Raw genomic sequence first — 115,343 nt, 5'->3', positions numbered from 1 at the left:
CCGCACCCAACGCTGGGAGCACCAGCGGTAGCGTTACCCGTGTCAGCACCCGCACCGGGCCGGCGCCGAGTGATTCGGCAGCTTGACGGTAGGCGGGATCGAGCCGTTCGAGCGCGGCCGATACGGAACTGAAGGCAAAGGCAAGCACCAAAACCGTGTGAGCGAGAATCACGATCCACTTGGTGCCGCCGAGCAGTAGCGGGCGCTCGTTGAAAGTGATGAGCAGACCCAAGCCGATCGCGACCGACGGAACCGCAATCGGTAAATGGAATACGGCATCGGTGATGCGCCGCAGCCACATCGGTGCCTCACGCGAGGCCAGCGCGGCCCACGTTCCGACGATCAATGCCAATGCCCCCGCGATGAATGCAGTCTGCAAACTGACGATCAGGCTGGCGAAGTTCTCGTCGGACAGCGCCGTGGAGAAGTTCTTGCCGCCGAGATTCGACGGGAGTGGACCGGTCCACGATCCGGCCAAGGCAGCCGCGACGACGGTGGCGATGGGCGCGACGAAAACCACCGCGACGACCAGGGTGAAGAATCCGAGTACGAGGGCCCTAGAGCTTCGTGTCCACAGCAGCACGGCTGCCTCCCATCAATCTGTTGAAGGTGAATCGGTAGAGGCAGTACAGGCCGAGTGAGAGTGCGACCTGGACCGTCGCGATCACTGCTGCGCCGGGCAAGTCGAAGGTGACAATGCCGCGGGTGTAGATGAGGACCGGAAGAGTTACGACGTCTTTTGCTCCGGTGAAGAGCACGATGCCGAATTCATTCAGTGTCATCAGAAGTACGAGCGATCCACCGGCCAGGAGGGCCGGCCACGCTTCCGGCATCACCACCTGCCGCAGAACTCGGACGGGTGACGCGCCGAGACTGGCTGCCACGTCGAGTTGTTCACGCGGAATCTGGGTGAACGCTGCCAATAGCGGACGCACGACAAAGGGTGTGAAGAAAGTGATTTCGGCCGCGATCACACCGAACGGAGTGTTGAGGAAATTCAGTGGGCCGCTCGCATCGCCGGTGATGCGGACGATCAAGGCGTTGACGGCGCCGGCTGTCCCGTACAGGAACGTGAACGCCAGCGTGATCAGGAAAGACGGCAGGGCGAGCACCGTGTCGATCAATCGCCCCACCACCTTGGATCCGGCGAACGGAACGAAGGCCAGCACCAAGGCGAGGAAGGTTCCCAGGATCAGGCAACCCAGGGTCGACGCCACGGCGATTTGGATGGTCTGCCAGAGCGCGGTTCTGAACAGTTCCGAACCGAGCACGGACGACCACGTGGACAACCCGGTGCCATCTGCGGTGCTCAGAGATTCCGTGAGGACACGCGCAGTGGGATAGACAGCAAACACGAGGACAAGAAGCAGTGGTGGCAGCGTCCAGCCGATCCGGCGCCACGGGATCGGGTCTTTGTGCTGGGGCGCAGCGGTTTCGGGGCGTTCCAGGGTTGTCGTCATGGGTGGCGATCTGCCGGAACCAGGACACTGCCGTCCGTGGGCAGGACGACGCCCACTTCGGTGTCGACCGGTCGTTCGTCGTGCCCTGGAACATCCGCGTCGACGCGGACGTCGTCGAGGCCACGTACAGCCAGCGTCAGACGCGTCGTGGAACCGCGCCAGACGCTCGAGACGATGCGCGCCGGGAATGATCCTCGTGCGCCGACACCGGTTACGGCTACCGCGTGTGGACGAACACACAGGTAGGCGTCCATGTCGGACTCCCATTCGATGTGCCCGATCTCGGGCTGCGGGGCGTGAGCAGTGAACGGCGTGCCACCGATCGAGACCAGCGCGGAGGTGCCGATGACGCGTGTGACGGTGCAAGGCAGCAGGTTGGCACCCCCGAGGAACGCCGCGGTGAAGCTGGACGGCGGACGTTTCCACAAGGCCTCAGCGGTGTCGATGTCCGCGAGTCTGGCGTTGCGCATCACTGCGATTCGGTCTGCCAGCGCCAGGGCTTCACTCTGATCGTGCGTCACATAGAGCATGGCTGTGTCAGGTAGTGCTGCGCGCAGTCTCGCCAGTTCGCCGAGCATGCTCTCGCGAAGTTGAGCATCCAGGGCGGCCAGTGGTTCGTCGAGGAGGAGTACTCCAGGGCGAATTGCCAACGCTCGGGCAATGGCGATTCGCTGCTGTTGACCGCCGGAAAGTTCACGGGGAAGCCGCTTTCCGTACGCCGACATCCCGACCATGTCGAGGGCTTCGGCCACGCGAGTGCCGATCTCCGACCGCGGCACGCGATGGGCTCGGAGTCCGAAGGCTACGTTTTCGGATACTCGCATGTGCGGGAAGAGAGCGTACGACTGAACGACGACGCCGATACCGCGTTGTGCGGGAGGCAGATTGGTGATGTCTCGGGTGCCGAGCTTGACGGAACCGGACGTGGGGCGGACAAATCCCGCGAGGGCCTTCAGAGCGGTCGACTTGCCGGATCCACTGGGCCCCAGCAGTGCCACAGTTTCACCCGGCGCCACTCGTAGATTGAAATCGACGAGTGCATGGGTTGCGGTCTTCCCGCGGCCGTAGGCGACGTTGACGCGATCGAAGGTGATGGCCGGAGCAGAATGTTCGATCGCTCCGTGAACACCGACGGTCTCGGGGAGCGTCCGCCCCAGTCTGGTTCTTGCCATGATCAGCTCCCGGTGGCTTTCTGGTAAGCGGCGATGTCGGCGTCGAGCGAGCTGAGGACGTCGTTCCAGTTCGGGGTCCACACGTTGACGCCCTGCAGAACTCCGGAAGGCGTGTTCTTGTCGGTGGATTCACCGGCAGCGCTTCGGACGTCCTCGCGGACCGATACGCCGAGTGCATCGGTGGCGACGGTCTTCTGGGATTCTTCGGAAAGCAGGAACTCCATCAACTTCTTGGCTTGTTCGCTGCTCGGTGCGCTCTTGGCGAGGCCCATCACGTAGGGCAGTGCAATGGTGGTGCGAGTGCCGTCGGCTCCAGCGGGGAAGAAGATGTCGAACTTCGATCCGTCGTCGGCGATGGAGGCGAGGTTCATCTGGACGTCACCGTTGGCGACCAGCAGCTCTCCGTTACTGACCTTGGGCTGGAGCTTTCCGGTGGAAGACGAGGGTCCGACGTTGTTGGCCTGGAGCTTTCCGAGGTAGTCGAGTGCTCCTTCCTTACCCATCAGGTGCTGGAGCAGCAAGAGCACCGCGGTGCCGTCGCCGGCCTGGCCGGGCGTGGAGTACTGCAACTTGCCCTTGAACTGGTCAGTGAGCAGATCGTCCCAAGATTGTGGGGCGGGTGATGCAGTCGGATTGGCGATGAACGAGAGGTAATTCTCGACGACGGGTACGTACTTGCCGGCGTCGTCCTTCTCGTCGGTAGGAACGGCGGAGGTGTCGATTCCGCTGGGCTCGAGCAGACCTTGGGCGTCGGCCTTCTGGATGAACGGGGGCAGCGTGATGATCACGTCTGCCTGTGGGTTGGACTGCTCCTTTTCGACGCGGGAGACGACCTCGCCGGATCCGGCTTCCACGAGGTTGACGGCGATACCGGTCTGCGCGGTGAAGGCGTCGAATCTTCCCTTGTACCAACCGGACAGGCCGTCGGCGCTGTATACGGTGACGGTCTCGGTATCTGATCCGGCAGCAGTGCCGGTGCCACCGCAGGCAGTGGTGAACGAAAGGACGGACACGGCGAGAGCGGCCGCAGCGATGCTCGGGCGTAGACGCATGACGATTCCTTTTTCGGAGGTGAGATCAGGAGTGGGTGAGGAGTTCGGCGAACTCCGTCACCGACGGGACGATGTGGGTGGCTCCGGCGTCGCGAAGCTGTTGCTCGTCGTGTGCGCCGGTCAGAGTTCCGGCGACGATGGATGCGCCGGAACGAATGCCGCTGAGCACGTCGTTGGACGTGTCGCCGAGTACGGCGATCTGGTGGACGTCGTCGATCGAAAGTTTGAGCAGGGCAGTCAGAATCAGGTCCGGGTACGGTCGACCGCGACCGGCCTCGGCGGGGGAGAGGGTGAGATCGGCGAGGGTTTTCCAGCCGAGCGCGACGAGGAGTTTGTCCTGGGTCGATCGGCTGAACCCGGTGGTCAAGGCAACTTTGATGCCGGCCTCGCGCAAAGTGGTGATGGCTTTCTCGGCGCCGGGGATCGGCTCGGCCAGGCCCTGGTCGATGAGGGAGTCGTACGTGGTTTCGAAGGCGGCGTTCGCGGCCTGGGCGCGGTCTTCGTCACCGAAGATCGCCCGGAACACGACGATCTTCGACTGGCCCATCGTGTCGAGGACGTACTGGCGAGCGGCGTCGGCTTCCGGGCCTTCGGCGGGCAGTCCGCCGGCTTCAGCGGCGGCAGCGAAGGCGCGAAGAACCAGTCCGTCGTCGGCGACGGTGGTGCCGGCCATGTCGAGAACGGCAAGGGTGATCGGAGACATGAGAAGTCTTTCTTGTCGGAGAGATTCAGAGACCGAGCTGGTCGGCGGTTTGTTCCGCCAGTGCCGGGCCGAGCGTCATACCGCGGCCACCGGGGCCGGCAACCACCCAGACGTTGTCGGCGGCTTGTGCGCGGTGAACAAGTTGTGAGGGGTCGATGCACTGGCTGTAGACGCCCGCCCAACGCTTGACGATTGGCGGAAGATCGCGTCCCAGAAGTGTTTCCACGACTCCGGACAGATGGCGATAGGGCGCCTCGTCGACATCGAAGTCGAAGGGTTCCTCGTATTCGTGGGTGTCGCCGATGGTCAGCCCGCCGTGCAAGCGCTGCACGCACAGGAGTTGCATGCGGTGTTCCTCGGCAGTCGGTTCCTGCGGCTGCACTGTGCGGAGGTGATCGAGGGCAGATCCGGCGAAACCGGGGTAGTAGCGGAAGCTGTCACCGTCAGCGATTGCGGTGGTGAGCTTTTCGCCGAGTGGGGCGCTCTGCATCATCTGCAGGCGCACACGGCGCAACGGGAGATCGCCGGCGAGATCGCGAGCCAATCCGCCGAGTGTTGCTCCGGGGCAGACGATCACGAGATCGGCGTCGAAGCTGCGACCGTGGTCGTCGCGGATGTGTGCGCCGGAGGTGGTCGTCGTGATCTCGCGGGCTTCCGTTCCGGCGTGGAAGGTGTAACGGCCGGTGGATTCGAGGTAAGAACGGATGGCGGGGAGCGCTTGCCGTGACTCGACAGCGGCGTCCAGCGTGCAGTGCAGTCCGCCGAGAAACTTGCCCCGGAGCGCGGGGTTGACGACGCGAACGGCGTCGGGATCCAGAAGCGCGAACCCTCGGTTGTCGGCGTCCGGCCGAGAGAACGCTTCCTGCGCGACCGCGACCTCCTCCTCGGTGCGCATGAGGGTGATGGAGCCGGCTGGGCGGTATCCGACGCCGGGGACACGGGCGGCAAGGTCTGCCCACAGTTCGCGCGAGCGCAGCGCAGCTTCGAGTTCGTGCGGGGCTCGCCCGGATACCCAGACGAGGCCGAAGTTTCGTACCGTGGCACCGCGGGCTTCGGGCTCACGTTCGAGATGGATGACGTCGTGTCCCCGACGGATTGCCTCGTCGGCGTGCGCCGTTCCGAGGATCCCTCCGCCCACAATCAAAATTCGCATGTAGAGATAGTGACGTTTGGTCTAGACCAATAGGGGGAATCGAGACGAACTCCAGGTTAACAATTGGTATAGACCGAATTCTTGTACGCTTGCGCCATGAATCAGCAGACGTCCACCGGGCCGGGGACCTCGAGCGTCGTGATCGAACCGGAGTTGAAGTACTACCGGGTGCGCACCGAGATCGAGACCATTCTCAGTGGGCTCGAGGAGGGCGACGCAGTCCCGTCCGAGCGGGAATTGGCGGCGCGGTTCACAGTCGCTCGCGAGACGGTCCGTCAAGCGCTTCGTGATCTTCTTGTCGAAGGGCGAATCGAGCGGCGGGGGCGGGGCACTGTCGTCGCGAGTCCGAAGTTGGTTCAGCCGCTATCGATTCGTTCCTATACCGAAGGTGCTCTGAGCGCTGGGCGAGTACCCAGTCGTAAGGTTGTGACCTTCGAACGAATGTCGGCCGACGACGGTCTCGCCACGGAATTGGGTATCGAACCAGGTGACAGCGTCGTTCATCTCGAGCGTGTTCTCTTCGCCGACGGAGAGAAGATCGGACTCGAATCAACGTTCCTGCCGGACAGCAGGTTCGGTGAGATGCTCGACGCTTTCGATGCGACGACGTCGCTGTACGCGGCTATCCGTTCCATCGGCGTGGTCTTTGCCTCCGCAACCGAACGGATCGAGACGGTGCTCGCTTCACCGCGGGAGGCAACCCTCGTCGAGTCCACCACCTCGATGCCGATGCTTCTATTGCACCGGACGTCTGTCGACCCGGACGGTGTGCCGATCGAGCGCGTTCGTTCGCTCTACCGCGGCGACCGTATTGCCTTCTTGACGACTCTTCGCGAGTAGGAGGGGCGTCGAGGGGGTCTGCTGTTACCGGGAACGATAGGCACTCCCAGGCCCGTGGAATCTGTTCTGTACTGGACTCCATCAAACGGGAGGACAGTGAACATGGGTGACAAGAAGGTCTGGTTCGTAACCGGCGCAGGCCGGGGGATGGGAGTCGATATTGCTCAGGCGGCTCTTGCTGCCGGGCACGCGGTGGTGGCAACGGGGCGTGATGCGGACCGTGTTTCTGCAGCGATCGGTGCGCATGACGACCTGTTGGTGATTGCCTTGGACATCACCGACGATCAAGCCGCATATGCTGCGGTGGACACGGCAGTTGCACGATTTGGTGGAATCGATGTACTGGTGAACAACGCCGGAAACTTCTACGCCGGGTTCTTCGAGGTTGTCAGTCCGGCGCAACTTCGCGCTCAGATGGAGACCAACTTTTTCGGGCCGATCAATGTGACACGGGCGGTGTTGCCGGTAATGCGTAGGCAACGGAGTGGACGTGTCGTGACTGTCAGCTCGCTTGCGGGCCTGGTTGGTCAGGAGTTTTGCGCAGCCTACGCGGCGTCGAAGTTTGCGCTGGAGGGTTGGATGGAATCATTGCAATTCGATGTCGAACCGTACGGAATCGGGACGATGATCGTGGAGCCGGGATTCTTCCGGACCGAACTGCTTGTCGAGGGTGCGTCGTCGGTCTGGCCGGAATTGTCGATAGACGATTACGACGCTCGGACCGGCGAGACCGTCGAAGCGTGGAAGAGTATGAACGGTGCCCAGGGCGGGGATCCGGTGAAACTTGCCGCGGCACTTGTGGCACTTGTCGATTCGCCGCTACCCCCACGTCGTTGGGTCGCCGGTGCCGATGCAGTGTCCGTGGTTGAGCAGAAAGCCCACCAACTACTCGATCAAGTTGAAGCCCATCGCGGTTTGTCCTCGTCGCTTGCCCACGTGGACGTGACGACCTGATCCGAGTTTGTCAGGTCACGGGAGTGAGGTGAACATGTCCACGAGCCCCTGGGGTGCGTTCTCGCCGAAGCACATGTCCAGTCCATCAGCGGACTGTTGTGCCGCCGCGGCGCTGCGTGGGAATAGGCGCTCTTCGTAGACAGCTAGCCCTTCCTCCGTGCTGCTGTGCGACGCGATCGCCTGGCCGAGTTCCGCGCCGTCGAGCATTGCCAGGTTCGCACCCTCTCCGGCAAACGGCGACATAACGTGTGCCGCGTCCCCGAGCAGAGTGACCCCGGGAGTACGGCTCCAACTGTGGCCGATGGGAAGGGTATGGATGGGGCGAGGGGTCAGCGAGCTGTCGGCTTCGACGATCAGTGAACGCAGTGACTCGTCCCAGTCCGAGAAGTGTTCCAGCAGAACCTTCTTCGCGATGTGATCGTCGGAGAAGTCGACACTCGCTGCCCAGCTCTCGGGAACTCGCAGGGCGGCATAGATGTGCAGACTGTTGTCGGTCTCACGGTGGGCAAGGAAGCCCTTGTCGGCACTGAGTGCGAACATCATTCCGCCGCCGACGGTTTCAGCGGCATCCACGTGCTGGTTGTCGGCGTCGTGAAGGTCGAACTCCACGAGAGATATTCCGGTGTACGCAGGAGTGTCGTTTGAAACCAATGGACGGATTTTCGACCACGCACCGTCGGCGCCGACCAGGAGATCGGTGGTGAAGTGGGTGCCATCCGCGAGGTGAACTTCGTGTCGACCATCCGGCAACGGATGAGCACTGCGGACCTTGGCTCCCCAGTGGAGTGTTTCCTTCGGAATTGAGCTGAGCAGTAGGTCACGCAGCTGGCCGCGGTCGATTTCCGGGCGGTCGCCGTCTCCGGTGTCCTGCTCGCTCAGGTGCACGACGGCATTTCGATCGAGGACGCGTGTCTCTTCCCCGCCTTGATGGACGAGGCCGCGGAACTCCTCATAGAGGCCGGCGGCACGAAGCGCGATCTGACCCGAGTCTTCGTGGATGTCGAGCATCCCGCCTTGAGTTCTGGCTGTCGGTCCGGATTCGAGATCGAATACCGCCGAATCGATTCCGCGGAGATGGAGGACTCGGGCGAGGGTGAGGCCACCGAGGCCGGCGCCGATGATTGCGATGGGGTAGTGGTTCATGGTGGGTTCCTAAGAAGTGAGTGGGGTGTTCTCGATGCCCGTGATGAGCGTGCGGAATCCCCAGGAGAGGCGCGCCGAGGGTTCACCGGCAAGTAGAGCTGTTGCATGGCCTGCGACGAGTGGGTGCGTCTGCGGGTTTGCGTTCTGGATTGCGTCGGTCAACGCGCTCCATCGGGCATCCGCGTCGGCGGAATTGTTCGGCGCAGAGTGTTCGGCGGCAGTGGACGTCGCGTACTGCAGTAGCAAGTCCACGCCCCACGCGGCCTGACCTGGAGGGACTTCGCCTTCGTCGAGCAATGCCAGCAGGCGCTCGAGCAGGCGTACGTAGTGAACTCCGCTGGGTCGGGAAACGAGTGCCGACTGGGCGAGACCGGGATGATCGAACAGCACGGCCGTGTACGAGGTCAACACCCGTTCAAGGCGAGCTTGCCAAGTGCCGGAGGAATTTTCGGCGAGGTCGACCACTCCGAGAAGTGTGTCCAGAACGGCGGCGTGCAATTCGGCGGTATTGCGCACGTACACGTACATCGATGCCGGCCCGGTGTCGAGTTCGAGGGCGAGTCGACGCATCGTCAATTTCTGCAAGCCCTCCGACCGCAAGATTTCCACCGCGGTACTGACGATGCCCTCGCGTGTCAGAGCGGGTTTGGCCGGACGATTGCGACGGCTCGACGTACCTGTTGGCTGGTTGGGCATGTTTTTACCGTACACGAACATGTTCGTAACGAACATGTTCGTTAGATCACGCACTGAACGTCCACCCTGTGCGGAGCCATATCGGGAGCGGTGGGTTACATGCCTGAACCGCCGGAGAGCATTGCGATCGTCAGTAGGATGCCACCCACAATCCCCACGAGCGGGCTGTCGCTGTCGAGAAGCCAGTCGTTCAACGATCCCATGAGTGCCTCTTTCGGGTTTCGATCTGTCGACGGTCGAGCCTATCGACAGATCGAAACCCGAGATGTCACTTTCGTCCGAATTGTCGATCGGACCCGAGGTGATCAGCCGTAGACGTTGCCCGGGCTGATCAACTTGGTGATCGGCACCATCAAAGCGCTGGTCAGGTCGGTCTCTCCGTCGATGTCGGTGTTGATGAAGACGACCAGGGTGGTGTCCTTCTCGGGCAGGTAGACCGAGACTGTTTTGTAGCCGGGCAGGCTTCCGTTGTGACCGATCCAGCCGCCGCTGTTGAACAATCCGAGTCCGTACCCGGAGTTGTCGTCCCCTTCGCCCAGGGGCTCGGTGTGCAGGCGCTGCTTCTGAGTGTCGTCGGCGAGGAGATCGCCCTTGGCCAAGGCCGGAACCCAGATGCGCATGTCGTCCAACGACGAGATCATTGCGCCCGCGGCGCCTCCCCACGACGGGTTCCAGTCCGTTGCTGCGGTCACGGATTCGTCGTGTGTTTGGTTGGTGTATCCCTGTGCGTGGGGGTTCGGGAACGCGTTGGTGGTGGGAAAGCTGGTGTGCTCCATTCCGAGTGGTGTGGTGATCTTGGTGTCGATGACTTCCGACAGTGTTGAGCCGGTGACCTTCTCGATGACCATGCCGAGCAGAAGGGTGTTGGTATTCGAGTAGTCGACAGTGGTTCCTGGTCGAATTTGGAGTGGGAGGTCCTTGACGTACCCGAAGAGCTCTTCGGATGTGAATGATCGGCGAGGGTCGGAAAGAACATCCATGACAAACTGTTCGGACGTCGTGTAGGCCACGAGGCCGCTGCGCATCCCCGCCAGCTGGCGCAGGCTGATCGCATCGCCTTCCATGACGCCGTCGACGTACTTGGAGATCGGATCATCGAGACCGATCTTTCCCTCGTCGACCAATTGCAGCAGGGCGGTCACGGTAAATGTTTTGGTGACGCTACCGATCCGGTGGTAGAAGTCGGTTTCCATCGGCGCTTTGGTTGCCGTATCCGAGACTCCTGCAACCTTGACGTAGTTGCCGTCGGGCCCCCAAATGCCCACCATCGCACCGGGAATCCCGGTCGAATTCACCGCTGCGTCGACGATCGAATCGAGCTGGTCGGTGATGGTCGAGTCCATGATCTTGTCGGATGTGTCTGTGGATTTGTCCGTGCTGCAGCTGATTACAGCTCCAACCATGGCGCTGCACAGGCCGACAAGCAGGATGCGTCTTGCTCCGGTTTTCATGAGTCGAACTCTGCCTGCCCGAGGGCACTCACACATCGACCCCGGGTACGGCAGACGCAGTCCCCAGGTACCTCCTCAACCGGTACCGGGGGACTACGGAACCCTGGCCTGAACCCTTGACTTGGGTCAGAGTCCGCCGTTGAAGAACGCCGCCAGCGCGGGTGCCGGGTCTGCCGCGGTGCCCATATTTGCTACGCCGACAACGATCAATCCCAGCGTGAACAGTGCAGCGAGAAGACCGATCGACCCCGACACGAATCTCGTCCGTCGCTCGGATCGCGCCGTTCTCGCGAAGCGTGCCCACACGACCACAGTCACGATCAGTGATATTGCTGCCGCGATCAGCGTGATCACCGCCATGGCCAAGTGATACCGCGCGAAGTCGCTGATCATCAGTTCGAGGACAGGGCTTTGCTGGTTTCCGGTGCCCGTCGACTGAGCGAGCTGTTGGCGGACCTGCCCGACAGTGTCGCCAAGTGCCCCATCCGCCTGGGCCACGGGCAACATCGAGATCAGCGAAGAGAAGGGTGCAACGACACCTTGGATATTTGCCATCACGAGTACCGAGGAAAACATCGCGAGGAGCGTGACCAGCCCTCCCGCCGAGACGAATGCGAGTTTCTTTCCAGCCGTCAGGGGGCCGGCGTTCACGAACGACGCATTGAGCATCCGGCCGAGTGCGAGCAGAACCGTCAGCAGGATTACCGCGATCACGGCCTTGGCCACGTGGTACCGCAGCCAGTAGTCGACAGCGGACTCCAAGCTCGGCGAGAAGGCTTGGACACCGGAACTCCAGTATTCGACGAACGCGGCGCGGACCGTCTCGACGAGTTCTCCCTGGTCTGCGTACCCATCACCCGGCCTACTCGTCAGCATGCCCGGGGCGAGAACGAAGGCAGCGGAGAAACCGGCGACCAACGCGATCAACGCGGCGATCTTGCGACCTGAGGACTGCGTCGAGCGCGACGGCCCCGCAGTGTTGTGCCGTGAAGAATTGTGCAGTGGGATTCCTCCAGCGTGATGAGCGATCATCTGGTCACCGTCCACAAAGTCATGTCACCGAGTGTAGAAATCGGTACACCGGACTTCATCGTTCGAGAGGATGATATTTCCGGCGACGGCGTCCGCCCGCCCTCGCCGCTGCCGTCGACATCCTCCTCAGCACTCGACGACATTGACGGCGAGCCCGCCTTCACTGGTTTCCTTGTAACGCACGGACATGTCGTTTCCGGTTTGGCGCATGGTTTCGATGACGGTATCGAGGCTCACCACATGCGTCCCGTCACCGAGGTATGCGAGCTGAGCTGCGGTGACTGCAGTCGAGGCGGCTACGGCATTTCGTTCGATGCAGGGGATTTGGACCAGGCCACCAACCGGATCGCAGGTCAGCCCCAGATGGTGTTCCATGGCAATCTCAGCTGCATTCTCGATTTGTCGTGGTGATCCGCCCATGACAGCGCACAAGCCGGCTGCCGCCATCGCGCAGGCAGCTCCGACCTCGCCTTGGCACCCCGCCTCCGCGCCCGAGATCGAGGCATTCGCCTTGATGATCGATCCGATTGCGGCAGCGGTGAGGAGAAAGGTTCGAACGTCGTGAACGCCGGCGCCCGTAGCGCGTATGTGGTGATAGAGCACCGCCGGCACGATGCCCGCAGCGCCGTTCGTCGGAGCCGTTACCACGCGGCCACCTGCTGCATTTTCTTCGTTGACCGCCATGGCGTAGACGGTCAGCCACTCGCGTGAGGAGGGGGCGCAGTTACGTTGTTCCAGTTGAATGTTCGCAGACCGTGCTCTTCGACGAACTCCGAGACGCCCGGGCAATACACCTTCGGTCTGGGTGCCGCGTTCGATGCATGTGCGCATCGCGGACCAGATCGCGTCGATGCCGGTGAATGCCCGATCCTGGCCGTGCATCGCGATTTCGTCCGACAGTGCCAACTCGGCGATAGTTCCGGAGCCGCATTCCGCCAGTAGCTCTTTCGCGGTTCGATAGCGTGAGTTGATCGAATGCGCGCTTGCTTGCGTCTCCGTTCCGGCGCGCAGTACGAATCCGCCACCGATCGACAGATATGTACTCGTACAGACGATTTCGCGACCGCTGAAGGCGGTCAGTGTCATCGAGTTGGGGTGCCCGTGACGGCGAACGAGCGGCTCGAACACCATGTCCTCGTGAGTGAACACAACGTGCCTGAGTGAGCCGCCGACGAGCTTCACCGATCCGCCGTCCGAGAGCTCGGCCCAACGCCCGTGAACGTCGTTCGGCTCGCACGTTTCAGGATCCAACCCACGAAGTCCCGCGATCACCGCGTCGGGAGTGCAGTGCCCTATTCCGGTGGCGGCGAGAGAGCCGTGCAGATTGCAGCGAATTCGGTCGACCGACGCGGTCAAGCCGGCGTCGGAGAGCTCGCCGACAAAAGTGCGGGCGGCTCGCATCGGACCGACCGTGTGTGAACTGGAGGGCCCGATGCCGATGGAGAAGAATTCGAGCGCGGAAACATAGACGCCGGTGGTGCTCATTCGGCGCTCGTGACGGTAGTCGCTCCTGACTCGCGCTGGGCCGCAATCGTCAGGAGGTTGGAGCGCGAGTCTCCGGTGGCGGCTCGGATCACAGTGCGCGCCATTGCAATTGCTCCGTGCAGAACAGCTTCGTCGCCCGCTGCGGAGCGGGCATCAGCGGCAAACTCGATCGTGTGAGGAACTCCGGTAACGCCGCGTAACGCGATCATCGGGTGGATCGAGGGAACCACCTTCGACACGTTGCCCATGTCTGTCGAGCCGCCGGTCAGGGGAGTTCGGGCGGCCGCGGTGCGGCCCAGGCTCGCGATCTCCTCGTCCCAGATCGTCGCCAGCACGCGATGTTGAACAAGCTCCTCGTAGCGCGGTTCGGCGCGTTCGGTCGACCAGGAGCAGTCGCTGGCCACAGCTGCGCCCTCGAAGCAGGCGAGCATACGACGCTTGGCGTCCAACAGCACCTCGAGTTCTGCGGCCCGAACTTCCGCTCGCACCAATGTCGAGGCCGGAATGATGTTTGTTGCTTCGCCGCCGTGCTCGACGTAGGCGTTCAGCCTGACGTCGGAGGGAAGTTGTTGACGGAGGAGTCCGATAGCGACCAAGGCGATCGTGGCGGCGTCGCCTGCGTTGATGCCCTTGTGTGGCGCAGCGGCCGCGTGTGCGGCTCGTCCGGTGTAGGTCACGTCGAACCGGTCGACTGCCTGCGTTCCGGTGACGGTGCAACTGACGTCTTCACCTGCAGCGCCGTGGACCATGATCGACATCGCCGCGCCCTCCCATGCGCCACGTTCGAGCAGCAAGACTTTCCCGCCGCCATGTTCTTCGGCCGGCGTACCGAGAAGGACGACGGTCAGGCCGTGTTCCTCCGCGACCTCTCCGAGCGCGACAGCTGCTCCCAGTCCGGCAGCGGCGATGACATTGTGTCCACACGCATGACCGATGTCGGGAAGGGCGTCGTACTCGGCGCAGACGACGACGCGGAAGGGGCCGGAGCCCCGCACCGCTTCGAATGCCGTCTCGAGGCCGTAGGCGGCGCGAGTAACCGTGAAGCCGGCTTCCTGTGCGGCGTCCGCCAAGAGGGCGGATGCCCGATGCTCTTCGAATGCCAGCTCTGGGTGAGCATGGATCGTGTGGCTGACATCGATGAGGCGTGATGCCCACTTCTCGATCGTGCTCGAAACCGAGTCTGTGCGGGTGCGGGTGTCAGCGATGGACATGGGTATTGGTTCCTTTCAACATCTTTGGTTCTCAGCGTTTTCGGGTGCAGTTCTAGTGCCAGAGGCCCAGCGCGAACTCCGCGACGACCACGGAAAGTAGGTAAGAGGCGAGGATCGCGACGATTCCGACGGGCACGATCTTCCAGCCGATCGTCTTGAGCAAGGGAAGGTCCTTGCCGAGGCTGAGACCTGCGACAGTCAAGGTGAGGGTGCAGATCGAGAGAAAGTCGACAGTCCCGACGGTGCTCGAGACGAAATCACCGATGGGGGACCACGGTGTTGTCGCCAAGGCACCGATGGTGATGATTGCGATCATCGCCGCGATCTTGCCGCGGGTCAGGCGGGCCACGCCGACGCCCAGGAGCAACAATCCGGTGAGGATCAAGTAACCGACGATGATCGATCGAGATACGCCACCCGCTGCGATCGAAGAGACGATGACCCCACCGACGAACAGAATCGGAACGATGGTGGTCAGCGGCACGGTGACGCTCGGCGCAACCGCTCGTGGGGCAGTGTCGGCTTTCCGTTCGCTGGTCGTCTTCGAGCGCTTGGTGAGTGCGCCGTAGATTCGATCAGCAAGGGGGAGTGCGACATACATGCCGACATACACGCCGAGGAGGCCGGTGATGATGTTGGATGTGGCCGCCACGGCGAGTACCTGGTCGGCCATCTCGGGGTGCGCCGAAACGACGCTGGCGGCAGCGGCAGCCATCATCGAGCCGGATCCGACGCCGGCACCCATCGCCAACGCGAGGGGGTCGAAGATGTTGAAGGATGTAGCCAGTGACGCAATCAGGCTGATCAGCACGGCACCGAACAGAGTGCCGAAGACGTACATCGACAGGACTCCACGGTACTGGTCGGAATCGGGGCCGTAGCGTTCGCTGACCATCGCGAAGGAACCCTCGCGGTCGATGGAGAAGGTTGCTCCGACGGTGGCCGGCCCCATCCGAAGGAGTACCGCCAGCGGGAGTGCGAGAGCGATAGTGCCGAACAAGTGCCCCAATTCCTGCAGTAGCAGTGCGGGGCCCGCCTCGAACAACAATTGGATGTTCGGGCCGATGGTGAAAGACAACCTTGCACAAAGCAAGAGAACAGCCAGGCCCATGATTGCCGAGGCTGCAGCCTGAAGGTCGAGGCCGAGTGGTTTCCACTTCTGGCTCGAGACGACACCGCCGACAATCAGTCCCCACACCATGGGCAGGATCGTGATGGCGGCAGCGCCGACGGGAATCACTGCGGGGCCGATCAGTTGCGCGCCTGCCGCAAGCCCGAGGAGCAGAATCACCACGATCCACAGGCGTGGCGACCGCATGGCAAAAACGACTTTTTGCGTCGCGGTTTGATCGCTGACTGGGGAATCGTCATGCGAGACAGGGAATGCTTCGGTCATGTCGGTGTCTTTCTCGAGGGGGCGAACGAACGCAAGAAGTAAGGGTTCTCGAGGCTCAGGATTTGGTGGACTATTGATGTGATGAAGTTAGGATCGACGCGTTTCGATCCTGTTTCGGTGCAGCATTCTTTTGAAAGTGAGGTCCTCGGTGCAGGATCAGATGCTCAAGGACGACGATCTTCGGCTGTTGAACGCACTGCAGATCAGGCCGCGAGCGTCGTGGTCCGAGCTTTCACGCGCGATCGGTTCCGACCCGGTCACCCTGACCAGGCGTTGGGAGCGTCTGCACTCGCAAGGCATAGCGTGGATCGCTGCGTACCGTGGTGGACCCATCGTGTCGGCGACCGCACTTCTCGAGATCGAATGCGCACCGGCACAGACCATGAGCGTTGCCGAACAGATCGCGCACGATCCCGAAGTTCTCACAGTCGATCTCACAACCGGCAATCGGGATCTGCTCGTCACGCTCACCTGCACTGACCTCGATCAATTGTCCAGGTACGTGTTGGAGCGAACACAATCCCTGCCGATGATCACCGCGATGCGAACTCAGATCGTGTCCTCGGCGAACTCCGACGCGAGGAACTGGCGTCTACGTGCTCTCGATGCGGAAGAAATTGCCGCGCTCGAGTCGGCCCCGGCGGGAAAGATTCGTGGTGTACGCGCCGGCGAAGAGGAACAGTCGCAGCTGTTCGACATTCTTTCTCGCGAACCACGTGTCACCGTCTCGGCACTCGCTGCGGCCCTCGGAGTCACGCCGGCTCGCGCTGGGGCGCTCCTTTCTCACGAGCTGTCGACGGGGCGACTGGTCGTCCGCACGGAGATTGCTCGGCCCTACTCCGGTTGGCCGGTCTACGCCTGGTACTTCTTACGTCTCGACGGGCGAAAGGAGGCAATTGCTCAGCGTCTTTCGCACCTGCGTGAGGCGAGGCTTGTTGCTTCTACGATCGGCAGCTACGACATCGCATTGGCGGTGTGGCTGCGCTCGATCGACGACGTGCAGCGTCTGGAAGGTTATCTCGCCGAGCAGTTTCCGGGCGTATCCGTGGTGGACCGGTCGATCGTCCTGCGTACGCCGCATCACCTGCATCGGACGATCGATGTGTCGGGTCGAAGCATGCCGAAGCACGGGTGATCCGCAACTCGTTCGCTCGGGTCGGGTGCTCTCCGACTAGTTGGGGATCGCCACGTCGACGATCAAGCCGAAGTGATCGGAACCTTCGATCTCGATCCGCTCGAGTGACTTCGCCTGTCCGCCCCGCAGAAGTACATGGTCGATGCCGACGATCGCGGGAAATTTCTTGTCCGCCGGATAGGTGCGCACGATGCCTACTCCCAATTGGTCTGCGGCATCGGAGTAGCCGACATCGAGGAGGTCACGGAATTGCTTGTGCGTGAATGTGGTGTTGAAGTCGCCACTGACGATGACGGTTTCCTCGGCGGCAGCAGCGTCGAGCGCGTTTCGCAAAGTGCTCAGCTCGGCAGTCCACACGTCGGGCGGGGTCACGTACGCCGGTCCGGGGTGAACCGCCAGGAGGGTGAACGGAGTCGAGAAGCCGACTTCGGCAACAAGATTGGTCGGTCCGAATCCGTTCAATTCCCGAGTTTCCGTCAGCGGATAACGGCTGTAAATACCGGCGCCACCCCCGCCGGCCTCGTCCGGTACCAAGTAGTGATGCGGCAGCAGTTGCTCGAGTCCTTGATCTCTGAGAGAGCCTTCGAGTGATGTGGTCAGTTCCTGAACCGTCAGGACGTCGACTGCCTTCTCGCGCACCGTCGCAGTCAAACTGGCGGGATCTGCCTGCCCGAAGAGAAGGTTTGCTTGCATTACGCGCAGAGTCGGCCCGTCGATTTCGGAACTGTTTGCCACATACAGTGGACTGATCACCGACGCGCCCACCGCAATCAGTACCACCGAGATCGCCAGCAGGATCCAGCGGCGAAAGACCAGGCATATCAGGGACGCTGCGAGTGTGACCGCAAGCAGTATCGGGACGAAGGAGGCCACGGCGATCAACGGGTTGATCGGCTTGGTGGAGTACAACGCGATCAGCGAGACAACGCCGACGGCGATACCGCCCACGCCGGCGACCTGAGCGATACGGCGTGCCGGAACATTGTCCGTCGTGAGTCCCATACCAAACGGTACCCAATGCAGCCACGGCTCCCGACTGCCTGGAGTTTGTCAGTCGCCGGTTCGGGTGCGGAATGCGTTCACGGCGGCTTCGACGGTCGGGTAGAAGTGCGTCGAATCGAATCGATCCCCGACTCCGAATCGGATGAGTCGATCCTTGATCGGACCTTTCATCTCTGCGAATGCCAACCGAATTCCTTTGCCTTCGAGGAATGTATCCAGATCGACGAGTTCGTCGACTGCCGTTGTGTCGAGTCCGGTGATCGGTTCGGCGGCTATAACCACCCAGTCGACCGGATCTGGCGCCTTGGCGACGACGGAGCGAACGTACTCGTCGAAGATCTCGCCGTTCGCGAAAAACAGTGGCGCGTCAAACCTCACCAACACCAGGCCGGGGATGCGATGCCCATCTGGATGGCGTTCGATGTCGTGGAATCCGGCGGGTTCGCCCGTCTCGACGAGTTCGGTTCGATGTGGCTGCCATACCTGCGCGATGACCGCTGCGAAGGACAGTCCGATCGCTACAAGGATGCCTTGTAGCACACCGACCAGGGCGACGCCCAGAAACGCCGCGACGGCGAGGCCGAATTCCACGGTGCTCATGCGCCACATGCGGACCATGCCGCCCACGTCGATCAGTGCACACGCGGCGACGATGACGACGGCGGCCAGTGTTGCATCGGGCAGATATGCCGTGAGTCCGGGAGCGACGAGGACGAACACCAGGACCGCGAGCGCCCCGACGACGCCGGCCAATTGTGTGTGCGCCCCACTCTGTTCGGCTACCGGAGTTCGTGACCCGCTCGCCGAGATCGGGAACCCGCCGAACAGCCCGCCGGCCACGTTCGCGACACCGATCGCCTTCATTTCGGTACTGCCGTTCACGTCCTCGCCGTGGCGGGCGGCGAAGGTGCGCGAGAGAACGCCGGTGTCGGCGAAGGCAATCAATGCGATACCGGCGGCGGGCCCGATCAGATGGCCGACGTCCTGCCAGGTGACTCCACCGACGGAAGGGAGGGGGAGTCCTTCCGGCAGTGCGCCGACCATGCCGATGTCATCGGTGAGACCGGCGGCAGCGGACAAGACTATGGCCGCGACAACGGCCACCAGAACGCCGGGAACAACAGGTACCCAGAGCCGGAAGGCGACTATGACGACTAGCGAACCGACACCGATGGCGGCAGCGAGGGGGTCGACGTCGCCACCCACCAGGGCCTTTGAGATCCCGCCGATTTCACCGAGTAGACCGGACGCGTCGACGGAGAATCCGAGCAGCTTGGGAATCTGACCAACTACGACGACGAGTGCAATGGCGTTGAGGTAGCCGAGGCGGATCGGTTTCGAGAGGAGTTCGGTCACGAAGCCGAGACGAAGGAATCCGCCGATCACGAGGATGAGTCCGACAAGAATGGCGAGAACACCGGCTAGTGCAAGCGCATTCTCCGAATCGCCGACCACTGCCAGCGGTATTACCGCGGCGGCAATCAGCGGCGCCAGTGACGAATCAGGTCCGAGTACAAGGATTTTCGAGGGCCCGACTACCGCGTACGCGAGCAAAGGCACGATGGTGGCGTACAGCCCGGCGTACGCAGGCAACCCGGCGGCCTCGGCGTAGCCCATGCCTGCCGGGATGAGCAGGGCAGTCAAGACGAGTCCGGCAGTGACGTCTGTTCGCAACCACTCGCGGCGATACCCACGGGCAGTCGCGACGCCCGGTAGCCGACCTAGACTCTCCGCCCACATCATCGTTTGATTGTCCTCCCTCAGTGGAGCGAACGGGCGCGCTCGGGGGCAACCGCGGTGGTCGCAGGGAGGGGCGCAGGTGCCTGTGCGAGGCGGCGGCGTCGAATTGCCTTGTCCAACTCGACGACAACCGGGATGATCAGCGACCAACCCAGGCAGGCGAGCCACTGGGCGCCGGTCAGTGAGGTTGTCATGAGGAGGTCCTGGAGGACGCCCGCCTCGACGGCGAATACGGTCACGACCGTGGGGATCGTCAAGATCTTGATGGCACCGAGAACCGGTGGAACCACGCCGGACTCGGGATCACGCCGCATGGTAAGCCCCGCGAGAATCGAACCGAGAGAGAGCACTACGAATGCTGTGGTCATGGGAACATTCGCATCGGAAGTACTCATTTCACCGGGTGCGAGAAGCATCGCCGCGAGTGTCACGGCAAATTGCAGGACACCGTACGCGAGCCACTGAGCGACTGCGCTTCGATGTGCGATCGGCATCTTGGGATCGCGCGGAGGCTTGTTCATCAGATCCGGTGGCGGCGGGTCGAGCATGATCACGGCGACGGGGAACAGTGTGATGAAGAAGTGCTGGAACAGCACCATCAGTGGCGTCAGTGCCACACCCTCGTTGATGTTGAAGATGCTCGCAGCGAGGAAGAGGAGAACCAAGGAGAAGAGTTTCGACATCTGGTAGCGGATGTACGAGACGATTTTTCCGTAGATGTTGCGGCCCAAAGTGATCGCGGTGATGAGGGTGCCGAAGTTGTCGTCGGTGAGCACCATCTTGCCCGCCTGTTTGGTCACCTCACTGCCCGAGCCCATGGCGACGCCGATGTCTGCCTTCTTCAACGCGGCGGCGTCGTTGACCGCGTCTCCGGTCATCGCGACGACGGCGCCACCGCTCTGCATGACATCGACCAAGCGAAGTTTGTCCTGCGGAGTGACGCGGCCGAACACGTGCAGGTTCGGCAACGCGGTCGACAGTTCTTCATCGGTCATCGCTTGCAACTCGCCTCCGCCCACCGAGCCCGGGCCGAGTCCGAGTTCGGCACCGATCGCTGCGGCGGTGATGGCATGGTCGCCGGTGATCATGCGGACCTCGATGCCGGCCCGGTGTGCGGTTCGCACCGAATCGACCGCCTCCGGACGCAGCGGGTCGATGATGCCTGCCATACCGACAAACGTCAGGTCCTCGACAAAGGACATGGGGTCGGCCACGACAGCGTCTTCCCGTCCGTCGAGGCGTCTGACCGCGAATGCCAGCACCCGAAGACCCTTTTCGGACATGGACTGATTTGCTGCCGTGAGTTCGTCTCGGACTTCCTCGATCGGGACCTGCCGACGGCCGGGGAGAAAGGCCGAAGAACACCGAGCGAGGACGACATCGGGTCCGCCCTTGACCAATCCGACGAACTGACTTACGCCGTCGACTTCGAGATGGTGGTACGTGGCCATGAACTTGTACGCGGAATCGAACGGAACCGTCGCCACCCGCGGGTAGGTCCGTCTGGTGAGTGGGGCGTCGGCACCGATCTTTGCCGCGAGCACCACGAGCGCGGCCTCGGTCGGGTCGCCGACAACTTCCCCGGAATCGGAAACCGTTGCATCGCTGTCGAGACACAGTCCGTATGCGAGAAGGGTGAAGTCGGGCGGCGCCTCGCCGGCAACCTGCGTTATCCTTCCCGCTTTGGCATAGCCTTCGCCCTCGACCGTGTACCAACGGCCGTGGACGTACAGCGATCGGACGGTCATCTGGTTCATGGTCAGCGTGCCGGTCTTGTCCGAGTTGATTGCACTGGTCGCGCCGAGTGTTTCGACGTCGGTCAGGTTCTTCACGACGGCCTTGGCGTCGGCCAGTTGACGGGCACCGTAGGCCAGCATCGCCTGGACGAATGTTGGCAGGCCGGTCGGAATCGCGGACACTCCCATTGCGATACCAAGGAGCAGAAGCGTAGTCAGGTCCTGCCCACGAAGGAGCCCGATGACGACGATGACGATCACTGCCGTCCACGCGATGATTCCGAGAAGTTTGGTGAGAGAGTCCAATTCACGTTGAAGTGGCGACTTGCCAGGGGCGACCGCCGACAACATCGACGCGATCCGGCCTATCTGCGTCTGCATCCCGGTCTCGGTGACCACCATGGTCGCCGTGCCGCGGGTGACCGAGGTGTTCTGGAAGACCAGATTGCTGCGGTCTCCGAGCGGAATATCCTCGTTGTTCAGCGTATTCGGGTCCTTCGGTATCGGCGCGCTTTCCCCGGTCAATGCGGCTTCCTGCGTCTCCAGGGTGGTGGTGGCGAGCAACCGTCCGTCGGCAGCGATGATGTCTCCTGCCTCGACTTGGACGATGTCACCCGGCACCAGTTCGGTAGCGTCGAGTTGAATCAGGTTCCCGTCACGAATGACCCGTGCTTGGGGCGTCTGCATCTTGGCGAGGGCGTCGACGCTGGCCCGTGCCTTCAACTCCTGTCGAGTTCCGAGGACGATGTTGAGCACGACGAGCACCGCCACCACGATTGCTGTCGGCACTTCACCGATGGCGATGCTGACCGCGGCCACGGCGACGAGCATCAAGTTCATCGGATCTTTCAGCTGCAACAGCGCGATCGACCACGTCGACGGCGGTGGCGTCGAGGTGATTTCGTTCGACCCGTAGCGTCGTCGCCGTTGGTCGGCCTCATCCGACTGCAGTCCGCGCTCCGGGTCCGACTGCAGTACGGACACGACTGATTCGCCACTCTGCGCATGCCACGGCGTGGGGCTCATGACCGCACATCCTTTCCTTGGCGATCGTCAATACCGGGTCGGAATCCAGTGCAGCGGTTGTTTGGGCGTCTGGTAGCCGTGAGCCTTCTGCCGTTTCGGCAGGGTGATGTCCGTGGATTGCACGGGCTCGTAGGGGATCTGACTCAGAATGTGGCTGATGATGTTGAGTCGTCCGCGTTTCTTGTCATTGTTGTTTGCGACATACCATGGCGCCCAGCCGGTGTCGGTGAAGCGAAACATCTCGTCGCGGGCACGCGAGTAGTCGTACCAATGACTGAACGACTTCAGATCGAGATTCGACAGCTTCCAGATCTTTCGAGGGTCGTCGATCCGGCTCTGCAGACGTAAGAGCTGCTGTTCTTCGCTGACCTCGAGCCAGTACTTGAGCAGAATGACTCCCGATTCGACGATCGCGCGTTCGACGGTCGGAATGAGCTGGAGAAATTGATGTGCTTGTTCTTCGGTGCAAAAGCCCATTACTCGTTCTACACCGGCACGGTTGTACCAACTTCGGTCGAAGATGACGATCTCACCGCCAGCCGGAAGATGCGGGACGTAGCGCTGGACATACATCTGCGAATGCTCTCGCTCGGTCGGGGCGGGTAACGCAACGACCCGGAACACTCGCGGACTCACTCGCTCGGTGATGGCTTTGATGACACCGCCCTTCCCCGCGGTATCTCGACCTTCGAATACGATGCAGACCTTGGCTCCAGACGATTTGACCCACTCCTGCAAAGCCACGAGTTCGCCGTGCAACGGCTTGAGTTTGCGGCGGTACACCTTGTTCTTCATCGGCTTTTCTGCCACGGGCGGCGCGTCGTCGGTAAGGGTCGACGGGGTGTCGTCGTGAAGAATCCGAGCGTTCTTTCCCACTTCCACTCCCTGGCATCATGAGCGCAACGCGAGCGCGCGGGGAACCGTCCGCCCTTATGTGTATGCCCCATATTCGGTGAACCTATTCTCTTCGCAATCGAGACCCGAATCGTGTTGTTTTCGAACCCTTTCCGAGTCTTGACGTGCTCGGCTGGACGGACGACCATTAATGGATGACTGGCGACGAAGAGTTGCTCCACGTCGAGCGGGTGATCACTCGCCTCATTTCCCGCTATCCCGCCGTTCCTCCACCGGAGATCGAAAACAGAGTGCGAACAATTCACCAGCGTTTTGCGGGATGTCGGATCCGCGACTTCGTGCCTCTTCTGGTCGAAAAAGCGGCCAGACAAGAGATCTCGGATCGGAGAATCGTGATTCCGATAATGGATGAGCGGTCGGCGAGTCTGAACTCTCTCGAGCTGTAGCCGGAACGGGGATCGTCGGCGCATACTGAAATGACCTTGGACCAGGGAGTTCTGGCCGAATGCAGGAGCTCAGGCGCGGAACGTCAGCCTCCCGAACTCCTGATGTGTAAAACCGAGTATAGGGAGCGTTGACATGGAAGGCTTCTGGGAATTCTTCTGGTTCATCTTCGTCTGCTTTGCCTTTGTGGCGTACTTGAGCGTGTTGTTCTCGATCATCACCGACTTGTTCCGTGATCACGAGACTTCGGGCTGGGCCAAGGCGTTGTGGATGATATTCCTCTTCGTCATTCCATTCCTGTCCGCGATGATCTACGTGGTCGTCAAGAATGACGGAATGACGAGGCGGTCGATGGAAGCCGCTCAAGAGCACATACACGCGCAGAGTGATTACATTCGAAAGGTCGCCGGGAAATCGCCGACTCAGCAGATCGCCGACGCCAGAGAGCTTCTCGACTCAGGCGCGATCAACGAAGAGGAATTCCAGGCCATCAAGGCAAAGGCGCTGGCGTAGTTTTCGTATCTTCTGCCCCGGGCCTGGCGTCGTCGGTTCCGCCGTCGTCAGGCCCGGCGTCCTGCGCGGCGGCGCGTGCGGGACGAACCAATACTTCCAGTGCGACGAGAGCAACGAGCGCAATGACGACGATCCAACCAACGACCAATCCGGTGGGGTAGCGCCAGAAGAGCAGCAACAGGGCGGCGATGCCGATGATGGCACAGCGCAGTGGGACACGAAGCTGATTGGCCCACCGCTCCACCTGATTCGGCGTTCGGCCGCTTGCAGAATGCCGGACGAAGTCCAACGCCTGCCCGTAGCCTCGACGAACGGCGATCGCCGACGACGACCCACCGATCAGGTAGGCGCCGAGCCCCACCACCACACCGAGGACCGCAACCGCGCGAAGGCTCGTCCGAAGCGGAACCAGAACTGTGTCGATGACAGCGGTGGCGGCGTCTGGCGAGAGGATATCGGTAGGGACACTGTCGAGGTAGATTGCACGTCCGATCAGAATTCCGATCGCAAGAACAAGCATTCCCAACGCAATCGACAGACCGACCAGGGACAGCGTACGAAGCCTGCGACCGGTTGGCGCAACGGCGACAGCGGCTGCTGCGCAAGCGATTCCCAACCACGGCAGCACCGCCGAGACCTTGTCGAGTGCCGAGACGGCGCGCTGCGCCTTCACCAGCTCGGGGGACTGGAAGAGAACAAACTCCTTGTCCACGGACGGGATTTTGTCTGCGAAAGCGAAGCCGCGGTCGGTCAGCGCCGTTTTCACCCGGTCGATGATCGTGCTCAGTGAAATGCTGACCGTTCCGCTCTGGTCGACCTCGACCGAGTCGGGTCCGTAGTTTCCGGTCATGACGGCGACGAGGGAGTTGTGCGCCGCTCGGTTCGCCTGAATCCAAAGGTCTTCGAACTGCTGCGTCCGAACGAGCGAGGCCACTGTGTCGTGGACGAAACTCTTCGCCTGGCCGGCGATCACCGGTGCCAAACCCACCAACGCCTGGTCCACGCGAGGCGCGTTGGCTTCGAGATTCGACACGTCCGTCAATGCCGTGAGTGCCTCGGTGGTGAGCCCTTCGACGTCGACGCGATCGAAGATCTCGTCCGTGACTTGATTCGTGATCTCCGCTTGCACGGCTGGATTCTCACCCAGTGGCGCTACCGTGCTGACGTAGCGGTCCGTGTCGAGGATCTGACTACGTACGAAGCGGGTGGTTACCGACAAGACTGCGAGCAGTGCGACCAGCACCAGCAGGATTGTCACCGCGGTCCACCGCAGCCCATGTCGAGGTGGTCGGGAGACTTTCTCGACGGTCGTTTCGCGGGCGCTGGGAGTCTGCTCGCGAAGTGTTGCTACCTCTTCGCGCAACCGGGCTAGTTCGGCACGTTCGTCCTCCTGGAGTGGTCCGTCACTCGTGCCGTTTGCCATGATGGTCCTCCCGGGACGGAAACTACTGGCGCACAGTTGAAATGCTGAACTGCGAAGATGATTCGGCGGGTGACCTCAGATGACCTCGGGATTCCAGGTCGCGACGGCCCAGATGACGAATACGTCGAGCGCGATGATGATGATCGACCACCACGGCGAGTGGGGTAGCCACAGGAAATTCGCGAGGATCGACAGAGAACAGATGACTATCGCGCCTACCCGTGCCCACGTCGCGCCGGTGAAGAGCATGATTCCGACAGCGGTGACGAGCACACCGAGTACGAGGTGGATCCATCCCCACGAAGTCAGGTCGAATTGGTACGCGTATTCCGGGCCGACGACTGTCACGTCGTCCTCCGATATCGCCGAGATGCCTTGGAGGATTTCGAGCACGCCGACTGTGATGAGGAGAACGGCTCCGCCCAGCGCGCTTCCTTTTGCCACACCCTGCTTTACCAGTGAATCCTCGGACATGACCGCCCCTAGATTTCAAGCGCGAAATAGCCTGGCATATTTCCCTGTCCCGACCTTTTACGGTGGTGAAGTAGCCCGTCGGAGGGCAAATCAAACATTGAGCGCTGCACAGCATTGCGATATTCATTCGCCTACGAATTCGAAAGAACCTACCGTGACGGCATGGATATGGCGGACGTAGGTGTGGCGATGAGGCCTGCACCGGGTGTGATCCGGACGGACCGGCTGGTGCTCCGTACCTACCGCCCAGGCGATCACCGGGATCTTCTCACCTTCTACGGGCGCAGCGACGTATGCCGGTATTTGCTCAACGAACCCTGGAGTCTCGCGGAGGCTCGGGAGGCCGTGCAGACCAGAATGTCTCGCCGCGACCTGGCATCGGGCGCGGTGGCACTTGTTGTCGAGTGCGGGGGCCGGGTTGTCGGAAGCGTGAGTGCTTGGCGAGTCGAAGAATCTGATTGCACAGCCGAAGTCGAGCACACCGCCGAACTCGGGTGGGCATTTTCGCCCGAGTTCGGCGGCCGAGGATTCGCGACACCCCGATTGCGCCGCGTGGTCGCGCGAATGGATTCGAGAAACGAATCCTCGGCGCGACTCGCGCAGCGGATCGGTATGAGGCGAGAGGGACATTTTCGGCAGAACGCGTGGATCAAGAACGAGTGGACCGACACCGTGGTTTTCGCGACACTTCGCGGTGAGTGGCCTTCAGTTGCTTGATCAGACCGAGCGGGCTGCTATTTTGCGACCAGTTCGGTCAACTGTGGCACGAGTTCGTCGGTCGCCCACGGAACACTCAGAAGGCTGACGTACATTGTTGCTGCAGTCAGGCGATTGTCGGTGATCCACAGGTCCTTGCCGTTGGCGATGACCGGCCACCGCGAGAACAGAGTGTTGGCCAATGTGCTGTCGACTTCCGACTGATCGCTTGCCCAACCGAGATACACGTCGGTGTTGATCGTGTCGAGCTTTTCCATACTGATGCCGAAAAGGAACGAGTCGCCGGCAAAGTTCTTGGCGCCGTTCACCACGTCGGGAGCGACTGTGAGCCCGAGGTTTTCGACAAACTTGACGCGCGGATCGTCCGGACCGTAGATGGCGGTTTCGGTTTCTCCTTCACGGATGTAGGAACCGAAGGCGAAAGTGACTCCGTTGAATTCGGGATGACTCGCCTTCGATTCCTGGACCGATTCCTCAACCGATTTGATCAGCGCCGCGGTCTGAGCGGGACGCCCGAGTGCCTTGCCGACATCGGTGGCGAGGTTTTGCCACGAGCTGGGCTGATACGGCTTGGTGTCGTACGGGAGGGTCGGGGCGATCGAGCTCAGGCGCTGGTAATCCTGCTCGGAGAAGCCCGAGTACGGGGCAAGAATCAGATCAGGCGCGGCATTGAGAATCTGCTCGAACAGTAGCTCGCCGCTGTCGGAGTAGTACGGCGCAGGCGTGGGCAGTGTCTGGCCCGACTTTTCGAGTTCGGCGCGGGTCCACGGCAGGAACCCGTCGGCGTCGCCGGCCCAAGAGTCCTTCTGCATCGCGATCGGAGTGACACCCAGGGCGATGACCGTGTCTGCCGCTGCGGAATCGAGGGTGAGGATCCGTGTCGGCTCCTTGTCGATGGTGGTCCCGCCGAAAGCGTGCTTGATCGTCACGGGATAGGCGCCGTCCTCGACGGCGGATGCCGATGAATTGTTTTCCTGGGCTTCCGATGACGACTGTGTGCAGGCGGTCAGAGGCAGTGCCGCCGCCAGCATGAGCGCAACAACGATTCGTCGCCTCCGCTGGGGACGAATTCTCTGACGGGCAGATCTGAACACGCGAAACTCCTCGGGATTGATCAGGGAAGTGCTTGCACGACTCAGCGCAGTACGCACGTGAGAGCAGGCTTACCTAAGTGAATGTAGGGCGCGTGCGTGTAGCGAAGGGGCCAGCCGATGTCGACAACAGGTCAGTCTCGAGTCAGTTGACAGCGGCGAGCGCATTGCCGGGGGTGTAGCCGACCGTCTTGCGAAAAGCGGCAATGAAGGAACTCGACGTCCCGTAGCCGACTCGGCGGCTGACGGCGTTCACACTCATTCCGGTCCCGAGCATGCCGAGGGCCGTGCTCATACGAACCAGAGTGCGCCACTGCGCAAAGCTCAAGGCGAGTTCCGCGGCAAAAATCCGGGTGACCGTACGTCGGCTGAGATTGAGAACGTGCGCCCACTGATCGAGTGATCGATCGTCGGCGGGATCCGACAGCACTTTGTCGACGAGCATCCGTAGCCGCGGATCTCGGGGGATCGGTACGTCGAAGTGAGGTGCCGATGCAGGGGTGAGGAGATCGACACAGACCTGCTGTGCCCGAAGGCGTTGTTCTGCAGGCATTCCGGTGTGGGCGAGGTGTATCAGCAGTGCCCTGGCTGCCTCACTCAGTGTCACGATGCACGGTTCGTTGGAGGGAGTCCACAGCTCGGGGGTGAAGAGCGTGGCGCGGAAGGCGACGTGGGGATTTGCCTGACCTTCGTGGAGGACCCCGCGGGGGATCCACAGGCCGACGCCGGGCGTGACGGTCCAGAGTTGATTGTCGATGATCATGTTGACGACACCGCGGTCGGACCAGATCAGTTCGTGCTCGATGTGAGCGTGCTCTGGCCACCGGGTGATGTGGTCGGCCTCGACGATGTACGTCGTGAGTTGGAACGGCGCCGGGACGGCGCGCGCCATCGGAGTGTGGCGGTCGGATTCCCGTAAGTGGGAATCGTCGTCCAGCTGTGGACCGTCGGCGATTTCACGAAGGGCAGGGATCAGCACCGTGGACTACCTCCAGAGCAAAGTTAGGTAAACCTTACACTGATGTGTGCAGCGATCAGTGACTCGCACCGAGTTCGATGAGAAGCACGCCTGCCGCGATGAGGCCGATCCCGACCATCATGAGCCTGGTCAGCGGTTCGCGAAAGAGAATGCGGGATGCGATTGCCGTCAACGCCACTCCGCATGCGGTCCAGATTCCGTAGGCGACGCCGATGGTGAGACCCGCGTCGAGCGCGAGGGTCAGGAAGGCGAATGCGGCGAGATACCCCACGGTGACAACCGCGAGCCATCGTTTGTCGCTGCCGTCCTGCGACGCCATCCGTAGTGACAACGTCGCGGTGACCTCGGAAATAATTGCAGCGATCAGAAATACGAAGGTCATGCCGGGTCTGCCGATCCGCTGTCGGCGGCAGCCTGAGAGCCGAGTTCGACGCACAGCACTCCGCCGATGACCAGGGCAATGCCGACGCCCATCGTGGCTGTCAGGGGGTCGCCGAAAAGGAAAGTCGCGAACACCGCGGTCAGGACAACTCCGGTTGCGCCCCAGATTCCGTATGCAACACCGAGTCCCATGCCCTCCCGCAGGACGAACGACAACGCGGTGAATGCTGCGAGATATCCGCCGACGACCACGACGTACCAGGCGGGGTGATCGAGGGCCGCGCGCAGAGACAGAGTCGCAGACACCTCGGTCAGGATCGCGGTGATCAACAGGAGCCATTTCTTCACGGTTCGGATTCTGTCAGGCTCCACCGATTCCGGTCGCGCACTACGGTTGAGACATGACGTGCGTGCTGCTCGGCGGAATCCGCCAAGGTGACATCCGCCATGACGCGTCGGGTGGCGATGTGGCCGCAACTCCGATCCTCGACTGGGGCCACGACGACGTGGCCCGCCTCTACGAGGACATTGCAGAAGGTGCGATCCAGTCGGCGCAGGAGTTCCTGGTGTCGGCGCATCGCAGCGTCGTTGCAAATATTCGGCCGGTGTACGGCCTCGACGACCGGCAACCCGTCTCGGTGACATTGAGTCGAGAGCGCGGATCCTGCAGTCAGAGACTGGCTATCGTCGAAGCGTTGGCTCGCCGCCGAGGTATCGCCACCCGAGTACGCGGTCTCGTACTACGCGGGGAATTCTGGTACCCGAGATTTCGGCGTCTACATGCGGTGATTCCGAAGTCAGTGCTGCTGGCGTGGCCGGAATTTCTGGTCGACGGACGCTGGCAGGACATCTCCGAGATCGTTTCACCTGCGGTGGTCTCAGCGCTCGAACCGTTCACGAATACCGGCGAGGAGACACTGTTCGACGCGATCGGACGCGCTCCGATCAGTTGGGGCAAGTCTGTTTCGTGTGATTGCTTGGACTTCTCCGAATTCGTCGACCGCGATCTGGGCACCTTCGAATCTCGCGACGTGCTCTTCGAGGAATTCGGACAGACGATGTCGACTCCCGTCAGAATTCTCGTCGACCCGGTTTTCCGGAACTGGAGTGCATCCGGCTGACGCGCGACGCGAGGTCTAGGCTGTTCTGCATGTCTGTGCGTACCCCATTGGTCCCTGGAACCGTCTCTCCCGTCCTCGCTGTGCCCTCGAAGATCGAGCGGCCCGAGTACGCGTGGAAGCCGACCGCCAAAGAGGGCAACGAGCCCTGGGTTCAGACGCCGGAAACGATCGAGGCGATGCGCATCGCCAGCAAGATCGCTGCAGGCGCGCTGCAGGAAGCCGGCAAGGCTGTCGCTCCCGGTGTCACGACCGACGAACTCGACCGCATCGCACACGAGTTCATGCTCGACCACGGTGCATACCCGTCGACGTTGGGCTACAAGAGCTTTCCCAAGTCGTGCTGCACGTCTCTCAACGAGGTGATCTGCCACGGAATCCCCGACTCGACTGTGATCCAGGACGGCGACATCGTCAATATCGACGTCACCGCGTACATCAACGGGGTACACGGCGACACCAATGCGACATTCCTCGCCGGTGACGTGTCCGAAGAGAACCGCTTGCTCGTCGAGCGCACACACGAGGCAACGATGCGGGCCATCAAAGCCGTCAAGCCCGGCCGCGCGCTCAACGTGATCGGACGTGTCATCGAGTCCTACGCCCATCGGTTCGGGTACGGCGTCGTCCGGGACTTCACCGGACACGGAATCGGCGAGACCTTCCACAACGGCCTCGTGATCCTGCACTATGACGAGCCCGCGGTCGAGACGATCATCGAACCGGGCATGGTCTTCACGATCGAACCGATGATCAACCTCGGTGGTATCGACTACGAGATCTGGGAGGACGGCTGGACCGTCGTCACCAAGGACCGTAAGTGGACGGCGCAGTTCGAGCACACCTTGGTGGTCACCGAGACCGGTGCAGAGATTCTCACCCTGCCTTGAGTTCGGAGATGCGCGGCGCTCTGCTGGTAGCCGGCACAACGTCCGACGCAGGCAAGAGCGTTCTGGTGGCCGGATTGTGTCGCATGTTGGCGCGTCGAGGCGTCCGAGTGGCGCCGTTCAAGGCGCAGAACATGTCGAACAACTCCGTGGTCACGCTGGACGGCGGAGAGATCGGCCGTGCGCAGGCACTTCAGGCGCGGGCATGCGGTCTGGAGCCGAGTGTTCGATTCAATCCGGTGCTGCTCAAGCCTGGAAGTGACCGCACTTCGCAACTGGTCGTTCGGGGCAAGGCGATGACCACAGTGGGTGCTCGCGACTACATGCAGCATCGGCAGTGGCTTCGCGCCGTCGTGGCCGAAGATCTCGAATCGCTTCGATCCGAGTTCGACGTCGTGATCTGTGAAGGCGCCGGTTCACCGGCCGAAATCAACTTGCGCGCAACGGATCTTGCCAACATGGGATTGGCTGAGGCTGCGCGGATTCCGGTCGTCGTCGTCGGTGACATCGATCGCGGCGGCGTCCTGGCCCATCTGTTCGGGACCGTTGCTGTGCTCCCGCCCAGCGACCAGGCATTGATCGCGGGATTTGTGATCAACAAATTCCGCGGTGACGTTGCACTGTTGGAACCCGGACTGGAACAACTGCGCAGCCTCACCGGTCGACCCACTCTCGGAGTGATCCCGTTTGCCGACGATCTTTGGCTCGACGCCGAGGATTCGCTTGGCGTCACCGGCAATGCCCCGGTAGGGCGCCCGGGCCCACCCGTCGGTTCGGCCTGGCTCACCGTTGCTGCGGTTCGGCTCCCGCGCATCTCCAACTCCACGGACGTCGAGGCACTGGCATGTGAACCGGGCGTGGCAGTTTCGTGGGTGACCGATCCGTCGCGGATTCGCGACGCGGACCTCGTGGTGATCCCCGGTAGTAAGTCCACCGTGAGTGACCTCGAGTGGTTGCGAAGTACCGGCCTGGCCGACGAGATCGTCGCGCGAGCAGGTCGCGGGCAAGCAGTCCTGGGAATCTGCGGCGGTTACCAGATGCTGGGTAATTCCATCGTCGACGAAGTCGAATCAGGATCAGGGACCACCGCGGGACTGGGTCTGCTGGACCTCGATGTCGAGTTCGCTCCGGACAAGGTGCTGGCGCAGATGACCGGTACGGCAGATGGTATCTCGGTGTCCGGGTACGAGATTCATCACGGACGCGTCGTGCGCAACGGGGACCGCCCATTGCTGGCGGACTCGAGCGGTATGCCGGAAGGCAGTGTGCGAGGGCCTGTTCGAGGGACACACTGGCACGGTCTCCTGGAAAGTGACGACTTTCGGCGCAGCCTGCTGCGTGAGCTCGCGGTTCCCGGTTTTGTTGCTGCACCCGACACCGCGGTTGCCGCGGTGCGAGAACAACAACTCGACCTTCTCGCTGATCTCGTCGAGCAGCACCTCGATCAGGATCTACTCGAGAAACTGATCAACGGTGGGGCGCCTATCGGGCTCCCCGTCATTGCTTCCGCACTCGAAGCCTGAGAGCGCTCCCGCGGGTGTCGACGTGGACGCGGTAGAATAGCCAGGCCTCACTCCCGCGACGGCTCCCTAGTAGGAGTGTGCGCGGTGACAGATCAATTCGACGGCTTGCTGACCGACTTCAGTGACGAGGTGCTGGTCGACTCGGCAATGCTCGGCGATCACGCGGCCTTCGACGTCATCGTCCGCCGATACGGCCCGCACTTGTATCGATTTGCCCGTCGACTGCTCGCGAGCGAGAGTGACGTCGACGACATCGTCCAGGAAACCTGCGTCGCTGCGTGGCGCCAACTTCCGGGGTTTCAGCGGCGCTCGAGCACCAAGACCTGGTTGTTCGCGATCTGTTCTCGCAAGATCTCGGATTTCTATCGAAAAGTCGGCTCCTGCGCCGCCGATATGGACGAACTCCGGGAAGAAGCTGATCCCCGTTTGCGTGATCCGAGCGAAGAAGTTTGCGGCACAGCATTTCTCGATGCCCTGGAATCCGAACTCGATCGCCTGCCACTGCGTCAGCGTGCTGCCTGGGTCTTGCGAGAAGTGGAGGGCATGACGTATCCGCAGATCGCTGTTGTCCTGGAGCTGAGTCCGGACGCGGTTCGTGGCCAGCACACTCGGGCGAGGCGGAATCTCGGTGTCGCACTCGATCGATGGCGATGACGACTCGGCGGTTTGCCGGGTTCTGTCACCGAACTCACTCTCCTTGGTGCCCGTGAAACTGGAAGAATGCTTCGTCGTGGATACCGCTTTCGACCCCAGAGGCTTCGACCCGAGAACCGAGGATTCGGTGCCGTCGGTACTGCCGGACGATGCGACGGCAACGGGTGCTGACGTCGCCGTCGAGGCTGCGGAAACTCGGCTGACGGCACGTGCGGTCAGAGAGTTGCTGGCAGCGCTCGGGGGAAGTATCGGCGACGAGGACGAACTCGTGGTTCTACTCCAACGCGCCGTCGAAATCGCGAACGACGCCATCGACGGCGCCGACAGCATCGGCGTCACCATCGATCTTGCCGGGCAGACCTACACCGCCGTTCACACCGATTCGCGGACCCTACGCGTCGACATCGAGCAATACGACGCCGGCGACGGACCATGTCTGCATGCGGCTCGAACCGGTGAAACCGTAGTCGTTGATGCCGAGACCAGCGCAGAACGCTGGCCGCGGTTCGCGGCTGCCGCGAAGGACGAAAGGGATCAAGTCCTTTCTCGCGGCGCCGCTCTTCACGCCGGATCAGCGACTCGGTTCGTTCAACCTGTACGGACGTGCCCCAGCGGCCTTCGACAGCGTCGACGCGGAAGTCATGGAGATTCTCACGACAACAGTCTCACGCGCGATCGGAGACTTCTCCCGCTTCAAATCTGCCAAGGCGGTAGCTGACGCCTTGCAACGCGCGCTCGAGACTCGGGCGCCGATAGAACAGGCCAAAGGCATGCTGATGGCCATCCATCGGATCGACGCCGACACCGCATTTCACATGCTGCGCAGGCAGTCTCAGACCACGAACACCAAGTTGCGTGACGTGGCAGCCGAGATCGTCGAGACGTATTCCGCGCCGCCTACCGCGGTCTAGTTCGACGGAGACCGACGTACGGCCTCGAGCGCGACGACCACGCTCGCGGCGACAACCACGTGCATCAGCGCGAGCGTGACCGTGCTGGCGGCGTCGAAGTCCGCGGCAATCGTCAGGGCGATGGTGCCGAGCGCAAACACTGCACCCACGACCTGAGCGATGCGGATGATCGGCTCCCACTTCATTGAGATCAACATTGCGAGCGACAAACCGACCAGCAACGGCACTACCGTAAGTGTGATGACCCCGCCGGGAGCTACGCTCGCCACCTTTCCCTGATCTGTCATCTCGAACGATCCGCCCGATGCCAGGCCGATCAGCCACAGGATCAGGTTGGCGACGAGGGCCATGACCGTGGCCCCGAGTACGGCACGCGGCTTGGTGAGGTGGAGGTTGTGTGCGGTTGAAGCGATTGCAGACATGATGTTCTCCCGGCTCGATGCGATGCTCTTGTGACGTCGCTCTGGTGAATAGACCCGCCGGCCGGGAGAAACTCATCGCTGGTGGTTACCGGGGGTCGTCTGTCGGCACGGCGGTGCCGGTGACCGCGATACCGCCGTCGATCGGGATCTCGACCGCGAGAACGCTGGGTCGCCCGACGTGTCGGCCCTGGTGGATGGTGATCCGCCGCGGAGTGGCCGCGGGTTCGAGTTTGCGCAGGTAACCGCCGGTCGACGCCGCTGCGGACCCGGTCGCGGGATCCTCGACGATGTTTCCCACCGGAAACAGATTTCGAGCTTCGAAGGTGTTGTCGTCGAGGGGATGCAGGATCGTCACCGTGCCCGCCCACCCCTGCGCGTCCATCAGAGTTCGCATTGCGGATGGATCGAAGGTGAACTCGTCGAAGGCCGCCTGATCACGAAGTACGACAATCGGGTGCGTGTTGCCGGCGTACGAGAGCATTGCGGGATACCGCGCGTCGAGCGCAGACGAATCGACGCCGATGAGCCCGAGCAGTGCTGTCAGTACAGCATGATCGATCGGCGAGACCGATGGTTCGACGCTGGTGAAGGTCGCGGTGGACGTTCCGTCCTCGTCGGTCGCCGTGTCGATGGATACCGGTCCGATCGGTGTTTCGAATGTGAAGGTTCCGTCACCGTCTCGCTCGGTGAGAGCGATGGCCGTCGCAATAGTGGCATGACCGCAGAACGGTACTTCGGCGATAGGGGAGAAGTACCGGATCCGGCTGTGGCGCGGGTTGCCTCCGAGTACCGGTTCGATGAGGAACGCCGTCTCGGCATACCCGACTTCGGCTGCAACAGATTGTAATTCGGAGTCGTCGAGTCCACGCGCGTCGAGCACTACGCCGGCCGGATTACCGCCGGCCGGATCTGAACTGAACGCAGTCAGCCGGAGGATGTCGCGAGAAGTTGCCATGTCGACCATCTTTGTCCGCTGTCGTCCATCGGGGGAAGAGACATCGCGCGATTGCGGTCCGCGATCTTCGAACTGGACTGCCTCCGGAACAAACCGGCCGCACGGCGTCGTTGGTGCAGACATGAGCAATGACACAGACACCGACGACGCGTTGTTCGCACTCGTGGCCGAGGGAAAACAAGGTGTGCTGGCAACCGTCAAGCGTGACGGCCGCCCACAGTTGTCCAACATCATTTACCGCTGGGATGACGAGTCGAAGACGGCTTCCGTGTCCGTCACGGCCGATCGCGCCAAGAGTAAAAATGCGATCCGCGATCCGCGGGTTTCCCTTCACGTCAGCGCGCCCGACTTCTGGAGCTACGCCGTGATCGAAGGACTTGCCGTGGTGACACCCGTCGCGGCCGATCCTCACGATGAAGTGTCGGACGCCCTGGTCGAGCTGTACCGGGACATCAGCGGCCAGGAGCATCCCGATTGGGAGGAGTACCGCGAAGCGATGGTTGCGGAGCGTCGACAGATCCTCACGGTGCGCGCTGATCACGTCTACGGAATGACGAGGCTCCCCAAACCGTCCGGTACCTAGACCCGCGCCCCACTGGAGTTCGGCCCACCCCCACTTTCGAGCGAACGGTACGCCCGTCGCCTCAGATGCGCCGAAAGCCACTTTCGCTCCGAGTGGAGGCGGTACAGAGCGAACAATTCGGGCTCGTAGCGGCGCGTGAATGTATGAGTGGTCATACTTCTGTCGACTCCAGGGTCCTCCACTGTGTGGATCGCGTACCGTTTCCAGACATGGAATTGACTCGAGTAGCGGTGGGCAGTGGTTCGTGCACCGTTCGGATCGACGGGCCGGTCAGCAAGCATGCGGTACTCCTGCTTCCCGGCAAGGGCGACCCCGTCGACTTGTACGACGATGTGTGTGAGCGACTGCATCATTCGGATCTGCGGACCGTCGCGGTGGAATCGATCGAGAATCTCGACGAGACCTCGGCAGTGGTACTTCTGGACGAGTTGAACATCGCCTGGGTGAATCTCGTCGGTCACCGGGAGGGCGCCGATCTCGCATGGCTGTTGGCTGCACGTCAGTTCGGCCGCTTCGCGAGTTTGATCGCCGTGGACCGTGGACATCCGTCGGCCAGCGATATTGCCGGCGTACCGCCGGTCGAGGTTCCGACCACCGTAGTCGTGGGCAGTGGAGGTCGGGCCATCGCCGACGCCAGCGGTCGTTTCGTGTACTCCGACTTTCGCGTGACGGAACTTCCGGGTGTCGACGATGTCGTCAAGTCGGCACCGGCCGAACTCGCAACCGAGATCGTGCTGCGTACCAGCCCCTGGTGAAACTCTGACCTACGAACAGGCGGGCATTCCCTTTGCGAGGAGTGCCCGCCTTTTCGGCGTCATTGGGGCTGCGGGGCTCAGATGTCGAGGCCGAGCAGCGCGTTCTCGACCACTTCGGCCAGGGCCGGGTGGATCCAGTACTGGCCACGCGCCATGTCCTGCGCTGACAAACCGAAGCTCATCGCCTGAATGAGGGGCTGGATCACCGTCGGAGCCTGCGTACCCATGACGTGGGCTCCGAGAATGCGTCCGGTGCCGCGCTCGGCGATCACCTTGCAGATGCCCTCCTGATCCTCCATCGCCCAGCCGTACGCGACGTCTCCGTATGCCTGCACCTTGACGGTGATGTCGAGTCCGGCGTCGCGAGCCTGCTTCTCCGTCATTCCGACGTCGGCGATCTGCGGATCGGTGAACACGGCTGCCGGTACGAAGCGGTGATCGGTGCTGCGAAGCCCGGACGTGTCCTTCCACGCGTCCTGGAGCAGGTTGTGTTGAACAACGCGCGCTTCATGGTTGGCGACGTGCTTGAGCTGGTACGGCGAGGAGACGTCACCGAGTGCGAAGACGCCCTCTGCGGTGGTGCGTTGGTATTCGTCGACCACGATCGAGCCCTTGTCGTCGAGTTCGACGCCGGCCTTGTCGAGACCGAGTAGGTCACCGTTCGGCTGACGACCGACCGCGACGAGGAGAACGTCACCGGAAACGACTGTGCCGTTTGCCAGTTCGACGGCGATGTTGTCGCCGTCGCCGCGTACCGACGTGAGGGGGGCGCCCAGATGGACGTCCCACTTCTGTTCGGCCAACTCGGTGAAGCGCTCGGAGATCTCGTCGTCGAGGTGCCGCAGCAGTCGCTGGCTGCGACCGATGATCGACACGCGAGAACCCAACGCGGAGAACACGTGTGCGAACTCGGTGGCGATGAATCCGGAGCCGACGATCACGAGGTGCTCGGGAAGTTCGGGCAGTCGCATGATGTCTTCGTTGGTGTAGTACTTCACACCACTCGACGCGATCTCGTCCGGGATGATCGGACGCGAACCGGCTGCGATGACCACCTGGTCAGCGGTGATCGTCTCGCCGGTTCCGGTGTCGATCGTCTTGTCGCCGGTGAACGTGGCGTGGCCGCGGTAGACGGTGGTGTTGGGACTGTCTTCGCTGCGGTACCGCTCACCACCTGCAGAAATGGGGTCGATGCGGCCGAAGACGCGCTTGACGATGTCGGACCAACGAACGCCGTCGAGCGTGGCGTCGACGCCGTACTTCTCGGCAGTGGTGACGGTGCGTGCCACCTCGGCGGCGTAGACGAACATCTTGGTCGGGATGCACCCGACATTGAGGCACGTTCCGCCGAAGGTGCCCTCTTCGAGGATTGCGATCTTCTTGCCGTCGAACCGCTCGTCGGGCAGCGAGTTTCCGGATCCGCTGCCGATGATTGCAAGGTCGTAGTGCGTCACTGCGCGATCTCCTGTGTGTTGCTTGCTGTGCTTGCCGAATTTTCTGCGGCCGGGGTGAGGTGGCCGTCGAGCCACTCCAACCACAGGTCGAGTTCGGAAAAGGCTGTGGCCAAGGGCTTCTCGGTCGAAAGGAACACGTCGTGACGGGCGCCGTCGATCGGGACGATGGTGGTGCGATCGCCGAGGCAACCGGCCCAACGTGCGATCTGCTTGACGTCGAGCACGGAATCGGCGAGGTCGACGCTCGGGTTGTACGCCTTCGCGAACTGCGACTTCTTCGAGCGCAGAATCAGCGCGGGCACTCCGATGTCGAGGCCGCGGTGAAGTTTTGCGTGACCCGCTCGGACGGCCCGCATCCAGCCGAAGGTAACGGGGCAGCCGGCCAGTGGCTTCCAGTCGAGGTTGTAATCCCAGACGCCGTTGGCCGAAACATGAAGACTGGAACCGTAAGTCGGTAGCCCAGTTCCCGGGATCACCGTCTTCGCCGATACCCGTCCGAGCGCATCGATCGCCGTAGTACCGACGTTGCGCACCACTGAGGGACCCTGAAGGTCGAACCAGGGGCTGTTGAGGACCAGCCCGCAGATTCCGGCGCCGTCGCTGCCACCGGGCTTGCGCTGCAAACGGTTCAGCCAGAGCGGAACGATCAGACCGCCGGTGGAGTGCGCCATGAGCAGCACCTCGCTGCCCTCGGTCTCGCTGCGGACGATGCGCAGCGCTTCGTTCAGTTCGGCGTCGTAGAGCGCAAGGTCGGAGACGTAATGAGCTGTGTGCCCCGGTTTGAGGGAGCGGCCGCACTTACGCAGGTCGAGTGCGAAGAAGGCGTAACCCTGCTCGGCAAAGTGCTCGGCGAGGTGCTTCTGGAAGAAGTAATCGGTGAAGCCGTGCACGTACAAAACGGCACGGCGTGTCTTCACCGCCTCCTTCTGCGGTTGGTAGCGGACCAGTGTTGCGTCCACCTCGCCTTCGCCGTCCGGATCCGTTCCGAGCGGGATCGTCAGCTGCTGATATCCGTCACCGAGGACGTCTGGAACCCAAGTAGTCACAAATCACAATCTAATCGTCGTTTCGAGTGCGCGTTGTAGAGCACAATTGGGGGTGGTGAACCGCGCGTGTACGCACGGGTAACCTATTCGGCGTAACACAGCAGGCGGATGCGCGCACGGCTAATGACAAGGAAGTCGATTCTCCAGTGTCGAATCAGAACGCGGTAGAGACGAAGACGGATGTAGTGCTCGTGGGCGCAGGCATCATGAGCGCCACGCTGGGTGCATTGCTGCGCCAGCTGCAGCCCGATTGGTCGATCTCGACCTTCGAGCGGCTCGATGCCGTCGCAGCCGAGAGCAGCGACCCCTGGAACAACGCGGGAACCGGTCACTCAGCCCTGTGTGAGCTCAATTACACACCTGAGAACTCGGACGGCACGGTCGACATCAAGAAGGCCGTCAACGTCAACGAACAGTTCCAGGTGTCACGCCAGTTCTGGGCACACGCGGTAGAGCAGGGCGTCCTGACGCAGCCCAAGGAATTCATCAACCCCATCGCGCACGTGAGCTTCGTTCACGGTGAGGCCAACGCCAAGTACCTCCGTGCTCGTTACGACGCACTTGCCGGCCACACGCTCTTCCGCGGTATGGAGTACATCGACGATCCGGCCGAGTTCAGCAAGCGTTTGCCGCTCATGGCCAAGGGACGCGACTTCTCCGATCCCATCGCCCTGAACTGGAGCCAAGACGGCACCGACGTCGATTTCGGAGCGCTCACCAAGCAGCTCATCGGCTACATCGGCAAGACCGGCGGCAAGATGTACTTCGGCCACGAGGTCACCAACCTGACCCAGAACTCGGACAAGTCCTGGACCGTCAAGGTCACCAACCGTCGTACCGGTGAAAAGCGCACCGTTCGCTCGCGCTTCGTGTTCGTCGGCGCGGGTGGCGGCGCCCTGCACCTGCTGCAGAAGTCGGGCATCAAGGAAGCCAAGGGCTTCGGTGGCTTCCCGGTCAGCGGTGCCTTCCTGCGATGCACCAACCCCGAACTCATCGACCAGCACAGCGCCAAGGTCTACGGCAAGGCTGCCGTCGGCGCCCCGCCCATGTCGGTGCCTCACCTGGACACCCGTGTCATCGGCAACAAGCCGGGTCTGCTGTTCGGTCCCTACGCTGGTTGGTCGCCGAAGTTCCTCAAGCAGGGTCGCGTCACCGACCTGCCCGGCTCGGTCAAGCCGAACAACATCCTCTCGATGCTCGGTGTCGGTGTCAGCGAGCTCGGCCTGGTCAAGTACCTGGTCAGCGAGCTTGCCAAGAACGAAGCCGGTCGCATCTGGGATCTGCGTGAGTTCGCGCCCAAGGCGCAGGCCCAGGACTGGGAACTCATCACCGCGGGCCAGCGCGTCCAGGTGATCCGCCGTGCCAAGGGCAAGGGTGGTGTCCTCGAATTCGGTACCGCTGTGGTCGCCGCTGAGGACGGTTCCATCGCCGGTCTGCTCGGTGCTTCGCCCGGTGCGTCCACGGCCGTCCCGGCGATGCTGGACGTACTCGAGCGCTGCTTCCCGACCGAGTTCCAGGGTTGGAAGGGCAAGCTCCGCGAGATGGTTCCGTCCATCGGCGTCAAGCTCACCGACAACGAAGGCCTGTTCAACCAGGTCTGGGATTGGTCCTCGAAGGTTCTCGAGCTCGATTCCGCCGGTGCTTCCGAATCGGCTCCGGTCGCGGATACCGCCGCGACTGTGTGATAGTCCAACCCATGACGGCAACAGCAGCTTTGAAGCGTTCATGGGCACTCGATCTCGACAACAAGACGTTCTACGAGTTGTTGAAGCTTCGAGTGGAGGTCTTTGTCGTCGAGCAGGCTTGCCCGTATCCCGAGTTGGACGGGCGGGACCTGCTGACGGAAACACGCCACTTCTGGCTCGAGCAGGACGGCCAGGTGGTGTGCACGCTCCGGCTGCTCGAAGAGCACGACGACGGAAACAAGAGCTTCCGAATCGGACGCCTCTGCACGTCGCGTCAGGCTCGCGGCCAGGGCCACACGACACGCCTCCTGCAGGCCGCACTGGCCGAGGTCGGCGAAGCGCCGTGTCGGATCAACGCCCAGACCTACTTGGTCGAGATGTACGCCAAGCACGGATTCAAGGCTGACGGCGAAGAGTTCATCGAAGACGGCATCCCGCACACCCCGATGCGTCGTGGTGGGGGAGAGCCTTTCGTGGCCGTCAGCTAGTTTGTCGGAGAATTGACCCTGGTCGGCTCGTGGGAAAGCGAGCCGACTAGGGTTTTTTCGATACCGAATGTTCGCGGGGAAGTCCTGTTCGATCCAGGCGCGGTCCCGCCACTGTGAAAGATCTCTCCTCTACCGGTAGACCGGGAGATCTCAGCCAGGTTGCCGCGACATTCGAGTGCAGCCAAATTCTCGGCGAGGAAACCGAGAGGTGGAGGGATATCGACGTGCGAAGTGAAGAAGATCGACCAGTGGCGGGCTTCCCGTTCAGTGCTGTGGTCGGCCAGGATCAATTGCGATTGGCGCTGATCCTGTGTGCGGTGCATCCAGGGATCGGTGGGGTCCTGGTCCGCGGTGAGAAGGGAACTGCCAAGTCGACGGTCGTGCGCGCGCTGACTGCGCTGCTGCCCGCGGTCGACGACGCCGGAACGACACGACCGGCCCGCTTGGTCGAACTGCCCGTGGGCGCCACCGAAGACCGGGTGATCGGTTCGATCGACTTGGAGAAGGTTCTGCGTGACGGTGAGCGCGCATTCCAACCTGGACTGCTCGCCGCCGCTCACCAGGGTGTTCTGTACGTCGACGAGGTGAATCTGCTTCACGACCACCTGGTCGACGTGCTTCTCGACGCCGCGGCGATGGGTCGGGTTCACATCGAGCGTGACGGCATCTCCCATTCGCATCCGGCCAAGTTCGTACTCGTCGGCACGATGAATCCCGAAGAGGGAGAACTGCGTCCGCAACTTCTGGACCGTTTCGGTCTGGCTGTCGACGTCGCCGCGTCCCGCGACGTCGACATTCGCATGGAAGTGGTGCGTCGCCGACTCGACTACGAGCGTGACCCCGAGGCATTTGTCGCTCGGTACGTATCCGCCGATGAGGAGTTGGCGTCCGAAATCCTCACGGCGCGTGAGAAATTGGACTCGGTCGAGCTGAGTAACCGCGAACTGCGTCGTATCGCCTCGCTGTGTGCGTCGTTCGGCGTCGACGGTATGCGCGCGGACTTGGTGCTGGCGCGCACCGCGACGGCCCACGCTGCCTGGCGTGGCGACAGTGAAGTCACTGCGGAGGACGTACGAGTAGCGGCGGAACTGACGCTGCCGCATCGCCGCCGCCGCGATCCGTTCGACGAGCCCGGCTTGGATCAGCAGCAGTTGGACGATGCGCTCGAGCAGGCCGACCAGGATGCTCAGTCGCAGGTAGAGGACGACGCGCGCGACGGAGAGCCCGAACCTCCCGAGAATCACGAAGACCGTGGCCCGGAAGATGGCGGCTCCGATGACGGCGGTCCCGGACACGAAGGGCCGGACGACGACGGGCCTGACGACGACGGCCCGGACGACCCTGACGGACCTGGTGGGGGAGTACGCGCCACCGATCGCCCCTCGGCTCCACCGGCCGGCGAATTCAAGGCCAAGCTCCTCGAAGTTCCGGGAGTCGGTGAAGGTGCACCGGGACGACGCTCGCGGTCCATGTCGTCCCGTGGACGAGTTGTGCGGTCCACGCGGGAGCGTGGGCACGGATTGCATCTGACGAGCACGGTCTTTGCCGCAGCCGAGTCTCAAGTTGCCCGTGGTCGCACCGCTGGACGGTTGCGGCTGGCACCCGCTGATCTCCGCGGCGCGATACGTGAAGGGCGAGAAGGCAATCTGATCGTCTTCGTTGTCGACGCGTCGGGGTCGATGGCAGCACGCGACCGCCTCTCCGCGGTCACCGGTGCGGTTGTCTCGTTGCTCCGCGACGCCTATCAGCGCCGCGACAACGTCGCCGTCATCACCGTCCGTGGTCGTGAAGCGGAGCTCGTACTGCCGCCGACATCTTCGGTGGACATCGCTGTCCGTCGCTTGCAGTCGATGCGTACCGGCGGCAAATCCCCACTCGCAGAGGGATTCCTGCGTGCTCGCGAAGTGGTTCTGCGTGAACGACTTCGTGACCCGCAGCGTCGCGCCCTCGTCGTCACACTCACCGACGGCCGGGCAACCGGCGGCAAGGACGCGCTGCACCGCGCCCGCGTCGCCGCGCATCTTCTCGCCGACGCGTCCGTCGCGTCCATCGTCGTCGACTGCGAGACCGGCCTCGTGCGTCTGGGGCTGGCGGCCGAGTTGGCGCGAGAACTACGTGGCGGATACGTCCGCCTCGCCGAATTGTCAGCGCAGCAGGTCGCGGGTGTCGTCCGCGCCGCAGCCTAGATCCCAGCTCAGGAGTTCACGATGCCCAAGGGTGTTCCCGAGACAGTTCCCGACGACGGTCTGACCACGCGTCAGCGTCGTAACGCGCCGGTACTTGCCGTGCACACCGGCCCGGGAAAGGGTAAGTCCACCGCCGCTTTCGGCATGGCGCTGCGTGCCTGGAATCAGGGGTTCGACATCGGCGTGTTCCAGTTCGTGAAGAGTGCCAAGTGGAAGGTCGGAGAGGAAGCCGCGTTCCGCGCGCTCGGAAACCTGCACGACGAAACCGGCGTCGGTGGGCCGGTGCAGTGGCACAAGATGGGCGAAGGTTGGTCATGGACACGCAAGGCCGGTAGCGAGGAAGATCATGCTGCTGCCGCTGCGGAGGGTTGGCAGGAGATCGCGAGAAGGCTTGCGAGCGAGGAACATCGATTCTATGTCCTCGACGAGTTCACCTATCCGCTCAAGTGGGGCTGGGTCGACGTCGACGAGGTCGTGCAGACACTGCGCGATCGTCCGGGCAACCAGCACGTTGTCATCACGGGACGCGACGCCCCGCAGGCGTTGATCGACGCCGCCGACCTCGTGACCGAGATGACCAAGATCAAGCACCCGATGGATGCCGGCCGAAAGGGCCAACGGGGCATCGAATGGTAAGTCCTTCCACTCCGGCCGTGGTGATCGCTGCTCCTGCCTCGGGTAGCGGAAAGACCACGGTGGCAACGGGATTGATCGGCGCGCTGCGACGGTCCGGTAGCAGCGTTGCACCCTTCAAGGTGGGGCCGGACTACATCGACCCGGGTTATCACGGACTCGCGGCAGGGCGGCCCGGACGCAACCTCGACACTGTTCTGGTGGGCCCGGATCGCATCGGACCGCTCTACCGGCATGGAACCGCTGGTTGCGACATCGCCGTGGTCGAAGGCGTCATGGGTCTGTTCGACGGGAAGATCGACGAGGCAAACTCGCAGCCGTCGGCGGAGGGATCGACGGCGCAGGTCGCGTCGATCCTCGGTTCGCCGGTAGTCCTCGTGATCGACGCCCGTGGGCACAGTCAGAGTCTGGCCGCCGTACTCCACGGCTTCGCGACCTACGACGCAGGTGTGCGCATCGGCGGCGTCATTCTCAATCGCGTCGGGAGCGCTCGTCACGAGCAGGTGTTGCGTCATGCCTGCGACAAGGTCGGCGTCGCAGTGCTCGGAGTTGTGCCACGGTTGACGGAACTCGAAGTTCCCTCCCGGCACCTCGGCCTGATTCCGGCGGCCGAGCACGGCGCCGCCGCTGTGGCCGCAGTGGACGCGATGTCCGACTTGATTGCCTCGCACGTCGATCTGGGTGCTGTTCGCGCACTCGCCGCCTCGAACGTGAGTGCAGCTGCATGGGATCCGGTTGCCGAGGTCGGCGCACACGCAGAGTCTCGGCCTGTGGTTGCCATTGCGGGCGGCCCTGCCTTCACCTTCGGCTATGCCGAGCACCGGGAGCTGTTGACCGCCGCCGGCGCGGACGTGCAGGTGTTCGACCCGTTGCGGGACGAGCTTCCTGCGGGAACTGCCGCTCTTGTCCTTCCTGGCGGGTTCCCGGAAGAGCATGCGGTGGACCTCGCGGCCAATACCGTTCTGCTGCAGCAGGTTCGTGACCTGGCGGACGGCGGCGCACCGATCCACGCCGAGTGTGCCGGTCTGCTCTACCTCGCTCGCAGCTTGGACGGTCACAGCATGGCCGGTGTTGTCGGAGTGGATGCGACGTTCGGGAAACGCCTGACCCTCGGGTACCGCGAAGCAGTCGCGATCAGCGACTCCAGCCTCTTCGAAGCAGGCTCCCGCGTCACCGGTCACGAGTTCCACCGAACGTCTCTCGTCTCGGCAGACGCGGACGGTTGCGGAAGTGCGTGGGGGTGGCGGCCCTGGGACGGCGGCAGTGTCCGCGAAGGATTTGTTCGCGGCGGCGTCCACGCGTCGTATCTCCACACTCATCCGGTGGGGCAGCCCGAATCGATCGCGAAGTTCGTCGATGCCGCACGGGGATGACCTCTGTATCGGCGTGGGATTCACGACGAGTGTCACCGCGAAGGACATCGTCGCTGCGGTGAAGGCTGTGCCCGCCGCGCAAGGGAAGATCGTGGTACTCGCCACTGTGGCGGCAAAAGCTGAGTCTTCGGCTCTTCTGACAGCGGCCCATGAACTGAACGTCCCGATTGTGAGTTTCGCCCCGGACGTACTTGCGCGAGTTCAAGTTCCGTCACCATCGCCTCGCGTCGAGAACGCCGTCGGAACGGCAAGCGTCGCGGAAGCGGCTGCGATCCTTGCGTCCGGGGGCGGCCGACTTGTGCTGGCCAAGACTGCCAGGGATGGAGTGACCGTGGCCGCGGCCCGTAAAGTTCCCTCCAGCTTGACCAATTCTGACAACGAAACGGAGTGCGAGTGAGCGAGTCCACCGCAGACGAGACCAACTACCTGGTCGGCCTCAACCTGACCGATCGACGCGTGGTCGTGTTCGGTGGCGGCACTGTGGCTCAGCGCCGACTCGGACTGCTGGTCGCCTCTGGTGCCCGCGTTCACGTCATCAGTCGCGCGTTCACTCCAGCCGTCGAAGGTATGGCCACTGCCGGTCAGATCACGGTCGAAGAGCGTCCGTACGCCGACGGCGACCTCGAAGGTGCGTGGTACGCCATCGCCTCGACCGACGAGCCGGAAACCAATGCGGCGATCGTCGCCGAAGCGGAGCGTCGCCACATCTTCTGCGTGCGCGCCGACAACGCGAAGCACGGCACCGCCGTCACTCCCGCCAGCGCCGAGTACGACGGTATGAGCATCGGAATTCTGGCGGGCGGCGATCACCGTCGTTCGGCAGCGGTCCGCACCGCCGTCGTCGAAGGTCTTCAGTCGGGCGTGCTCGCCGATACGGCCGAGCCTGCCGCTGCGGGTGTTGCTCTCGTCGGTGGTGGCCCCGGTGATCCCGATCTGATCACCGTGCGCGGACGCCGTTTGCTCGCCCGCGCCGACGTCGTCGTGGCCGACCGATTGGCTCCGCCGGAGTTGCTCGCCGAACTGGGTCCGGACGTAGAGGTGATCGACGCCGCGAAGATCCCGTACGGCCGTGCCATGGCTCAGGAGGCCATCAACGCCGCGCTGATTGACAACGCGAAGGCAGGCAAGTTCGTGGTCCGCCTCAAGGGCGGGGACCCGTACGTCTTCGGACGGGGATACGAAGAACTCGAAGCGTGTGCCGCTGCCGGCGTTCCGGTGACCGTAGTGCCCGGAATCACGAGCGCGATCTCGGTCCCGTCGGCCGCAGGCATCCCGGTCACCCACCGCGGGGTCACCCACGAGTTCGTCGTCGTCAGTGGGCACGTGGCTCCGGATCATCCGGATTCGCTGGTCGACTGGTCGGCGCTGGCCAAGTTGCGCGGCACGATCGTGCTGCTCATGGCGGTCGAGCGCATCGATCAGTTCGCGAAGGCACTCGTCGACGGTGGACGCCCGGCAACCACGCCGGTCACCGTCATCCAAGAGGGCACGCTGCGCACTCAGCGTGAACTTCGGGCCGATCTGGCGACCGTTGCTCAGCGCGTCAAGGACGAGGAGATCAAGCCTCCGGCGATCATCGTGATCGGGCCGGTCGCGGGCTTTTCCGTCGACGCTGGGTAACGTGAAGTCTTGTGTCTGACTCCCCAACATCTGAAACCGCTTCGGCGAATGCCCCGGTAGCGACTCGAGTCATCGGGCTTGCCATCATCGTCCTGAGTGGTTTGCAGATGATGGTGGTGCTCGACGGTACTGTCGCGAACCTCGCTCTGGCGCCATTGCAGGCCGACCTCGGGCTGAGCGACAGCGGCCGCAACTGGGTGTTGACCTCCTACGCGCTTGCGTTTGGTGGGCTCATGCTCCTCGGTGGTCGGCTCGGCGACGCGTTCGGACGCAAGAAGATGTTCATCGCGGGAGTCTCGCTGTTCACGGTGGCGTCGTTGCTCTGTGGACTCGCCCTGAACGAGGGCATGTTGATCGCAGCGCGGGCGCTTCAAGGTGTCGGCGCAGCCGTGGCGTCGCCCACTGCCTTCGCCCTTGTTGCCACGACTTTCGCCGCGGGTCCGGCTCGTAATCAGGCCATCGCGATTTTTGCCGCCATGACGGGCGTCGGATCGATCGCCGGTCTGATCATCGGCGGCGCATTGACCGAGGTGTCGTGGCGTCTGATCTTCCTCATCAACGTCCCGATCGGCATCGCGCTCGTCGGCATGGCGTTCCGCGCCCTTCGCGAGACGAATCAGACGCGTCTGGCTTTGGATGTCCCCGGCGCGATCCTCGCGACCCTCGGTTGTACCGGTGTTGTTTTTGCTCTCACCGAAGGCCCGGAAATGGGATGGGGGAGCATCGCCGTCATCGGTGCATTGGCGGCCGGATTGGTCGCCCTCGCCGCCTTCCTCTTTGTCGAGCGAACTGCAGACAACCCGCTCTTGCCCTTCTCGTTGTTCGCCGATCGCAACCGTGTCGCGACGTTCCTCGCCATCTTCTTCGTCGGTGGCGCGATGTTCAGCATGACGGCCTTCGTCGCACTGTTCGTGCAGGACATCATGCAGTATTCGCCGTTGCGTGCCGGTATCGCGTTCATTCCGTTCGCGTTCGGATTGGGCGCCGCCGCGTCGGTTGCTTCCAAGCTCGCCGTGAAGGTTCAACCCCGCTGGCTGGTCCTCACCGGCGTCGTGATCATGATCGTCGGACTCCTCTACGGCTCTACTCTCGATTCCGACTCCACCTACCTGGCCAACTTGTTCGTGCCCGTGATCGGGATCGGATTCGGTATCGGCCTCGCGATGGTGCCCTTGCCACTGTGCGCGATCGCCGGTGTCCCGGAGACCGAGATCGGCCCGCTGACCGCAATCTCCCAAGTTGCCCAGACGCTCGGTGGACCATTGGCGCTGTCGGTGATCGGTGCAATGGCGACGTCCAAGACGCTCTCGCTCGGCGGCACTTCGGGCAAGGCAGCGGACATGAATCCGGCGCAATTGATTGCACTCGGAGAGGGGTACACCTTCGCACTTGTGGGCTGCGCGGTCTGCGCCGTGTTCGCCGGTATCGCGGCGCTGTGCATCAGGTTCACACCTTCTCAGGTAGCCCAGGCTCAGGCTGCGGAGAAGGCAGCTCAGGGAATCGCCTGATCAGTCCTGTTTTTCCGCTTCGCTAGCCGATACGATCGTTGCAGGACGTGCCGAGAGTCTCGACGGATCGGAGTGCCGTGATGCGGATCGCGGACATATTGCGAAACAAGGGCAACAGCATCGTCACGATCGACGCCCACACGACGGTCAACGGGCTGCTGTGCGATCTTGCCCGCCACAACATCGGAGCCATGGTGGTGGTCGACGACGATGCGGTGGTCGGCATCATTTCCGAACGCGATGTCGTTCGACGCCTGCACGAGCGTGGCCCGGACCTTCTCGGGATCCAGGTTTCCGAGGTCATGACCGCTCTGATGTACACGTGCGTTCCGGCAGACGCAGTGGACAGCATTGCCGCGATCATGACCGAGCGTCGAATCCGGCATCTGCCGGTGATCGAGGACGGCAACCTCCTCGGCATCGTCAGTATCGGTGACGTGGTGAAGAGCCGCATCGACGAGCTCAAGAGCGAACGCGATCAGCTCGAGTCGTACATCGATCAGGGCTGATCGATAGGTTGTCGCACGGTGACTACTCTCGTGTGATGGCCGCATTCCAGGAATCCACAGCAGACACGGTCACCATCGTGGCCGGCCTCGAGAGCACGTTCGCCGACGAACTCGGCGCTCTGACGGTGCCGTGGCAAGGTGCTGCCGCCCCTGACCCGCAGTTGCTCGTGGTGAACGAGCAGCTGGCTGCGTCGTTGAGATTGGACGTAGCAGCGCTGCGAAGTGTGGACGGGATCGGCGTCCTGTCCGGGTCGACGGTGCCGGACGGGGCCACACCGGTGGCGATGGCGTATGCGGGTCATCAGTTCGGTGGGTATGCACCAATTCTCGGAGACGGTCGGGCGTTGTTACTCGGCGAACTCGTCAGCAGTGCCGGGCAGCGAGTGGACTTGCATCTGAAAGGCTCCGGGCGCACACCGTTCTCTCGGGGCGGCGACGGGTATGCGGTCGTAGGGCCGATGCTGCGCGAATATCTCGTCAGCGAGGCGATGAATGCCCTCGGTGTCCCCACTACGCGCGCGCTGTCGGTGGTGGCGACGGGCCGAGACGTTCGCCGCAACGGCGCAGAACCCGGTGCCGTGCTTGCACGGATCGCGTCGAGTCACCTACGCGTTGGGACCTTCGAGTTCGCGGCCCGGCAGGGCGAGGTCTTGCAGCCGCTCACCGACTACGCGATCGCCCGGCACTACCCGGAGCTGACCGAACTTCCGTCAACGGGTACACACAATCGCTATCTGAGGTTCCTCGAGGCGGTCGTCGAGGCGCAGGCGTCACTGGTGGCGAGGTGGATGCTCATCGGTTTCGTGCACGGGGTCATGAACACCGACAACACGACAATTTCGGGAGAGACCATCGATTACGGTCCGTGCGCCTTCCTCGACGCATTCGATCCGGCGGCAGTGTTCAGCTCGATCGACCACGGGGGCCGCTATGCGTTCGGCAATCAGCCCGCTGTACTGAAGTGGAATCTGGCGCGCTTGGCAGAAACACTGTTGCCGCTGATCGATTCCGCACCCGACAATGCGATTTCCGCGGCGTCGGCAGTTCTCGAGACCTTCGACGAGCGCTACGAGGGACACTATGCGGCCGGTCTCGCGGCAAAGATCGGTCTGGCCCAGCCGTTTGTCGATCGGGCGCTCGTCGACGATCTGCTGACGTTGTTGGCGGAACACGGAGCTGATTGGACAGGCAGTTTCCGCGCACTCGCAGACGAATTGCGCGGAAATTCGGCGCCTCTCGACCAACTCGTGCCACGGGAGCACATCGCGCCCTGGTTGCAGCGGTGGCAGGGAGCCCTGACCGAAAACGGACAAGGGGCCGCGGAGACCGCGAGCGCGATGGATCGCGTCAACCCGCTGTACATTCCGCGTAATCATCGGCTCGACGCTGCCCTGCGCGCCGCGACCGACGGCGACCTCGCTCCATTCGAGAAGCTGCTGGAGGTTGTCACGCATCCATTCGACCGACGCGACGAGTGGGCTGACTACACCGAGGCGGCTCCGCGGTCTTTCAGCGAGACGTTCCAAACCTTCTGCGGCACTTGACAGACGAAGCCATCAATCCGTCAGGATGATCAGTTCACGCTCCGACGCGATTTCCACCCGCAGGCCGGCCTTCGACGCCACCCGCGCGACACCCTTGATGTCGGTCGGTTCGGCACGCGAGACCACCAGCGCACGGGCGAGCAGACCCTTGTGGTGCTTGTTGAAGTGACTGACGACAGTGCGGGTGCCGTCCGGCTTCTCGGTGAGGACCGTTGCGATCAGTGCGTCTGGAACCGGTCCGAGGTCTTGGTAGGTGCCGGACCGTAGATCGATGACAAGGCCGTCGGCTTCGGCCGCCAAGGCCTTCGGCAACTCCGGCTTCCACAGTGAGCGGAGCGTGCCCATCCCGGGCAGCTTGGACCCGCCGGAAAGGCGGTAGGCGGGGATCAGATCTCCCGCACGGACTGCACCGAACAGAGCGGAGCCGATCGCGATCCGATCGAGAGCCTTGGCCTTCTGGGCGCGGGTGAACGACTTTGCGTCGAGGGCGTCGAAGAGCACGCCGGTGTAGCGCTGCAGTGCGGGCCGCGTCGCGGACACCCACAGCTTGGCATTGCGCTCCACTTCGTCTGCTTGCGTCGGGCCGAGCCCGAGCGCTTCGCATGACGCCTCGACGTCAGCGGCTAGATCGACCAGCGTCTGAACCAGCAATTCGCGCGTTTCGGTCAACTGGGGCATCGACAGTTCGGCCAGATCGAGGGGCGCATCCTTGCCGCCGTCGGACTTGGTTTCTGAGGGAGGCAGCAGTACAAGCACGCTGTAACCGTACCGAGGCCCGCTCGGCCGACTGCGGCGACTATCCTTACACCTCGTGATTACCCGTCTGTCCCACCTGTTCCTGCGTACCCTGCGTGACGATCCCTCGGACGCCGAAGTTGCCAGCCACAAACTGCTGGTTCGTGCCGGCTACGTGCGTCGTATCGCTCCAGGCGTCTACTCGTGGTTGCCGCTGGGATTGCGGGTGCTGCGCGAGGTTGAGCGTGTTGTCCGCGAAGAAATGAATGCAATTGGCGGACAGGAAATCCTGCTGCCTGCGCTGCTCCCGCGCGATCCCTACGAAGCGTCGAACCGCTGGACCGAGTACGGCCCCAACCTGTTCCGCCTCAAGGACCGCAAGGGCAACGACTACATGCTCGGCCCGACCCACGAGGAGCTCTTTGCTCTGACGGTCAAGGGTGAGTACAACTCCTACAAGGACTTCCCGGTCACCCTGTACCAGGTGCAGACCAAGTACCGCGACGAAGAGCGTCCGCGTGCCGGCATTCTGCGTGGCCGCGAGTTCCTCATGAAGGATTCCTACTCCTTCGACCTGACCGACGAAGGCCTGACGGAGTCGTACCAGGCGCATCGCGGTGCCTACGAGAAGATCTTCACGCGTCTGGGCGTCAAGTACGTCATCGTCTCGGCGACCTCCGGTGCGATGGGCGGCAGCGCGTCCGAGGAGTTCCTTGCCGAGAGCGAGATCGGCGAAGACACCTACGTGCGCTGCCTCGAATCCGGCTACGCCGCCAACGTCGAGGCCGTCAAGACTGTCGTTCCCGACTCGATTCCGTTTGACGGGCTGCCCGAAGCCAAGGTGTACGACACCGCGAACACACCCACCATCGACACCCTGGTGGACTGGGCGAACGGCGCTGATCTCGGCCGTACCGTGACCGCCGCCGACACTCTCAAGAACATCATGGTCAAGACCCGCCTGCCCGGCGGCGAATGGGAACTTCTCGGCATCGGCATCCCCGGCGACCGTGAGGTCGACGAAAAGCGCCTCGAGGCTTCGCTGGAGCCGGCCGAGTTCGTGATGATCACCGAGACCGACTTCAAGAACAACCCGTTCCTGGCCAAGGGTTATATCGGCCCGAAGGCGCTGCAGGCCAACGGAGTTCGCTACCTTGTCGACCCGCGCGTCGTCGACGGCACCAGCTGGATCACCGGCGCCGACGAAGACGGCAAGCACGTGGTCGGCCTCGTTGCCGGTCGCGACTTCACCCCTGACGGAACCATCGAAGCCGCCGAGGTTCGTGACGGCGACGCCTCTCCCGATGGAGCCGGCACGCTGGTCTCGGCTCGCGGTATCGAGATCGGGCACGTCTTCCAACTCGGCCGCAAGTACACCGACGTCTTCACCGTCGACGTCCTCGCCGAGAACGGCAAGCCCGTCCGCCCGACCATGGGTTCGTACGGCGTCGGCGTCTCGCGTCTGGTGGCCGTCATTGCCGAGCAGCACCATGACGAGAAGGGTCTGCGTTGGCCCGCTGAGGTCTCACCGGCCGACGTTTACCTCGTCATTGCGAACAAGGACGAGACCGCTCGCGAAGGCGCCGAAGGCCTCGCCGCGCAGCTCGACCGCGCGGGACTCGAAGTGATCCTCGACGACCGCAAGGCATCGCCGGGCGTGAAGTTCAAGGACTCCGAGCTGATCGGTGTTCCGCTGATCGTTGTCGTCGGCCGTGGTTGGGCCGACGGCAAGGTCGAGATTCGCGACCGCTTCACCGGCGAGAGCCGTGAGATCGACGCCAATTCAGCGATCGAGGAGATCATCGCCGCAGTTCGCGGCTGATTCGAATAGCTGTCCGGGCCGCCGCAGTCACCTTCCGAGGTGTCTGCGGCGGCCCTTCTTTTCTGCCACAATCGTGGCTATGGAACGCGAACCGGATTGGGCAGAAGTCGACGGCTATCTCGTTTCCACGTTGGTAGGTGAAGATCCGGTTCTCGACGCGGCACTCGCCGCCAATTCCGAGGCAGGTCTCCCGCCCATCGACGTGGCGCCGAACCAGGGCAAGCTCCTCAACCTTCTGGCGCGAATGTGCTTGGCGCGCAATGTTCTCGAGATCGGAACGCTCGGCGGATACAGCACGATCTGGCTCGCTCGCGCGGTCGGTCCCTCGGGCCAGGTCATCACGCTGGAATTCGATCCCACCCATGCGGATGTCGCTCGGGCGAATATCGAGCGTGCCGAACTGGCTGACCGTGTCGACATCCGCGTCGGCGCTGCGCTCGACAGTCTCCCGTTGATCGCGAAAGAAGAGTTGGGACCTTTCGACTTGGTCTTCATCGACGCCGACAAGGAGAACAACACCGAGTACGTGCGGTGGGCGTTGGCCCTTTCGCATCCCGGAACCGTCATCATCGTGGACAACGTGGTGCGTGGGGGACATGTGTCCAACCCGGATATCGACGACGAGCGCGTCAAAGCGAGTCGAGCGGTGTTGGAGATGATCGCGGCCGAGCCGAAACTCGACGGCACCGCCATTCAAACCGTGGGTTCGAAGGGATGGGACGGGTTTGCCGTTGCAGTAGTGAACGAGTGAGCGCAGACTCGAAGCGGTGAGGATGCTGGGGGCAGCAAAGGCGGCATGGCGATGGGTGCGCAGTGCTCCCGGTACCTACGTCTGGTTGCTGGCCCTGCTGTTCACCACACTGTTCCTGCGGCATCTGCCTGACAATGTCGAGGAGCGTTTTCTCGGCAAGCGCTCGACCAATCTGCATCACCTGGCCGAAGACCCGCTACGAGTCCTGTTCTCGAGTGCCTTCTGGCTCGAAGGTGGCGGTTGGTTGGGATACCTGGTTCTCTTCACCATCTTTCATGCAACGGCTGAGCGTTGGCTCGGGACGTGGCGGTGGTTGTGTGTTGTCGTCATTGCCCACGTCGGAGCCACGTACATCAGCGAAGGTGTTCTGTACGAAGGTATTCGGCACGGATACGTGGCGGAGTCGGCGGTCAACACTCTCGACGTGGGAGTGAGCTACGGTCTGGCCGGCATCATGGGGATTCTGGTGTACCGCATCGTCGATCCGTGGCGATACATCTATCTCGCGGGGTTGCTGCTCTTCTATGGTGTACCTCTGATTTTCGCCACCAATTTCACCGCCATCGGCCACATGTCTGCGTTGTTGCTCGGGTTGGCGTGCTACCCGATCACGCGCGCTCGGGCCGGCACGTGGAATCCGATGGACCTGTGGCATTCGCGAAGAATCGCAGGTCTTCCATGAATCGCACCGCGGAAAGTTACCCGCTGGTAGTTTAGCGTCATCGACGAAAGGTAATGACGTGTCTGGCACCGATGGATTGCTCTTCAACCCCCATACTTACGACCCCGCTCAGTTCGATCCGGAGACCCGCCGTTTGCTGCGAGCCACCATCGAATGGTTCGAGAGCCGCGGCAAGAAGCAACTTCTTCAGGACGACCTCGACGCCGTGTGGGTCTCCGACTTTCTCGAATTCGTCGGCAAGGAGAAGTTGTTCGCGACGTTCCAGACTCCGGCGGCATTCGCCGACGGTGACGAGAACCGTCGTTGGGACGGTGCCCGCAACGCAGCTCTGAGCGAGATCTTCGGTTTCTACGGGCTGGCGTACTGGTACGCCTGGCAGGTCACGATCCTCGGACTCGGACCGATCTGGATGAGTGACAACGACGCTGCGAAGAAGCGTGCAGCGCAGGAACTTGCCGACGGTGGTGTCATGGCGTTCGGGCTGTCCGAGCGCGACCACGGCGCCGACGTGTACTCCACCGACATGCTCCTCACTCCCACCGACGGCGACGTCGCCTTCCTCGCGAGCGGCGAGAAGTACTACATCGGAAACGGCAACGTAGCCGGAATGGTGTCTGTGTTCGGGCGTCGTACCGACGTCGAGGGCCCCGAAGGCTACGTGTTCTTCGTCGCCGACAGTGCACATCCGAACTATCAGCTCGTGGACAACGTCCTGCGCGGGCAGATGTATGTCAGCAATTTCCGCCTCGACGATTACCCGGTGCGCGAGGAAGACATTCTGCACACCGGCGTCGCCGCATTCGAGGCCGCGCTCAACACGGTCAACGTCGGAAAGTTCAACCTCTGCACCGGCTCCATCGGCATCACCGAGCATGCGTTCTTCGAGGCAATCACTCACGCGCAGAATCGAATTCTGTACGGCAATCCCGTCACGGACTTCGCCCACGTTCGCGCCGCCTTCGTCGACGCGTACTCACGTCTGATCGCGATGAAGCAGTTCAGTGCGCGGGCGGTCGACTACTTCCGCAGCGCCAGCCTCGAGGACCGTCGCTACCTGCTGTTCAATCCCATGACCAAGGCCAAGGTCACCTCCGAAGGTGAGAAGGTGGTCGGGTTGCTGCACGATGTGATCGCAGCCAAGGGATACGAGAAGTCCACGTACTTCCGCGAAGCAGCGCAGATGATCGGCACGCTGCCCAAGCTCGAGGGCACCGTCCACGTCAACGTCGGCCTGATTCTCAAGTTCTTGCCGAACTATCTGTTCAACTCGGCGCAGTTCCCGGAGATCGTCACGCGCGACGACGCCGCCGACGACGAGTTCTTCTGGAACCAGGGGCCTACCCGCGGCGCTGCGAAGATCCAGTTCCACGAGTGGAAGCCCGTCTACGAGAAGCACTCTTCGATTCCGAACGTCGCCCGTTTTTACGAGCAGGCGATCGCGCTCACCGAATTGCTCACTGCTGCAGCGCCGGACGCGCAGCAGCAGAAGGATCTCGATTTCATGCTCAACGTCGGGCACCTGTTCTCTCTCGTCGTCTACGGTCATCTGATTCTCGAACAGGCCGAGATCAGCGGGCTCGACGCCGACGTTGTCGATCAGATCTTCGACTTCCAGATTCGTGACTTCTCGGGATACGCGATCGCACTGCACGGAAAGCCGTCGTCGACACCCGAGCAGCAGAAGTGGGCCCTGGCCGCGGTGCGAAAGCCTGTTGTCGACAGTGAACGCTTCGACCGGGTGTGGCAGCAGGTCAAGGCGTACGACGGTGCATACGAGATGCGCGCATGACCGCGCCGGTGACGCGCGAGCAGTTGATGGCCGTCGTGGAGGGATCCCCGAAAGCCGTCGGCGCGCATGACCGCTCGACCTGGGTGGCCCTGTTTGCCGGCGACGGACAGGTCAACGACCCTGTAGGTTCACGTCCGCACAACGGTCAGGCGGCGATCGAGAGTTTCTACGACACGTTCATCGCCCCCAATTCGATCACCTTCCATGTTGAGCGCGACATCGTGTGCGGCCGGACGGTGTGGCGCGATCTGAGCCTCGCTACCGAGATGTCGACCGGAGTCGTTCTCGACGTTCCGATGCACTTGCGCTACGACTTGGTGGGGGAGCCCGATTCCTTGCGGATCGGAACCCTCTACGCGCATTGGGAATTGGCGACGATGTTGAGCCAGCTCGCGACTGCTGGTGTGGCGGGGGTGAAGGCGGCCGCGAAGTTGACGCCGCAGTTGCTCTCGAACCAGGGGATCGGCGGGGCGCTCGGGTTCTCGCGCGGCATCTTCGGCGTCGGAGACAAAGGCAAGAAGGCAGCGTCGCGGTTCCTCGATGCGGCCGCTGTCGGCCGAACGCCGCCGGTACCCGTCGAGCTTCCGGCGGGGACGCAGTTGTCCAACGCTGATGTCAACGCTCTGCTCACCGGCGTGACGAAGAGCAAGATGCTGGTTGCCGGTCGCACCGTGACGGCGAGCGTCATCGTGTGCGGGGAACCGGCCATCGCATTGTTCGGCTTCGAGGCGAGCGGTCATCGACTCAATCGGGTGCGTTTCTTCACCGAGAGCTGACATAGAGCCCTCCACATGCAGGTCAGGCTCGGCGCGCCACTCCGGCGCGCCGAGCCTTCGCTTTTCTGAGAATTGTCAGATCGCCCCGAGATCGGCAGACAGCCAGTGCTGCGGATTCATGTAGATCGCTACCTGTTCGCCCAACTGCGATCGCGCGAATTCGAGATACCCGTCGACCTTGTCCGGGGCCAGGTAACGCCGCGAGACTTCGACCAGCATCTCGTCGGTGCCCGGAACGATCTTGTCGACGGATCCGCTGACGCTGACGTAACGGATTGTCGGATCGAGCCTTTCGGCCATCAACGAGAAATGCCCGGCCGACTCGATGAGTCGTGCCTTTCGCGAATCCTTGCCCGTGAGGATCCATGGTTTGCCACCGGGTGAGTACAGGTACCAGATCGGGACGGTCAACGGACCGCGCTCGGTGCCGTCCGCCACGGACAGCGCCCCGATGTGGGGTTCGGCCAGGAACTGTTCACGCTCATTTTCGGAGAGTGCCATTCCTCGAGATTACCGCGACGTTTGACATGGCGTTGTGACTCCGTACACAATCGATGTGCTCATTATGAACAGTCGTTCGCAATGCGAACACGTTTCGATCCGAACTACTGGATCCCAACCGGTCGCGAACGCCCACAAGCAGTGAATGTCGAGGATCCGATGACCGCACATACGCAGTCGAGTTCAATCACCGGTTCGCCTGGGGCGCGTGCCGCAATGTGGGTAGCACCGTTGTGTTGGATCGCTGTGCTTCTGGACGGATTCGACCTGGTCGTACTCGGCGCGGTCATTCCTTCGCTTCTCGACTACGACGCGTGGGGTTTGAGTACCGGCACGATTACGATGATCTCGACCTTCGGGCTCATCGGCATGACCATCGGCGCCCTCGTCATCGGCACTCTCACTGACGTCATCGGTCGACGCCGCGCGCTGCTGTACGCCGTTGCCGCATTCTCGATTCTGACTCTGTTGTGCGCAATTGCGCCCAATCCGTTCATCTTCGGGCTGCTGCGCTTCCTTGCCGGTGTGGGGCTGGGTGGCGCCCTACCGACGGCATTGGCTCTGGTCAACGAATTCTCGAAGAAACAAGGCGGTGGATCTGCGTCGACCATGCTGATGACCGGCTACCACGTCGGCGCCGTTGCCACCGCCGCGCTGGCGCTCGTCGTGATCGAACCTTTCGGTTGGCGAGCGATGTTCGTTGTGGGCGCACTTCCTGCCGTCGCCCTGATTCCACTCATGTTGCGGTATCTGCCGGAATCCCCGTCGTACCTTCTCGCTCACGGAAAGCGTGCCGAAGCCGAGGAAATCGCTGCCCGTTACGGAGTCGAACTCGAGATTGCGCCCACGTCCGAAGTTGAGCGCGCCGAAGCCGCCAATCCCGTTCGCGCACTGTTCTCTTCGAAGTTCTTGCGCAACAGCATCGCCATCTGGATCACCAGTTTCATGGGCTTGCTGCTCGTCTACGGATTGAACATGTGGCTTCCGACGATCATGCGTGAGGCCGGTTACAACCTCGGGGCGTCGTTGACGTTCCTTCTGATCCTCAATGCCGGCGCCGTCGTCGGGCTGTTGATCGCCGGGGGCGTCGCGAACAAGATCGGCCCGCGGACTGCAGCCATCGTGTGGTTCGCCGGAGCTGCACTGTTCCTGGCGCTTCTGAGTGTGAAGGTGTCGTTCGGAATCTACGTGATGGTCTTCCTCGCCGGATGCTTCGTGTTCGGTGCGCAGGTACTGGTCTACGCCTTCACGAGCGCCAATCACCCACCTCAGATTCGCGCGACCGCGCTCGGATGGTCGGCAGGTGTCGGCCGGGTCGGTGCGATCTGTGGCCCGATCCTGGGCGGAGTCCTCCTGGGTGCGGGTTACGCCGTGCCGTGGGGCTTCTACGCTTTCGCGCTCGTCGGACTGCTCGGAGCAATTTCTATCTCCTGCACACGGGTGCGCACCTGAAATACCAGTTTCGCTGGTTGGCGTGCTACTGCTATCGTAAAACATGAGAATGAAGAGTAGCGCTATCGTCGCGCCGCAGGAACCGCTACCGATGCCATCGTCTCGATCCGGTTTGTGGTGGGGCTTGCTCGGTGTGCTGGCGTTCTCGTTCACCGTTCCGCTCACGAGGGTCGCCGTCGCGGATCTCGACCCCCTGTTCGTCGGTGCGGGCCGCGCCGTCGTTGCCGGGGCCCTTGCGATTGTGATGCTGTCGGTTACTCGCGCGACGCTTCCGACGCTTCGGCAGTGGTTGCGCATCGCACTCGTGACTGTTGGTGCGGTACTGGGGTTTTCACTGTTCACCACGTTTGCGTTGCAGACATCGCCGGCGAGTCACGCGGCAGTCGTGATCGGGCTACTTCCCGCTGCGACCGCGGTATTTGCGGTCGTCCGAGGAAAAGAGCGTCCCAGTAAGGGATTCTGGTGGGCAAGCGCCGCCGGCGCGGTATCGGTCGTAGGGTTCGTGGCGATTGCAAACGGCGGACTCGGCTCGTTTCATCTCGCTGATCTTCTTCTGTTCGCCGCGGTGGTGTGTGCAGCGCTGGCATATTCGGAAGGTGCGTTGCTGGCCCGCGAGATCGGGTCGTGGCAGACGATTGCCTGGGCATTGATTCTCGGACTGCCGGTCACGATTGCGTTGACGGTGGCGTCCATGGCCCAGGCTCCGGTCTCTGCCGATGTGAATTCGTGGCTTTCGTTTGCCTACCTGGGATGCGTGAGTATGTTTCTCGGGTTCTTTCCTTGGTACCGGGGTCTGGCGATCGGTCCCATTTCCACTGTGAGCCAAACACAGTTGGTTCAACCGGTGCTCAGCATTGCCTGGTCGGCGCTGATACTCGGTGAGACGTTGTCACCCTCGATCGTGGCCGGCGGTGTCGTCGTCATCGGGTGTGCCTGGCTTGCCCTGAAGGCGCGAGTGGCAGCGCCGCGTGCTGTGCCGGCACGCGACGCGACCACTGCTACTGATGAATCAGAAAAGCGGGCCGCCACCGAAGGCACTGCGGTGTGACGCCGGTTGTTTCCCGTTGGCGTCGGTGATTCCGTACTCGACGGCCGTCTCGGCGGTGATCAGTGTGTGACCGCTGCGCGCGTTCACTTCTGGATCGTTGGCCAATGCAGTGATGACTTGGCCGACGAATTCCGGGGTTTCGGCCTCGGCCAGTGAGAAGCCTTCGAAGCTCTCGATCCCACTCGCCTCCATCCGCTCGTTGCGGATCAACCCGAGCCAGAAGGAAAGTGCGGTGACGCCGGTCCCCTTCAATTCGACAGCCATGTCCGCGGCCATCTTGTCCAAACCTGCCTTCGACATCCCGTACAGCACAGAGTGCAGGTACCCGCGGGTGCCGAACGACGAGATGTTGCCGATCACTCCACTGCCCCGGGGAACCATCAACTTCGCCGCTTCCACCGAAGCAACGTAGTGGGCGCGCAGTCCGATTCCGATCAGCGAATCCCAATCGTCGATCGGCCTCTTCCAGAACGGATCGGCGAAGCCTGCATAACCCGCCGGGTTTGCCCAGACGTTGTTGACCAGAAGATCGAGGCGGCCTGACTGTTCCTCGGCGATGCGTGCAAACAGGTCGACGATCTGTTGATCGTCGGCGTGATCGCACTGCACGGCAATGCCGTGACCACCGCGCTCGGTGATCTCGGCTGCGGTGCGATCGAGTGGGCCGTCGTCGCCGACGGTTCCTCGGGCCGTCACGTACACCGTCCATCCGTCGCTTCCCAGCGCGAGGGCAATGCCCTTGCCGACGCTCCGGCTGGCACCGGTTACGAGCGCAACTTTTCCGTTCGTCGTCATCGCGGCCCACCCAACGAACCCTCGGCGATGTCAGCGTCCGGGGAAAGGGGAGTGGTGATCGACCACGTCTCCGTGAAATGGCATTGACTCATTTTCCACATACCGTCCTCGATCACGTACTTGTCGTCGTATTCGCCGGTCATCAACTTCTCGGTGCGCCCGACGGTGTCGATCTGGCGGAACTGCAGAGCCCATCGCCCCACCGCCGACGTCTCCGAGGTCAGTGTGATGTCGGGATGCGATCCGTGATGCATGTCGAGGACCGCGTACCGGCCGTCGACCTTGCGAAGAGCGATCTTCTCGAAGATGTCCGCCATCGGCCCCGCGTCGTCGAAGGCGCCGAGGCGGCCGTAGTCGATCGACGCTCCGGAACGGATGAAGCTGTTGCGGAACCCAACTGGATCCTTGGCATCACATGCTCGCCAGTAGCCGTGCTTGAGCTTCTTGATTTCCTCGATCTGTTCGAGCGCGTCGAGGCGTTGTGCGAGATCCAACGTCGGTCCTTTTCGTCTGGGTTTCCCGGAGACATGTCGGATCGACTGTAGGGTGTCCTCAGTCACATGTGTGTAGTTTTTCCCAGTGACCGGTCAGGAATCGGTGTCGGTTTCGCTCGAGGATTCGTCGCCGGTGAGCGTGATCGCAGTCGAGTCGCTGAAGACGCTGCCCCAGAGCTCGCCGAGGGCTGGATCTTCTTCGGCGTGTTCGGGCGCCATCATTGCGAGCAGATTGTTGATCAGCATCCCGTTCGCGATGAACAAACGCGCTTGCTCGGGTGTGCAACCGGTGCGCTCGCGCAGCAAGGTGTAGATGCCGGACATGGCGTTCCGGGAGACGGCGGCGACATCATCGGTGCTGGTGGCGAAGCCGTGCAACATGACAAGCAGTAGATCTCGGTCGAGAACCAGCTCGCCGTAGGCGGATCCGAGTTCGGCCCAGAACTGCGGATTGCTCGGATCGATCGTGACCGTATCCAATTTGTCGTTGAAGGTGCGGACGATTTCGTCGAGCGCGCGCGTGAACACTGCGTGGAACAAATCTGCCTTGGTTCCGAACATGCGCACGACGTAGGGCTGCGAGACACCGGCTTCCTTGGCGACGGCGTCCGTACTGGTCCCCGAGTATCCACCCTTTGCGAATGCTCGCGTTGCCGCGGCAAGGACCAACGCGCGACGTTCCGGTGCGCTCATCCTGCGGGTACGTGGTTCAGCTGCACCGATCGACATGTTGACACGTTATCACCGGATAGCTTAGTTTCGACCTAAGTAATCATTCGATGCCTTAAGGCACCTTCACTCGAGGAATCACGATGACCGTTTTGACGAAGTCCGGATCGGACGCCGCATCCGGGTCGGAAAGCAGTGGAGGACGTAAGGTTCCGATCGCGATAGCGATGGTTGCTGCCTCTCTGCCCATGTTCATGGCCACCCTCGACAACCTCGTGATGACGAGCGCGCTGCCGGTGATCGAGAAGGAGCTGAATGCGTCCGTCGGGCAACTTCAGTGGTTCATGAATGCGTACACGCTCTGCTTTGCGACGCTGATGCTTTCGGCGACGACGCTCGGCGATCGGTGGGGGCGCCGCAAGATGTTCGTATTCGGGATCGGGCTGTTCACGGCGGCGTCGATTGCTTCGGCGTTGTCGACGACACCAAGCCTGCTCATCGCGGCCCGAGCCTTTCAGGGCGCCGGCGCTGCCGCGATCATGCCGCTCTCACTCACTCTCCTCGTGGCAGCGGTACCGGAAGCCAAGCGTGCCATGGCAATCGGCGTGTGGGGTGGCGTCTCCGGCCTGGGGATCGCGATGGGTCCCGTGGTCGGTGGAGCGGTAGTCGACGGGTTCTCGTGGCAGGGGATCTTCTGGATCAACGTGCCGGTTGCGATCGTCGCTGTTCCTCTCGCGTTGTATGCGTTGCGTGAATCGACCGGTCGCACACAACCTCTCGACCTTCCCGGTGTCGCACTCGCCGGACTCGGTGTGTTCCTGGCGGTGTGGGGGATCGTTCACGGCAACGACGACGGCTGGGGATCGCTTGGAGTAGTTGCGTCGTTGGTCGGTTCCGCAGTCGCGTTGGCACTGTTCGTTTTTCGCGAGATGAAGACCTCGCATCCGGTCATGCCCCTACGTCTGTTCCGCTCACGCAGCTTCTCGATGGCGAACGTCATCGGCTTGACCTTCTCGATCGGAATCTTCGGGGCGGTGTTCCTGCTCTCGCAGTACCTCCAGATCGTGATGGGCTACAGCCCGTTCCAAGCAGGCCTGCGGACGCTTCCGTGGACGGCAGCGCCGATGATCTTCGCGCCTCTCGCCGGTTTTCTGGCGCCGAAGGTCGGGCTCCGTTCGCTTCTGCTGACCGGTCTGTTGCTCCAGGCCGGAGCATTGTTCTGGTTGGCAGCGTTGATCGGTCCCGACGTGACGTACGGGTCGCTGGTTCCGGCTCTACTGATGGCGGGCATCGGCATGGGCCTGACCTTCGCGCCGAGCTCGACGGCGGTACTCGTCGACATGGACGAGCCTGATCACGGAACGGCCAGTTCGACCAACTCGACGCTTCGTGAGATCGGTGTTGCACTGGGAATCGCGGTTCTCACTGCAGTCTTCCTTGCCGCCGGCGGTGCCCTCACGCCACTCGGGTACGGAGATGCGCTGACACCTGCACTGCGCGTCGGCGGTTGCTTCGTGTTGGTGGCCGTGGTCGCGGCGTGGTTCGTGCCCTCGCATCGCAAAAGCTGAGCACTGCTGTGCGCCTTTATTAACCGCCGGCGGTTAATAAAGGCGCACAGCAGTTACGAAGTCGGGTCCCCCGGGAACGCTGAGGTGGCCGGAGCGGTTCCCAGCGCGGACCGCCATCCGGCGCCGCGGATTGCCGCATCGGTCAGGCCGTCGATTCCGAACGTGCGGAGTTGGTCGGTATCGACCTGTTCGACGAATGCCCGGTAGGTCACGGCGGTGTCGGATTCGATCTGTGCTGCCAGCTGTGCCGCGGAAACGGCGTCCGTCACCGGAAACGGGACTTCGTAGGCTGCCGCGGCTGTCGGCGGGGTCACGCCCGCGTCGGTCGACAGGGCAACCAGCGCATCACGTCGTGCGCGGTGCGCTGCTGTGTGCGTGGCAACCTCGTTGACACGGGCAGGATTCGAAAACGCGGCAACCACTCCGTAAGCGAAGATCGCGGCATTCTCTGATTCGATTGCGGTCAGCAAGGCAGAACTCTCGGATCGACGGGTGTGCGAAGTGATCACGGAAGCAACACCGCAACCTGAGTCGAGCACGACGCGCTGATCGAACCGAGCAGGCCCGCGCGATAGCCGGACATCGTCCGAGCGAGATCCGCGGCACTGCGCGCCGAATCGGCCAGCGAGGTACTCAAGGTTTCGACGCCCGTAGGAGCGTTTGCGACCGAGGTCGACGGGGGCGCTGTGGTCGCAGAGGCGCCGCTGCCCGCTGCTCGCGCAATCTCGGCGTCGAGTTCGAGTGCATGCGCTGTGCGTTCGGCGCTGATCGTGGTCAGTGATGCCGACTTGTCCGGCGCGAGAGCGATGGCGGCGGTTGCGGCTGCCGCGTCGGAGCGGGCTCGATCGGCTTGGGCCGTCAGCTGGTCGACTTCTGCAGCCGCCTCCGCTGTGCCGTTGTCGGTGCAGGCGGACAACGAGAAGGCCGCAGCGCCCAACGCTGCTGCGGTTCCCGTCATCTTGAGCGCACTCCGCCGGGAGAGTGGGGTAGTAGTCATGGGCGTCAGCACCAGTCCATCGTGCCAGGTGGTCGGCCGATCGTTCGAATCCGCGTGACGTGTTCAAGTGTGACGTGCGTCGGGCACTCTGGTCACGGAGACGCGCAATGAGCGGTACTCTTGGATGCTTGCAGCATGTGGCACCTGGTGTCTTTTCATGCTCGCAGCCGCCCACGTCGACAGTCGACACAAGTCGGACAATCGACGACAACTGAAATGAGGAGTTCGCGAGATGCCGGTGCCATCCAGGGAGAGGGTGATCGAGCTGATCTCCGAACTCGTGCACGCCCAGGGTTACGACGTCGAAGACGTTGTCGTGACCAGTGCGGGCAAGCACAGCGCGGTGCGCATCATGGTCGACAGCGATGCCGGGATCGAGCTCGATGCCGCCGCGGAGATCAGCAGACTCGTTTCGGAACTTTTCGACACCCTCGAGGAAATCGGTGAAACGCCGTACACCCTCGAGGTGACCTCTCCGGGAATCGATCGCCCACTGACGCTCGATCGTCACTGGCGTCGGGCTCGCGGACGTAAAGCGCGAATCGATCTGGCCGGCGAGACCGTGGTGGGCCGTATCGGAACGTTGAACGGCGATTCCGTGGCAGTTGTCATCGGTGGCCGTGGCGGACTGACCGTGCGCGAGATTGCACTGGGCGACGTTCAGAAGGCTGTAGTTCAGGTGGAGTTCTCGAAGCCCAGTGAGGCGGAGTTGGAACTCGCGGGCGGCATCCCGGAGGGGCGCGCAGTTCCCTCCGATGCGGTTGACCTCACCGAGGACTCGGGCGTGGACAGTGTCGAAGACGACGAAGCAGAATTAGAAGACGTAGGAAACGAAGAAGGGTTCGACAAGTGAATATCGACATTGCAGCGTTGCGAGCGATCGAAGCCGAAAAAGGTGTCTCGATCGAAACTGTGATCGCCACGATCCAGACCGCGCTGCTGACGGCGTACCGCCACACCGAGGGGCACAAGCAGAACGCTCGGATCGATGTCAACATCAAGACCGGTTCGGTGCGAGTGATGGCGCACGACACCGATGCCGACGGCAACATGATCGGTGAGGAGTGGGACGACACTCCCGAGGGATTCGGACGCATCGCGGCCACCACCGCACGCCAGGTCATCCTGCAGCGTCTGCGCGACGCCGAGCACGAGCGCAGTTTCGGTGAGTTCTCGACCCACGAGGGTGAAATCGTCGGCGGTGTCATTCAGCGTGACACGCGTGCGAATTCCCGCGGAATGGTCGTCGTCCGAATCGGCAGCGAATCCAATGGCGCCGAAGGATTGTTGCCGCCTGCAGAACAGGTTCCCGGCGAGAACTACGAGCACGGTGAGCGCATCAAGTGCTACGTCGTCGGGGTTGCTCGCGGAGCCCGCGGCCCACAGATCACCCTCTCGCGGACCCACCCGAACCTGGTTCGCAAGTTGTTCGCACTCGAGGTTCCAGAGATTGCGGACGGCAGCGTCGAGATCATCAACGTCGCGCGCGAAGCGGGGCATCGTTCCAAGATCGCCGTTGCCTCACGTGTGCAGGGGCTCAACGCAAAGGGTGCATGCATCGGCCCGATGGGTCAGCGCGTCCGCAACGTCATGAGCGAACTCGCGGGGGAGAAGATCGACATCATCGACTTCGACGAAGATCCCGCGACGTTTGTGGGCAACGCACTTTCCCCGTCGAAAGTGGTCTCCGTCACTGTCGTCGATCGCGAGGCTCGTGCGGCCCGTGTCATCGTGCCCGATTTCCAGCTTTCGTTGGCCATCGGAAAAGAGGGTCAAAATGCCCGCCTGGCTGCGCGGTTGACGGGTTGGCGTATCGACATTCGTAGCGATGCGGCACCCGTTGGCGACGCGTCCGACCGGCCCGCCACGTCCAACGGATAACGGTGGAATGCAGTGATCGAGACGGTTCGGCGGTAGAGTGGACAATGGTTCGACGTGAGTCCTCGGATTCTGCGCGCGTGAAACCCGGTTCGCCGGTCAGAACGTGTGTGGGATGCAGGGAACAAGGGTCGGCTGTCGATCTGTTGAGGGTCGTGGTTGGTGAGCAGGGGCCGGAGGGTTCCCCGCTCGTCCCCGACGTATCGCGAAGACTCCCCGGTCGAGGTGCATGGCTGCACCTGGATCCGAGTTGTCTGAGCCTGGCAGAGCGGCGCCGAGCATTCAGCAGAGCACTGCGAGTGTCCGGAAATCTGGACACGTCCGCTGTCGACCAGCTGGTCGACGCAGTTCACACAAAAGCAGTACCTCTCGAGAAGAACAGGCACAAGCACTCATGAGCACACCGTGAAGCACCAACGATGAACGTCCATCGGCGATAACCCGAGGTCGTGCGGGACCCACATCTGTGGGATGCCTCCTGCTCGACCTCATCAGTGAGGAGAGCAGTGGCAGGCAAGGCCCGCGTGCACGAGTTGGCTAAAGAACTCGGTGTCACCAGCAAGGAACTACTCGCAACGCTCAAGGAGCAAGGCGAGTTCGTGAAGTCTGCGTCATCCACAGTGGAGGCGCCCGTCGCCCGTCGTCTGCGGGAGTCATTCCCGTCGGCAGGCGGAGCAGAAACCAAGTCCGAGACCGGCGCAGCCGCTCCGGCGGCTCGCCCCGCGGCAAAGCCCGGCGCACCGTCGCCGTCGGCTGCAAAGCCTGGCGCACCGCGTCCCGGCCCCAAGCCGGCCGCACCCGCACCGGCTGCTCCCGCAGCTCCGGCCCCGGCAGCCCCCGCGGCTCCCGCAGCCGCTGCTCCGGCAGCACCGTCAGCGCCGGTCCCCACCCCGACGTTCAACGCTCCGAAACCAGCACAGCCGGCACGTCCGGCTCCGGCTGCTCCCGCAGCGTCGGCACCGGCAGCCCCCGCGGCTCCGGCCGCACCGTCCACCGGCGCAAAGCCCGGCGGACCGCGTCCGGGACCGAAGGCACCTCGCGTCGGTAACAACCCGTACTCCTCGGCACCCGCCGAGCGTCCGGCACCTCGTCCGGCTCCCGGCGCACCGCGTCCGGGCGCAGGTCAGGGCGGTTCTCGTCCGGCTCCGGGTCAGGGCGGTCCCCGTCCGGCTCCCGGTCAGGGTGGACCTCGTCCGGCTCCCGGTCAGGGCGGTCCCCGTCCGGCTCCCGGCCAGGGTGGACCCCGTCCGCCTGCAGGTCAGGGCGGACCCCGTCCCAGCCCCGGCTCCATGCCTCCTCGCCCGAACCCGGGTGCAATGCCTGCTCGTTCCGCTCGTCCCGCGCCCGGTGGCGGCGGACGTCCGGGTCGTCCCGGTGGCGCTCCCGGTGGTCGCCCGGGTGGCGGCGGCGGTGGATACCGCGGTGGCGGCGCTCCCGGCGCCGGTGCCGGTGCAGGTGCTCCCGGTGGAGCAGCTCCGGCCGGTGGATTCCGCGGTCGTCCCGGCGGCGGTGGCCGTCCCGGTCAGCGCGGCGCAGCGGCAGGTGCATTCGGTCGTCCCGGCGGAGCAGTTCGCCGTGGACGTAAGTCGAAGCGGGCGAAGCGCGCCGAGTACGAAAGCATGCAGGCTCCCGCAGTCGGCGGCGTCAGGCTGCCACGCGGCAACGGCGAGACCATCCGTCTTGCTCGCGGCGCATCTCTGTCGGACTTCGCGGACAAGATCGACGCGAACCCCGCAGCACTCGTGCAGGCGTTGTTCAACCTCGGTGAGATGGTCACGGCAACTCAGTCGGTCAACGACGAGACGCTGGAGCTGCTCGGCGGCGAAATGAACTACGTCGTGCAGGTCGTCAGCCCGGAGGACGAGGATCGCGAGCTGCTCGACAGCTTCGACCTCACCTACGGCGAGGACGCCGGCGGAGAAGAGGACCTCGAGTCCCGTCCGCCTGTGGTCACCGTCATGGGCCACGTCGACCACGGTAAGACCCGTCTGCTCGACGTGATCCGTAAGGCGAATGTCCGTGAGGGCGAAGCCGGCGGCATCACGCAGCACATCGGTGCCTACCAGGTGCTGACCGAGCTCGAGGGCAACGAGCGTCTCGTGACGTTCATCGACACCCCGGGTCACGAGGCCTTCACGGCCATGCGTGCTCGTGGTGCCAAGGCCACCGACCTCGCGATCCTTGTTGTCGCAGCCGACGACGGCGTCATGCCGCAGACGGTGGAAGCGATCAACCACGCCCAGGCGGCCGACGTGCCGATCGTGGTCGCGGTGAACAAGATCGACAAGGAAGGCGCGAACCCGGACAAGATCCGGCAGCAGCTCACCGAGTACGGACTGGTGGCCGAGGAATACGGCGGAGACACCATGTTCGTCGACATCTCGGCGAAGCAGGGTCTCAACATCGACGCACTGCTCGAAGCAGTGCTGTTGACGGCCGACGCTTCCCTGGATCTGCGCGCCAACCCGGACATGGACGCTCAGGGTGTTGCCATCGAGGCGCACCTCGACCGTGGCCGCGGCCCCGTCGCTACCGTGCTCATTCAGCGCGGAACGCTGCGGGTCGGCGACTCGATCGTTGCCGGTGATGCTTACGGCCGCGTCCGCCGCATGGTGGACGAGCACGGTCAGGACGTCCACGAGGCACTGCCTTCACGTCCGGTCCAGGTCATCGGCTTCACGTCGGTCCCCGGTGCAGGCGACAACCTGCTCGTGGTCGACGAGGACCGTATCGCTCGTCAGATCGCGGACCGTCGCAACGCACGTAAGCGCAACGCGCTTGCAGCGAAGAGTCGTAAGCGCATCAGCCTCGACGATCTCGATGCAGCTCTGAAGGAACATTCACAGCTGAACTTGATCCTCAAGGGTGACAACTCGGGAACCGTGGAGGCCCTCGAAGAGGCTCTCCTCGGAATTCCGATCGACGACGAGGTGCAGTTGCGCGTCATCGACCGCGGTGTCGGTGGCATCACGGAGACCAACGTCAACCTGGCTGCTGCGTCCAATGCGATCATCATCGGCTTCAACGTCCGCGCCGAAGGCAAGGCAACGGAGCTGGCGAACCGCGAGGGCGTCGACATTCGCTACTACTCGGTGATCTACCAGGCCATCGACGAGGTCGAGAAGGCACTCAAGGGTCTGCTCAAGCCGGTGTACGAAGAGGTCGAGCTGGGCAAGGCAGAGATCCGCGCCATGTTCCGTTCGTCCAAGATCGGCAACATTGCCGGTTGCTTGGTCACGTCGGGCAGCATCCGTCGCAACGCCAAGGCACGTCTCATCCGCGACAGCAAGGTCATCGCCGAGACGGTTACCATCTCCTCGCTCAAGCGGGAGAAGGAAGACGCTACCGAGGTTCGCGAAGGCTATGAATGTGGTTTGACCGTCACCTATTCCGATATCAAGATCGGTGACGTTCTCGAGTGCTACGAGCTTCGCGAGAAGCCGCGCGACTGATTATGTCGACACGGGCGTTGGGGCGGACGCACGTGAGTACTAGCTGACATGGACTCTCTCGGACTTGAACATACAAGTCCGAGAGAGTCCATTCGGCTCTGTCTAGGGGGAAAATGTTTGTAGGGGCACTGGAGTTCGACATCCTTTTCGGCGATGTCCACTCACTCAAGGAAAAGCGTTCGATGCTGTCGCCGATCCTGACGGAACTCCGTCGATTCGGTGTGAGTGCAGCGGAGGCGGGGGAGCAGGGACGCCTGCGTCGTGCGCTCGTGGGCGTCGGTGTGGTCAGTTCGTCCGTCGATCACCTGCACGATGTTCTCGATCATTGTGAGCGAGCGGTCGCTGAGCGTCCGGAGATTCAGTTGCTGGCTGTGCGAAGGCGAATTTTCGGCCCGGAAGACTGAGCGTCATCGGGCGGTGTCGCTTTAGCCACTCTTCCAGACGCCGTAACGAATCGAGTTCGTCGGCAAGGGATTCGGCTCCGGTGAGGAAGCGCGTGATTCGCGTGGCGCCCTTGGCGAGGACTTCCCCGTAGGCGGCGCACTACTTCATGCAACTACGAACCGCACGGTAGACGCGCCCGGATCGATCAAGGTTGATGTGAGCGATTCGCTGGTCAGATTGAGGCCCGCGTTGCCCGCCCCGACCTCAATGGATATCTGGCGGCTCGATTCACCCCGCAGCGAACCGGATCCGTCAGAGATGTGCGTCAAGTCGATTGCTCTCGTTCCACCGGTGCGAGTGTCGCGGTTCGAATAATTGACGTAGGCGGTGATCGAACACGGGCTGTCGAAAAAGGAAGTCCAGGAGACTGAAACGACTGCAATGCCTGGACGGTCGTGCGGCGTTTGGACGTAGCCCGTGAGTTGTCCGCTACAAGGAAGGGTGTTGTTCCTTCCCAACGAATATGTCAATGGAAGCGGTGTGAACTCGCTGTGGTCGGCCGACGCGATTGCCGGCGAGCAAAGTAGTGCAGTCGCAACGAGTCCTCCGGAAATTATCGATGCGGTGATTCTTGATCGCGTCATCGACCGGACGTTACCAACAAAAGGGCGATCGGTCTGTGCTGTGGGTTCGGCAGGCGCGGGTGGATGGTGATTTGGTTGCCGGGTAGCCGATGGACGAGACTGTTGTCGGTAATAATTCTTGTTAACCAGAACTTTGATCGATCGAGTCACCTCGATTCGAGTGGCCAGGTAGAGGAGACTGACAGTCATGGTAGATCCAGCCCGGGCACGCAAGTTGGCAAAGCGTATTGGAACCATCGTCGCGACGGCGATCGATCACGAGATCAAGGATCCGCGACTCGCATTCGTGACCATCACGGACACCAAGGTCACCAACGATCTGCACGACGCGACGGTGTACTACACAGTCATGGGCGAGAAGGTCGATTCCGCACCCGATGTGGAAGCCGCCGCCGCAGGTCTCGAGAAGGCCAAGGGTGTTCTGCGCTCGAAGGTCGGTGCCGGAACCGGAGTTCGCTTCACACCGACTCTGACGTTTGTCGCCGATACCGTTCCCGACACCGCGCGTCATATGGAAGAACTGCTGGCCCGTGCCAAGGCCGCCGACGACGAGGTCGCCAAGGCGCGTGAGAATGCACAGCCGGCCGGAGATGCAGATCCGTACAAGGAGCCGCGAGTGGCTTCGGACGAAGACGAGGCGTCGCCAGATGTTCGTGAAGCCGACTGACGCGCACCGAGAATGACGATCACCGCACTTTCGGACGTCGACCCCTGCGAGGCGAAGTTCGCTCAGGTGGCCGAGGTTCTCGAATCGGCACACACGGTGACAATTCTCTGCCATGTGCAGCCGGATGCGGACACGATCGGCAGCGGACTTGCGCTCGGTCTCGTTCTCGAGCGTCGGGGCATTTCGGTGCAGGTCGCGTTCAGTCGGCCGTCGGCGCTGCCCGAGTCGATGCGCGATTTCCCCGGTCTCCACTTGCTCGTGGCGCCCACTGATGTTCGGGAAAGTGTCGATGTACTGGTGACGGTGGATGTCGGCAGCGAGGGCCGTCTCGGTGAGTTGTCGAGTCGACTCGCCGGCGCGAATCGCACGATCGTCCTTGATCACCATCGCTCCAATTCCGAATTCGGAAGCATCAACGTCGTCGACGAAACCGCGGCCTCGACGACGGCACTCATCGCACGATTCTTCGATGCGTGGGGAGTCGCGATCGATCGCGATATCGCGCACTGTCTCTATGCCGGACTGGTCACCGACACCGGCTCCTTCCGGTGGGGAGGTCCGCTTCCGCACGTGCTCGCCGCGCGTTTGCTGGCGACCGGCATCGACGGCGACGCGATTGCGCGAAAGCTGCTCGACACCCATCCGTTCGGGTGGTTGCCGATGCTGGGCGCCGTACTCGGGTCCGCGGTGCTGGTCCCGGAAGCCGCGGACGGCCGTGGGCTGGTGTACGCGGTCATCCGACGCAGTGACATCGGCGATCTTCGCTCCGAGGAGATCGAGAGCGTCGTCGATATCGTGCGAACCACTTCGGAAGCCGAAGTTGCCGCAGTACTTAAAGAGTCGGTTTCCGGAAGCTGGTCGATCTCGTTGCGTGCAAAGTCGGCGATCGACGTGTCGGCGGTCGCTGAAAGTCTTGGTGGCGGCGGACATCGGCTGTCGGCCGGATACACGTCGACCAGTTCCAGCGACGAGATTGTTGCCGCGCTCGTCGCGGCACTCGGCTGAATCCGCGGCATTGAGCGAATCTGACGCCACCTCGGCGGGATCTTCGGCAGCTGATTTCGACGTCACTGGGCGACGAATCTTTTCCCTGGCGTTTCCGGCACTCGGGGTGCTGGCAGCCGAACCCCTCTATCTGTTGTTCGACATCGCCGTGGTCGGCCGACTCGGGGCACTCCCGCTGGCCGGGTTGGCAGTCGGTGGTCTGATCCTGTCGTTGGTGAGTACGCAGCTGACCTTCTTGTCGTACGGCACCACGGCGCGGGCCGCACGGCTTCACGGGGCGGGCCGCGAGCGTGATGCGGTGGGCGAGGGTGTTCAGGCGACCTGGCTGGCGGCCGCGATCGGCTTGGCCTTGGTCGTGATCGTGCAGGTGATCGCCGGCCCGCTGACTTCGGCGGTGGCCGGGACTCCCGACATCGCCGCGGCTGCGGAAAGTTGGCTCCGGATAGCGGTGTTGGGTGTTCCGCTCATCCTGGTGGCCCTGGCCGGCAACGGCTGGATGCGCGGGGTTCAGAACACGGTGCGACCGCTGCGGTTCGTCCTTGTCGGCCTGGGTATTTCGGCGGTGTTGTGTCCGATTCTGGTGCACGGCTTGCTCGGTGCTCCGCGTCTGGAACTCGAAGGATCAGCTGTTGCGAATCTGGTGGGCCAGAGTGTTTCGGGTGTGCTGTTCGCCTGGGCGCTCTTTCGTGAACCGGTTTCGGCTCGACCACATTTTGCGATCATGCGGGCGCAGATGCTGATGGGCCGTGACCTGATTCTGCGCAGCCTCGCATTCCAAGCGTGTTTCGTTTCCGCGGCTGCAGTGGCGTCGAGGTTCGGTGCGGCTGTAGTCGGTGCCCACCAAGTTGTCCTCCAACTGTGGAACCTGGTTTCGCTCCTTCTCGATTCCTTGGCGATCGCAGCTCAGACGCTGATCGGAGCGGCGCTAGGCGGTGGATTCGCAGCCGCGGCGAAAAAGATGACCTGGCGGATCACCGCTTGGTCGACGGTATTTGCCGTGGTGCTCGCGATCTTCTTCGCCGCCGGCCACTCCGTGATCCCCGGAATCTTCACGTCCGACGTCGAGGTGCTCGGTCAGATGTCGATCGCATGGTGGTTCTTCGTCGCGATCATGCCGGTGGCGGGAATCGTCTTCGCACTCGACGGTGTTCTACTCGGCGCCGGGGACGTGGTGTTTCTGCGCAACGCGACCATGCTGTGCGCAGTTCTCGGGTTTCTGCCCGCGATCTGGCTCTCTCTCGCCTACGACTGGGGGCTCGCCGGAATTTGGGCAGGGCTTACCGTGTTCGTAGTACTTCGGATGGTCGCGGTGTCGTGGCGAGCGTTTTCCGGCAAGTGGGCCGTGACAGGTCCGGCGACGGCGAAGCGCGGAAGTTCAACTGAGGAAGCAGAGGGATCGTGGCAGCAAAGCTGATGGCGGTGAGCGACATTCATGTCGGTCACAACGGCAACAAGCCGATGACGGAGGAACTGTTTCCGGATTCGCCTGACGACTGGCTCATTCTCGCCGGAGATGTTTCCGAGAAAACTGACGACATTCGGTGGGCGTTGAAGCTCCTTCGCAGCCGATTCGCAAAGGTCATCTGGATTCCGGGCAACCACGAACTGTGGACGACCGCCAAGGATCCGGTTCAGATTCACGGAGCGCCGCGCTACGAGTACCTGGTCAACATGTGCCGCGAACTCGACGTCATCACACCCGAGGACCCGTTCCCGGTGTGGGAGGGAGACGAGGGACCGGTCACGGTCGTCCCGATGTTTCTTCTCTACGACTACTCCTTCCTGCCGGAAGGTGCGCGAGACAAGGAACACGGGCTCGAGATCGCGCGTGACAAGAACGTCGTCGCCACCGACGAGTTCCTACTCTCACCGCAGCCGTATGCGACGCGCGACGCATGGTGCCGGGCGAGGATCGAGTACACCCAGGCGCGGTTGGATGCGCTTCCCGAAGACACAAGAACCGTTCTCGTGAACCATTTCCCGATGGTCCGGCAGCCGACGGACGTGCTCATGTATCCGGAGTTCGCACTGTGGTGCGGAACCACCGCTACCGCCGACTGGCACGTGAAGTACAACGCGGTGTGCTCGGTGTACGGGCACCTGCACATCCCTCGAACCACGTACTACGACGGCGTCCGCTTCGAGGAAGTCTCACTCGGATACCCGCGCGAGTGGCGTCGGCGTGGACTGCCGGAGAAGTTGTTGCGTCAGATTCTTCCCGTTCCGGAGTACCCGCCGGGAACGCTCAACAAGTGGGGTGGCCACTTCAAGGTCACGCCGGAGCAGGAAGCCGAAGTCGAGCGCATGCGCGCCGGACGCTGAGAGGTATCGCTACGTGATCGAACAGATTCTTCCCGGTGGAGTTGCGACGGCCGAGGCCTTCGTGGATCCGCCCGGTCTGGTTCCGCACCCCAGTGAGGAGGCGTTGATCGGCCGCGCGGTCGAGAAGCGTCGTCGTGAGTTCGTGACCACCCGGCACCTTGCGCGTCAGGCGATGGGCAAGCTCGGTGTTCCGTCTGCCGCTGTCATGCGCGGTGAGCGTGGTGCGCCGCTCTGGCCGCAGGGAGTGGTCGGGAGCCTCGCCCATTGCGACGGCTACCGCGGCGCTGTCCTGGCGTACTCCATGCAGGTCCGCTCACTCGGTATCGACGCCGAACCGCACGGCCCGCTGCCGGACGGGGTATTGCCCGCGGTCAGCATCGAGGCGGAACGAACGTGGTTGGACACTCAGGAAACCGGCGGTCCGGTGCACTGGGATCGAGTGCTCTTCTGCGCGAAGGAAGCCACGTACAAGGCGTGGTTTCCGCTCACCGGGCGCTGGTTGGGTTTCGAGGACGCCCACATCACGTTCGAGGCGGAGTCGGAAACGTCCGGCACTTTCAACTCGCGTCTGCTGGTCCCCGGCGAGGCGACGTCCGGTCCGCCGCTCACCTCTTTCGACGGCAGGTGGTTGGTGTCGGACGGGCTCATCCTGACGGCAATTTCGGTGCAGTGAGCGCGACTGGCAGAATCGGCACACGTGTCAGCTCGTGAAAAGCCTTCCTCCGGTCTTGTCGGCGCCGGAATTCTGATTGTCGACAAAGAGGCGGGTATCACCAGCCACGACGTGGTCGCTCGGTGCCGCAAGTTGTTGAACACCCGGAAGGTGGGACACGCCGGGACGCTGGATCCCATGGCGACCGGTGTTCTCGTTCTCGGCGTCGAGCGTGCGACCAAGTTGCTCGGACTCCTGGCGCTGACAACCAAGGCGTACTCGGCGACCATTCGCCTCGGGGCAGCGACGGACACGGACGATGCCGAGGGGGAGGTCCTGACTTCCGCAGACGCTTCGCAGGTGACGGACGCGGAGATCGCGGCGATCGTGGCGACGCTGACCGGGGACATCAAGCAGATCCCGGCAAGCGTGAGCGCTATCAAGGTCGACGGTCAGCGCGCACATGCTCTGGTGCGTGCGGGAGAAACCGTCGAGCTGGCGCCGCGCCCGGTAACGGTGTCGACTTTCGAAGTTCTGGCTCGGCGAGATGTCCCGGGTGGCTTCGTCGATCTGGACGTCGACGTGGAGTGCTCGTCCGGTACGTACATCCGCTCGCTTGCCCGCGACCTCGGTCGTGAGTTGGGCGTCGGCGGTCATTTGACGGCATTGCGCCGCACCCGCGTCGGGCCGTTCACTCTCGAACATGCGCGCACGCTCGAAGATCTGGCGCAGCAGCCGGGTGTGAGCCTCGACATCGATCAGGCCGCGCAGACAGCCTTTCCGCATCGGCAGATCACGGCGGAGGAAGCCGAGGCGATCAGCCAAGGGCGCTGGCTCGAGCCGATCGGGATGAAAGGGATCTGTGCGGCGATCGATCCCACCGGTCACACGATTGCGCTTCTGCAGGAGAAGGGTCGACGCGCCAGTTCGGTGATGGTCGTGCGACCGGCGACGCTTCGCGGGTGATCGTCCGCGAGCGTGTCGACGGCGACCTCGACGGTTGCGTCGATGCGCTGGCACAGGTCCACGAGTGCGACGGATATCCGAACACGTGGCCGCAGAACCCGCACCGCTGGCTCAGTTCGCCCACGGTGGTGAAGGCGTGGGTCGGTGAGAGCGACGGTCGTGTTGTCGGTCATGTGGCCGTCGACAGCGAGGTCGCAGGTGCGCCCACAACCGCGGGATCGATAGCCGTGTCGCGATTGTTCGTTCATCCTGGCTCACGTGGAAACGGCCTCAGCGATGCGCTACTCGACGCCGTGACGGATTTCGCAGCCGAGAGTCGGTTGGAACTGGTGCTCGACGTCGTCGACGACGCTCTGCCGGCGATCGCACTGTACGAGCGTCGAGGGTGGGTGTACGTCGACGAGAGGCTCGCCGACTGGACCCGGACCGACGGCGTCCGGCCCGTGGAACGCCGATACCGACTGCCGCTTTGACTACCTCGGCTAGACGAGCCAAATTGCTTGAGCGACTGGACTTCCCAAGTCGATGGTGTTGGGGCTGTCGCCGAGTCGAACGGACACTGTCCCGGCGAAATCGCGGCGCTCCTCGACGGTGATCTCGACATCGAGACTGACGCCGACGGAATCGAAGTACCGGAGCATTTCGGGATCGGAATCGGAGATCCGGGCAACGCGGCCCCGCTCACCGTTGGCGAAGTCGCTGAGCTGGCGGGCCGGGGGAGTCGGCACCGAACCGTCGGTGGCGGGAATGGGATCACCGTGCGGGTCACGTTCGGGGAAGCCCAGTTTGGCGTCCATCCGCGAGATCATCAGATCGGAAACGGCGTGTTCGAGGACTTCGGCCTCGTCGTGGACTTCGTCCCAGCCGTATCCGAGTTCCTGAACCAGATAGGTCTCGATCAACCGGTGGCGCCGGACCATGGAGACGGCGGCGGCGCGGCCGCTGTCGGTCAGGGCGATGGATCCGTAGCGGGCGTGATCGACCAGGCCCTGGTCCGAGAGTTTGCGGATCGCCTCGGAGACCGTCGAGGCCGAGACGCTCATTTTCTCGGACAGGAGCTTGGTGGAAACCCGCTCGTGGGACCATTCCTGGATAGTCCAGATGACCTTGAGGTAGTCCTGGGCCACCGACGAGAGTGCGAGCGTGTCGATTGCCGCGTCGTGCGCCGAAGTGCTGTCGCCGTCCGACGTCGATGATGCTTCCGAGGTTCCGGTCTTGTGAGCTGCCACAACGCTTAGCTTAGGCTACGAAATCCGGAACTTCCGTACGTGAGCGGCAGCACAGCGGTGATTCGCTGGGCGGGTCCGAACGTGACCCGCCGCCGGTGGACCCGTAGGCTGCCAATCGTGCTGAGATGGCGTGGTCTCGACGAAGTTCCGGCCGATTGGGGTCGTTGTGTGCTCACTATCGGTGTGTTCGACGGTGTGCATCGTGGGCATGCCCAATTGATAGCGAGAGCGGTTACCGCTGCCCGCAAACGTGGTGTTCCGAGCGTGTTGATGACGTTCGACCCGCATCCCATGGAGGTTGTGCGGCCGGGTAGTCATCCAGCCCAGTTGACGACGCTGCAACGGCGTGCGGAATTGGCTCAGGATCTGGGCATCGACGTGTTCTGCGTGATGCCGTTCACCGCTGATTTCATGAAGCTGACGCCGGAGCGCTACGTCCACGAGATTCTCGTCGAACGTCTACATGTCGCCGAGGTCGTGGTGGGGGACAACTTCACCTTCGGCAAGAAGGCGCTCGGCAATGTCGATCTTCTTCGTGAAATGGGCGCTCGCTTCGGCTTTGCCGTCGACGGCGTCCAGCTGCTCGCCGAGCATGCGGTGACGTTCTCGTCGACCTACATCCGCTCGTGCGTCGACGCAGGCGACATGGAAGCGGCTACCGAAGCTCTGGGCCGTCCACATCGTGTCGAAGGTGTGGTCGTCCACGGTGACAAGCGTGGACGCGAGTTGGGGTTCCCGACGGCCAACGTTGCACCGCCGATGTTTTCGGCGATTCCGGCCGACGGCGTGTACGCGGCGTGGTTCACGGTGCTCGGTGCCGGCGAGGAACTCGGAACCGTCGTTCCCGGTCGCCGATACCAAGCCGCGGTATCTGTGGGTACCAATCCGACCTTCTCCGGCCGGACCCGAACCGTCGAGGCATACGTTCTCGACACCGAAGCAGACCTGTACGGACAACACGTCGCGGTCGACCTGGTTTCGCGGATTCGCGGTATGGAGAAGTTCGACTCGATCGAGTCGCTCATCACGGCGATGAACCGAGATGTCGAACGCGCACGCCGGATTCTGAGTGAGGATGCAGAACGTAGCGTCGGTTGAGTTCCTCCTGTGTCAGTGGCGGCCGCCACATTCGCTCCAGGTGGGCGAGAGCGCCTCATTGCTGCTGGTAGGATCTTCTCTCGGTGCGTGCTGCGGTTTGCGGTGGCCGCGCCCGATCTAGTTCCTTTCACGCAAACGTCATCACAGGAGTGAATGCAAGTGGCATTGACCACGGAAGAAAAGAAGGCCGTTCTCGGCGAGTACGGCTTGCACGAGACCGACACGGGATCGCCTGAAGCTCAGGTGGCAATGCTCACCAAGCGCATCACCGATCTCACCGAGCACCTCAAGACCCACAAGCATGACCACCACTCGCGTCGTGGACTGCTCTTGATGGTCGGTCGCCGTCGTCGTCTGCTGAAGTACGTGGCAAAGACCGACGTCGCTCGCTACCGCACGCTCATCGAGCGTCTCGGCCTGCGTCGCTAGATTTTTCTCACGACGCTGATCGAAAGCAACACGGCATGCTTCGGTTTGCCGAACACTCCGTCAGCCGGCGAAGCCACGCATATACTGGGCTTCGCTGGCTTTCGGCGTTAGCTGCCGCAAGGCAGTTTCCGCTGTCGGCGCTATGCACAGTTGTCTATGCGCAGTTGTTTATGCGCAGTTGTTTATGCGCAGTTGTGCAGTGCGCAGCCAGCACACCGTATGCACCAGAGAACGTGGTGTCGGTTGTCGGTAGTGGTTCTCCGGAACGGGCAAGTGCCCGAAAGCTCCGGCGGACTTCGATCGACGGCCGCCCGAACGTCGTGACGTCCCGAAGCAGAAATCGCTCGCATCGCAAGGAGCGTCTGCAATTCAAGAGGGGGACGTCCCTCGGTGCGCAGTTTCCACCAGGAGGGTGGAAGCGCCCGCGCGGGTACGGCGAAGACGAGAGGGAAGTGAAGAGAAAAGAATGACAGAGAATTCCGTAGTAGAGGTCGACGAAGGCGTGTTCGAATCCACCGCCGTGATCGACAACGGGTCCTTCGGTACCCGCACCATCCGTTTCGAGACCGGACGCCTTGCTCAGCAGGCCGCCGGCGCCGTCGTTGCTTACCTGGACGACGAGACCATGCTGCTGTCCGCCACGAGCGCCAGCAAGCACCCCAAGGAGCACTTCGACTTCTTCCCCCTGACGGTGGACGTCGAAGAGCGTATGTACGCAGCGGGCCGCATCCCCGGTTCGTTCTTCCGTCGTGAGGGACGCCCCTCCACCGACGCGATCCTGACTTGCCGCCTCATCGACCGGCCGCTGCGCCCGTCCTTCGTCGACGGTCTCCGTAACGAGATCCAGGTCGTCGTCACGGTCATGAGCCTCAACCCGCAGGATCTGTACGACGTCGTGGCCATCAACGCCGCTTCCGCGTCGACGCAGATCGCGGGCCTGCCGTTCTCCGGACCCGTCGGTGGCGTGCGCGTTGCACTCATCGTCTCGGACGAGAACAAGACCGGCCAGTGGGTTGCATTCCCGACGGTCGATCAGCTCGAGAACGCCGTCTTCGACATGGTCGTCGCCGGCCGCGTCGTTTCCGGTAGCGGTGACAACGCCGACGTCGCGATCATGATGGTCGAGGCCGAGGCCACCGACAACGTCATCGCGAAGATCGCCGACGGCGCTCAGGCACCGACCGAGGCCATTGTCGCCGAGGGCCTCGAGGCCGCCAAGCCGTTCATCGCACGCCTGTGCGCTGCACAGGCAGCACTTGCATCCAAGGCTGCAAAGCCCACGGGTGACTACCCGGTCTTCCCGGCGTACCAGGACGACGTTTTTGCTGCCGTCGAGGCTGCTGCGTCCGAAAAGCTCAATGCCGCACTGACAATCGCCGGCAAGCAGGAACGCGACGACAAGACCGACGAGGTCAAGGTCGAGGTTCTCGAGCAGGTTGCACCCAACTTCGAAGGCCGCGAGAAGGAACTGGGAGCAGCGTTCCGCTCGCTCACCAAGAAGCTGGTTCGCCAGCGCATCCTGCGCGATCAGTTCCGCATCGACGGCCGCGGCGTCACGGACATCCGTTCGCTGTCCGCCGAGGTCGCGATCATCCCGCGCGCACACGGCTCCGCACTGTTCGAGCGTGGCGAGACCCAGATCCTGGGTGTCACCACTCTCGACATGGTGAAGATGGCTCAGCAGGTCGACTCGCTCGGTCCCGAGACCACCAAGCGCTACATGCATCATTACAACTTCCCGCCGTACTCCACCGGTGAGACGGGCCGCGTCGGTTCGCCGAAGCGTCGCGAAATCGGTCACGGTGCACTCGCCGAGCGCGCTCTCATGCCGGTTCTGCCCAGCGTCGAAGAGTTCCCTTACGCGATTCGCCAGGTCTCCGAGGCGCTGAGCTCCAACGGTTCCACCTCGATGGGCTCGGTGTGCGCGTCCACGCTCGCACTGCTCAACGCCGGTGTGCCGCTTCGCGCTCCGGTTGCCGGTATCGCCATGGGTCTGGTTTCCGACCAGGTCGACGGCGAAACCCGCTACGTCGCGCTGACCGACATCCTCGGCGCCGAGGACGCCTTCGGCGACATGGACTTCAAGGTCGCAGGTACCAAGGACTTCGTCACGGCCCTGCAGCTGGACACGAAGCTCGACGGCATCCCGTCGCAGGTCCTCGCCGGTGCACTCTCGCAGGCGAAGGACGCACGGACCACGATCCTCGAGGTCATGGCGGAAGCCATCGACACCCCGGACGAGATGAGCCCGTTCGCTCCCCGCGTGACGGCCATCAAGGTCCCCGTCGACAAGATCGGTGAGGTCATCGGCCCCAAGGGCAAGATGATCAACTCCATCACCGAGCAGACCGGTGCCAACATCTCCATCGAAGACGACGGCACCGTGTTCGTCGGCGCCACCGATGGACCGTCTGCACAGGCCGCGATCGACATGATCAACGCCATTGCCAACCCGCAGCTCCCCAAGGTCGGCGAGCGGTTCCTGGGCACGGTCGTCAAGACCACCGCCTTCGGTGCCTTCGTTTCGCTCCTGCCGGGACGCGACGGACTGGTGCACATCTCGAAGCTGGGCAGCGGTAAGCGCGTTGCCAAGGTCGAAGACGTGGTCAACGTCGGATCCAAGATCCGCGTCGAGATCGCCGACATCGATGCACGTGGCAAGATCTCGCTGATCCCGGTCGAAGAGGGCAACGACGAGGCTGCCGCTCCGGCCGCCGACGAGGCTGCTTCCGAGTAGATCTCACTTCGTACTCTGATGCGGCCCCGCGCGGATTTCCGTGCGGGGCCGCATCTGTACTGTCTGTAGACACAGAGCCTGTAGATACCTGATTGACCACTTGCACCGAGGACTGCTGAACCTTTTCATGGCAAAGACCACTCCCAACACCACGCGCAGCCGCAGCGCTGTGCTGAAATCGCCGATCGATGCGACTCCCGAATCCGGAGTACAGCGCACGGTCCTTCCCGGCGGCCTGCGCGTCGTCACCGAGTTCATTCCCGGTGTGCGTTCCGCCTCCGTCGGTGTGTGGGTCGGAGTCGGCTCGCGCGACGAGCAGCCGAGTGTGGCCGGTGCCGCGCATTTTCTCGAGCACCTGCTGTTCAAGTCGACGCCGTCACGGACGGCGTTGGACATCGCGCAGGTCATGGATGGTGTGGGCGGCGAACTCAATGCATTCACGTCGAAGGAACACACCTGTTTCTACGCGCACGTGATCGACGACGACCTTCCGATGGCGGTTGACCTTGTCGCCGACGTCGTGCTGCGAGGGCGTTGCAGAACCGCGGACGTCGACGTCGAGCGGCAAGTAGTGCTCGAAGAGATCGCGATGCGTGACGACGATCCGGAAGACTTGCTCGGCGACGCGTTCCTGACCGCGTTGTTCGGCGATCATCCTGTCGGCCGTCCGATCATCGGTAGCGTCGAATCGATCGAGTCGATGTCGCGCAATCAGTTGCATTCCTTCCATGTTCGGCGTTACACACCGCAGCGGATGGTGCTGGCCGTAGCGGGAAACGTCGACCACAAGCAGGTTGTGACGCTCGCTCGCCGTGCATTTGCCGGACATCTCGAGCGCGGGGTCAAGCCGGCGCCGCGGCGCGAAGGCACTCTGCGGTTGCGAACGATGCCTGAACTGAGCTTGACCCACCGCGACAGCGAGCAGGTCCACCTTGCGCTCGGGGTACGCGCGTTCGGCCGGCACGAGGGCCATCGCTGGGCGCTGTCGGTGCTCAACGCCGCAGTGGGCGGTGGGCTGAGTTCTCGTCTGTTCCAAGAGATTCGGGAGAAGCGCGGGCTTGCGTACTCCGTCTATTCGGGCGTCGACACCTTCGCGGACACCGGAGCGTTCTCCGTGTATGCAGGTTGCCAGCCGGAGAACCTCGGGGAGGTTGCCACGGTGATCCGCGAGGTACTCGCGAACGTGGCGACGGACGGAATCACCGATGCCGAGATCGCCCGCGCCAAGGGATCGCTGCGCGGCGGATTGGTTCTGGCACTGGAAGATTCAGGCTCACGCATGAACCGTATCGGTCGCAGTGAACTGAACTACGGCAACCATCGCAGTGTTGCGCAGACGCTCGCGACCATCGACGCAGTCACCTCCGAAGAGGTGCTCGAGGTGGCGCAGGTGCTCTTGACGAGGCCGTTTGCAGCCGCCGTCGTGGGTCCGTACAAGCGGGTTCGTGACCTCCCCGCGTCGGTACGCGGGATCGTGGGCAAGTAGTTCGAACTATCGAAATCGGGGTGTGCAGTTGAAGATCCGTGGTGCAGTGCTCGAAGAGATCGGCCGGAAGCGTCCCTTCGCAGAGTCGACTCCGATTTCGATTTCGGAACTCGACCTCGAATCCCCGGGCCCGGGTGAGATCCTGGTCAAGATCGAAGCTGCCGGGCTTTGTCACTCCGACCTCTCCGTGGTCGACGGGAATCGGGTACGACCCGTGCCGATGTTGTTGGGCCATGAGGCGGCAGGTCGAATCATCGAACTCGGCGACGGAGTTGATTCGTTGTCGGTGGGCACCCGCGTCGTGATGACTTTTCTTCCACGGTGCGGTGAATGTGCGGGATGCGCCACTGACGGCCGGATGCCTTGCACGGTGGGTAGCGCTGCCAACAACGACGGCAGTTTGCTCGGTGGCGCGCAACGACTGCGGCGCTCCGGCGAGAACGTCAAACATCATCTCGGTGTTTCGGGTTTCGCGACGCATGCTGTGGTCAACGCCAAGTCGGTTGTTCCCGTCGACGACGACATCCCGGCCGAAATTGCAGCCGTACTCGGTTGCGCGGTGTTGACCGGTGGGGGAGCGCTCCTCAACGCGGCGAAGCCTCGCCCGGCAGACACCGTGATGGTGGTCGGCTTGGGTGGCGTCGGGATGGCCGCAATCCTGACGGCGAGGGCACTCGGGGTCGAGAACGTCATCGGCGTCGACGCACTGGAGTCCAAGCTGGCTCAGGCACTGGAACTGGGCGCGACCGAGGTCTTCACACCGTCCGGCCTGTCCGAGAGTGGCGTTCGCGCAGACATCGTCGTCGAAGCTGCGGGAAATGCTCGGGCGTTCGAGACAGCCGTGGCTGCGACGGCAGCTGGCGGCACGACCGTCACGGTCGGGTTGCCTGCGCCTGACGCGCGCTCGTCGATCTCGCCGCTCGGGCTGGTGGCCGAAGCGCGGACCATCATCGGCAGCTACCTCGGATCCGCCGTCCCCGCCCGCGACATCCCGATCTACGCGCAATTGTGGCGGGACGGGAAGCTACCGGTCGAGAAGCTCATTTCCTCGCGAATCGAGTTGGACGACATCAATTCCGGCATGGACGAACTGGCCGATGGAAAAGCAATCCGACAGGTCATTATCTTCGACGCGGAGTAGGTGCACGTCGGTGTTATGCAGCGGAAATGAGGCGTTTGCGCCCCCGATTCCCTCCCGAGTCGCCGCGGAAAATCGTTACCCGTTGTAACGCTCCTCTCGTACTGGACGACTACTCGAATGACGTTGCGTGACGCCCCGGGGGTCGGTCGTACGTTTTCCAAAAGTTGATTGGGGAGAAGATATGCCGGTTCGTGGGTTCTTTTCGCGACATCGAATACTGGCGGGTGCAGTAGCGCCCGCAGCGCTCGGCGTGGCCGCACTGGTCGCGGTTGCGGTCGCAGTGGACTCTCCGGAGTCACGCACGATCGAGACGCAACTGACGTCGTCGGTCACCGAGTGCCATGACATGGTGAGCATCGCGGTTGCCGGTCGACACGACACGCCGGATGCTTCGACTGTGAAGATGTTGCTGGGAGCCGACGGGAAGCCGCTGCCGGCCGCCCTGTCCGGTGACTACAAGAGTGAACGCGTCGACCAGGTGATCAACCCGGCAGGCTCGGTCAACGCGAACAAGCCCGGCTCGTACGCAGCGGTGTACATCGCATATCCGGCCAACATGGCGTCCTACGAGGACGCCGTCGCTGCCGGTGCTGCAAATACGCAGTCCGTGATGAGTGCCATCGCCAAGGAATGCCCGAAGACTCAGTTCTCGATCGTCGGTTACAGCGAGGGCGCCGATGTGGTGCGTCGTGTGGCGATGGACATCGGTACGCAGGAGAACAACGAGTTCGGTGTCGACCCGGACAAGGTTGTCGGCGTGGTCATGCTGGCGGATGCAGGCCGCGAAGCCGGCGACGGTACGTTCCTCGGTGCCAAGAATCCGTTCACGAACCCGGACAACTTCGATACGAAGTACCAGAGCGGCACCTCCGCGACACCCGGCGAAGGTGTCCTCCCCGGCACTGCCGGAGGTTTCGGCAAGCTGAACGGCAAGGTCGCGTCCTTCTGCTCGGACGGTGACTTCACCTGCTCGGCTCCCAGCAACATCTCTCTGTTGATCTTGGCGGCAAATGTCGGTCGGCAGTTGAATATCGACCAACTCGAATCACAGGGTCTGAACCCGGCCACCGGCCAGGACGTCGCGGTGGTGTTCGGCCAGATCGTCTTCGAGGCGTTCGCAGACATTTCGTCCAATCCCAACTGGATGCAGAGTGACGAGACATTCCTTCAGGTGATGCTCAAGGTCTCTGATCCGGAGTACAAGCCCGGAAAAACACCCGCGCCCGCGCCGGTAGCCGAGGGCGAGACGGTGTCCACCGACAAGGTGTCTCCGCTGGCATATCTGCCGCAGAAGCTTTTCAAGGAGATTGTCGGTCTGATTGCTACCAACCAGAACACGATTCCCGTGATCTTGAGCGACCCCTACCAGCAGACACTCGCTCCAGACGTCGGACACCACTTCGATTACTGGCGAGATGCGGATGCGGCCAACGGCAAGCCGTTGACTTCAGCTGAGTACGCAGCGGCCTGGCTCACCTACCTCGCCCAGCAGGCGAAGGAAGGAAAGCCCGTCGACACAACTGCGAAGCCGACCCCGGAACAGATCAGTGCTGCTGTCGATGCCTACATGGCTGACGGCAATGCTGAGGGCGACGCCGCGGTGGCTGAAGGCACCGGAACCGGTCAGGCACCGGCCGGGACCACTGGCTCCACGGGATCTGCTGGAGCGCCCGCAACCACGTCACAGGTGCCTGCGGCAGGATCGGCGTCGGTCACATCGGGAGCGGTTGCCACTCCGACGGGTTCGGCGGCAGTGACGCCGACGTCGACAGTTCCGACCACACCGGTAGCGGGAACGGATGCAACGACGGCGCCCCCGACTACGACAGTGACGTCGACGACCACGACGACGAAGGTGCCGGTTCCGAACCCGTAATCCTTCTCGCCGGCGTTCGTCACACGAATAACGCTGTCACAGGCTGCGATCCGCAATTAGTTGCGGATCGCAGCCTGTTTTCGTGTACGGGTTACGCACAACGACCGTTGGTGCTTATCGTGGAAGGGAGGTTTCCGGATCACGAATCGTGGGTTTCACCGTGCACGAGCTGTCCATTGCGCAGAGTGTGGTCGAAGCCGTGTGTGAGCGTGCCGGCGAGCGACGAGTATCGAGCGTGCGGCTTGAAGTAGGGCAACTCTGCGCGGTGGTTCCACACTCTCTGCTGTTCTGCTTCGACGTCGTCACCGCGGGTACTCACGCCGAAGGTGCCAGCTTGCACATCGATGAGATTGCAACCAGCGCGCGATGCAAAAGCTGCGGCGTGATGTTCTCGCCGCCCGACATGTTCTTGCTGTGTGAATGCGGCAGTGCTGATGTCGAGGTGCTTGCCGGCCGAGAGTTACGGATCCTGTCGATGGAAGTGAGCTGAGCATGTGCGCGACGTGTGGGTGCGGGGACACCACAGGACCTCGGGTGTCGGTAGTCGCAGACGGAGAACACGAGCAGGAACACGACGGTCACGGGCACGGTCACGAGCATGACCATGAGCACGGCCACCCCGACCACACCGTGATTCTCGAGCAACAGGTGCTCGCCAAGAACGACGGCATTGCTGTTCACAATCGTCAGTGGATGCGGAGCCGCCGAATCACGGCGCTCAACATCATGAGTTCCCCCGGCGCGGGGAAGACAACGTTGCTGGCGCGAACTATCCGGGAGCTCGGATGTCAGCGACCGATAGCCGTGATCGAAGGTGACCAGGAAACCCGGCTCGACGCCGAGCGGATCCGAGAGACCGGCGCGTCGGTGGTGCAGGTGAATACCGGGGCCGGATGTCACCTCGATGCCGCGATGATCGACCGCGCACTGCGCGCCTTGGATCCCGCTGAAGAATCGCTGCTTCTGATCGAAAACGTCGGAAACCTGGTGTGCCCCGCGCTCTTCGACCTCGGCGAGGAAGGCAAGGTTGTCCTAATTTCGACGCCGGAGGGGGCAGACAAGCCGAAAAAGTACCCACACATCTTCGCTGTCGCGGACCTCGTGGTGATCAACAAGATCGACTTGCTCCCATACGTCGAGTTCGACGTCGATGCCTGCGTCGAGCAGGCAAGAATGCTCAATCCTGCTGTGCGCGTTGTTGTTTTGTCTGCCACGACAGGTGAGGGCATGGACGAGTGGTACGAGTGGATCGGTAGTCGTTCGGCGATTTCTCCGGTGGCCGTTGACAACTGATCTGCTCGGGTAGTTAATGAAATGAGTGGGTGCCACGCAAGTGGGCCGAGGTTCGACTCCGGTGGCGTCAGCGTTTCGGTGCCGCAGCAATTGAGGCCATAGCGTGTCAGGCAGTAGCGGTGCCGAGAATCAGGCGCAAGTGCACCCGTGAAAGCGGCTGACATGGACACACAAAAATCGACTGCTGGCACCACGGCGGAACCTGCCTCCGAAAGCGCAGCTACCCCCGAAAGCGCAGCGGCCAAAGCGGAAGAAACTCTGATCCACGTGCTGTGGATCAATGCCGGTCTCAGTTGCGACGGTGATTCGGTGGCGCTCACCGCGGCCACGCAACCCAGTATCGAGGAGATCGCGCTCGGTGCGTTGCCGGGCCTGCCGCAGGTAGCGGTTCATTGGCCGCTCATCGACTTCGAATGTGGACCGCAGGGTGGCGCTGACGATTTCCTGGAATGGTTCTGGAAAGCCGACCGGGGAGAATTGGAACCCTTTGTTCTCGTTGTCGAAGGATCTATACCGAACGAGAAACTTCACGACGAAGGGTACTGGTGTGGTTTCGGGAACAATCGTGAAACCGGCCAACCGGTCACCACGAGCGAATGGCTCGACAAACTTGCGCCGAAAGCGACTGCGGTAGTTGCGGTCGGCACGTGCGCAACCTACGGCGGCATACATGCGATGGCCGGCAATCCGACCGGTGCGATGGGCGTGCCGGACTATCTCGGGTGGACCTGGAAATCGAAGGCGGGCATCCCGATCGTCTGCGTTCCTGGGTGTCCCATTCAGCCGGACAACCTCTCCGAGACCCTGACTTATCTTCTGTACATGGCCACTGATCAGGCGCCGATGATTCCCTTGGACGAATCCCTCCGCCCGCAGTGGCTTTTCGGTGCCACCGTTCACGAGGGCTGTGACCGTGGCGGGTACTACGAGCAGGGCGAGTTCGCGACGGAGTACGGGTCGCCGAAGTGCATCGTCAAGCTGGGATGTTGGGGACCGGTCGTGAAATGCAATGTCCCCAAACGCGGTTGGATAAACGGAGTCGGCGGGTGCCCTAATGTCGGCGGGATCTGCATCGGCTGCACGATGCCGGGATTCCCGGACAAATTCATGCCGTTCATGGATGAACCACCTGGCGGCAAACTCTCCACCAATGCGGTGGGAATGTACGGGTCCGTGATCCACAGTCTGCGCCGGATCACCGGTCACACGTTGGACAAGGAACCGCACTGGCGTGAGCGCGGGTCGAAGTTGCTCACCGGTGCGACGCGTACGTGGTGACCGACCGGATACCTTCAAATCAGTTCGTGAGCAACGTCTCTGGGAGGCACTGCAATGACGGCCATCGTTCCCGAACCCACCTCGACTGCGGACCGCGACGGTCTTGTCGAGATGGCGTGGGACCCCATCACCCGAATCGTCGGCAGTCTGGGTATCTACACCAAGATCGACTTCGCCAATCGCGAAGTGGTGGAGTGCCACAGCACGTCGTCGATCTTTCGTGGGTATTCCCTGTTCATGAAGGGGAAGGACCCGCGCGACGCGCATTTCATCACCAGTCGTATCTGCGGCATCTGCGGTGACAATCACGCCACGTGCTCGTGCTACGCACAAAACATGGCGTACGGCGTCAAGCCGCCGCATCTGGGCGAGTGGATCGTCAATCTCGGCGAGGCCGCCGAGTACATGTTCGACCACAACATCTTTCAAGAGAATCTTGTCGCCGTCGACTACTGCGAGAAGATGGTCTCCGAGACGAATCCCGGTGTGCTGGCGCAGGCAGAGAACACGCGCTGCCCGCACGAGGAGCAGCACGGGTATCGCACGATCGCGGACATCATGCGGACTCTCAATCCGTTCACGGGTGAGTTCTATCGCGAAGCGTTGCAAGTCTCGCGTTCGACTCGCGAAATGTTCTGCTTGATGGAGGGCAGGCACGTTCACCCGTCGACGCTCTATCCCGGCGGCGTCGGCACCGTCGCGACGATCGAACTGATGACGGACTACATGTCGCGGCTGATGCGGTACGTCGAATTCATGAAGAAGGTCGTGCCGATGCACGACGACCTGTTCGACTTCTTCTACCAGGCGCTGCCTGGTTACGAAAAGGTTGGCCTGCGGCGGACCCTGCTGGGTTGTTGGGGATCGTTCCAAGACCCCGAGTACTGCAATTTCTCCTACAAGGACATGACCGACTGGGGCCGGAAGATGTTTGTCACTCCCGGTGTGGTCGTCGACGGAAAGTTGGTCACCACGGATCTGGTGGACATCAACCTCGGTATCCGAATCATGCTGGGCTCCTCGTATTACGAGGACTGGAGTGATCAGGAGATGTTCGTCAAAACCGATCCGCTGGGTAACCCGGTCGATCGCAGGCACCCGTGGAATCAGCACACCAACCCCCACCCGCAGAAGCGGAACCTCGAGGACAAGTACAGCTGGGTCATGTCACCGCGATGGTTCGACGGAAAAGACAACCTTGCTCTGGATACGGGCGGGGGAGCATTGGCTCGTCTGTGGAGCACCGCTCTGGCCGGCCTGGTCGACATCGGATACCTGGAGTCGACCGGAGACAGTGTGAAGATCAATCTTCCGAAAACAGCACTGAAGGGTCCTGTCTCGCTCGAGTGGAAGATTCCCGAACATGGCAGCAATACCCTCGAAAGAAACCGCGCGCGAACGTATTTCCAGGCATACGCAGCCGCGGCTGCCCTTCATTTCGCCGAGAAGGCGCTTGTCGAGATCCGGGCCGGCCGGACCAAGACGTGGGAGTCGTTCGAGGTCCCGGACGAGGGTATCGGTTGCGGATTCACCGAAGCCGTCCGCGGAGTTCTCTCACATCACATGGTGATTCGTGACGGAAAAATCGCGAACTATCACCCGTACCCACCGACACCGTGGAATGCGAGCCCGCGCGACAGCTATGGAACCCCCGGTCCGTACGAGGATGCCGTGCAGGGTCAGCCGATCTTCGAGGAGAACGATCGAGACCACTTCAAGGGCATCGACATCATGCGGACCGTGCGTAGTTTCGATCCCTGCCTGCCGTGTGGTGTTCACATGTATCTCGGCGGTGGCAAGACCCTGGAGAAGTTGCACTCTCCGACGCAGTCCGTGACCGGGGAGTGATCGATGGAGCAATCGGCCGACTACTGGCGCGGAGCAGGTGAGCGCATCGAGACGTTGTTGCAGGCCAACGCCGGCGCAGGCCCGGTGGCGAGAGATCGCGCCGAGCAACTGGTGCGTGAGGTCGTGCAGTTGTACGGCGCAGCACTCGAACGCACCGTCGCTCTGGCAGATCCGGCCACGATGGATGCGATGGTTCGCGACGATCTGGTGTCCAGCCTGCTACTGGTGCACGGACTTCACCCGCACGACGTGGAGACCCGCGTCCGCACTGCGCTCGACAGCGTGCGTCCGTACCTCGGTTCGCACGGAGGCGACGTCGAACTGATCGAGGTGGCGGGCGGCGTAGTGCGACTACGGCTTCTCGGGAGCTGCAACAGTTGTCCTTCGTCCTCGGTCACCCTCGAAACCGCGGTCCAGGACGCGGTGCAGGCGGCGGCACCCGAGACCACCGGAATCGACGTCGAAACACCGGATCCGCACGAGGTGAAGTCGGGTGTGATCTCGGTCGAGTCCCTCTTCTCGCACGTTCACGCCGACGGGGGAGGTACGCACTGGGTGGAGGTCCCCGAATTCGCCGAAGTCGAGGTGGGAGAGGTCGCGGGCTTCCGCGTGTCGGGCACCGATCTGTTGGTCTGCCGCTCCGGTTACGATCTGTACGCGTATCGCGACCGTTGCCCGGTGTGTGAGCACTCGATGGCGGGGGCTGTGCTCGAACGCATGATGGGCCGTCCTGCCCGAGACGCCGCTGTCCTCACCTGTCCGACGTGCTCTGCCCACTTCAGTGTGTACGGGGCGGGAGCGCGGGTGGGCACCGGCTCCGAGCACCTGGCGCCTGTGCCGGTGCTGATTCGCGACGGAGTGCTCTCGGTCGCGCTTGCTGACGAGTCTGTGATACCGGTGACCTAGCCGTGAACGCAGCCCCGTCATGAAAGTCACTGTGGGAGAGGTGCTAACACGAATCGCCTCGTCGCGTGTCGTTCCGACCGGACCGAGGTGTGAGATGTGTGCGGCGGGCATAGGCGACGAACACCAGCACGTCGTGGACGTACAGGTCCGGAGCCTGATGTGCGTGTGCCGACCGTGCTATCTACTCTTTGCACCGGTCGACGCGGACCTTCGATACAAAGCGGTTCCCGATCGGTACCTCGAGTTTCCGGACTTCGACCTCGGCCCTGGCCGGTGGGAGTCTCTGGAAATCCCCGTCGGCCTGGCATTCTTCTTCCGCAACTCACTCCTCGACAAGTACATAGTCTTCTATCCGGGACCGGCCGGAGCTACCGAATCCGAGTTGCCTATCGACTCGTTCGAGACTGTGCTCGCGGAGAATCCGGGGCTCTCGCAGATGCGGGCCGACGTCGAGGCGTTGATCGTGTCGGTGCCCACGTCAGGACAATCGCCGAGATGCTTCGTTGTTCCCATCGACGCCTGTTACGAACTGGTGGGACGATTGCGCACCGTGTGGCGCGGATTCGACGGTGGCCAGGATGCCGCACGCGCAGTGGACGAGTTCTTCGGGCGCGTCGAGGCGCGAAGCAGGTCGGCATGACTGTTCTCGACTTCTCGGTCGACAACATGGAGGTGGAACCGTACGCGGTTACGCCGAATCTGACGGTGAGATTGAGAATGTCGGAATCCACCGGCACGACCGTCCGCGCGGTGGCTCTGCGCGCGCAGGTACGAATCGAACCACACCGCCGACCGTACTCCGACGCCGAAGGCGAAGGTCTGCGCGATCTCTTCGGTCCGCGGGAGCGTTGGTCGAGTACGCTGCGCACCTTCCTGTGGATGGAATGTTCCACGGTCGTTCAAGGATTCACCGGAACAACGGTCGCGGCCTTACCCATGGCGTGTACGTACGACTTCTCGGTGACGGCGTCGAAGTACATGCACGCACTCGGAGACGGAACGATTCCGATCGTGGTTCTACTGAGCGGCACGGTATTCACCGACGGACCGCGTGGTTTCTCCGTGCAGCAGATCCCGTGGGACAGATCTGCTGCCTACGAATTGCCGGTCGACGTGTGGAAACAGCTGATGGCTGCGCATTATCCGGCGTCTGGTTGGGTACGCCTCGACCATGAGACGATTGCCGATCTCGTGCGGTTCAAGGCAGCGCACGGCCTCACGGACCTCGATTCAGCCGTGCGGCAGTTGCTGACGGCGAGCCAGGTGCCGCGATGACTCGAACGGGGATGGATCACGACGTTCGGGCCGTGGCCGACGCCGTCCTGTACGAGGGATATCTTCTCTATCCCTACCGGGCCGGCTCGGCGAAGAATCAATCCCGTTGGCAGTTCGGGGTTCTCGGACCGCCCGGCGCCGCCGAGGTCGGAGTCGGCGAGGAACCGTCGATGTCCGCGCAATGTCTGCTCGGCGAATTCGAGCGGAACGGCGTCGAAGTTTCTGCGACTGTGAGATTTCTGCACCACCAGTCGCGGACGGTTGAACGACTCGGCGCCGGCGGGGCGTGGATCCCGGTCGATCGGTTGGTAGTCGGCGAGCGGGAGTCGATCTCGTGGGACGAAGCCACCGAGTCCGAGATCGTGTTGGGTCCGTGGGGTCTGGACGAACTCGAGGCCGGCGTCGAAGAAACCTTCTGTGCGGCCGGAGTTGTCGAAGGAGAGACTTTGTCGGACTCTCGGGGCAGGGTGGTCGGACGGATCGTTCGGACACGGCTTCCGGTGAATGGCCTCTTGGCGGTGAGCGCCTCCGCCGGGGACGGACGCACGGTGATTTCGGTGGAGATCATGAACGCCACGAGCGTCGACGCACGGGACAAGGGCACGGCCACCGCGCAATCGATGCTGGGGACTCACGTCATTGTGAACTGCACAGGCTCGAGGTTCCTGTCGTTGTTCGAAGAAGCAGATCACTCGGAGCAGTTGCGGCAAAATCGCTGTTATCCGGTGCTTGCGGGGACCGAGAACCCCACTTACCCTGGCACATCGCCCACCGTTCTGGTGTCACCGATCATCCTGTACGACTTTCCCGAGATTGCGCCGCAGAGCGAGGGATCTCTCTTCGACTCGACCGAGATCGACGAAATTCTCACCCTGAGAATCCTTGCCATGACCGACGAGGAAAAGGCGCGGGCGCGAGCTACCGACTCCAGAGCTGCCGACATCATCGACCGATGTGAGCGATTGACGGACGACGATCTAGCCGGCCTGCACGGCGTGCTGCGAGATTCGAATGCCGGTTCTGATCTGATACCCGAGGTGCCTGACGGTGTGGACTGGTGGACCCCGGAAGCCGACACCAGTGTTCAACCACGCACCGACGCAGTTCTGATCAACGGCGTCCGTGTCTCTGGTGGAAGTACGGTTCGGCTCCACCCCTCACGCCGCGCTGATGCTCAGGACCTGTTCTTCGACGGCCGGATCGCCCACGTCGCCACCATTCATGAAGACGTGGACGGCGACATTCATGTTGGGGTGACACTGTTGGACGATCCGGCCGCCGATCTGCACAACTGGTACGGCCGCTACCTGTACTTCGCGCCGGACGAGATAGAGCCGATGCCGCGCGACAGCGCGTGACGTACTCACAGGTATCGAACTTCACAGCTATCGAGAGGAGAACTCGCCATGAGGAGCATGGGATTGCTGTCGACGGCACTTCTCGGCGCCACCGCGATCGCAGCCGCGATCGTCCTGGTGGTGTCGATGCCGGACATCCAGCGCTATCTGCGAATGCGAAAGATGTAAAGCGCTGTGCGCGTGCTGATTGCAGGTGTCGGAAACATTTTTCTCGAAGACGACGGATTCGGCCCCGAAGTTGTTCGGGCGCTGCAGCATGAGAATCTCCCATCGGGAGCTCGCCTGGTCGACTACGGGATTCGGGGCGTGCATCTGGCGTACGACTTGTTGGAGTCGTGGGACGCCCTGGTCCTGATCGATGCCTTACCGGCGACCGGAGTCCCGGGCAAGCTCGCGATCATCGAAGTGGACCCCGAAAGTGAAGGCCCGCAAGGAGGTTTCGACGCGCACTCGATGCATCCGAGTTCGGTGTTTGCCAGCCTGCAGGCCCTCGGCGGAACACTCCCGCGGACGTTCGTGGTGGGGGCACATGCGAAATCGATCGGCGACGGAATCGGATTGAGTGCGGAGATGCGTGATTCGGTAGGGCAAGCCGCTTCGGCGGTGCTGGCACTCGTCCGGTCCATCGACGTGGATTGTGATGCCACCACTTTGGGGCCGGAGGTGTGAGTCATGTGTCTGGGGATTCCGGGACGGGTACGCGAACTACTGGACGGGTACGGCGGTCAACTCGCCCTCGTCGACGTGGAAGGTGCACCGCGCAAGGTCAACATCGGAATGCTCGACGAAGGCACCGTCACGGCAGGTGACTGGGTGGTGATCCACATGGGCTTTGCAGTCGAGAAGGTCGACGAAAAGGGAGCGCAGCGCGCCCGGGCCGGCCTCGAACTGATGGGCCGTGGTCAAGACGGTGAGATCGACGAGTCCGATACTCGTACCGGCGAGGTCGGGACATGAAGATCGCCAGCCGTGTCATCGTTCGTGGCGTAGTCCAGGGGGTTGGATTCCGGCCGTTCGTCCATGCGACCGCCACCGAACTGGGACTGTCGGGTTCGGTGGGAAATTCTGCTCTCGGTGTCGTGATCGACGTCGAAGGCGACGGAGAGACAATCGATGCATTTGTCGCTCGGGTGCGAAACCACCCCCCACCGCTGGCACGGGTGGAGTCGGTAGAGCGCGAGGACTCGCGGCCGGTTGGTCGTGAGGGGTTTTGCATAGTCGAGACGGATGCGGGGTCGGTCGGGCGAACCTTGGCGCCGGCGGATGTCGGGATCTGCGACGACTGCCTCCGGGAACTGACTGATCCGAGCGATCGGCGATATCATCATCCATTCATCACCTGCACCAACTGCGGTCCGCGATTCACGATCATCGAATCGCTGCCCTACGACCGGGCCGCTACGACGATGAAGCGATTCCCGTTGTGCGCGAACTGTGCGGCGGAGTACGTGGATCCCTCCGACCGCCGGTTTCATGCGCAACCGATTGCCTGCCCGCAGTGCGGTCCAACGCTATCGTTCGTGGAAGGGGACGCGCCCGCCGTGACCGGTGAGGGTGCACTGCTACGAGCCCGATCCCTACTGCGAGACGGGAAGATTCTTGCTGTCAAGGGAATCGGAGGATTTCACCTGGCTTGTGATGCCCGCGACGACCGCGCGGTTCACGAGTTGCGTGAACGCAAGCATCGAGCAAGCAAGCCGTTGGCGGTGATGGTGCGCGATGTGCCAGAAGCCAGAGAGTTGGGTGTGGTCGGGGATGCCGAGGCTGATGCCATGTCCTCGCACGAGCGCCCGATTGTGCTGGTTGCCAAAGCGTCTGGATACGCGCTTTCCCCCTTGATTGCCCCCGGCATTCCGGATATCGGAATCATGCTGGCCTACAACCCGATTCAGCATCTTCTTCTGGGTTTGGCCGGAGAAGCTGCGGGCCCGGCGGTGTTGGTCATGACATCGGCGAACATCGGCGGTGAGCCGATTCTGTACTCCGACAACGATCTCGAACGATTGGCTGACCTGGCCGACGGGGTATTGACCCACAACCGTCCGATCTTGATGCCGTGTGACGACTCGGTGATGCGAATAGTCGGCAGTGGAAGACAGTTGCTTCGTCGCTCGCGCGGATATGCTCCGCTGCCCGTCACCGCGCCGTTCGACGTACCGCCTACCTTGGCGGTCGGGGCCGACCTGAAGAACACCTTCTGTCTTGCCGAGGACGGATATGTGTGGCCGAGTCAGCACATCGGAGACATGGGCGACCTCGCTGTCATCGACAGTTTTGCTGCGTCGGAGAGTCACTTCGAATCGATCACGGGGGTGGTGCCGCACCAGATCGCTTGTGACGAGCATCCGCGGTATCGCTCGTCCTCGTGGGCTCGCAGTCGTAGTGGTGACCGACCGGTGCGCATCGTCGGGCATCACCACGCACATGTGGCTTCCGTGATGGGGGAGAACGGCCGGGACGGGAGCGAACCAGTTCTCGGAATAGCGTTCGACGGCACCGGCTACGGGGCGGACGGCGCAGTGTGGGGAGGGGAACTACTGCTGGCGACGTACAAGGGTTATCGCCGTCTCGCGCATCTGGGATACGTACTGCTGCCCGGGGGCGATGCCGGAGTGGAACGGCCGTACCGAATGGCGCTCGCCCACCTGTGGCATGCCGGGTTGGACTGGGAATCCGACCTCGCGCCCGTGGCAGCCTGTCCGCCCCGAGAGCAGTCGGTCCTGCTTCACCAGATGGAAACCGGTTTCGGGTGCGTGGACACCTCCAGCATGGGGCGGTTGTTCGACGCAGTCTCCTCGCTGACCGGGGTCCGACAGAGGGTCGACTACGAAGCGCAGGCTGCCATCGAGTTGGAGGGGGTGTCGAGGGGAGTCGACAGCGCCGGTTCGCGGTACACCTTCGATTGGAAGCAGTCGGACGACGATTCGTGGACAGCAGATCCGCGGTCGGTCATCCGGGCTGTTGTCCGCGATCTCCGGGAGAAGTTGCCCGCCGAAGTGATCGGCGCCCGTTTCCACGAATCCGTAGCGCACCTGGTGCTCGAGTGGGCAATTCGTGGCCGGGAACTGGCGGGAGTGGACGAGGTAGTACTCACCGGAGGTGTCTTTCAGAACCCTCTACTGCTCGTTCGGGCGTGTGCTCTGCTCTCAGACGCTGGATTCACGCCGTTGACAGGACTGGAGTTGCCGCCGAACGACGGCGGTCTCGCCTACGGCCAAGTGCTGGTGGGGAGTTCGTCATGAGGTCAGGAGTTGTGCCATGTGCCTAGCCGTACCGGGACGTATCGAGTCCCTGGAGGAACGCGACGGAACGACGATGTCGGTGGTGAACTTCGGTGGCGTCCGAAAAGAAGTGTGCCTCGAGTACATTCCGGGCGCCCAAGTCGGCGAGTACGTCGTGGTGCACGTCGGATTTGCCATCCAGCGACTCGACGAGGAATCCGCTCGCAGCACGCTGGCGGAATTCGAGCACCTCGGCGTACTCGAAGAGGAATTCGGTGACGGGTTCGAAAGGGCTGCCCGGGCCGCGGGGATCGAACCGAAGGAGACGGAATCATGAAATATCTGGACGAGTTCTCCGATCCGGAACTGGCCGGCAAACTGCTGGATCAGATCCGTGCGCTGGCCACACGGCGATGGGCGATCATGGAAGTGTGTGGTGGTCAGACACATTCGATCATCAGACACGGCATCGATCAATTACTTCCCCAACAGATCGAGATGATCCACGGACCCGGATGCCCGGTCTGTGTCACCCCGCTCGAGATCATCGACAAAGCTCTCGACATCGCGGCAAGACCCGATGTCATTTTCTGCTCCTTCGGGGACATGTTGCGAGTTCCGGGGAGTTCGTCGGATCTGTTCCGCATCAAGAGCGCCGGCGGTGACGTGCGGGTGGTGTACTCACCGTTGGATGCACTGACTATCGCCAAGGAGAATCCGGGCCGGCAAGTGGTGTTCTTCGGGATCGGATTCGAGACCACCGCGCCGGCCAACGCCATGACCGTCTATCAGGCCAATCGCCTGGGTATCGAGAACTTCTCCCTACTCGTCTCGCACGTTCTGGTCCCGCCGGCGATGGCCGCGATCATGGATTCGCCAGAGTGCCGCGTGCAGGCATTTCTGGCGGCGGGGCATGTGTGCAGTGTGATGGGAACGTCGGAGTACCCGGCGCTGGCCGAGAAGTACAAGGTCCCGATCGTCGTCACCGGATTCGAGCCGCTGGATCTGCTGGAGGGCATCAGAAAGACGGTGCTGCAGTTGGAATCGGGTCGATACGAGGTCGAAAATGCTTACGCCCGTGCCGTCACCGCGCAGGGCAACACCGCAGCGAAAGCGATGCTCGAGGATGTGTTCGCCGTGTCGGACCGGACGTGGCGCGGCATCGGATCGATCCCGGACAGCGGTTGGCAGCTGGCACCGAAGTATGCGTATTTTGATGCCGAAGAGCGTTTTTCGGTGACCGATATCCATACCGACGAGTCGAGCGTCTGCCGTTCCGGAGAAGTGTTGCAAGGTTTGATCAAGCCACACGAGTGCAGTGCCTTCGGGAAGGAATGCACTCCGCGGAATCCGCTCGGTGCCACGATGGTGTCGTCCGAGGGGGCGTGCGCCGCGTACTACCTGTACCGGCGCCTGGAACTTCAGGAGGCGGGTCATGCCGGCTGAGGAGACCGCTGTAGTGGACTTGTCGGCGTGGGTCTGCCCACTGCCGCTGCGTGATTCGCCGAACATCGTCATGGGGCACGGCGGTGGAGGAGCGATGTCCGCCGAGCTCATCGAGCACCTGTTCCTGCCCTCGTTCGGAAGCGCTGCCGATGCAGAACTCGGTGACTCGGCCGTATTCGACGTCGGCGGGGTGCGGCTCGCGTTCTCGACCGACTCGTATGTCGTCAAACCCATGGTGTTTCCCGGCGGAACGATCGGCGATCTCGCTGTCAACGGAACGGTGAACGACCTGGCGATGGCGGGAGCGCAGCCATTGGTGATGTCGACGGCATTCATCCTGGAAGAAGGAACGGCGCTGACCGACATCGCGGGAATCGCGAAGGCGCTCGGTGAGGCCGCGCACGTTGCCGGCGTTCGGCTGGTGACGGGTGATACCAAGGTCGTCGATGCCGGTCACGGCGACGGAGTCTTCATCAACACCGCAGGAATCGGGATTGTCGCAGACGGGGTGGACATCAGCCCCACTCGCGCACAAGTGGGTGACGTCGTGATCGTCAGCGGCGACATCGGCGTTCACGGCGTGGCCGTGATGAGTTGTCGCGAAGGGCTCGAATTCGGGACCGAAGTGCGCAGTGATTGTGCGGCCCTGAACGGCGTGGTGGCCGACATGATTGCCACCGGTGTCGACATCCACGTCCTGCGCGACCCTACGCGGGGCGGAGTCGCCGCGACCCTCAACGAGATCGCTCAGGCGTCGAACATCGGGGTTGCGCTGGTGGAGCGAGATCTGCCGATTCCCGCTGACGTGCGCGACGCCTGTGGGCTACTCGGCTTGGATCCGTTGTACGTCGCAAACGAGGGCAAGTTGATCGCTTTCGTTCCACGCGAAGATGCCGCCCTGGTTCTGGAAGCGATGCAAGGCAATCCACTGAGTGTGGGAGCCGCCGTGATCGGGGAGTGCGTGGCCGAACATCGCACAATGGTGGTGGCGCGTACGGCATTGGGAGGCAATCGGGTAGTGGATCTGCCGGCAGGTGAACAACTTCCGCGGATCTGCTGATGACTGCCGTCGGTATGAACGGGCCGGCATTGTTTGCCCGTTACGCGTATCCGCCGAACGAGTTGGGTTACTGCGGACCCGACGATCCTTCAGTGCTGCTTCGTCTGGCCAGCGGCAACTCGGGCAGCGGCGACCGTGATCACGCTCGTCAATTCGACGGTGCGTGGCCGTACCTCGAGGCATTGGCTGTAGGAGCGGGCATCGACGACCCCCTGGATTCGCGAGTGATCGAAGCCTATTGGGTGGGAGGTGATCTCCTCGACTCTCTCGATTCGGGGAAGTTGTTGCAGCACCTGAGAAAAGCCTTCGGTGAACGGGAGAACACCGGGTTCCTCCCCGTCCTCGGGGGTCGCGACCGCGCGCTTGCGCACCACAGTTTTCACGTATTTCTGGTGTATCCGTGGGTCAAGCTTCTTCGGAAGCGCGGTGCGGTCCCACTGTCCGTCCTCCAGAACTGCCGGATCAGATGGGGAGTGGTCGAGGACGTCGGCGAGGAGCATGCATTGGTGGTTTCGTCCCCGCTCGAGTTCGACGGTGAGCAACTCGCACGCGGCCGACCGGCAACGCAGAGAGTGCGGTGGAGGGTCGAGGGCAACGCGCTAGCGGCGATGCCCGTCGCCGGCGCTGTGGTGACGATGCACTGGGATTGGGTGTGCGACAGGATAACGGCAGAGCAATCACGTGCATTGGATGCCGCGGAAGACTCGGGATTGCGGATCGCGAACCGAATGCTGTCGACCGATATGTGATCGTCAGTTCCCCTCCAGGACGGAGGCTACGGTGAATTGGGGTAGCGCGGTACCGGACAGCGCACTGTGGTTGGCAGAGGCATATGCGATCACGGTAGTGGTTCTCGTCGTCACCGCGCTGCTGCTTGCTCGGTATACCCCCTGGGGCAACCAGTTTCGGCGAATGGCTTGGCCCTACTTCGATCCCCGGCGCACCGTCATTCCGCTGTCGATTCTCGCGTTACTGCTGCTGCTCACGATATTCGGTGTCCGCGTGACGGTGTTGTTCTCGTACTGGTACAAGGATTTCTACGACGCCATTCAGAACCTCGACGAAACCGCTTTCTGGCACTACCTGCGAGTGTTCGCGATATTGGCCGCAGTCCACGTCGCGAACTCACTCGTCGTCTACCTGGTAGGCCAAACACTCGATATCAATTGGCGCAGTTGGCTCAATGACACATTGACCGACGATTGGCTCGACGGCCGCGCGTACTATCGCGGAAACTTCCTGGAGAACCCGGTCGACAATCCGGACCAACGTATTCAGGCAGACATCACCGCATTCGCGACGTCGTCCCGCACGTTGTCCATGGGCGCCGTCGCCGCAATGGTGTCGATCGTCAGCTTCACCAAGATCCTGTGGGATCTGTCCGGGCCGTTGACTGTTTTCGGTGCAGAGATACCGCGAGCGATGATCTTTCTCGTCTACATCTACGTGTTGGTGACCACGGCACTCGCATTCTGGATCGGCCGGCCTTTGATCATGCTGAACTTCTTGAACGAGAAACTCGGCGCCACCTTCCGGTACGCGTTGGTTCGACTGCGGGAGTACGGCGAAAGCATCGCCTTCTATCGCGGAGAGAACGTCGAACGACGCACGCTCGGACTACGTTTTGCTGCAGTGATCCGCAATATGTGGGCGATCGTCTTCCGGACGCTCAAGTTCAGTGGCTTCAATCTGGCAGTGGATCAGACAGCGGTGGTGTTTCCGTTTCTGGTCCAGGGATCTCGATTGTTCAGCGGGCAGATCACTTTCGGCGACGTGATGCAAACTGCTCAAGCATTCGGCCAGGTGCACAATTCGTTGTCGTTCTTTCGAGAGTCCTATGCCGATTTTGCAAGTTTCCGGGCCACACTGATCCGTTTGACCGGGCTCGCCGATGCCAATCGTCGTGCCCGCGCACTTCCCGTGCTCGACGCGTTCTCCGCTGGCAGTCATTTGGTTGTTCGGGGACTCGACGTGCGCACGCCGGTTGGTGAGGCGTTGATCTCCGAACTCGACATGTCACTGGGGCCCGGCGATGCACTGCTGGTGAAGGGTCCGTCGGGTAGCGGCAAAACCACGCTGCTCCGCAGCATCGCGCAGTTGTGGCCGTACACAAACGGTTCCGTGACCACCCCGGTCGGAGACGTCCTGTTCCTCTCACAACGGCCATACCTACCATTGGGTTCTCTGCGCGCGGGTTTGGTATATCCGGACCAGTTGCCCTCAGGTCAGCCGAACACCGGGTGCTCGGACTTCGACGACCGCAGGCTCCACGACGCGCTCGCCGAGGTGCATCTCGCACATTTGATCGGTCGGCTCGACGAGCCGGCTGATTGGACTCGAATTCTGTCGCCGGGCGAACAACAACGGTTGGCGTTCGCCCGAGTCCTCCTGATCCGACCGCGAACCGCATTTCTCGACGAGGCGACATCCGGAATCGACGAAGGCCTCGAGTACACGCTCTACGACATCCTTCGCCGTGAACTGCCCGACAGCATCATTGTCAGCGTCGGGCATCGCAGCACTCTCGACGTTTTTCACAATCGACAACTCGAACTGCGTGGTGCGGGACACTGGACTCTCGCTGATCACGAAGGCTGAGAAAACTTTCGACGGTCGGATTCTTGCGACAGGATTCGGCCGGGTTACCCGCCGCGCCGCGATCGATCGAAGACACCGACCGTCACGAGGTCGAAGGGTTGCGGAAGTCGTTTGTGTGCTGGAGCACCCAGGCCGCAATCCTGGTGCGCGAGTCGTACCCCAGTTTGTTCAGTATGTGATCGACGTGGCCGTCGACAGTGCGCTGAGAAATGACCAGCTTGTCCGCGATTGCTCGGTTGGTCAGGCCCTGTGCGACGAGTTCGGCCACCTGCTGCTCCCGCGGAGTCAGCACTTCGTCAGCCGCCGATTTCGGTGATCCCCCGGGCGGTTGCTCTCTCAGCGCGCGGGCCGCTGCGTCGTCGAGAGTCAGAGCTCGTCCATGATCGAATGCTGTTTGAAACACCCTGTCTCCGATCCGGTTACGAGCCTCGGTCACGCTGTTTTCGTGGTACGGGACCATGCTCCTGAAGGTGTCCATCGGGCTGCCCGTGGCGGTGAACAGCGTGTCGGCAGCTCCCATCAGTGTGGCTGCCAGCTTTACGTCCCGGTCGACAAGCGTCCACGCGATTTCCTCGAGGCACCATGCACATCCGAACCGGTTACCCAGCCCTCGAAGCAATCGGAGAGAATCTTCGAGTAGCTCGATACCGCGAGCGTGGTTGCCATGACGCCACAGGGCGGATCCGTAGTCCGACATCGTCATCGACCGCCACAAGATTTCGCCGCGCGATTCGGTGAGGGCCAACTCCTCCTCGTAAATGCTTGCAGCCCGGTCGGTTTCGCCGAGTGCGTCGACGACGAAGGCGAACCAGTAGAGCGCGGGTACCAGACGGGCGATGTCGTCGTTTGCCCGGAATGCTGCGACAGCCTGCTCCAGGTACTCGGCACCGCGCACGAGATCGCCGTCGGCGACCGCGACGAATCCGAGCGTGTACCGCGCCAGTATGCGTCCGTCGTCGTTCCGCTGCATCTCGGCCTGTCGCCGAGCCTCTTCGGCAATGCTTGTCGCCGAAGCGATATCTCGTTGGAGGGCTGCCAGCAGTGCGCCTGTCGCGGCGGCCTCGACTACCGCCTCACCGAGAGTGCCCTCGGTCAGTTCGGGCACCTCGGCCAGGGCGCGACCCAACCAGTAGCGACCTTCGTTGAATCGACCACGTGCAAGCCAGTAATCATGCAGAGCACTTGCGGTACGCAATGTGTCTTCGACCGAGTCGGGTTCGGTCAGACCGAATTCCAACGCGGTGCGCACGTTGGGTAAGTCGCGGTCGATCCGCGTCATCCAGTCGATTTGGTGCGGCCCCGTCCAGTCGACTCCGGCGCGGAAGACGAGTTGCCTGAACCACTCACTGTGCCTGCGCTGCAGCGAGACCCACTCGTCGACTGACACCAGTTCACGCCCGTAGTCGCGAAGAGTCTCGAGTAGGCGGTAGCGGACGTACGAGCCGTTTTGTTCACGGATGAGGATCGACTTGTCGACAAGGGACATCACGAGATCGCCCAAGTCGTCGTTCTGTGCTTCGTCGGCGAGAATTCCTTCGACGGACCCGAGATCGAAGCTACCCGCAAATACGCTCGAGTTCGCCCACAACGACTTCTCCGGCGGCGTACACAGATCGAAGCTCCAGTCGATACTCTGTGCAAGCGTTTGTTGACGCGCTGGAGCGTTCCGGCTGCCCCGCGTCAGCAGTTGGAAGCGGTCGTCGAGTTTTTGCAGGATCTGATCGACCGACATCGCCCTCAGTCGGGCAGCCGCCAGCTCGATCGGCAGCGGTAGTCCTTCCAACCGGCGGACGATCTTCTCCACAGCCGCGCTGTTCTCGCTGGTGATGCGGAAGTCCGTCACGGAGGAACGTGCCCGCTGCTCGAACAGCATCATCGCATCACCATCACGGGTGTCGGTTGGCGACGGCGCCTCGGTGGGAAATCGCAGAGGCGGCACCCGTAATACCATCTCGCCGGGAATGTCGAGCGGTTCTCGGCTGGTCGCCAGAAGTGCCAATCGGGCACAGCACCGGAGAAGTTCGGCGGCGGTGTCGGCAACCCAGCCGATGAGGTGTTCGCAATTGTCCAGAACAAGCAGGACACGTTCGTCGACGAGACGGCCGATCAGTACCGATCGCGGTGACCGCGTAGATCGGTCTTGTACTCCGAGTGCGGCAAGAATCGTCTGATCGAGAAGTGCCGGCTCCCGCAGTTCGCTGAAGTCGACGAACCAGACGCCCCCGGGGAACGCACGGGAGGAATCATCGGCGGCACGGAGCGCCAAGCGGGTTTTGCCGACCCCACCCAGGCCCGTAAGGGTCACGAGCCGGTAGTCCGACAGCAGGCGTCGGACTTCTTTGGCCTCGGACCGGCGACCGACGAAACTGCTCAGTTCGATCGGTAGGTTTCCTCGTTTTGCCGCCATGAGAATCGCGCCGAATTTGTACGTGCTGAGTGGATTGACCCCACACAGTGTACGCGGAATCGCGTGTGTGAAATCTGTCAACGCACCACCGGTGTTCGCCCGTGATTGCCGTTGGGTCGAAGCTTTTCGGTGCATGACGCGGAATAGCGAACACTTTCCACCGACGTAGTTCGCGCCTCATTCGAAAGGGATGAGAGGCGCATTTCATCTTTCTGGCGCACTTACGATTCGGGCATGAAACGTGTGTGGGAAGGTGTGCGGCGCTACGGCAAGACACTGCACTCGGTCGGGTTGTCGTTCGGTCTGGTGTTTTTCGTCCTCTCGATGAGCCCGTCCCTCTTACCGCGCGCGTGGTACCTGCAGGGCGTGGCAACCGGTATTTCCGTCGCCACCGGGTACGGCATCGGTGTGAGCGTGGCGTGGATGATCCGCAAATGCGGAGTTGAACCGAGATGGTCGGACCGGACCAAGCGGATCGGTTGGGCCGTACTCGCCGTACTGGCAGTGATATTGGTGCCTCTTTTTCTGATCTTGGGTTCGTGGTGGCAGCAGATCGTCCGTGATCTGGTCGAGGCGCCTCGCGTGAACCGGGCGAACTATCTTCTGGTGCTGCTGATTTCGCTGGTGGTGTGGTTGATCTTGTTGGAGGTGGGTCGCGGTCTGCGGCATCTCACCAGAGGACTCGCTGCCGTTGCTCTGCGGTTTGTTCCCAAGGAAGCAGCGAAAGTCGCGAGCTTGGTCGTCGTCTTCGCGTTGGCGATCTTCGTCGTCAACGGTGCCCTCTACAACGGGCTCATCGCTTTTGCGAACTGGAGTTTCTCCGGCGCGGACAACGACACGCCCGATGGTATCGACCAGCCTCTGATCGCCGAACGCAGTGGTTCACCCATGTCTGCGGAGGCATGGGATTCGCTGGGCAAGGAGGGTCGCACTTTCGTGGGTAGCGGGCCGTCTGCGGTGCAGATTTCCGCGCTGACCGGCCGGGACGCGAAGCAACCCATCCGCGTGTACGCCGGCCGTGAGTCGTCGGATTCCGTCGACGGTGTCGCGCAGCGGGTCGTCAACGAACTCGAGCGCACCGGCGGCTTCGACCGTGCCGTCCTGGCAGTAGTGACCACCACCGGCCGCGGCTGGGTGAACGACGACGTGGCGTCCGCTTTCGAATACGTCCAGGGCGGCGATACCGCCATCGCGGCGATGCAGTACTCGTTCCTTCCCAGCCCTTTGGCATTCATCGCCGATCGCGAAACCCCGATGGCCGCAGGCCGGGCGCTGTTCAACTCTGTCTATGCGAAGTGGATCGATCTGCCGCTCGACAAGCGCCCCAAGCTTGTCGTTTTCGGCGAGAGCCTCGGATCGTACGGGGGACAGGCCGCGTTCGCGGGAGCACAGGACATGGCGACGCGGGTGGATGGGGCGTTGTGGTCGGGGACTCCGAACTTCACCGCTCAATGGCAGGAGATCACCAGCAGTCGTGACTCCGGCTCACGGGAAGCCGTGCCGGTGATCGACGACGGGCAGTCGATTCGTTTCGCTGCCTATCCGGAGGATCTCGAACTGGATGCGCCGTGGAACGACTCACGCGTCGTGTACTGGCAGCACGCCAGCGACCCAATTGTCTGGTGGTCTTTCGACCTGCTTCTGAACAAGCCGGACTGGCTTGCCGAGCCTCTCGGCCGTGATGTCGATCCGGGAATGACGTGGATACCGTTCGTGACATTCTGGCAGGTGACACTCGACATGGTCTTCTCGGCGGACGTTCCGCCAGGTCACGGGCACAACTACGGTGCCGACGCGGCGGACATGTGGGCGCGGATCCTGCACCCCGACAACTGGTCTCAGTCGGACACCGACGCGATTCGCGGCGCTCTGACGAACGACTTTCAACCCACCAAGTAGTAGTGCGGAGTGCGGACCTCGTGACGGTCTCTCGTCGTTGGACCGGGAGTACTCGCTCTAGATCGTTCTATCACTGTTTGTCAGCTATCTAACAAGGAGCGCGATGCATTCATCAAGAACACTCGTAGCTGCGGTGGCGCTGAGTGCGATCACTGTATTTGCCGGGGCTGGGTCCGCGGTTGCCGCGCCGGCGGTCGGATCTGTCGATTTCGGCTCGTCGAGCGGATCCGGATCAGGAACCGGTTCGGCTAGCGGATCCGAATCTGGTTCTGTCGATTTCGGATCCGGCGGACCGGACGTCGAGCATCCGGTGTCGACCTGCTTCTGGTCCGTGCCGATCAATCCCGAGCGCGCGGACCCACAGCTCAACTACGCCTTTCCTGACACCGCGGCGATTTACTGGGCTGCGCAGTTCACAATCCCCGAGAACGCCGAGTTGGTTATCCGAGGGCAGTATGCGCATGCGCGCTATCAGTCGTTGAACTCGTACAACGCAGCAACCGCGATGCCGACCGCCGTCCTCAATGACATTTCGACAGATCCCGACGCAGGTTCGCGCAACACCTATCTTCCCGGTGCCGATCGATCGAACGAAAGTGCCAGGTCGTACACGGCTTCCGTCCTCAACGAGGCCTCGCCTGCTGAGCCGAAACCCAACACCTTGTATGCCGGTGTGCCAGGTCAGGACCGGATAAGCCTGCTTTATCGCATCTACCTGCCGGACAACGGGCGTGATCTCACCGGCGGCGTTGGACTGCCGGAGCCAGAGCTGCACCTTTCCGGTGGTCAGGTGTTGCGCGGGCAGGATCTGTGTTCAGCGGTCGGTGCGGACAACGGAATCTTGAAGCCGGCTTCGCTGCCGCTGGACACGTACAAGGCATTGCGTGACCAACCGGGCAAGCCTGCGACATTCCCTTCCGAGCAGACACCAGTCTGGCGGGCGTACTACAGCGCCGAGTTCACGCTCGGCTGTACCTATCTCGGCAAATGCGATGGCACACCCCAGCGGGTGGGCGGGCAGTACTCCAACATCGACAACAGCTACGTCACCGCTGAAGTCAACCGTGGGTTCGGCGAAGTTCTAGTACTTCGGGGAGAGTTGCCGAGGACTCCGAAGACGACAGGCGGCGCAAAGAATCTCGACAGCGCAGTCGACATGCGGTTCTGGTCGATGTGCAGCAATGAATCGCTGGCAACGACGAAGGTAGCGACGTGTCTGTTCGACGAGCAGATGGCCACTGATGCGGATGGTCGCTACACGATTGTCGCGTCGCTCCCTGAAGACCGACCCGCAAACGCTACGAAGGAATGTGGGGTGTCATGGCTTTCGCTCTCGCCGGCCGGTGACGGCGCAGGGCACCCCGACGATTCCCTCTTGATCATGCGGAACATGCTGCCGGCCAAGGACTTCAGCCACGCTGCACACGACACCAAGACGCCCGGTGACGAGAAGGCAGTGATGGGAGAGTATCTGCCGGACGGGCAATATACGTCCAAGCTCGCGTTCGAGGGCAGTGGCTGCGCGAAGTAACCCGTCTTTACGCGTGAGGTCACTACTCGAGATTGTGTCTGGTGATCCTCCTCGATGATGTCGGCTGCGCTCTGCTGCGAGCGCAGCCGACACACCGTTGACCAAGTCTTTTCGCGATCTTCGGTGGGGAATCGGGGCCTGCGGTTCAGGCACTCATCCCTTTCGAATGAGGCATCAACTACGCAGGCGCTCGCAGTGTCAGCATTGTCGCGCAGCGGTATCGGCTGTGCTCTGTTGTCCGTCGTGGCGGACAGGGGCGGCTTTTCTCGCCTACCGCCTATCCTGCTTGCCGCAATCAGAAATGAGTATTGACATGGGTTCCGTTGTCGGAGAACTTCTCCCGTTGGCCGTCGGTGTCGCCGTGTCGCCGGTGGCCGTCATCGCCACCATCTTGATGTTGCTCTCCAAGCGAGCGGGTAGCACCAGCGCCGGGTTCGCGGTGGGCTGGTTACTCGGAATCTTCATCGCTACAGTTTTTTTCGTCATCTTGTCCAGTGCCGTCAGCACGTCAGACGACGGACCGTCCGCCACGGTTTCGTGGATCAAACTAGCTCTCGGTGTCCTCCTGTTGGCCGTCGGGGTCAAGCAGTGGCGGGGGCGCAGCGGCGAGCACGAAACACCGAAGTGGATGCAAGCCGTCGACGAGATGACCGCGGTCAAGGGATTGGGCCTTGGATTCGCGCTCGCCGCGATCAACCCGAAGAACCTGCTCATGTGCATCGCGGCCGGAGTGTCGATCGGCTCGGCGTCGTTGGCGACCAGCGGAGCGATCACCTCGATTCTCGTATTCACGGTCATCGCCAGTTCAACTGTCGCGATCCCGGTCATCGGATACCTGGTGGCTGCTGATCGCCTGCGAAAGCCGTTGGCCAATCTCAAAGTCTGGCTCGAGGACAACAACACCACGGTGATGAGTGTGTTGATCTTGGTCGTCGGAGTTGTTCTGATCGGCAAGGGAATTGGCGGAATCTTCTGATACCCGCTCTTTCGCGTGGTGTGAACGCGCGATTCCCGGATGATCGTTCGATCAGGCGCGCTTGACCGCGTAGTCGCCGTCGGCGTGACCGATCAGTTGCCATCCGCCCTCGATCGGGGACAGTCGGACGTCGGAGAGATTCGTGGTCTCGAGCTGTGGCCGGTCGGTGCCGGGGTACCAGGCCTCGACCCGTCCGGTGCCGCTCCCGTCAAACCCGTCACGCGATACCTCCGTCAGCGAGCCGGGCGCTGCCCGCGGATACGCTCGCGAGAGTGGCGCGGCGAATCCCTCTACGAGCCCGAGTGATTCACCGGACGGGCAGTCGATGCGATTCAGATTTCCCTGCGGCTGGTGGGTATTGCCGTCGCGAACCGGGTGGGGGTCACCGCACGCTTGTGTCCACGACCACCACGCGCCGCCCATCCGGTACCTGTCGGTGGCATCGACGAAGCGGTCGACGTCTGCTCTCTGCTCGTCGGCGTCGCCGAACCAACCCCATTCACCTGTCCACAACGGTGCGTCGTACCAGGCGGCAGCGAGGTCGGCGATCTTGAATCCGTCTTCGATTCCGGGAAATTCGCTACTGACCGTTATCGATTCGCTGTAGAGATGGGGCGAGAAGACCACCAGGGGATCGGTCAGGTAATGGCGTGGAGGCAGCGCGTCGAGGCCGAAAGCCGACCAGATCGCGCTGGGCTCGAAGAACACGAGGTGTGGAAATCCTCCTGCTTCGGCCTGTCTGATGGCGTCGGTGGCCCGCTTGTAGAACTGCCCGATCTGATCAGCTGCCGTGAATGGATCGCGCAGGCCGGGGTTCGGTTCGTTCAACAGGTCGTATCCGGCTACAGCTGGTTCGTCTTTGAACTCGGCAGCCAACCGCGCCCACGTCGCGACGAGGCGACTCTGGATTCCTTGCTCGTCGTCGTAGAACGCCTGGAAGGCATGGGCGATCGCGGGTGCGGCTTCCCTGAGTCCACCGATGTTGCAGGTTGTCCATCCGCCGGTCAGGGTTGCCCACTCGGGTGCGCCGTCCCAGCCGACTCCCGGCTCCATGAAAGACGGGCACGACTGGTCGCTCGGGGTGCCGACGTACGGGCCCCATGCATCCTGATGCATGTCGAGAACGGTGTAGATGCCGTGGTCTTTTGCATCCTGGACCGCTACTCGGATGCGGTCGACGTACGCAGTGTCGAATGCACCGCGGGTCGGTTCCAGGAGGGACCACGCGACGTTGAGCCGGACGACGTTGAAGCCCAGCGCTGCCATCTGCGCGAAGTCCGTTCTTCCCAGCGGCGTAACGGTGGGTAGACCGGTGCCGTTGGTTGCGTAGTTATTGAGACCGTTGGCGTTCACGCCGCGGAGCAACACCGTTCGTCCGTCGACGTCCTTGATCGTTCGATCTGCGACGGTCAGTTGGGGGAGAGTCCAGCCCGGATCCGGTGGTGCAGCGTTCGCCGCCGGAGTTGCAATCTGGAGGACCAGGATTGCGAGGGTGGCAAGCAACAGCGCACGCATCCATCGACCTTTCTAGACAAACGTCCAATTCCGAGTCGAGGCTAGCGTGAGAAAGCCTCCTCCGGGCCGCTTTGCAGCGTGCTGAATCGGCAAGTTTGCCGCGTACGCCAGTCGCTCCACCTGGAATTTGGCCCACGAGGCGTCGCCTGGGCGGGACTGGCGGTGATTTACACTGAGCGCGTGGCACTCTCCCGGACGCAGATCTATACTTTTCGCCTTCCGGCCGAGTCGGCTTTCGCGTTGGGGTACAACACTTTGAGGGCCATCTTCGGCAACGTGAGGCAGATCGGTCCAACAGCACTGCAGTCAAGCTCGAAGATTAGCTTGTCGAGTTGGGGTGAGCACGTCGTGCTCGAGGTGCGTCCGGCGCCAGGTGGGTCCGCGGTTGCGGTCACGAGTAGTTCGGCGCTCAGTACGCAGTTCCTCGATTGGGGGAAGCACCTAAAGAACATTAATCGAGTCTTTGCTGCCTTTGCGCAATCCGTCGACGAGGCCCAACGGTCAGTGTGAGACAGCAGGCGTCGGCATCCATGAGTCGGTTGTCCGACGGGCTTCGTGCTGACTCTCGAGATAGGCGAGAAGAATGCCGAGCACCGGATGCGCATTGTCCTCGCGCCAGATCAGCGAGTGTGGGTAGACGGGCGTTGGGCTGCGGAGCGGAATGCGTCGCAAGTCGTAACCGGCGGGCCAGAGGTATCGATCTCCTTGGCCGACAAGTGTTGCCAACTCGGCAGATTCGGCGATTGCGTCGAGGAGTGCCTCGGTTCCGAAGTTTGGGCCGATCGCATCAATCGTGAGACCGAATGTGGACGAGAGTTGGTCGTAGTACTCGGACCACTCGGTGCCTGGGACGATGCCGGGAATCCAGATCCGGTGATCGGCGAGTTGAGTCGGGGTCACGGACGGTGAGCCGGCGAAGGGGTGTGAAGGTCCGACTAAGACTTGGAGCGGATCCTCGAGTAGGCCGGTAATTCTGATGCTGTCAGGTATTTCACGGCTCGTCTTCGTCACCGCGCGGATGGTCGCGTCGATCTCGCCGGATCTGACGGCAGCGATCGCGGCGGCAGCGTTCGAGGTAGACAAAGTGACGACGTCGAGGTCGATTCCAGGGTTGGCGCGGTAGAAGTCCTGGATCAGAACGGCGGGCGCGATCCGACGGTTGAGGACATCGACCCGGAGTGCGCGCCGGCCCGGATGCACGGAGGCAACGGCTCGCTCGTGAACTCGAAGGAGTTCGCGTGCATGGGGCAAAAGCGCCTGCCCATCGATCGTGATCTGTGCGCCCCTCGGCGTGCGATTGAACAGTCGGACATCCAATTCTCGCTCCAGCGCGATGATCCGCTTGGATGCTGCCTGCTGGCTGATCGACAGCTCGTCTGCTGCTGCTTGAAACTGCCCGAGATCGGCTGCCACGACAAAAGTTCGCACGGTGTCGAAGTCCATCTCCCGATCATATGTACACCACCGATGGTTGTGGCACGGACGCCTCGCAGTTGATTGCTACAGGTCACACAGCTGTGATTCGATCCTCGTTGTCGAATATCGGTGGTCACAGGGGGTGGACGTGGAAGCTCAAAACGCGCGACTTGGTCGAGAATTCGGGTGGTTGTGGTTCGGGTACGTCTCCAGCACTGTCGGCACCTGGGTGGGATTCGGTGCTCTACCCCTCATCGCGATCCAGGTTCTCGATGTCAGCACCTTCCAGGTGTCCATGCTCGCGGCCGCCGGGCTGGCAGTCGGTGCCGTGATTGCAGTGCCTCTCGGCGGGAAAGTCGAATTCCTCCGCAAGCGGCCAGTGATGATCACGACGGACCTTGTGCGGTTTTGTGCACTGATTTGCGTCCCGGTGGCATTTGCCATGGGTTGGTTGACATTCACGCTGCTGCTGTTGGTCTCGATCGTTGTTGTGGCGGCCGATATCGCATTCGTGGCAGCGAGCGGCGCCTATCTCAAGCACCTGCTGAAACCATCGCAACTTCTGGTCGCCAACGGGCGGTTCGAATCCACGACTTGGGCCGCCACCGCAGTTGGTCCGCCGTTGGGTGGTGGAGCAATCGGAATGTTGGGTCCGGTTGTCACGGTGATCGCCAACGCCGGTTCATTCCTGGTCTCGGCAGTCGGGTTGTATGCCATCCGAGGACAGGAGTTTCGCCCCGATCGGCGCGACGAGCCGACACCGAATCTGAAGGCGATGTTCGACGGTTGGAAATTCATCCTCGCTGACTCCGAACTGCGGCCACTCTTTTTCAACACGGTGTTGGTCAACGCCCTCATAATGGCGACCGAACCACTACTGGTTGTTCTGCTCGTGGGCGAACTCGGGTTTTCGCCTTGGCAGTACGGCCTTGCATTCGGCCTTCCCTGCCTCGGTGGCTTGATCGGCGCTCGGTTGGCTCCGCGGCTAGTCGCGCGTTACGGGCGACGCAGAGTTATGACCGTGTCCGGTGTCCTGCGAGCCTGCTGGCCAGTTGGACTTGTGTTCGTCGCCCCAGGTGTCGGCGGACTCGTGGTTGTCATCGCAGTTGAATTCCTCTTGATCGCTTGCATGGGAGTTTTCAATCCGATCTTCGCGACCTACCGACTCGAAAGGGTTGCGACTGATCGTGTTGCCCGCGTTCTGACGGCTTGGTCAGTGACCAACAAAGCCGTCATTGCGTTGCTGACCGCAGGGTGGGGTGTAATGGCGGTGTTCACCGGCACACACGCTGCAATCGTCATTTCCGGTGTACTGCTACTTATTACGCCGATCTTGCTCGTCCGCAGTGCTTCCGAACCTCGCCGATTGCCTGGGGAGAAGGAAACGCAGGACGCTACGTCTAGCTGACGGAGGTGTTTGCTTCGACCGAAACTCGATTCTGCGGAACGGGCCAATTGGTCAGCATCGAATCGAGAGCCTCGAGGATCCTGGACCAGCTTTCGGCGCTGTCCGGTGCACTGTGGCTGAACGATCCACCTAACTCCAGACTGGCATATCCATGGAAAACGCTGCCCAGCAATCGAGGGCCGATCCGTTTCGGTGCGCGTAGTCACTCCGAAAGACGGCGATGTCAACGGGGTCTATCTGTATCTTCCGGGTGGGGGTTTCTACATGAGTTCAGCGGCCAGCGCTGACGCCCGAAGCATGAGACTTGCCGACGAGGTCGGGGTGGTAGTGGTTACCGTCGATTACCGGCTTGCACCGGAATTCCCTTGGCCGGCAGCGCCGGACGATTGTGAGGCAGTCGCCTTGTGGCTGCTTGATGTCGCTGCCGAACGGTTCGGGACGACCAGGCTCGCCATCGGTGGTATGTCGGCGGGAGCAACCTTGGTGACGACGACGTTGCTGCGCCTTCGTGATCGAGGTCTGGCCAAGGCATTTTCGGGTGCGGTGCTGGAAGCGGGCACGTACGACGTCAGTGCCCAGACTCCCGCGGGCCGCACCATCAGCGACGAATACTTCATCGAAGCCTACGTCGGCCATGTCGATGATCGCACTCTCCCGGATATTTCTCCGACATTCGGCGACCTCAGCGGCCTGCCGCCGACCCTCGTTGTCGTTGGATCAGAAGACGTGGTCCTGGCAGAGAACC

108 protein-coding genes and 2 pseudogenes (2 of these 110 cut by a window edge) are annotated in these 115,343 nt (G+C 62.5%); 71 read left to right on the top strand and 39 right to left on the bottom strand.

Annotated elements, in window-relative coordinates:
- The 6 genes in view from ABH939_RS07460 to ABH939_RS07435 are tightly spaced (at most 25 nt apart) and all read right to left on the bottom strand, a layout consistent with a single transcriptional unit that may run on beyond the window.
- Nucleotides 1-583 carry the 5' portion of an ABC transporter permease gene (locus tag ABH939_RS07460; protein ID WP_209448603.1) on the bottom strand. It extends 203 nt beyond the left edge of the window, so the window shows 583 of its 786 coding nt (coding positions 1-583); its start codon is at nucleotides 581-583; its stop codon lies off the left edge, out of view.
- The gene (locus tag ABH939_RS07455) at nucleotides 558-1,460 is read right to left on the bottom strand and encodes a 2-aminoethylphosphonate ABC transporter permease subunit (RefSeq protein WP_149357715.1); all 903 of its coding nucleotides are present in this window, start codon (nucleotides 1,458-1,460) and stop codon (nucleotides 558-560) included. The genes ABH939_RS07460 and ABH939_RS07455 overlap by 26 nt, the downstream gene beginning before the upstream one ends.
- Nucleotides 1,457-2,632 (bottom strand): ABC transporter ATP-binding protein, encoded by a 1,176-nt coding sequence (locus ABH939_RS07450; protein WP_007734894.1) that lies wholly within the window; start codon nucleotides 2,630-2,632, stop codon nucleotides 1,457-1,459. Before ABH939_RS07450 ends, ABH939_RS07455 begins: the two co-directional genes overlap by 4 nt.
- Nucleotides 2,633-2,634: 2 nt before the next feature.
- Entirely contained in the window at nucleotides 2,635-3,684 is a 1,050-nt protein-coding gene (locus ABH939_RS07445; RefSeq protein WP_054187752.1) for a 2-aminoethylphosphonate ABC transporter substrate-binding protein, read from the bottom strand.
- A 25-nt stretch (nucleotides 3,685-3,709) separates the two neighbouring features.
- Nucleotides 3,710-4,387 (bottom strand): phosphonatase-like hydrolase, encoded by a 678-nt coding sequence (locus tag ABH939_RS07440; protein WP_030535653.1) that lies wholly within the window; start codon nucleotides 4,385-4,387, stop codon nucleotides 3,710-3,712.
- Between the two features lie 25 nt (nucleotides 4,388-4,412).
- Complete coding sequence (locus tag ABH939_RS07435) at nucleotides 4,413-5,540, bottom strand: TIGR03364 family FAD-dependent oxidoreductase (protein WP_007734899.1); 1,128 nt, start codon at nucleotides 5,538-5,540, stop codon at nucleotides 4,413-4,415.
- Nucleotides 5,541-5,636: 96 nt separating this feature from the next.
- Here ABH939_RS07435 and ABH939_RS07430 point away from each other — a divergent pair, with 96 nt between their 5' ends.
- Together ABH939_RS07430 and ABH939_RS07425 are read left to right on the top strand one after the other, a co-directional pair.
- The gene (locus ABH939_RS07430) at nucleotides 5,637-6,380 is read left to right on the top strand and encodes a GntR family transcriptional regulator (RefSeq protein ID WP_007734901.1); all 744 of its coding nucleotides are present in this window, start codon (nucleotides 5,637-5,639) and stop codon (nucleotides 6,378-6,380) included.
- 102 nt (nucleotides 6,381-6,482) lie between these two features.
- A complete protein-coding gene (locus tag ABH939_RS07425) occupies nucleotides 6,483-7,334 on the top strand; it encodes an SDR family oxidoreductase (protein WP_050656490.1) in 852 nt (283 codons plus the stop codon).
- Between the two features lie 15 nt (nucleotides 7,335-7,349).
- Here ABH939_RS07425 and ABH939_RS07420 read toward each other — a convergent pair whose 3' ends face one another.
- The 7 genes from ABH939_RS07420 to ABH939_RS07390 form a co-directional block, all read right to left on the bottom strand.
- Nucleotides 7,350-8,477, bottom strand: coding sequence for an NAD(P)/FAD-dependent oxidoreductase (locus tag ABH939_RS07420; RefSeq protein ID WP_209448604.1), 1,128 nt, complete (start codon nucleotides 8,475-8,477; stop codon nucleotides 7,350-7,352).
- A 9-nt stretch (nucleotides 8,478-8,486) separates the two neighbouring features.
- On the bottom strand, nucleotides 8,487-9,173 hold the full coding sequence (locus ABH939_RS07415) for a TetR/AcrR family transcriptional regulator C-terminal domain-containing protein (RefSeq protein ID WP_209448605.1): 687 nt from the start codon (nucleotides 9,171-9,173) through the stop codon (nucleotides 8,487-8,489).
- Nucleotides 9,174-9,478: 305 nt separating this feature from the next.
- Complete coding sequence (locus ABH939_RS07410; RefSeq protein ID WP_209448606.1) at nucleotides 9,479-10,624, bottom strand: serine hydrolase; 1,146 nt, start codon at nucleotides 10,622-10,624, stop codon at nucleotides 9,479-9,481.
- A gap of 126 nt (nucleotides 10,625-10,750) precedes the next feature.
- Complete coding sequence (locus ABH939_RS07405) at nucleotides 10,751-11,656, bottom strand: hypothetical protein (RefSeq protein ID WP_242430738.1); 906 nt, start codon at nucleotides 11,654-11,656, stop codon at nucleotides 10,751-10,753.
- A 126-nt stretch (nucleotides 11,657-11,782) separates the two neighbouring features.
- Nucleotides 11,783-13,141, bottom strand: a complete 1,359-nt coding sequence (locus tag ABH939_RS07400; RefSeq protein WP_083057417.1) for an L-serine ammonia-lyase — start codon at nucleotides 13,139-13,141, stop codon at nucleotides 11,783-11,785.
- A complete protein-coding gene (locus tag ABH939_RS07395; protein WP_209448607.1) occupies nucleotides 13,138-14,352 on the bottom strand; it encodes an amidohydrolase in 1,215 nt (404 codons plus the stop codon). The genes ABH939_RS07400 and ABH939_RS07395 overlap by 4 nt, the downstream gene beginning before the upstream one ends.
- 52 nt (nucleotides 14,353-14,404) lie before the next feature.
- The gene (locus ABH939_RS07390; protein WP_404649521.1) at nucleotides 14,405-15,670 is read right to left on the bottom strand and encodes a DUF3100 domain-containing protein; all 1,266 of its coding nucleotides are present in this window, start codon (nucleotides 15,668-15,670) and stop codon (nucleotides 14,405-14,407) included.
- Nucleotides 15,671-15,884: 214 nt separating this feature from the next.
- Here ABH939_RS07390 and ABH939_RS07385 point away from each other — a divergent pair, with 214 nt between their 5' ends.
- Nucleotides 15,885-16,883: an Lrp/AsnC family transcriptional regulator gene (locus tag ABH939_RS07385; RefSeq protein ID WP_228402203.1), complete on the top strand. Its 999-nt coding sequence runs from the start codon at nucleotides 15,885-15,887 to the stop codon at nucleotides 16,881-16,883.
- 36 nt (nucleotides 16,884-16,919) lie between these two features.
- Here the strand turns inward: ABH939_RS07385 and ABH939_RS07380 are convergent, their stop codons facing one another.
- From ABH939_RS07380 to ppk2, 4 genes are read right to left on the bottom strand one after another with little or no spacing between them, the layout of a single operon-like run.
- Nucleotides 16,920-17,885: an endonuclease/exonuclease/phosphatase family protein gene (locus ABH939_RS07380; protein WP_372027571.1), complete on the bottom strand. Its 966-nt coding sequence runs from the start codon at nucleotides 17,883-17,885 to the stop codon at nucleotides 16,920-16,922.
- A 48-nt stretch (nucleotides 17,886-17,933) separates the two neighbouring features.
- Nucleotides 17,934-19,628, bottom strand: coding sequence for a SulP family inorganic anion transporter (locus tag ABH939_RS07375; RefSeq protein ID WP_003942720.1), 1,695 nt, complete (start codon nucleotides 19,626-19,628; stop codon nucleotides 17,934-17,936).
- Between the two features lie 17 nt (nucleotides 19,629-19,645).
- Nucleotides 19,646-22,387: a cation-translocating P-type ATPase gene (locus ABH939_RS07370; protein ID WP_054187745.1), complete on the bottom strand. Its 2,742-nt coding sequence runs from the start codon at nucleotides 22,385-22,387 to the stop codon at nucleotides 19,646-19,648.
- Nucleotides 22,388-22,414: 27 nt separating this feature from the next.
- Nucleotides 22,415-23,245, bottom strand: coding sequence for a polyphosphate kinase 2 (gene ppk2, locus ABH939_RS07365; protein ID WP_085989950.1), 831 nt, complete (start codon nucleotides 23,243-23,245; stop codon nucleotides 22,415-22,417).
- A gap of 191 nt (nucleotides 23,246-23,436) precedes the next feature.
- Here ppk2 and ABH939_RS07360 point away from each other — a divergent pair, with 191 nt between their 5' ends.
- Nucleotides 23,437-23,688 (top strand): three-helix bundle dimerization domain-containing protein, encoded by a 252-nt coding sequence (locus ABH939_RS07360; protein WP_007734945.1) that lies wholly within the window; start codon nucleotides 23,437-23,439, stop codon nucleotides 23,686-23,688.
- A 133-nt stretch (nucleotides 23,689-23,821) separates the two neighbouring features.
- Complete coding sequence (locus ABH939_RS07355) at nucleotides 23,822-24,199, top strand: SHOCT domain-containing protein (protein ID WP_007734948.1); 378 nt, start codon at nucleotides 23,822-23,824, stop codon at nucleotides 24,197-24,199.
- On the opposite strand, the gene ABH939_RS07350 is transcribed toward ABH939_RS07355, so the two are convergent.
- Nucleotides 24,177-25,622 (bottom strand): hypothetical protein, encoded by a 1,446-nt coding sequence (locus tag ABH939_RS07350; protein WP_007734950.1) that lies wholly within the window; start codon nucleotides 25,620-25,622, stop codon nucleotides 24,177-24,179. The genes ABH939_RS07355 and ABH939_RS07350 overlap by 23 nt on opposite strands.
- 75 nt (nucleotides 25,623-25,697) lie before the next feature.
- A complete protein-coding gene (locus ABH939_RS07345; RefSeq protein ID WP_003942678.1) occupies nucleotides 25,698-26,096 on the bottom strand; it encodes a membrane protein in 399 nt (132 codons plus the stop codon).
- A gap of 162 nt (nucleotides 26,097-26,258) precedes the next feature.
- On the opposite strand from ABH939_RS07345, the gene ABH939_RS07340 reads away from it, so the two are divergent.
- Nucleotides 26,259-26,813 (top strand): GNAT family N-acetyltransferase, encoded by a 555-nt coding sequence (locus ABH939_RS07340; RefSeq protein WP_404649520.1) that lies wholly within the window; start codon nucleotides 26,259-26,261, stop codon nucleotides 26,811-26,813.
- A gap of 17 nt (nucleotides 26,814-26,830) precedes the next feature.
- Here ABH939_RS07340 and ABH939_RS07335 read toward each other — a convergent pair whose 3' ends face one another.
- From ABH939_RS07335 to ABH939_RS07320, 4 genes are all read right to left on the bottom strand, one after another.
- The gene (locus ABH939_RS07335; RefSeq protein ID WP_404649519.1) at nucleotides 26,831-27,907 is read right to left on the bottom strand and encodes an ABC transporter substrate-binding protein; all 1,077 of its coding nucleotides are present in this window, start codon (nucleotides 27,905-27,907) and stop codon (nucleotides 26,831-26,833) included.
- Between the two features lie 142 nt (nucleotides 27,908-28,049).
- Nucleotides 28,050-28,883, bottom strand: coding sequence for an AraC family transcriptional regulator (locus ABH939_RS07330; protein ID WP_404649518.1), 834 nt, complete (start codon nucleotides 28,881-28,883; stop codon nucleotides 28,050-28,052).
- Between the two features lie 55 nt (nucleotides 28,884-28,938).
- On the bottom strand, nucleotides 28,939-29,265 hold the full coding sequence (locus ABH939_RS07325; protein ID WP_003942819.1) for a multidrug efflux SMR transporter: 327 nt from the start codon (nucleotides 29,263-29,265) through the stop codon (nucleotides 28,939-28,941).
- The gene (locus ABH939_RS07320; protein ID WP_404649517.1) at nucleotides 29,262-29,612 is read right to left on the bottom strand and encodes a DMT family transporter; all 351 of its coding nucleotides are present in this window, start codon (nucleotides 29,610-29,612) and stop codon (nucleotides 29,262-29,264) included. The genes ABH939_RS07325 and ABH939_RS07320 overlap by 4 nt, the downstream gene beginning before the upstream one ends.
- A gap of 53 nt (nucleotides 29,613-29,665) precedes the next feature.
- Between ABH939_RS07320 and ABH939_RS07315 the strand changes: the two genes are divergently transcribed.
- From ABH939_RS07315 to ABH939_RS07295, 5 genes and pseudogenes are all read left to right on the top strand, one after another.
- On the top strand, nucleotides 29,666-30,385 hold the full coding sequence (locus ABH939_RS07315) for a transglutaminase domain-containing protein (protein WP_404649516.1): 720 nt from the start codon (nucleotides 29,666-29,668) through the stop codon (nucleotides 30,383-30,385).
- 29 nt (nucleotides 30,386-30,414) lie between these two features.
- A complete protein-coding gene (map, locus tag ABH939_RS07310) occupies nucleotides 30,415-31,272 on the top strand; it encodes a type I methionyl aminopeptidase (protein WP_007734970.1) in 858 nt (285 codons plus the stop codon).
- 8 nt (nucleotides 31,273-31,280) lie between these two features.
- Nucleotides 31,281-32,792 carry a cobyric acid synthase gene (locus tag ABH939_RS07305; protein ID WP_404649514.1) on the top strand — a complete coding sequence of 504 codons (1,512 nt, stop codon included), beginning with the start codon at nucleotides 31,281-31,283 and terminating at the stop codon, nucleotides 32,790-32,792.
- 84 nt (nucleotides 32,793-32,876) lie between these two features.
- Nucleotides 32,877-33,446, top strand: coding sequence for an RNA polymerase sigma factor (locus ABH939_RS07300; RefSeq protein WP_007734974.1), 570 nt, complete (start codon nucleotides 32,877-32,879; stop codon nucleotides 33,444-33,446).
- A gap of 76 nt (nucleotides 33,447-33,522) precedes the next feature.
- Nucleotides 33,523-34,357 (top strand): annotated as a pseudogene (locus ABH939_RS07295) (ANTAR domain-containing protein).
- Here the strand turns inward: ABH939_RS07295 and ABH939_RS07290 are convergent.
- Together ABH939_RS07290 and ABH939_RS07285 are read right to left on the bottom strand one after the other, a co-directional pair.
- Nucleotides 34,354-34,779, bottom strand: coding sequence for a DUF6069 family protein (locus ABH939_RS07290; RefSeq protein ID WP_073512280.1), 426 nt, complete (start codon nucleotides 34,777-34,779; stop codon nucleotides 34,354-34,356). The pseudogene ABH939_RS07295 and the gene ABH939_RS07290 overlap by 4 nt on opposite strands.
- A gap of 85 nt (nucleotides 34,780-34,864) precedes the next feature.
- Complete coding sequence (locus tag ABH939_RS07285) at nucleotides 34,865-35,734, bottom strand: PhzF family phenazine biosynthesis protein (RefSeq protein ID WP_257233609.1); 870 nt, start codon at nucleotides 35,732-35,734, stop codon at nucleotides 34,865-34,867.
- 121 nt (nucleotides 35,735-35,855) lie between these two features.
- Here ABH939_RS07285 and ABH939_RS07280 point away from each other — a divergent pair, with 121 nt between their 5' ends.
- Complete coding sequence (locus tag ABH939_RS07280; protein ID WP_042925813.1) at nucleotides 35,856-36,317, top strand: PPOX class F420-dependent oxidoreductase; 462 nt, start codon at nucleotides 35,856-35,858, stop codon at nucleotides 36,315-36,317.
- A gap of 209 nt (nucleotides 36,318-36,526) precedes the next feature.
- Nucleotides 36,527-37,072: an alpha/beta fold hydrolase gene (locus tag ABH939_RS07275; protein ID WP_003942671.1), complete on the top strand. Its 546-nt coding sequence runs from the start codon at nucleotides 36,527-36,529 to the stop codon at nucleotides 37,070-37,072.
- Nucleotides 37,073-37,149: 77 nt separating this feature from the next.
- Here ABH939_RS07275 and mtr read toward each other — a convergent pair whose 3' ends face one another.
- Together mtr and ABH939_RS07265 are read right to left on the bottom strand one after the other, a co-directional pair.
- Nucleotides 37,150-38,526: a mycothione reductase gene (gene mtr / locus ABH939_RS07270; protein WP_064112710.1), complete on the bottom strand. Its 1,377-nt coding sequence runs from the start codon at nucleotides 38,524-38,526 to the stop codon at nucleotides 37,150-37,152.
- Entirely contained in the window at nucleotides 38,523-39,572 is a 1,050-nt protein-coding gene (locus tag ABH939_RS07265; RefSeq protein WP_404649512.1) for an alpha/beta hydrolase, read from the bottom strand. The genes mtr and ABH939_RS07265 overlap by 4 nt, the downstream gene beginning before the upstream one ends.
- Nucleotides 39,573-39,718: 146 nt before the next feature.
- Between ABH939_RS07265 and mqo the strand changes: the two genes are divergently transcribed.
- The 10 genes from mqo (at nucleotide 39,719) to ABH939_RS07215 (ending at nucleotide 51,118) form a co-directional block, all read left to right on the top strand.
- Nucleotides 39,719-41,257, top strand: coding sequence for a malate dehydrogenase (quinone) (gene mqo / locus ABH939_RS07260; protein WP_003942820.1), 1,539 nt, complete (start codon nucleotides 39,719-39,721; stop codon nucleotides 41,255-41,257).
- 11 nt (nucleotides 41,258-41,268) lie between these two features.
- On the top strand, nucleotides 41,269-41,745 hold the full coding sequence (locus ABH939_RS07255; protein ID WP_003942808.1) for a GNAT family N-acetyltransferase: 477 nt from the start codon (nucleotides 41,269-41,271) through the stop codon (nucleotides 41,743-41,745).
- 224 nt (nucleotides 41,746-41,969) lie between these two features.
- Nucleotides 41,970-43,931 (top strand): magnesium chelatase subunit D family protein, encoded by a 1,962-nt coding sequence (locus ABH939_RS07250; RefSeq protein WP_404649511.1) that lies wholly within the window; start codon nucleotides 41,970-41,972, stop codon nucleotides 43,929-43,931.
- Nucleotides 43,932-43,952: 21 nt separating this feature from the next.
- A complete protein-coding gene (cobO, locus tag ABH939_RS07245; protein ID WP_003942784.1) occupies nucleotides 43,953-44,567 on the top strand; it encodes a cob(I)yrinic acid a,c-diamide adenosyltransferase in 615 nt (204 codons plus the stop codon).
- A complete protein-coding gene (locus ABH939_RS07240; RefSeq protein ID WP_404649510.1) occupies nucleotides 44,561-45,937 on the top strand; it encodes a cobyrinate a,c-diamide synthase in 1,377 nt (458 codons plus the stop codon). Before cobO ends, ABH939_RS07240 begins: the two co-directional genes overlap by 7 nt.
- A 13-nt stretch (nucleotides 45,938-45,950) precedes the next feature.
- Nucleotides 45,951-46,334 carry a cobalamin biosynthesis protein gene (locus tag ABH939_RS07235; RefSeq protein ID WP_003942729.1) on the top strand — a complete coding sequence of 128 codons (384 nt, stop codon included), beginning with the start codon at nucleotides 45,951-45,953 and terminating at the stop codon, nucleotides 46,332-46,334.
- Nucleotides 46,331-47,557, top strand: a complete 1,227-nt coding sequence (gene cobA / locus ABH939_RS07230) for a uroporphyrinogen-III C-methyltransferase (protein WP_007735001.1) — start codon at nucleotides 46,331-46,333, stop codon at nucleotides 47,555-47,557. The genes ABH939_RS07235 and cobA overlap by 4 nt, the downstream gene beginning before the upstream one ends.
- An 11-nt stretch (nucleotides 47,558-47,568) precedes the next feature.
- Nucleotides 47,569-49,065: an MFS transporter gene (locus ABH939_RS07225; RefSeq protein ID WP_003942680.1), complete on the top strand. Its 1,497-nt coding sequence runs from the start codon at nucleotides 47,569-47,571 to the stop codon at nucleotides 49,063-49,065.
- Nucleotides 49,066-49,145: 80 nt separating this feature from the next.
- Complete coding sequence (locus ABH939_RS07220; RefSeq protein ID WP_007735005.1) at nucleotides 49,146-49,574, top strand: CBS domain-containing protein; 429 nt, start codon at nucleotides 49,146-49,148, stop codon at nucleotides 49,572-49,574.
- A 35-nt stretch (nucleotides 49,575-49,609) separates the two neighbouring features.
- Nucleotides 49,610-51,118, top strand: coding sequence for a YdiU family protein (locus tag ABH939_RS07215; RefSeq protein ID WP_165638318.1), 1,509 nt, complete (start codon nucleotides 49,610-49,612; stop codon nucleotides 51,116-51,118).
- Nucleotides 51,119-51,130: 12 nt separating this feature from the next.
- Here the strand turns inward: ABH939_RS07215 and yaaA are convergent, their stop codons facing one another.
- Nucleotides 51,131-51,874 carry a peroxide stress protein YaaA gene (yaaA, locus tag ABH939_RS07210; protein WP_007735009.1) on the bottom strand — a complete coding sequence of 248 codons (744 nt, stop codon included), beginning with the start codon at nucleotides 51,872-51,874 and terminating at the stop codon, nucleotides 51,131-51,133.
- A 55-nt stretch (nucleotides 51,875-51,929) separates the two neighbouring features.
- Here yaaA and ABH939_RS07205 point away from each other — a divergent pair, with 55 nt between their 5' ends.
- The 5 genes from ABH939_RS07205 to ABH939_RS07185 all read left to right on the top strand — a co-directional run bounded on the left by ABH939_RS07205 (nucleotide 51,930) and on the right by ABH939_RS07185 (nucleotide 57,673).
- Nucleotides 51,930-53,675, top strand: coding sequence for a proline--tRNA ligase (locus ABH939_RS07205; protein ID WP_042450750.1), 1,746 nt, complete (start codon nucleotides 51,930-51,932; stop codon nucleotides 53,673-53,675).
- A gap of 79 nt (nucleotides 53,676-53,754) precedes the next feature.
- Nucleotides 53,755-54,426, top strand: coding sequence for an O-methyltransferase (locus ABH939_RS07200; RefSeq protein WP_042450748.1), 672 nt, complete (start codon nucleotides 53,755-53,757; stop codon nucleotides 54,424-54,426).
- A 22-nt stretch (nucleotides 54,427-54,448) separates the two neighbouring features.
- On the top strand, nucleotides 54,449-55,108 hold the full coding sequence (locus ABH939_RS07195) for a rhomboid-like protein (RefSeq protein WP_007735016.1): 660 nt from the start codon (nucleotides 54,449-54,451) through the stop codon (nucleotides 55,106-55,108).
- 58 nt (nucleotides 55,109-55,166) lie between these two features.
- Nucleotides 55,167-56,897 carry an acyl-CoA dehydrogenase family protein gene (locus ABH939_RS07190; RefSeq protein WP_161121022.1) on the top strand — a complete coding sequence of 577 codons (1,731 nt, stop codon included), beginning with the start codon at nucleotides 55,167-55,169 and terminating at the stop codon, nucleotides 56,895-56,897.
- Nucleotides 56,894-57,673: a nuclear transport factor 2 family protein gene (locus ABH939_RS07185; RefSeq protein ID WP_030535621.1), complete on the top strand. Its 780-nt coding sequence runs from the start codon at nucleotides 56,894-56,896 to the stop codon at nucleotides 57,671-57,673. Before ABH939_RS07190 ends, ABH939_RS07185 begins: the two co-directional genes overlap by 4 nt.
- Before the next feature lie 75 nt (nucleotides 57,674-57,748).
- Here ABH939_RS07185 and ABH939_RS07180 read toward each other — a convergent pair whose 3' ends face one another.
- Nucleotides 57,749-58,174 (bottom strand): pyridoxamine 5'-phosphate oxidase family protein, encoded by a 426-nt coding sequence (locus ABH939_RS07180; RefSeq protein ID WP_003942732.1) that lies wholly within the window; start codon nucleotides 58,172-58,174, stop codon nucleotides 57,749-57,751.
- Nucleotides 58,175-58,333: 159 nt separating this feature from the next.
- Between ABH939_RS07180 and ABH939_RS07175 the strand changes: the two genes are divergently transcribed.
- Both ABH939_RS07175 and ABH939_RS07170 read left to right on the top strand, forming a co-directional pair.
- The gene (locus ABH939_RS07175) at nucleotides 58,334-59,626 is read left to right on the top strand and encodes an MFS transporter (protein ID WP_404649509.1); all 1,293 of its coding nucleotides are present in this window, start codon (nucleotides 58,334-58,336) and stop codon (nucleotides 59,624-59,626) included.
- 91 nt (nucleotides 59,627-59,717) lie between these two features.
- Nucleotides 59,718-60,674 (top strand): DMT family transporter, encoded by a 957-nt coding sequence (locus ABH939_RS07170; protein WP_007735024.1) that lies wholly within the window; start codon nucleotides 59,718-59,720, stop codon nucleotides 60,672-60,674.
- Here the strand turns inward: ABH939_RS07170 and ABH939_RS07165 are convergent.
- From ABH939_RS07165 to ABH939_RS07155, 3 genes are all read right to left on the bottom strand, one after another.
- Nucleotides 60,636-61,469 (bottom strand): SDR family NAD(P)-dependent oxidoreductase, encoded by an 834-nt coding sequence (locus ABH939_RS07165; protein ID WP_003942723.1) that lies wholly within the window; start codon nucleotides 61,467-61,469, stop codon nucleotides 60,636-60,638. The genes ABH939_RS07170 and ABH939_RS07165 overlap by 39 nt on opposite strands.
- On the bottom strand, nucleotides 61,466-61,963 hold the full coding sequence (locus ABH939_RS07160) for a nuclear transport factor 2 family protein (protein ID WP_161121019.1): 498 nt from the start codon (nucleotides 61,961-61,963) through the stop codon (nucleotides 61,466-61,468). Before ABH939_RS07160 ends, ABH939_RS07165 begins: the two co-directional genes overlap by 4 nt.
- 93 nt (nucleotides 61,964-62,056) lie before the next feature.
- Nucleotides 62,057-62,692 carry a TetR/AcrR family transcriptional regulator gene (locus ABH939_RS07155; protein WP_003942694.1) on the bottom strand — a complete coding sequence of 212 codons (636 nt, stop codon included), beginning with the start codon at nucleotides 62,690-62,692 and terminating at the stop codon, nucleotides 62,057-62,059.
- Nucleotides 62,693-62,775: 83 nt separating this feature from the next.
- Here ABH939_RS07155 and ABH939_RS07150 point away from each other — a divergent pair, with 83 nt between their 5' ends.
- Nucleotides 62,776-64,200, top strand: a complete 1,425-nt coding sequence (locus ABH939_RS07150) for an MFS transporter (RefSeq protein ID WP_404649508.1) — start codon at nucleotides 62,776-62,778, stop codon at nucleotides 64,198-64,200.
- Between the two features lie 53 nt (nucleotides 64,201-64,253).
- On the opposite strand, the gene ABH939_RS07145 is transcribed toward ABH939_RS07150, so the two are convergent.
- Entirely contained in the window at nucleotides 64,254-64,709 is a 456-nt protein-coding gene (locus tag ABH939_RS07145; protein ID WP_333836228.1) for a ferritin-like domain-containing protein, read from the bottom strand.
- Nucleotides 64,706-65,158: a hypothetical protein gene (locus ABH939_RS07140; RefSeq protein WP_007735037.1), complete on the bottom strand. Its 453-nt coding sequence runs from the start codon at nucleotides 65,156-65,158 to the stop codon at nucleotides 64,706-64,708. The genes ABH939_RS07145 and ABH939_RS07140 overlap by 4 nt, the downstream gene beginning before the upstream one ends.
- 271 nt (nucleotides 65,159-65,429) lie before the next feature.
- On the opposite strand from ABH939_RS07140, the gene rimP reads away from it, so the two are divergent.
- From rimP to ABH939_RS07080, 12 genes are all read left to right on the top strand, one after another.
- Nucleotides 65,430-66,050, top strand: a complete 621-nt coding sequence (rimP, locus tag ABH939_RS07135) for a ribosome maturation factor RimP (RefSeq protein WP_054188571.1) — start codon at nucleotides 65,430-65,432, stop codon at nucleotides 66,048-66,050.
- Complete coding sequence (gene nusA / locus ABH939_RS07130; RefSeq protein ID WP_404649506.1) at nucleotides 66,047-67,078, top strand: transcription termination factor NusA; 1,032 nt, start codon at nucleotides 66,047-66,049, stop codon at nucleotides 67,076-67,078. Before rimP ends, nusA begins: the two co-directional genes overlap by 4 nt.
- A gap of 44 nt (nucleotides 67,079-67,122) precedes the next feature.
- On the top strand, nucleotides 67,123-67,473 hold the full coding sequence (locus ABH939_RS07125; RefSeq protein ID WP_019748063.1) for a YlxR family protein: 351 nt from the start codon (nucleotides 67,123-67,125) through the stop codon (nucleotides 67,471-67,473).
- 108 nt (nucleotides 67,474-67,581) lie between these two features.
- Nucleotides 67,582-70,527, top strand: coding sequence for a translation initiation factor IF-2 (gene infB, locus ABH939_RS07120; RefSeq protein ID WP_030535614.1), 2,946 nt, complete (start codon nucleotides 67,582-67,584; stop codon nucleotides 70,525-70,527).
- A gap of 113 nt (nucleotides 70,528-70,640) precedes the next feature.
- A complete protein-coding gene (locus ABH939_RS07115; RefSeq protein ID WP_003942205.1) occupies nucleotides 70,641-70,931 on the top strand; it encodes a DUF503 domain-containing protein in 291 nt (96 codons plus the stop codon).
- Nucleotides 70,932-71,742: 811 nt separating this feature from the next.
- The gene (gene rbfA, locus ABH939_RS07110) at nucleotides 71,743-72,222 is read left to right on the top strand and encodes a 30S ribosome-binding factor RbfA (RefSeq protein ID WP_003942248.1); all 480 of its coding nucleotides are present in this window, start codon (nucleotides 71,743-71,745) and stop codon (nucleotides 72,220-72,222) included.
- A 12-nt stretch (nucleotides 72,223-72,234) separates the two neighbouring features.
- The gene (locus tag ABH939_RS07105; protein ID WP_404649505.1) at nucleotides 72,235-73,227 is read left to right on the top strand and encodes a bifunctional oligoribonuclease/PAP phosphatase NrnA; all 993 of its coding nucleotides are present in this window, start codon (nucleotides 72,235-72,237) and stop codon (nucleotides 73,225-73,227) included.
- Nucleotides 73,228-73,237: 10 nt separating this feature from the next.
- Nucleotides 73,238-74,641, top strand: coding sequence for an MATE family efflux transporter (locus tag ABH939_RS07100; RefSeq protein ID WP_058038844.1), 1,404 nt, complete (start codon nucleotides 73,238-73,240; stop codon nucleotides 74,639-74,641).
- Entirely contained in the window at nucleotides 74,626-75,549 is a 924-nt protein-coding gene (locus tag ABH939_RS07095; protein WP_058038658.1) for a metallophosphoesterase, read from the top strand. The genes ABH939_RS07100 and ABH939_RS07095 overlap by 16 nt, the downstream gene beginning before the upstream one ends.
- A 13-nt stretch (nucleotides 75,550-75,562) precedes the next feature.
- Nucleotides 75,563-76,222 (top strand): 4'-phosphopantetheinyl transferase, encoded by a 660-nt coding sequence (locus ABH939_RS07090; protein WP_003942126.1) that lies wholly within the window; start codon nucleotides 75,563-75,565, stop codon nucleotides 76,220-76,222.
- A gap of 24 nt (nucleotides 76,223-76,246) precedes the next feature.
- Nucleotides 76,247-77,167: a tRNA pseudouridine(55) synthase TruB gene (gene truB, locus ABH939_RS07085; RefSeq protein WP_125050919.1), complete on the top strand. Its 921-nt coding sequence runs from the start codon at nucleotides 76,247-76,249 to the stop codon at nucleotides 77,165-77,167.
- Nucleotides 77,164-77,640 (top strand): GNAT family N-acetyltransferase, encoded by a 477-nt coding sequence (locus ABH939_RS07080; protein WP_030535608.1) that lies wholly within the window; start codon nucleotides 77,164-77,166, stop codon nucleotides 77,638-77,640. The genes truB and ABH939_RS07080 overlap by 4 nt, the downstream gene beginning before the upstream one ends.
- Nucleotides 77,641-77,649: 9 nt before the next feature.
- Here the strand turns inward: ABH939_RS07080 and ABH939_RS07075 are convergent, their stop codons facing one another.
- Nucleotides 77,650-78,396 carry a metal-dependent transcriptional regulator gene (locus ABH939_RS07075; protein WP_030535607.1) on the bottom strand — a complete coding sequence of 249 codons (747 nt, stop codon included), beginning with the start codon at nucleotides 78,394-78,396 and terminating at the stop codon, nucleotides 77,650-77,652.
- A 117-nt stretch (nucleotides 78,397-78,513) separates the two neighbouring features.
- On the opposite strand from ABH939_RS07075, the gene ABH939_RS07070 reads away from it, so the two are divergent.
- From ABH939_RS07070 to ABH939_RS06960, 23 genes are all read left to right on the top strand, one after another.
- Nucleotides 78,514-79,494 carry a bifunctional riboflavin kinase/FAD synthetase gene (locus ABH939_RS07070; protein WP_003942148.1) on the top strand — a complete coding sequence of 327 codons (981 nt, stop codon included), beginning with the start codon at nucleotides 78,514-78,516 and terminating at the stop codon, nucleotides 79,492-79,494.
- 159 nt (nucleotides 79,495-79,653) lie between these two features.
- Nucleotides 79,654-79,923 carry a 30S ribosomal protein S15 gene (gene rpsO, locus ABH939_RS07065; RefSeq protein WP_007735061.1) on the top strand — a complete coding sequence of 90 codons (270 nt, stop codon included), beginning with the start codon at nucleotides 79,654-79,656 and terminating at the stop codon, nucleotides 79,921-79,923.
- 466 nt (nucleotides 79,924-80,389) lie between these two features.
- Nucleotides 80,390-82,660 carry a polyribonucleotide nucleotidyltransferase gene (locus ABH939_RS07060; RefSeq protein ID WP_404649504.1) on the top strand — a complete coding sequence of 757 codons (2,271 nt, stop codon included), beginning with the start codon at nucleotides 80,390-80,392 and terminating at the stop codon, nucleotides 82,658-82,660.
- A gap of 127 nt (nucleotides 82,661-82,787) precedes the next feature.
- A complete protein-coding gene (locus ABH939_RS07055; RefSeq protein ID WP_003942169.1) occupies nucleotides 82,788-84,146 on the top strand; it encodes a pitrilysin family protein in 1,359 nt (452 codons plus the stop codon).
- A gap of 28 nt (nucleotides 84,147-84,174) precedes the next feature.
- Nucleotides 84,175-85,287 (top strand): alcohol dehydrogenase catalytic domain-containing protein, encoded by a 1,113-nt coding sequence (locus ABH939_RS07050; protein WP_209448726.1) that lies wholly within the window; start codon nucleotides 84,175-84,177, stop codon nucleotides 85,285-85,287.
- Nucleotides 85,288-85,468: 181 nt separating this feature from the next.
- On the top strand, nucleotides 85,469-87,163 hold the full coding sequence (locus tag ABH939_RS07045) for a cutinase family protein (RefSeq protein ID WP_209448614.1): 1,695 nt from the start codon (nucleotides 85,469-85,471) through the stop codon (nucleotides 87,161-87,163).
- A 160-nt stretch (nucleotides 87,164-87,323) separates the two neighbouring features.
- A complete protein-coding gene (hypA, locus tag ABH939_RS07040) occupies nucleotides 87,324-87,653 on the top strand; it encodes a hydrogenase maturation nickel metallochaperone HypA (RefSeq protein ID WP_073512368.1) in 330 nt (109 codons plus the stop codon).
- Between the two features lie 2 nt (nucleotides 87,654-87,655).
- Entirely contained in the window at nucleotides 87,656-88,456 is an 801-nt protein-coding gene (hypB, locus tag ABH939_RS07035; protein ID WP_209448615.1) for a hydrogenase nickel incorporation protein HypB, read from the top strand.
- A gap of 162 nt (nucleotides 88,457-88,618) precedes the next feature.
- Nucleotides 88,619-89,734, top strand: a complete 1,116-nt coding sequence (locus ABH939_RS07030; RefSeq protein WP_020969412.1) for a NiFe hydrogenase small subunit — start codon at nucleotides 88,619-88,621, stop codon at nucleotides 89,732-89,734.
- Nucleotides 89,735-89,788: 54 nt separating this feature from the next.
- Complete coding sequence (locus tag ABH939_RS07025) at nucleotides 89,789-91,582, top strand: nickel-dependent hydrogenase large subunit (protein WP_209448616.1); 1,794 nt, start codon at nucleotides 89,789-89,791, stop codon at nucleotides 91,580-91,582.
- A gap of 3 nt (nucleotides 91,583-91,585) precedes the next feature.
- Entirely contained in the window at nucleotides 91,586-92,488 is a 903-nt protein-coding gene (locus ABH939_RS07020; RefSeq protein ID WP_404649503.1) for a NifU family protein, read from the top strand.
- Nucleotides 92,489-92,507: 19 nt separating this feature from the next.
- Complete coding sequence (locus ABH939_RS07015) at nucleotides 92,508-93,128, top strand: DUF5947 family protein (protein WP_064444498.1); 621 nt, start codon at nucleotides 92,508-92,510, stop codon at nucleotides 93,126-93,128.
- Nucleotides 93,125-93,763, top strand: coding sequence for a DUF6084 family protein (locus tag ABH939_RS07010; protein WP_003942181.1), 639 nt, complete (start codon nucleotides 93,125-93,127; stop codon nucleotides 93,761-93,763). The genes ABH939_RS07015 and ABH939_RS07010 overlap by 4 nt, the downstream gene beginning before the upstream one ends.
- Complete coding sequence (locus ABH939_RS07005) at nucleotides 93,760-95,121, top strand: hypothetical protein (protein ID WP_404649502.1); 1,362 nt, start codon at nucleotides 93,760-93,762, stop codon at nucleotides 95,119-95,121. Before ABH939_RS07010 ends, ABH939_RS07005 begins: the two co-directional genes overlap by 4 nt.
- Nucleotides 95,122-95,169: 48 nt before the next feature.
- Entirely contained in the window at nucleotides 95,170-95,289 is a 120-nt protein-coding gene (locus ABH939_RS07000; RefSeq protein WP_003942178.1) for a DUF6893 family small protein, read from the top strand.
- A gap of 6 nt (nucleotides 95,290-95,295) precedes the next feature.
- A complete protein-coding gene (locus ABH939_RS06995) occupies nucleotides 95,296-95,790 on the top strand; it encodes a hydrogenase maturation protease (RefSeq protein ID WP_003942183.1) in 495 nt (164 codons plus the stop codon).
- Nucleotides 95,791-95,793: 3 nt separating this feature from the next.
- Nucleotides 95,794-96,078 (top strand): HypC/HybG/HupF family hydrogenase formation chaperone, encoded by a 285-nt coding sequence (locus ABH939_RS06990; protein ID WP_404649501.1) that lies wholly within the window; start codon nucleotides 95,794-95,796, stop codon nucleotides 96,076-96,078.
- Entirely contained in the window at nucleotides 96,075-98,363 is a 2,289-nt protein-coding gene (gene hypF, locus ABH939_RS06985; protein WP_404649500.1) for a carbamoyltransferase HypF, read from the top strand. The genes ABH939_RS06990 and hypF overlap by 4 nt, the downstream gene beginning before the upstream one ends.
- Before the next feature lie 16 nt (nucleotides 98,364-98,379).
- A complete protein-coding gene (locus tag ABH939_RS06980; protein ID WP_003942168.1) occupies nucleotides 98,380-98,679 on the top strand; it encodes a HypC/HybG/HupF family hydrogenase formation chaperone in 300 nt (99 codons plus the stop codon).
- Nucleotides 98,676-99,788, top strand: coding sequence for a hydrogenase formation protein HypD (hypD, locus tag ABH939_RS06975; protein ID WP_003942127.1), 1,113 nt, complete (start codon nucleotides 98,676-98,678; stop codon nucleotides 99,786-99,788). Before ABH939_RS06980 ends, hypD begins: the two co-directional genes overlap by 4 nt.
- The gene (gene hypE / locus ABH939_RS06970; RefSeq protein ID WP_209921149.1) at nucleotides 99,778-100,848 is read left to right on the top strand and encodes a hydrogenase expression/formation protein HypE; all 1,071 of its coding nucleotides are present in this window, start codon (nucleotides 99,778-99,780) and stop codon (nucleotides 100,846-100,848) included. The genes hypD and hypE overlap by 11 nt, the downstream gene beginning before the upstream one ends.
- On the top strand, nucleotides 100,848-101,597 hold the full coding sequence (locus ABH939_RS06965) for a DUF6390 family protein (RefSeq protein ID WP_404649499.1): 750 nt from the start codon (nucleotides 100,848-100,850) through the stop codon (nucleotides 101,595-101,597). The genes hypE and ABH939_RS06965 overlap by 1 nt, the downstream gene beginning before the upstream one ends.
- Nucleotides 101,598-101,628: 31 nt before the next feature.
- Nucleotides 101,629-103,446: an ABC transporter ATP-binding protein/permease gene (locus tag ABH939_RS06960; protein ID WP_404649498.1), complete on the top strand. Its 1,818-nt coding sequence runs from the start codon at nucleotides 101,629-101,631 to the stop codon at nucleotides 103,444-103,446.
- 82 nt (nucleotides 103,447-103,528) lie between these two features.
- On the opposite strand, the gene ABH939_RS06955 is transcribed toward ABH939_RS06960, so the two are convergent.
- Complete coding sequence (locus ABH939_RS06955; RefSeq protein ID WP_404649497.1) at nucleotides 103,529-105,853, bottom strand: LuxR C-terminal-related transcriptional regulator; 2,325 nt, start codon at nucleotides 105,851-105,853, stop codon at nucleotides 103,529-103,531.
- Between the two features lie 234 nt (nucleotides 105,854-106,087).
- Here ABH939_RS06955 and ABH939_RS06950 point away from each other — a divergent pair, with 234 nt between their 5' ends.
- From ABH939_RS06950 to ABH939_RS06940, 3 genes are all read left to right on the top strand, one after another.
- A complete protein-coding gene (locus ABH939_RS06950; protein WP_404649496.1) occupies nucleotides 106,088-107,752 on the top strand; it encodes an alpha/beta hydrolase in 1,665 nt (554 codons plus the stop codon).
- A 103-nt stretch (nucleotides 107,753-107,855) separates the two neighbouring features.
- Nucleotides 107,856-109,283, top strand: coding sequence for a hypothetical protein (locus ABH939_RS06945; protein ID WP_404649495.1), 1,428 nt, complete (start codon nucleotides 107,856-107,858; stop codon nucleotides 109,281-109,283).
- A gap of 313 nt (nucleotides 109,284-109,596) precedes the next feature.
- Nucleotides 109,597-110,259 carry a GAP family protein gene (locus ABH939_RS06940; protein WP_070161844.1) on the top strand — a complete coding sequence of 221 codons (663 nt, stop codon included), beginning with the start codon at nucleotides 109,597-109,599 and terminating at the stop codon, nucleotides 110,257-110,259.
- A 51-nt stretch (nucleotides 110,260-110,310) separates the two neighbouring features.
- Here the strand turns inward: ABH939_RS06940 and ABH939_RS06935 are convergent, their stop codons facing one another.
- The gene (locus tag ABH939_RS06935; RefSeq protein ID WP_404649494.1) at nucleotides 110,311-111,774 is read right to left on the bottom strand and encodes a glycoside hydrolase family 5 protein; all 1,464 of its coding nucleotides are present in this window, start codon (nucleotides 111,772-111,774) and stop codon (nucleotides 110,311-110,313) included.
- Nucleotides 111,775-112,275: 501 nt separating this feature from the next.
- On the bottom strand, nucleotides 112,276-113,217 hold the full coding sequence (locus ABH939_RS06930; RefSeq protein ID WP_125050944.1) for a LysR family transcriptional regulator: 942 nt from the start codon (nucleotides 113,215-113,217) through the stop codon (nucleotides 112,276-112,278).
- Nucleotides 113,218-113,338: 121 nt separating this feature from the next.
- Between ABH939_RS06930 and ABH939_RS06925 the strand changes: the two genes are divergently transcribed.
- On the top strand, nucleotides 113,339-114,598 hold the full coding sequence (locus ABH939_RS06925; protein ID WP_404649493.1) for an MFS transporter: 1,260 nt from the start codon (nucleotides 113,339-113,341) through the stop codon (nucleotides 114,596-114,598).
- Here the strand turns inward: ABH939_RS06925 and ABH939_RS06920 are convergent.
- Nucleotides 114,591-114,770 (bottom strand): TetR-like C-terminal domain-containing protein, encoded by a 180-nt coding sequence (locus tag ABH939_RS06920; protein ID WP_404649492.1) that lies wholly within the window; start codon nucleotides 114,768-114,770, stop codon nucleotides 114,591-114,593. The two genes, ABH939_RS06925 and ABH939_RS06920, sit on opposite strands and share 8 nt — an antisense overlap.
- Here ABH939_RS06920 and ABH939_RS06915 point away from each other — a divergent pair.
- Nucleotides 114,770-115,343, top strand: a pseudogene (locus ABH939_RS06915) (alpha/beta hydrolase); its annotated part runs 164 nt beyond the window's last position; the annotation flags it as partial. The gene ABH939_RS06920 and the pseudogene ABH939_RS06915 overlap by 1 nt on opposite strands.

The organism is Rhodococcus sp. 27YEA6 (assembly GCF_044908235.1).
Lineage (GTDB): Bacteria > Actinomycetota > Actinomycetes > Mycobacteriales > Mycobacteriaceae > Rhodococcus_F > Rhodococcus_F qingshengii.
This window is presented reverse-complemented; position numbering and strand designations above follow the sequence as displayed.

Bases quoted from the DNA above. Each gene is read 5' to 3' on its own strand.
- cobO (WP_003942784.1), top strand. From the start codon at position 43,953: ATGCCCAAGGGTGTTCCCGAGACAGTTCCCGACGACGGTCTGACCACG.
- ABH939_RS07355 (WP_007734948.1), top strand. From the start codon at position 23,822: ATGGAAGGCTTCTGGGAATTCTTCTGGTTCATCTTCGTCTGCTTTGCC.
- ABH939_RS07170 (WP_007735024.1), top strand. From the start codon at position 59,718: ATGCCATCGTCTCGATCCGGTTTGTGGTGGGGCTTGCTCGGTGTGCTG.
- ABH939_RS07450 (WP_007734894.1), bottom strand. From the start codon at position 2,632: ATGGCAAGAACCAGACTGGGGCGGACGCTCCCCGAGACCGTCGGTGTT.
- ABH939_RS07420 (WP_209448604.1), bottom strand. From the start codon at position 8,477: ATGAACCACTACCCCATCGCAATCATCGGCGCCGGCCTCGGTGGCCTC.
- hypF (WP_404649500.1), top strand. From the start codon at position 96,075: ATGAAGATCGCCAGCCGTGTCATCGTTCGTGGCGTAGTCCAGGGGGTT.
- hypD (WP_003942127.1), top strand. From the start codon at position 98,676: ATGAAATATCTGGACGAGTTCTCCGATCCGGAACTGGCCGGCAAACTG.
- ABH939_RS07400 (WP_083057417.1), bottom strand. From the start codon at position 13,141: ATGAGCACCACCGGCGTCTATGTTTCCGCGCTCGAATTCTTCTCCATC.
- ABH939_RS07010 (WP_003942181.1), top strand. From the start codon at position 93,125: ATGACTGTTCTCGACTTCTCGGTCGACAACATGGAGGTGGAACCGTAC.
- hypE (WP_209921149.1), top strand. From the start codon at position 99,778: ATGCCGGCTGAGGAGACCGCTGTAGTGGACTTGTCGGCGTGGGTCTGC.
- ABH939_RS06990 (WP_404649501.1), top strand. From the start codon at position 95,794: ATGTGTCTGGGGATTCCGGGACGGGTACGCGAACTACTGGACGGGTAC.
- ABH939_RS07045 (WP_209448614.1), top strand. From the start codon at position 85,469: ATGCCGGTTCGTGGGTTCTTTTCGCGACATCGAATACTGGCGGGTGCA.
- ABH939_RS07000 (WP_003942178.1), top strand. From the start codon at position 95,170: ATGAGGAGCATGGGATTGCTGTCGACGGCACTTCTCGGCGCCACCGCG.
- ABH939_RS07315 (WP_404649516.1), top strand. From the start codon at position 29,666: ATGACGTGCGTGCTGCTCGGCGGAATCCGCCAAGGTGACATCCGCCAT.
- ABH939_RS07390 (WP_404649521.1), bottom strand. From the start codon at position 15,670: ATGCGGTCGCCACGCCTGTGGATCGTGGTGATTCTGCTCCTCGGGCTT.
- ABH939_RS07015 (WP_064444498.1), top strand. From the start codon at position 92,508: ATGAAAGTCACTGTGGGAGAGGTGCTAACACGAATCGCCTCGTCGCGT.
- ABH939_RS07395 (WP_209448607.1), bottom strand. From the start codon at position 14,352: ATGTCCATCGCTGACACCCGCACCCGCACAGACTCGGTTTCGAGCACG.
- ABH939_RS07305 (WP_404649514.1), top strand. From the start codon at position 31,281: ATGCGCGGCGCTCTGCTGGTAGCCGGCACAACGTCCGACGCAGGCAAG.
- ABH939_RS06965 (WP_404649499.1), top strand. From the start codon at position 100,848: ATGACTGCCGTCGGTATGAACGGGCCGGCATTGTTTGCCCGTTACGCG.
- ABH939_RS07200 (WP_042450748.1), top strand. From the start codon at position 53,755: ATGGAACGCGAACCGGATTGGGCAGAAGTCGACGGCTATCTCGTTTCC.
- ABH939_RS07370 (WP_054187745.1), bottom strand. From the start codon at position 22,387: ATGAGCCCCACGCCGTGGCATGCGCAGAGTGGCGAATCAGTCGTGTCC.
- ABH939_RS07410 (WP_209448606.1), bottom strand. From the start codon at position 10,624: ATGAAAACCGGAGCAAGACGCATCCTGCTTGTCGGCCTGTGCAGCGCC.
- ABH939_RS07185 (WP_030535621.1), top strand. From the start codon at position 56,894: ATGACCGCGCCGGTGACGCGCGAGCAGTTGATGGCCGTCGTGGAGGGA.
- ABH939_RS07425 (WP_050656490.1), top strand. From the start codon at position 6,483: ATGGGTGACAAGAAGGTCTGGTTCGTAACCGGCGCAGGCCGGGGGATG.
- ABH939_RS07360 (WP_007734945.1), top strand. From the start codon at position 23,437: ATGACTGGCGACGAAGAGTTGCTCCACGTCGAGCGGGTGATCACTCGC.
- ABH939_RS07405 (WP_242430738.1), bottom strand. From the start codon at position 11,656: ATGATCGCTCATCACGCTGGAGGAATCCCACTGCACAATTCTTCACGG.
- ABH939_RS06940 (WP_070161844.1), top strand. From the start codon at position 109,597: ATGGGTTCCGTTGTCGGAGAACTTCTCCCGTTGGCCGTCGGTGTCGCC.
- ABH939_RS07155 (WP_003942694.1), bottom strand. From the start codon at position 62,692: ATGTCGATCGGTGCAGCTGAACCACGTACCCGCAGGATGAGCGCACCG.
- ABH939_RS07350 (WP_007734950.1), bottom strand. From the start codon at position 25,622: ATGGCAAACGGCACGAGTGACGGACCACTCCAGGAGGACGAACGTGCC.
- ABH939_RS06935 (WP_404649494.1), bottom strand. From the start codon at position 111,774: ATGCGTGCGCTGTTGCTTGCCACCCTCGCAATCCTGGTCCTCCAGATT.
- rbfA (WP_003942248.1), top strand. From the start codon at position 71,743: ATGGTAGATCCAGCCCGGGCACGCAAGTTGGCAAAGCGTATTGGAACC.
- ABH939_RS06980 (WP_003942168.1), top strand. From the start codon at position 98,380: ATGTGCCTAGCCGTACCGGGACGTATCGAGTCCCTGGAGGAACGCGAC.
- ABH939_RS07345 (WP_003942678.1), bottom strand. From the start codon at position 26,096: ATGTCCGAGGATTCACTGGTAAAGCAGGGTGTGGCAAAAGGAAGCGCG.
- ABH939_RS07380 (WP_372027571.1), bottom strand. From the start codon at position 17,885: ATGGGACTCACGACGGACAATGTTCCGGCACGCCGTATCGCTCAGGTC.
- ABH939_RS07005 (WP_404649502.1), top strand. From the start codon at position 93,760: ATGACTCGAACGGGGATGGATCACGACGTTCGGGCCGTGGCCGACGCC.
- ABH939_RS07180 (WP_003942732.1), bottom strand. From the start codon at position 58,174: ATGGCACTCTCCGAAAATGAGCGTGAACAGTTCCTGGCCGAACCCCAC.
- ABH939_RS07195 (WP_007735016.1), top strand. From the start codon at position 54,449: ATGCTGGGGGCAGCAAAGGCGGCATGGCGATGGGTGCGCAGTGCTCCC.
- ABH939_RS07220 (WP_007735005.1), top strand. From the start codon at position 49,146: ATGCGGATCGCGGACATATTGCGAAACAAGGGCAACAGCATCGTCACG.
- ABH939_RS07125 (WP_019748063.1), top strand. From the start codon at position 67,123: ATGGTTCGACGTGAGTCCTCGGATTCTGCGCGCGTGAAACCCGGTTCG.
- ABH939_RS07280 (WP_042925813.1), top strand. From the start codon at position 35,856: ATGAGCAATGACACAGACACCGACGACGCGTTGTTCGCACTCGTGGCC.
- rimP (WP_054188571.1), top strand. From the start codon at position 65,430: ATGCCGGTGCCATCCAGGGAGAGGGTGATCGAGCTGATCTCCGAACTC.
- ABH939_RS07030 (WP_020969412.1), top strand. From the start codon at position 88,619: ATGGACACACAAAAATCGACTGCTGGCACCACGGCGGAACCTGCCTCC.
- ABH939_RS07140 (WP_007735037.1), bottom strand. From the start codon at position 65,158: ATGACGGGAACCGCAGCAGCGTTGGGCGCTGCGGCCTTCTCGTTGTCC.
- ABH939_RS07255 (WP_003942808.1), top strand. From the start codon at position 41,269: ATGACGGCAACAGCAGCTTTGAAGCGTTCATGGGCACTCGATCTCGAC.
- ABH939_RS07325 (WP_003942819.1), bottom strand. From the start codon at position 29,265: ATGACCTTCGTATTTCTGATCGCTGCAATTATTTCCGAGGTCACCGCG.
- ABH939_RS07150 (WP_404649508.1), top strand. From the start codon at position 62,776: ATGACCGTTTTGACGAAGTCCGGATCGGACGCCGCATCCGGGTCGGAA.
- ABH939_RS07445 (WP_054187752.1), bottom strand. From the start codon at position 3,684: ATGCGTCTACGCCCGAGCATCGCTGCGGCCGCTCTCGCCGTGTCCGTC.
- ABH939_RS07375 (WP_003942720.1), bottom strand. From the start codon at position 19,628: ATGATGTGGGCGGAGAGTCTAGGTCGGCTACCGGGCGTCGCGACTGCC.
- map (WP_007734970.1), top strand. From the start codon at position 30,415: ATGTCTGTGCGTACCCCATTGGTCCCTGGAACCGTCTCTCCCGTCCTC.
- ABH939_RS07215 (WP_165638318.1), top strand. From the start codon at position 49,610: ATGGCCGCATTCCAGGAATCCACAGCAGACACGGTCACCATCGTGGCC.
- ABH939_RS07020 (WP_404649503.1), top strand. From the start codon at position 91,586: ATGGAGCAATCGGCCGACTACTGGCGCGGAGCAGGTGAGCGCATCGAG.
- ABH939_RS06930 (WP_125050944.1), bottom strand. From the start codon at position 113,217: ATGGACTTCGACACCGTGCGAACTTTTGTCGTGGCAGCCGATCTCGGG.
- ABH939_RS07430 (WP_007734901.1), top strand. From the start codon at position 5,637: ATGAATCAGCAGACGTCCACCGGGCCGGGGACCTCGAGCGTCGTGATC.
- ABH939_RS07060 (WP_404649504.1), top strand. From the start codon at position 80,390: ATGACAGAGAATTCCGTAGTAGAGGTCGACGAAGGCGTGTTCGAATCC.
- ABH939_RS07105 (WP_404649505.1), top strand. From the start codon at position 72,235: ATGACGATCACCGCACTTTCGGACGTCGACCCCTGCGAGGCGAAGTTC.
- ABH939_RS07290 (WP_073512280.1), bottom strand. From the start codon at position 34,779: ATGTCTGCAATCGCTTCAACCGCACACAACCTCCACCTCACCAAGCCG.
- ABH939_RS07285 (WP_257233609.1), bottom strand. From the start codon at position 35,734: ATGGCAACTTCTCGCGACATCCTCCGGCTGACTGCGTTCAGTTCAGAT.
- ABH939_RS07275 (WP_003942671.1), top strand. From the start codon at position 36,527: ATGGAATTGACTCGAGTAGCGGTGGGCAGTGGTTCGTGCACCGTTCGG.
- ABH939_RS06945 (WP_404649495.1), top strand. From the start codon at position 107,856: ATGCATTCATCAAGAACACTCGTAGCTGCGGTGGCGCTGAGTGCGATC.
- ABH939_RS07175 (WP_404649509.1), top strand. From the start codon at position 58,334: ATGACCGCACATACGCAGTCGAGTTCAATCACCGGTTCGCCTGGGGCG.
- ABH939_RS07240 (WP_404649510.1), top strand. From the start codon at position 44,561: ATGGTAAGTCCTTCCACTCCGGCCGTGGTGATCGCTGCTCCTGCCTCG.
- ABH939_RS07415 (WP_209448605.1), bottom strand. From the start codon at position 9,173: ATGCCCAACCAGCCAACAGGTACGTCGAGCCGTCGCAATCGTCCGGCC.
- ABH939_RS07440 (WP_030535653.1), bottom strand. From the start codon at position 4,387: ATGTCTCCGATCACCCTTGCCGTTCTCGACATGGCCGGCACCACCGTC.
- ABH939_RS07165 (WP_003942723.1), bottom strand. From the start codon at position 61,469: ATGACGACGAACGGAAAAGTTGCGCTCGTAACCGGTGCCAGCCGGAGC.
- ABH939_RS07340 (WP_404649520.1), top strand. From the start codon at position 26,259: ATGGATATGGCGGACGTAGGTGTGGCGATGAGGCCTGCACCGGGTGTG.
- ABH939_RS07025 (WP_209448616.1), top strand. From the start codon at position 89,789: ATGACGGCCATCGTTCCCGAACCCACCTCGACTGCGGACCGCGACGGT.
- ABH939_RS07115 (WP_003942205.1), top strand. From the start codon at position 70,641: ATGTTTGTAGGGGCACTGGAGTTCGACATCCTTTTCGGCGATGTCCAC.
- hypB (WP_209448615.1), top strand. From the start codon at position 87,656: ATGTGCGCGACGTGTGGGTGCGGGGACACCACAGGACCTCGGGTGTCG.
- ABH939_RS06955 (WP_404649497.1), bottom strand. From the start codon at position 105,853: ATGGCGGCAAAACGAGGAAACCTACCGATCGAACTGAGCAGTTTCGTC.
- ABH939_RS07455 (WP_149357715.1), bottom strand. From the start codon at position 1,460: ATGACGACAACCCTGGAACGCCCCGAAACCGCTGCGCCCCAGCACAAA.
- ABH939_RS07435 (WP_007734899.1), bottom strand. From the start codon at position 5,540: ATGCGAATTTTGATTGTGGGCGGAGGGATCCTCGGAACGGCGCACGCC.
- ABH939_RS06950 (WP_404649496.1), top strand. From the start codon at position 106,088: ATGAAACGTGTGTGGGAAGGTGTGCGGCGCTACGGCAAGACACTGCAC.
- ABH939_RS07055 (WP_003942169.1), top strand. From the start codon at position 82,788: ATGGCAAAGACCACTCCCAACACCACGCGCAGCCGCAGCGCTGTGCTG.